Below are 115,343 nucleotides of genomic sequence, written 5' to 3'. Positions count from 1 at the left end.
ACGCAAAGCCGCACAGCCAGGAGGTCAGCACGAACAGCAGCACGCTCATGGTGAACAGGCGCACCGCGCCAAAGCGCTGCGTGAGCCAGCCGGTGAGCGGCACCGAGATCGCATTGGCCACACCAAAGCTGGTGATGACCCAGGTGCCCTGGCCGGGGCTCACGCCCAGGTCGCCGGCAATGGCCGGGATGGAAACGTTGGCGATGGACGAGTCCAGCACGTTCATGAACGTGGCCAGCGACAGCGACAGTGTGCCCAGCAGCAGGGCGGAGCCCTGCAGCGGCGGATAGGCAGCAGGCGGCCCGGGGGGGGCTGCTGGTGGCGACACCGCAGCAGGCGCCGCCGGAGCGGGGGCCTGGCCTGCCGTGTCTGCAGTGGGGTTGGCGGCAGTCATGCTCGGTCAACCCCGCTTACTGCACCACCGGGGACTGCACAGCGGGCTGCGCCGGGGCCGATGCATGCTTTTGCGCCTGCACTGCGGGCTGGCTGCTCACCTTGGGCGACGCCACGGCCAGTGCGGCCTTGCCATTGCGGCCCAGGTTGGCGGCGATGATGTGCGCCACTTCGTCGTCGGCGGCCTTGAATTGCTCGTCGAACACAGCGGTGGCGGCCACAGGCGTGGTGCGCTGCGTGTCGGCCAGCGTCTTGCCGCTCTGGTCGGCGGTGTCCACCTTGACTTCCATCGACAGGCCCACGCGCAGCGGGTGCTCTGCCACTTCCTTGGGGTCGAGCGCAATGCGCACGGGCACGCGCTGCACCACCTTGATCCAGTTGCCCGTGGCGTTCTGTGCGGGCAGCAGCGCAAAGGCAGCGCCAGTGCCTGCGCCCAGCCCGGTCACCGTGCCGTGGTACGTGACCTTGGTGCCGTACACGTCGGCTTCCAGTTCGGCGGTCTGGCCGATGCGCAGGGTCTTGAGCTGGCTTTCCTTGAAGTTCGCGTCCACCCAAAGGTCGTTCAGCGGCACCAGCGTCATCAGCGGGGCGCCGGCCTGCACACGCTGGCCCACTTGCACGCCGCGCTTGGCCACGTGGCCGTCCAGCGGGGCGACCAGCTGGGCACGCTGCACGGCCAGGTAGGCCTCGCGCACGCGGGCCGAGGCGCGCTGCACATTGGGGTGCTGCTCGACCGAGGTGCCTTCTGTCTGTGTCTGGCTGGCGGCCAGTTGTTCTTGTGCGGCCAGCACGGCCGACTGGGCGGCGGCCACGGTGCTCTTGGCGGCGGCCAGCTGCGCGGTGGCGTGCTGGAACTCTTCCTTGCCCACGGCACCGCTGGCCATCAGCGGGGTGCGGCGGTTCACGTCGTCCTGGGCGCGGGCAGCATCGGCCTGGGCACGGGCCAGGTCGGCGCTGCGCAGGCTGACCTGGGCCTTGAGCGTGGAGTTGTTGGCATACAGGGTGCGCACTTCGCGCACCGTCTGTGCAAGCTGGGCCTCGGCCTGCTCCAGCGCCACGCGGGCGTCAGCGGGGTCGAGCTTGACCAGCAACTGGCCGGCCTTCACATAGTCGGTGTCGTCAGCGCCGATGGACACCACCGTGCCGCCGATCTGCGGCGTGATCTGCACCACGTTGCCTGCCACGTAGGCGTTGTCGGTGGTCTCGACATGGCGGCCATTGGCCCAGTGCCAGCCACCCCAGCCGATGGCCACCAGCGCGACGGCTGCGGCGATGAGGGTGAGGCCGCGGCGGCGGGCGGTGTTGGCTTCGTTGGCGGTGAGGGGTTCGCTGTTGGCGGTCATGGCTGTGGTCTTTCAGGAATGTGTTGTTATGTGTTTTTGAATGAGTGCGGTCCGGTGGGCCGGTCAGTGCGCGGCGGCGGTGTGCAGCACGGCCGTGTCGTCCGTCCAGCCGCCACCCAGGGCCTTCATCAGCACCAGGCGGGTGTCGAGCTGGCGGGCGCGCAGGTCCACGGCCAGGCGGCGCTGGGCCAGCACCTGGCTTTCGGTGGAGAGCACCACCAGGTAGTTGCCCAGGCCTGCGCGGTAGCGCTCCTGCGCAAAGCGGTAGGCTTTTTCGGCGCTGGCCACGGCCTCGTCCTGCAAGGCCTGCTGGCGGGTGAGCGACTGGATGGAGGCCACGGCGTCGCCGGCTTCCTTCACCGCATCGAGCACGGCGCCGTTGTACTGGGCGATGGCCACGTCCAGCTCGGCGGCGCGGCCGCCCAGCTGGGCGCGCAGGCGGCCCCCGTCAAAAATGGGCAGGCGCAGCGCGGGCGTCACGCCCATCTGGCGCGAGCTGCCGTTGAACAGCCGGTCCAGCCCCAGCGAGTTCAGGCCGATGAACGCGCCGATGTTGATGTTGGGATAGAACTCGCTGCGCGCGCTGTTCACACCTTGCGTTGCCGCTTCCACGCGCCAGCGCGCGGCCACCACATCGGGGCGGCGGCCCAGCAGGTCGGCACCCAGCACCTCGGGCACGGCAGTGGGCTGCAGGGCGGCAAGGCGGGGCGTGAGCTGGGGCAGGGCATCGGGCGCCTGGCCGGTCAGCACGGCCAGTTGGCGGCGGCCCAGGGTGATCTGCTCTTCGAGCGCTTCGATTTGTGTGCGGGCGTCGGGCACAGCGGTCTGGGCCTGGGTCAGCTCGACCTGGCTGTCCAGGCCGGCAGAGGTGCGCTCTTGCGTGAGCTTGCGCTGTTCTTCCCGTTGCTCCAGCGCGCGCGTCGCCACGTCGCGCTGGGCCACCAGCCGGGCCAGCGCCACATAGCTGCGCCCCACCTGGGCGGCCAGGGTGTTGGCGGCGGCGGCGGCATCGGCCTGGGCGGCGCGGGCCTGGCCCAGCGCGGCCTGCAGCTCGGCAGCGTGCTGGCCAAAGAAGTCGGGCGACCAGCTCAGCGTGGCCTGCACGGTGCCGCTGTTGTATGTGTTGCCTGCCACCGGGGCGGGCACCAGCCCGTTGGCGGTGTAGCGCTGGCGGGTAGCGTCCACGCCCAGGGTGGCCTGCGGGCCGTTGGCGGCCTCGCGCACCTGGCTCAGGGCCACGGCCTGTTCCAGGCGGGCGCGGCTCACGGCCAGGCTGGGGCTGCCTTGCAGGGCGGTGTCGATCAGGGTGTTGAGCTGCTCGTCGCCCAGCGCTTTCCACCATTGGCTGGTGGCCACCACGTCGGTGGTGGCTGCGTTCAGGCCGGCGGCGGCCGGGGTGGTTTGCGCCAGCGGTGTGTGGGCCGGGCCGGGGTTGGCGCAGCCCACCAGTAGCAGCGCGGCGGCCAGGGCAACGGCCGATACCGCCAGATGGGCGGCGAGGGCAGAGCGGGTGGACAGAGGGGTGGGGGCAGTGGCGGTCACGGAAATCTCCAGAATGGTTTTTGGGTGTTGTGTGGAGGAAAACGAGGGCGTTGGAAACTGGCAGGGCCGAGGCCAGGGCCACCGTGGAACTGGCTTTGCCAGGCCACTGGTGGCGTCCCCCTTCAGGGGGAAGGCGCCGAAGGCGGCACAGGGGGTTTTCCGTTCGCCAGCATGCGGCGCAGCATGGACAGCAGCAGCTGCCACTCGTCGTGGCTGAAGTCGCTGAGGTGGCCGTTGAGCACGTCGGCCAGCACGGGCGGCACCAGGGCTGCAATGCGCTGGCCTTCCGGTGTGAGCCTGAGCTGCACGACGCGGCGATCCACGGTGGAGCGCTCACGCACCACCAGGCCCTTGGCTTCCATGCGGTCGAGCGACCGGGTCATGGAGGCGGGGTCGGTCTCCAGGTCACGCGCCAGGCTGGCCACGGTGGCGGTCTCGCACAGGGACAACTTGAACAGTGGCAGCCACTGGGCGTAGGTGAGTTCGTGCAAAGACAGCTGGGCATCGGCCTGCGTGCGGATGGACGACATCACCTTGCGCATCAGGTAGCCGACGCTGTTTTCGGGCACCAGCTTGCTGGGGTCGTAGTGCTCGGCGTTGTAGAACGCGGGGGCTTGGCTGGGTTCGGGAGGGGCTGACATGGGTGGGAAATTTAATTGACTAGACAATTATTGTCTTTGCATTGATTAAATTCCTGACCCTGGAGAGGGGCCTTTGAGCGGGGTGGGAGCACACGAACGGGAGGTAACGGACGGGGGTTCGCGGTGCTGAAAATGGCGCGAGTGAAGGGAGTGCGCCCCTGCAAGCAGCCTTGCAGAATGTCAATTTGCTACGTATTTGATAGCTGATGAGGCATGTTCGACTAGCGCATCAGTCCAAAAAACCTTGATTTTTGGTGCGCAGGCTGCCGCCGATATAGTGAGGCGCCTTGTTGACCGCCCCTTCTGTGACTTGCCCACCGGGACACCGCCATGACCGCTTCTGCTGATTCGTCTGCCTCCCTGCCCACCGCCTCGGACATTTCCCCGCCCTTGCGCTTTGCCGTGATGGGCGCGGGTGCCGTGGGCTGCTACTTTGGTGCCTTGCTCGCCCGGGCGGGCCATGCCGTCACGCTCATCGGGCGGCCCGCCCACGTGCTGGCCGTGCGTGACAACGGTCTGCGGCTGCAGACGGCGGCGATGGATGTGCAGGTGCCCCTGGCGGCCAGCACCGAGGCCAGCGCGGTGCACGGCGCGGACGTGGTGCTGTTCTGCGTGAAGTCGTCCGACTCGGAAGACGCCGCGCAGCAGATCCGCCCACATTTGGCCCCTGGCGCGCTGGTGCTGACCTTGCAGAACGGTGTGGACAACGACGAGCGCGTGCGCGCCGTGCTGGACGCCAGCACCCCCGTGGCAGCCGCGGTGGTCTATGTGGCTACTGCCATGGGCGGCCCCGGGCACGTGGTGCACCATGGCCGGGGCGAGCTGGTGATCGCACCTTCGCCGCGCAGCGACGAGGTGGCCCGCCAGCTCACGGCAGCGGGCATTCCCACCCAAGTGTCAGACAACGTGCGTGGCGCGCTCTGGGCCAAGCTGGTGCTCAACAGCGCCTACAACGCGCTGTCTGCACTGTCGCAACAACCCTACGGCCCGCTGGTGCAGGTGCCCGGCGTGACGCAGGTGATTGCCGACATCGTGGCCGAGTGCCTGGCGGTGGCGGCTGCTGACGGAGTGACGATTCCGGGCGATGTGCAGGCGGCGGTGCGCGGCATTGCCAGCACCATGCCCGGCCAGTATTCGTCCACCGCACAGGACCTGGCGCGGGGCAAGCCCACCGAGATCGACCACCTGAATGGCTATGTGGTCAAGCGCGGCGCCGCCTTGGGCGTGCCGACGCCGCTGAACCACGCGATGCAGGTGCTGGTCAAGTTGGCTGAGATGAAAGGTCAGCGGAGCGAGCCCACGTTGCGGTGATGACGTTGCAGCACGGGCGTGGTGGGTGCGCTGCCCGGTTCAGCGACCCACCAGCTGCTGCGCCCAGTGCGGCAAGTGGGGCACCAGCGCCGTCGTTTCATGCGGCGTGCTCACCGCCACCAGCTGAGGTCCGGTGCCTGTGACCTCGGCGGCGTCATACAGATACGACACATTGGCCTTGCGCACGGCCCGTGTCAGGTTTTCCAGCGTGCGGGGGTAGCGGGCCAGGATGCGTTCGGGCGGCACAGCATGCCCGCCTTCGCGCACACGCTGCGCCACGCGGCTCAACAGCCGACTGGGGTCGTCCAGCGCCACCACATACAACGCCACGGTGTAGCCAAGGCGTTGGGCTTCTTCAATCAGGGCCAGTTTGGAGGGGTGCGAAAAAACGGTTTCGCTGGCAAAGTCGGCGCCCTCGCCCAGCAGCGTAGCGCGTCGCTCGTCGGCCCAGTGGCGAGCGGCCTCGGACCGGGCTTCTGGATCGGCAATGTGCTGCAGATTTGCCTGTTCGTGAAGATCGGCGTTCACAAATTCCAGCGGCGGTCCCAGGATGCCTTCGCGCACTAGGGCGCGGTACAGGGTGGATTTGCCCGCGCCGTTGGGGCCCGCAAGCAGGTGGAACCAGCGGGGCGAATTGCTAGTGCTCGATAGCCGGGAGGGTGTTTGCGGGGGCGCCACCACGTGTGTCAAACAGCGGCGGTGGCTTTGGCCTGGTTCTCCAGTACCACCTCACGCACCCGCTGCGCCAGGGTACCGCGCGTTTGTGCGGCCAGCAGGCGGGCAGTGAGGGCATCGACCGAGGGGGGAGCTGCCGCTGTAGCAGTGCGGGATGCAGCAGCTTCATATTGCTCAATGGCGCTGCGTGCCTCTTGCACGCTCAGCCCGGTGTGCTCCACGATCTGGCCCAGCGTGGCCCAGTATTCAATCTGGCTGGCCACCGAGCGACGCATGGGCTGCGCGGCCTGGCGGGCTTGCTCCACCAAGTGGGCGGGGAGTTTGACGGACGAGAAGGGGGTGGCGGACATGGCAATCTCCTGATTGGTGCATTTTGCGCCAATCAGGATGGGCTGGCAAATGGCGCCGCCATCACCCGCAGCGTACGCTTCAGCTGAACGCTTCCTCCAGCAACCGCTCACGCACGACCTGCGCGGCCTGCACCATGTGCCGCAACGCGGCTTCAGTCTCGGGCCAACCCCGGGTTTTGAGGCCGCAGTCGGGGTTCACCCACAGGTGCTCCACGAGCACGACCTCGGCGGCTTTTTCGAGCAGCGCGGCCATCTCCTGCACGCCGGGCACGCGGGGCGAGTGGATGTCGTACACGCCGGGGCCGATCTCGTTCGGATATTTGAAGTCGCCAAAGCCCTGCAACAACTCCATGTCCGACCGACTCGTCTCAATCGTGATCACATCGGCATCCATGGCCGCGATGGCGGGCAGGATGTCGTTGAACTCGCTGTAGCACATGTGGGTGTGGATCTGCGTGTCATTGCGCACGCCGCTGGCACTGATGCGGAAGGCTCGCGTGGCGCGCTCCAGATAGCTCTTCCACCCCGCGCGGCGCAGCGGCAAGCCCTCGCGGATGGCGGGCTCGTCGATCTGGATGATGGCGATGCCGGCGGCTTCCAGGTCGCACACCTCGTCGCGGATCGCCCAGGCGATCTGGTCGGCCGTGGTGGCGCGGGGCTGGTCGTCGCGCACAAAGCTCCATTGCAGGATGGTGATGGGGCCGGTGAGCATGCCTTTCATGGGTTTGGCGGTGAGGCTCTGCGCGTACTGCGTCCACGCCACCGTCATGGGCGTGGGGCGGGCCACGTCGCCGTAAATGATGGGCGGCTTCACGCAGCGCGAGCCATAGCTTTGCACCCAGCCGTTGGCGGTGAAGGCAAAGCCGTCGAGCTGCTCGCCAAAGTATTCGACCATGTCGTTGCGCTCGGCTTCGCCGTGCACCAGCACGTCGATGCCCAGCGACTCCTGCTTGCGCACGGCCAGGGCGATCTCGGCCTGCATCTTCCGCTCGTAGTGGGCTGCATCGAGCGCGCCGCGCTTGAATGCGGCGCGGGCCGCGCGGATCTCGGCCGTCTGCGGGAAGGAGCCGATGGTGGTGGTGGGCAACAGCGGCAGCTTGAGCCGCGCACGCTGGGCCTTTTGCCTTGCGGGGAAGGTGCTGGCGCGTTGGTCGGCACCTGGAGCAGCGGCCGCAATGCGGGCGGCCACCGTGGCGCGGTGCACGCGTGGGCTGGCGCGGCGGGCGGCCAGGGCGGTGCGGGCCGCGCGCAGTTCGTCATCTACTGCCGCCTCGCCTTGTGACAACACGGTAGACAGAACACGCAGTTCATCCAGTTTTTCCACCGCAAACGCCAGCCAGGATTTCACCTCTGCGTCCAGTTGCGTTTCGGCCTCTAGGCTGAACGGCACATGCAGCAGAGAGCACGATGGCGCCAGCCACACCTCGCCCTGGTGCTTGTCGGCCACGGGGCGCAGCTTTTGCAGCGCCGCATCCAGGTCAGTGCGCCAGATGTTGCGGCCGTCCACGATGCCCACCGACAGCACTTTGTGCGAGGGCAACCAGTCGGCCACGCCCACCAACTCGTCGGGGGCGCGCACGGCGTCCACATGCAGGCCGGCCACGGGCAGCTGGCAGGCCAGGCGCAGGTTTTCGGCCAGCGGCGAGAAGTAGGTGGCCAGCAGCAGCTTGGGCGCGCTGCGGGCGAGTTGCCAGTAGCTGGGCTCAAAGGCATGGCGCCACGCATCGGGCAGGTCCAGGCCCAGGATGGGCTCGTCGATCTGCACCCATTCCACGCCTTGGGCCTTCAGGCGCGCCAGCACGGCTTCGTACACGGGCAGCAGGGATTCCAGCAGGCTGAAGCGGTCAAAGCCCGCCGCCTTGGATTTGCCCAGCCACAAAAAGCTCAGCGGCCCCAGCAGCACGGCCTTGACGCGGTGGCCCAGCGCCTGGGCCTCGGCCACTTCGGCAAACAGGCGCTCGCTGGCCAGGTGGAACTGGGTGTGGGCGCTGAACTCGGGTACGAGGTAGTGGTAGTTGGTGTCGAACCACTTGGTCATCTCCAGTGCGGGCTGGCCGGTGGTGTGGTGCTGGGCTGTGCAACCGGTGCTGCAGCCTTGGTGGTTTTCAGCTTGGGCCGACACGCCCCGGGCCATAGCAAAGTAGCGCGCCAGCTCGGGCGCTTGGGCGTCAAAGTCAAAACGCGCAGGCTCGCAGCCCAGCAGCTGGATGTGGTTGGCCACATGGTCGTACAGCGCAAAGTCGCCCACGGTCACAAAGCCCAGGCCTGCGTCGGCCTGCGCCTGCCAGTGTTGCTGGCGCAGCTGGGCGGCGGTGGCTTGCAGCTCGGCCTCGGTGCTGTCGCCCCGCCAGAAGGATTCGAGCGCGAATTTCAGCGCGCGCTGCGCCCCCATGCGCGGAAACCCCAGGGTGTGCGTGAGCACGGGGCGGCGGGTGGTTGGAGCGGCGAGCGACATGGTGATTTCCTTCTTCTGAATGGAGCAATGCAATGAAGGCACCGATGGTCGCGTGGGCTCGTTTATTATTCAAACGAAAGTTTTAGTTGATCAACTTGAAAATTAATAATGAACCAGTCGATCCTGGAAGTGCGCCACCTGCGCACGCTGGTGGCCCTGCGTGACAGCGGCAGCCTGGTGCGGGCCGCGCAGTTGCTCAACCTCACGCAGTCGGCGCTGTCGCACCAGATCAAGCTGCTGGAAGACCGCTACGGCCAGCCGCTGTTTGAGCGCAAATCGGTGCCGCCGCAGTTCACCGCCGTGGGCGAACGCCTGCTCGCGCTGGCCGATGCGATGCTGCCGCAGGTGGAAGGGGCCGAGCGCGACATCGCCCGCCTGGTGCTGGGGCAGGGCGGGCAGATGCGCATTGCGGTGGAATGCCACACCTGCTTTGACTGGCTGATGCCCGCCATGGACGCCTTTCGCACCCGCTGGCCCGAGGTGGAGCTGGACATCGTGAGCGGCTTTCATGCCGACCCAGTGGGCCTGCTGCACCAGGGCCGGGCCGATGTGGCCATCGTGTCGGAGGTGGACGGCGACGAGGCGGGCGTGGACTACCACGCGCTGTTTGGCTTTGAAATCCGCTCGCTGCTGGCCAACACGCACCCGCTGGTGGCCAAGCCGCACCTGGTGGCGCAGGACTTTGCCGACCAGACCATCATCACCTACCCCGTGCCCGACGAAATGCTCGATTTGATCCGCCAGGTGCTGGAGCCCGCCGGCGTGCGCCCCCCGCGCCGCACCACCGAGCTGACGGTGGCCATGCTGCAGCTGGTGGCCAGCGGGCGCGGCGTGGCGGCGCTGCCGCTGTGGGCGGTGCAGAGCTACCTGGACCGGGGCTATGTGACGGCGCGGCCCATTGCGGCAGGACCTGGCGAAAAAGGCCTGCGCGGCGAGCTGCACGCAGCCTGCCTGCCCAGCCTGTCGGCCAAGCCGTATCTGCAGGACTTTGTGCAGGTGACGCGGGAGACGAGTTTCGTGACGCTCAAGGGCGTGGAGTTGTTGTGACCGGATCGGGCGCGTACTTGTCGCCCACTTCCTCGCGCAGCGGGTGGGTGTCGTAGACGATGTTCATGTCGCGGATCCGCGTGCTGCCCGCGTCGAACGTGAATACATCCACGCAGGTGAACGTCACCTCGCGCCCATCGTTCAAAGTCCAGTCATAGCGGAAATAGGCGGCGACCCGCACGGCGCCGCCGTTGTCTGGTTGCGCGGAGACGAACAGATCCAGCACGGTGATCACGCTGCCGCTGGAGGCCTGGGCGAGCTTTTGGAAAAAGTCGCTCGCGCGCATGGTGCCCAGGAAGGGGGAATGCACTACGCCATCGTCTTCAAAGCAGGCAATCAACCCGTCGGTGTGGCTGGCGTGCAGGTGGGCGAGGTAGGTGCGGACGGTATCGATGGGGGTGTGGCTCATACGTGGCGATGCAAAGGGCGTGGAGTGGAGTGCGTAGCTTCGCCAACTCCGCGCCGCACGACAAGAGACAATGGTGGCTTATACATAAAAGGTGTTTATGTATCTGCGCTACCTGCAATACCTCCATGCGGTCATCGAACAAGGCTCGTTCGCCTTGGCGGCCAAGGCCTGCGGCGTGTCGCAGCCTGCGATCAGCCATGGCATGAAAGCACTACAAGCCCACTTCGCGCAGCCCTTGCTGGTGCGGGACGGGCGACGCCATGTGCCCACCGACCTGGCCCGGGCCGTAGCCGCGCAGGCCTTGCCCCTGGCACAAGGGGTGGAGGCGTTGCCCCGCGCTTCGGTGACTGCGGCAGACCGATACCTGCTGCGGGTGGGGCTCACGTCTTCAGCGGCGCTGGTTTGCGGCCCGCTGCTGTATGCCAGCTGGTGTCTGCCCAACGCCCGGCGCTCGCTGGAGATGGCGACGGCCGATGAAGGCAGTCTGCTGGACGGCCTGCTGCAGCGGCGCTTTGATGCGGTCATTGCCCCCAAACCGCGCAAGTTTGTGCATCCCGATGTGACGGAGCGCCCCCTGTACGAGTTGCATCCCCAGGTCTATGCGCGCAAGGGCCACCCATGGGTCCGGGCCCAGTCGCTGGCGCAACTGCAGGGCGCTGCGTGGGCCTGTGTGGGGCCCAGCGTCAGCGGGCCGGTGGATGTGTTGACGGAAGCGCACCGTGTGCGCCGCATGCCTGCCCCCAAGATGTCCGTGCGCTGCCCCGACTTTGCCAGCCTGTTGCACCTGGTGGCGCAGTCCGATCTGCTGGCTGTTGTGCCGCACCCTGCGTTACTGGGCGGCGCGTCCACGCTGGTGGCGCCCCTGCGGCTGGCGGAATCTCTGCCGCTGTATGGCATGTGGCTGTTCGAACCCCGGGGCCACAAGTCACGGCTGGGCCCCGAGGTGTTTGCGCCCGCGGGCTGAGTCTGGCGCGCAGGCGCTGACCGAAACATTGCAAGGAGGATCAGTGTTTGAAATTGGTGTTGCAAGACTCCATAATCGCTTTCCTCATCCCTTCACCGAGCCTTTGCACCATGCACCATCCGCAGCGCCGCCCACACTCAGCCCCTTCGTTTGTCCGCCCCCTGATGGCCTCGCTGGCGCTGGCGTTTGCCGCCACCCTGGCCCAAGCTGCACCTGTTGCTGAGGTCCATGCGCTGGCCCAGAAGGAGCAGCAGCCGCTGCTCGACACCCTGCGTGACCTGGTGCATATCGAGTCGGGCAGCAAGGACATCGAAGGCCTGAACCAGATCGCCGAGCGCATTGCCAGCCAGCTCAAGCAATTGGGCGGCACGGTGGACGTGCTGCAGACCAGCGATATCTACCGCCTCGACGATACCCCCGAGAAGGTGGGCCCTGCTGTGCAGGCCGTGTTCAAGGGCACGGGCAGCAAGAAGATCATGCTCATCGCGCACATGGACACGGTGTACCTCAAAGGCATGCTCAAGGGCCAGCCTTTCCGCATCGATGGTGACAAGGCCTATGGCCTGGGCATCTCGGACGACAAGCAGGGCATCGCGCTCATCATCCACACCGTGGCCTTGCTGCAAAAGCTCAACTTCAAGGACTACGGCACGCTCACCGTGCTGATCAACGGTGACGAAGAAATCAGCTCGCCCGGCTGGCGCAGCACCATCACCCGTGTGGCGTCTGAGCAGGACGTGGTGTTGTCGTTCGAAGGCGGCGGCACCGACGGCACGCTGCGCCTGGCCACCAGCGGCATTGGGGCGGCCTACCTCACGGTGCAGGGCAAGGCATCGCACGCCGGGGCCAAGCCCGAGGATGGCGTGAACGCGCTGTATGAGCTGTCGCACCAGCTGCTGCAAATGAAGGACTTGTCCAAGTCCGACGAGGGCCTCAAGCTGAACTGGACGGTGTCCAAGGCAGGTACCAACCGCAACGTGATTCCGGCCGAAGCCACGGCCCAGGCCGATGCGCGCGCGCTGCGTGTGGCGGACTTCGACGGGCTGGAGAAAGGCCTGCAAGAGAAGGTCAAGAGCAAGCTGCTGCCCGCATCCAAGGTGGATGTGAAGTTTGAAGTGCGCCGCCCGCCGCTGGAGGCCAGCGACGCATCCCGCCGTGTGGCGGGTTACGGCAAGGTCATCTACCAGGAGCTGGGCATGTCGCTCAATGTGGTGGAAAAAGCCACCGGCGGCGGCACCGACGCAGCGTTTGCGGCGCTCAAGACCAAGGGCGCGGTGGTGGAGGGCATGGGCCTGTCGGGCTACGGCGCGCACTCCAACGATGCGGAGTACGTGCAGATCAACACCATCGTGCCGCGCCTGTACCTGGCCACGCGCATGATCATGGACATCTCGCGCGACCGCGTGAAGTGACGCGCTGAACTGCCCCACACCCTCCCTGTGAGGGCAGCTGCGTTACACAAGGCGCCGTGGCGGGCTCAAGCGCCCGGCGTGCCTGGCACCGGCGTGCGCACGGTGCCCGTCGCAAAGAAGGATGCCAGGTTCTCCAGCACCAGGTCTGCCATGGCGCGGCGGGTTTCGTGGGTGGCGCTGGCGGTGTGCGGGGTCAGCACCACGTTGTCCAGCGCCATCAGCGCGGCGGGCACGCTGGGTTCGTTCTCAAACACGTCCAGCCCGGCGCCGGCAATGCGGCGCTCGGTCAGCGCATCGATCAGTACCGCCTCGTCCACCACAGTGCCACGCGCCACATTGATGAGAAATCCGTTGGGGCCCAAGGCCTCCAGCACATCGCGGTTAACGAGGTGGCGCGTTGCGGCGCCACCTGCAACGGTGAGCACGAGGTAGTCGGCCCACTGCGCCAGCGCGGTCACCGACTCGAAGTAGGGCAGTGCGCATTCCTGCGCCGGGCGGCGGTTGTGGTACCCCACCTCCATGCGAAAGCCGCTCGCACGCTCGGCCACGGCCTGCCCGATGCGGCCCATGCCCACGATGCCCAGCCGTTTGCCGGACACGCGGGTGCCCAGTGCGTATCTGGCCTTCGGCCATTCACCACGGCGCACAAAACGGTCGCTGGCGGCCACGTGGCGTGACACATCCAGCATCAGCGCGAACGCCATGTCGGCCACACAGTCGTTGAGCACGCCGGGTGTGTAGCCCACCTGCACACCCCGGGCCTTGGCTGCATCGATGTCCAGCGCATCAAAACCCACGCCAAAACTGCTGATGACCCGAAGGTTGGGCAATGCCGCAATGACTTCGCCCTTGAGGCCGATGGCTGCGGTGGTCACCACCCCCGTGAACTCCGCACCGTGCGACGCCAGAAAAGCCGCCGGATCGGTCTGGTCGGCCAGGCAGGCGACGCTGTAATGGGCAGCCAGTTCGACTTCCAGTGCGGGAAGGGGCAGGCGGCCGATTTGCAGGATGCGAGGGGGAGTCGTGGTCATGGTTTCGTGGGGCAACAGTACCAAAAAATGCAAGGGGCGGCACACAGCCGCCCCGATGTGTCTACATCATGCCGCGACGCGCACGGCCTGGCGCGCCAGCAGCTTCCACTGGCCCCCTTGCTGTTGCCATACGCCCAGGATCTTGATCTGCACCTTGCCGGGCTTGCCCGAATCGTTGGTGTCGGCCGTGAGGGTGTGGCGCACGATGGCGGTGTTGCCCACCACCTTGATGGTCTGGTCGGTGATGGCGATGGTCACGAAGTCGGACTTGCCGGCGATCAGGTCACCAATGAAGCTGTCCTTGGTGTCCACGCGGCCGCCGGAATGGCCGTAGCTCAGGTCGTCGGCAACGAGGGCCGTCAGCGCCGCAGGCGTGGGGTCGATCATGGCGACACGCAGCTTCTCTGCGGCGGCTGCCACAGCTTGCTCGGCCGATGCCGAGGAGCCGGTGGCTGCCGCACCGGTGGCGCAACCTGAGAGTGCGGCAAGCGTGACGGCGGCGGCTGTGGCCAGAATGATTTTCTTGAACATCTTTTCTGTCTCCGTTGTTGTGTTGATGGTTGTGGAATGGGCGTGCCAGGACTGCCCCCGGACCTGTGCACGGCCGGGCCCGGGGTGTAGGGGGGGCTGCAATGGGAGCAAAAAACGAGGGCCTGGTGAACCAGGCCCTGCGCCAGGCCGCGCTTACTGCGGCCCGAGCTTGTCAATCAGCGCCTTGAGCTCTTCCATCTCGTGGGGCTTGAGGTCCGTCAGCGGCGCCCGCACCGGCCCGCCGTCATGGCCCACGATGCGCGCACCCGCCTTGATGATCGACACGCCATAGCCCTCCACCCGGTTGCGGATGGCCAGGTACGGCATGAAGAACGACTTGAGCAGCCGGTGCTGCGTGGCTGTGTCATCGCTGGCCACCGCCTTGTAGAACTCCATCGCCGTCTTGGGGATGAAGTTGAACACCGCCGACGAATACACCGGGGTGCCCAGCGCCTTGTAGGCAGCGGCATACACCTCCGCCGTGGGCAGACCGCCCAGGTACGAGAAGCGGTCCCCCATCTTCATGTAGATGGAAGACATGGTCTCGATGTTGCCCACACCGTCCTTGAACCCCACCAGGTTCGGACAACGCTCGGCCAGGATGGCCAGGGACTCGGCCGTGAGCTTGGTGCGGTCGCGGTTGTAGACGATCACACCAAACTTCACGCTCTTGCAGACCTGCTCCACATGGGCGATCAGGCCTTCCTGGCCTGCTTCGGTCAGGTAGTGCGGCAGCAGCAGGATGCCATGGGCGCCCAGACGCTCGGCCTCCTGGGCATGGGCAATGGCCGTGCGGGTGGGGCCACCGGCCCCGGCAATGATCGGCACCTTGCCCCGGCAGGTATCCACGGCCGTCTTGATGACCTCGCTGTATTCGGGGCCCGAGAGCGAGAAGTACTCGCCGGTGCCACCGGCGGCAAACAGGGCGCTGGCGCCATAGGGGGCGAGCCACTCCAGGCGCTCGATGTAGGTCTTGGGGCGGAAGTTGCCCTGCTCGTCGAAGTCGGTGATGGGGAACGAGAGCAGGCCGGAGCCCATGATGGTTTTGAGTTCTTGCGGGGTCATGGTCATTGCAGCGGGAGAGGATGGTGAATGAAACGGGTGTCTGTGGCGCTCAGTCGAGCTTGATGTTGGCGGCCTTCACCACGCTGGCCCAGCGCGCGCGTTCCTTGGCGAAGAACTGGTCCTGTTCGGTGGAGGTCATGGTCACCACTTCGGCGCCCTGGCCTGCCAGGCGCGAGCGGATCTCGGGTGCGCGGATGGCAGTGATGAGCGCCTTGTTGAGCTTTTGCACGACCGCATCGGGTGTGCCGCGTGGCAGCAGCACGCCTTGCCAGGTGCCGGACTCGTAGCCGGCCACACCTTGCTCGGCAATCGTGGGCACGTCACCGATCAGCGGCATGCGGGTGGACTTGGAAACGCCCAGCACCTTGAGCTTGCCGTTTTGTACCTGGGGCAGGGTGGCCAGCATGCCGTTCATCAGCACCTGGGTCTGGCCCGCCACGGTGTCCTGAATCGCGGTGACGCCGCCCTTGTAGGGGATGTACTGCCAGCGTGCGCCGCTGGCGCGCTCCAGCGCCACGCCGGCAAGGTGGGGAGCGCTGCCGGTGGCCGTCACGGCAAAGTTCAACTCGTTCTTCTTGGAGTAGGCGATCAGCTCCTTGAGGTTGTTGACCGGCACCGAGGGGTGCACCACCAGCAGGTGGGGCGAGTAGGCCAGCATGGTCACACCGCGCAGGTCTTTGGAGGGGTCGAACGACAGCTTGGTGTAGACCGAGGGGCTGATCGCCAGCGCGCCCACATCACACAGCAGCATGGTGTAGCCATCGGGCTCGGCTTTGGCCACAAAGTCGGCACCCAGGTTGCCATTGGCGCCGGGCTTGTTCTCGACGATCACGCTCTGCTTGAGCGATTCGGACAGCGCCTGGCTGATCGAGCGCGCAATGATGTCCGAGCTGCCGCCTGGTGGGTAGGGCACCACGATGCGCAGTGTCTTGGCAGGCCATTCAGCGGTCTGGGCCGTGGCAGAAGCTGCCGCCAGAGCGGCAGTGCAGGCCAGAAGAATTGCGCGACGTTGCAGGCTCATGGAATGTCTCCGTGTGTTTGTGTTGTTAGTCATCGTACAACTAGATCGAAAAATATGCAATCCATGCCGGTGTCATTCAGTGCATGTTTAGGGGAATTTCAGGGTTTGTACTGAGAATTCTGGCCCCAAAAAATCCAGAGATTGTTGATTGGCGGGTGTTTCAAGGTTGTGCGTGACCTCGGGTAATCCCTTTCTCTGTCAGCGCTGAAGATGGGTCAGAATGCACTCCTTGTTGTATGACGACATATCACAATCACACGATGCTGCAGCAATGGAACGCCCTGCGAATGGCGTCTCCGGGCGCAGCAGAACCACCACAGCCTCACTGGCGGGCGCGCTTCAGAGTCGCAGTCCAGCCGAAGGCACTACCAGGGGACCGAGCATGACCATCCCATTTCGTATCCATCACCGCGTCGCGCCCGTGATGCTGGCCGCTGCAACCGCGCTGGGCGTACAGGCGGTACAGGCAGCCACCTGGGTGTACGTGGCCAATGCAGACAGCCAGGATGTGTCGGTGCTGGAGCTGGACCGCGCCGCCGGGACGCTCAAGACCGTGGACACCACGGCACTGGGCGGCGCTGCCATGCCCATGGCCGTCAGCCCGGACAAGCGCGTGCTCTACGTGGCATTGCGCTCGCAGCCGTTTCGGGTGGTCAGCCTGGCCATTGACCCGGCGAGCGGCAAGCTGCGCAAGCTGGGCGAGGCGCCGTTGGCCGACAGCATGGCCAATATCGACACCGACGCCACCGGGCGCTGGCTGTTCGCAGCCTCCTACCCCGGACACAAGATCACGGTCAACAGCATTGGCAAGGACGGTGTCGTGGGAGCGGTGCAGCAGCTCATCCCCACTGCGCCCAACGCGCACGCCATCCACGCGGACGCAGCCAACCGCTATGTCTTTGCTACCAGCCTGGGTGGCGACCACCTCTCGGCCTGGAAGTTTGATGCAGAGACCGGCAAGCTCACCGCCCACGAGCCCGCGCTGACCCCCGTGGCGCCCGAAAAGTCCGGCCCCCGCCACTTTGTCTGGAGCGGCGATCAGCGCCACCTGTATCTGCTGGACGAGCTGGACGCGGCCGTGCATGTGATGGCCTACGACAAGGAGCGTGGCACGCTGCGCCCGCTGCAGCGCACCACGGCATTGCCCGCAGGTTTTGCGGGCAAGCCCTGGGCCGCCGACATTCACCTATCGCCCGATGGCCGCACGCTGTATGCGTCGGAGCGCACGTCCAGCACACTGAGCGCATTTCGTGTCGATGCCGCCACCGGGCAGTTGCAGCCCCTGGGGCATGTGCCCACCGAAAAGACGCCGCGCGGTTTTGCAGTGGACGCGTCTGGCCGCTTCCTGATCGCTGCGGGACAGGAGTCGCACCACGTCGCACTGCACCCCATTGACCCCGCGACAGGCCTTCCCGGTGCGCCCACCCGCGTTCCGGTGGGCAAGAACCCCAACTGGATCGAGATCGTCGATATGCCCTGAGCGGGTAAGGGCGTGCGTTCACAGGCTGCACCGACAACACGGCCTTCGCAGGCGCCCTCGCTCCTTGCCCCCTTTTTTCATTGCCCCTAGGAGACAAACACATGCAACGCAGAACCCTGGTCCAATCCGCAGCGCTGGCAGCTGCAGGCGCGCTGATGGCGCTGCCCGCCGTGGCCCAGACCACCTGGCCCACCGGCAAAGCCATCAGCTACGTGGTGCCCTTTGCCGCCGGTGGCACCACCGACACCCTGGCCCGCCTGATCGGCCAGCAACTGGGCACAGCCCTGGGCACCACGGTGGTGGTGGAGAACAAGGGCGGTGCGGCAGGCAGCATCGGCTCGGAGGCTGCCGCGCGCTCGGCCCCGGATGGCTTCACGCTGCTGGGTGGCACGGTCAGCTCGCATGCCATCAACATCAGCCTGTACCCCAAGCTGGGCTACGACCCCATCAAGTCGTTCAGCCCCGTCACGCTGATCGGCACCAACCCGGTGGTGCTGGTGGTGTCGGCCAACAGCCCTTATAAAACCCTGAAGGACGTGCTGACGGCCGCCAAGGGCAAGCAGGGCGGCCTGTCGTCTGCGTCCGCCGGCACGGGCAGCTCGCAGCATCTGGCGGTGGAACTGCTGGCCTACAAGTCGGGCGTGAAGTTCACGCACATTCCCTACAAGGGCAGCGGCCCCGCCATCCAGGACGTGATCAGCGGCCAGGTGGACATGATGTTCGATACCACCGTGGTCGCTGCCCCGCACATCCAGAGCGGCAAGCTGCGCGCCATTGCCGTCACATCGCCCAAGCGCCTGGCCTCCATGCCCGACGTGCCCACGGTGGCAGAGTCGGGTGTGGCCGAACTCAAGGACTTCGAGGTGCAGTCCTGGCAGGCGATTTTTGTGCCGGCGGGCACGCCCACCCAAGTGGTGAGCCGCCTGCACGACGAGATCCGCAAGATCCTCGCCCAGCCCGACATGCAGACCCGCCTCAAGGGGTTTGGCATGGAGCCTGCCGACATGAGCGTGGCCCAGATCGCCACCTTCCAGAAGGCTGAAGTGGACAAATGGGCGCAGGTCATCAAGGCGGCCAATATCAAGGTGGACTGATCGCCCGGCTTATCCTGTTTTCTTCCTGTAAAGACTTGGCGGAACAGCCTTTGGGCCGTTCCGCCTTTTTTATTGCGGGTAGGGCGCTGGCGCGCTCGCGGGGGCGTCCGTCGATGGTGAGCGATGTGCGAGCACGAGATCGGGATGCTGTCCGGTGAGCAACAGAAACATCGCAAACACGGGTCCCTGCATGTTGCGCTCGTCGGTCATGCTCTCCAGTGCCTGCCAGGTGCGCGATTGCACGCCGCCCCGGCTGCCGGTCTGCAGCGGGTAGCCCATGAGTTCGGCGGCTTGCGCCTGGCTGAGCCCGGCCGCAACGCGCGCGGCCTTGAGCTGCTCGCCGGTGGGCACAGGCATCGCAAGGGCCATGGCGGAAACGGGTGGCTGGGACATGGTTTGCTATAAAAAAAAGAGCTATTGGCACATAGAGTATGGGCGCTACAGCCCATTTTTACTCAAAAACAGCAACAGATATCCGGGTGTGGTGCTGGCACATCACTGGACAAAACAGAGAGGTGCCGCGATGCATGCTGGCGGAGGACGCTTCTAGAATTTGCTCGCACTTGACGACCGTCAACACAAACAACAAGCCGCATTCCGAGCGGCATCCGAGGAGGGAGCCGTGAGTTACACCATCCAGATCTGGGAGAAGCCCGCTGATTGGCCCTGGCCAGCCACCAAGGCCGAGGCGGACGCGCAGTACGAGCGCGTAGAGGCCGGCCCCCAGGTGCCGATGAACCCCCAATTCACTGCCTGGGCCCGGGCCGTCGAACAGCGCTTTGCCGGGTTCTGGGACATTTACCTCGGTGGTCCTGACATCACCGACCCGACCTTTGGCGTCGGTATCAACACCCGCTTTCCAGATTGGGGTCCGCCGTTTGACGATGGCTGGGAGCAGGCGGCCCGCCTGGGCCTGAATCTGTATGACCCACAAAGTGGCGTGCACTACCTGGCCAATGGCGACGCCCCTGAGGAGCCCGATTTGCAGGTGCGCCATGCGGTCCGTGCGCGCCAGGCGGGCGATGACGCCAAAGCCTGGGCCGAGTACCGGCGCTGGGCCGCGCGGGGCAACCCCCATGCGTTGTATGCGCTGGGTCGGGCCCTGCGTTTTGGCACCATGGGCCAGCGCAGGCACTTTGACCTGGCGGCTGCACTGCAGCTCATGGGCGCGCACGATGCGGAGACCCGCAAGGACGCCCAAGCCTTCTACGAGCGCTTTCCAGACAAGGCGAAGGCCCGCGTTCAGGCTCTGATGGCACGGCTGATGGCCGCCCCGGGCGAGACACTGCTGCAGGTCGTGGACGAAGAGCGCAAGGCAGTCGATGACGCTGTGGCCCGCAGCGAGCAACTGGCCTTGTACTCGCGCAAGCGCATTGAAGCGGCAGACGCCCTGGAGCCCGCAGCGGCCCAGGGCCACGAGGTGGCAGCCTTTCGGCAGGCGCTGGAGACCGTGATCGGCTGGGAGCAGCCCAACTACGAGAACGCGCGCTCCTGGTGCCAGCGCGCGGCAGACTGGGACCATGAACCCGCCCAACGCCTGTTGGCCGTGATGTTCGAGCGCGGCTGGGGCGGGCCGGCGGACGCGCAGCAGGCCGCCAAGTGGAACGCCGCCGCGCAAACGCAGCGGCAGCGGGCGCAGCAAAAGCAGCAGGCCCAGCAAGCGTCAGAATCGCCCGGCGGCCTCAGCCTGGCGCCCATGGCTGCGGCTTCATCCGCACCCGGTGCCGCAGCACCCCTGGTGTGGACTGGCAACCCCCTGCGCGACCTGCCGGGCTGGTACGCCCGCGAGGGCGATCCGCACGCCGCGTTTCACCTGGGCACCAGCGATGAGCATGGCCGCTATGGCGGCCCCGTGAACCTGGCCCAGGCCCGCGCCTGGTATGCCCAGGCGGCCGAGGCAGGCCACGCCGACGCCACCTACAACCTGGGCACCTTCATCGAAAGCGGCAAGGGCGGCCCCAAAGATGCCATGGTGGCCAAGGCGTTGTTCATGCTGGCCAATACGCGGGGCACCACCATGCAGGTGGCCGACTTGCGCATCAAGCCACAAGAGCAGGGGCCCGTGCGGGCGCTGGTGATGGCGCTGCGCGAGCCGGGGCGGCTGCGCGCCGTGCTGCAAGAGCGTGGACTTGCCCCGAGTCTTCAGGCTCCTGGTGGGGCCGCCGCGCGGGTGGTGGGCGCAGCGGCAGCGGCGGGTCTGTCCGCAGGCGAGTGGGGGCGGGGCGATGGCGCCCCGCCGTCGCCAGGTGCAGCCAGGCCACCAGAGCCACAGACTCCGCGTTCGCCGGCGCCCAGCCCATCGCGCAGCCGCACAGGCCCGACGCATCGCAGCGAAGAGGACGATGAAGACGATGCCCATGGAGATGTCCGCTATGGGCGCTCCACCCCAGCGTTTGCGTGGCACCTGGGCCATGCGGCGCTGGGCATTGGTGTGGCCAATGGGGCATTGCTGATGGCTTTCTTCAAACCCGGAGCCAGCTTCCGCATGGGCATGCTGGTGCTGGGCCTGATCGCCGCGTTGGGCGCGTGGCGCACGGCGCGCGACTTTGACTGGTCGCCCCTGGCGCGTGCCGTGGTGGCGGTGCTGGCCGCCATCCCCTTGCTGGGCATGGGCGTGTGCCTGGGCCTGCTGTTCAAGGCCTTGCGTGAACGTGGGTAGGGGTGGGTCGCTCACCGCAAACCCACGAGGCCGTCAGGTGGTGACAGAGTGCTCCAACGCCTGCGCAAAGTACGAATCGGGCTGGATGTTGGTGTAGTTGGGAATGTCTGCCGACAGTTCAGCCATCGTCGCTTTGGCTGCTGTCTGGGCCTGCTTCAGGTCGCTGAAGAACGCGTTGGTCAGCGCCACGATCTGGCCTGGGCGCGGATCGCCGGGGTAGAGCACGCGGTCGCTCTCCAGCCGCACCAGGCCCAGCGGCTGCAGTGCCGCGCGGGCGATGCGCATGTGCTCGGAGTGGTAGTAGTCGTGGTTGAAGGTGGCGCCTTCACGCCAGCGGTAGACGGCGGTGACTTTGATCATCGGTGCGATTCCATCCGGTGGTTGAAACCCGCCACCGTAGGGACAACACACCCGGGGCACAGCCGCGTGCGCGACAGCGTGTCGCCCATGCGGCTGGAGGCCTGTCTGCCTCTGCGGGCTCAGTCCTCTTCGGATTCGCCCAGGAACCCGCCGCTCTGATGCCCCCACAGGCGGGCATACACGCCGCCCTGGCCCAGCAGCTGGGCGTGCGTGCCTTCTTCCACAATGCGGCCCGCGTCCATCACGATGAGGCGGTCCATGGCGGCGATGGTGGACAGGCGGTGGGCGATGGCAATCACGGTCTTGCCCTTCATCAGGCCGTCGAGGCTTTGCTGGATCGCGGCTTCCACCTCGGAGTCGAGCGCGCTGGTGGCTTCGTCCAGCAGCAGGATGGGCGCGTCTTTCAGCATCACGCGTGCAATGGCCACACGCTGGCGCTGGCCGCCCGAGAGCTTCACGCCGCGTTCGCCCACATGGGCGTCGTAGCCGGTGCGGCCCTGCAGGTCGGTGAGTGTGGCGATGAAGTCTGCGGCCTCTGCACGGGCGGCCGCCTGGTGCAGGTCGGCCTCGCTGGCATCGGGGCGGCCGTACAGGATGTTGTCGCGCATGGAGCGGTGCAGCAACGAGGTGTCCTGCGTGACCATGCCGATGTGGCGGCGCAGGCTGTCTTGGGTCACGCGGGCAATGTCCTGCCCATCGATGAGAATGCGGCCCGACTGCACATCGTGAAAGCGCAGCAGCAGGTTGACCAGCGTGGACTTGCCCGCGCCCGAGCGGCCAATCAGTCCGATCTTCTCGCCGGGGCGGATAGTGAGGTTGAGGCGGTCGATGACCGGACGGGCATCGGGGCCGCTGCCGTAGGCAAAGCTCATGTCCTCAAAGCGTACCTCTCCCCGGGTCACGACCAGAGGCTTGGCGTCGGGGGCATCGACTACAGCGCGCGGTCGGGTCAGGGTGTTGATGCCGTCCTGGATGGTGCCCACGCTTTCAAACAGGGTGGTCATCTCCCACATCACCCAGTGCGCGTGGCCTGATACGCGCAGCGTCATCGCGGTGACGGCCGCCACGGCACCCGCACCCACCTCGCCGGCCGACCATAGCCACAGGGCCGTGCCGCACGCGCCGAGAATCATGGCCACCACCAGCAGCTGGTTGACGATCTCGAACAGGCTCACCAGGCGCATCTGCGCATAGCCGGTCAGCTTGAACGCGTCCATGGCGGCACGCGCGAATTCGGATTCGCGCCGCGTGTGCGAGAACAGCTTGACGGTGGCAATGTTGGTGTACGCGTCGGTGATGCGCCCGGTCATCACCGAGCGCGCGTCGGCCTGCGCCTTGCCCACCTGGCCCAGGCGCGGCACAAAGTACCAGCAGGCCAGGCCATAGGCCACCATCCACGCGGCAAACGGCAGCAGCAGCCGCGCGTCAAACCCGGCCAGCAGCACAAGGATGGTCACCAGGTAGATGCCCATGCCAATCACCACGTCGGTGGTCGTGAAGATCATGTCGCGCACGGCCAGCGCGGTCTGCATGATCTTGGTGGTGATGCGGCCCGCAAACTCGTCGGCGTAGAACGCCATGCTCTGGCCCAGCATCAGCCGGTGAAAGTTCCAGCGCAGCCGCAGCGGAAAGTTGATGGCCAGCACCTGGTGCTTGATGCTGGTCTGCAAGGCGACCAGCACCACCGACACCAGCAGCAGCGCAGTGATGCCGATCAGCGCCGCTTTGCGTTCGGCCCATAGCGTGCCCGGAGACGCGGACGTGGAGATCCAATCCACCACCACGCCCAACACGGCAAACAGCAGGGCTTCGTAAATGGCAATGGCTGCGGACAAACCTGCCATGGCGGCCACGTAGCCACGCAGGCCACGGGTGCCGTCCCACACAAAGGCCAAAAAGGCCTTGGGAGGCAAGTGCGGCTCTGCAGCGGGGTAGGGGGGAAGCCGGCTTTCGAAGAAACGGAACAACGTCAAAACTCCTGGGGCCACGCGGTGCGTGCTGCCGCGCGGGGCAGCAGCCTGCGGGCCCATCCAATCAATAGACCCTAGACCAGCAGCGTGACCACGACGATCACCACACCCAGCGCCAGGTTCACGCCCACCCAGCTGCGGATGCTGCCCAGGGCCTTGGCGCCGCTGGGCCAGTCCGACGCTGCCACGGCACGCTGCAGGCGCCGGAACAACGCAAAGCGGATATGGCCGAAGATGGCCATCATCACGAGGCCCAGCGTGGCCATGATGGTCCAGTCCAGTGGCATGGAGAACACACCGCCCGTCTGAACCGCCTGCTTGGCCGCGCGGCCGATCATCCACAGGCCGCTGCCCAGCACCAGCACCACGGCGGCAGTGACTGCCATAAAGAAGCGCTGCAGCACGTCATGCATCAGCCGCACGCGCTGCGGGGGCTCCAGCGCCTGCGCGGCAGGCCGCAGAAAAAAATGGGCGAACACCATGCCCCCCACCCACACGATGATGGACAGGACATGGACAAGCTTCAAGGCGTTGTAGAGCATGGGTGCGTGGCGCTGGGCGCCGAGTGTGGTGAAGTGACCCAGGGGTGGGTCAGAGCATCCGGCCGGGGGGTTGCGAATGCCAGGCCGCATTGTGCGGTGATATGCCTGCGGCGGTGGGCCTCGACCCAAGAACCCCTATGTGTCTGCGTGGCCATGTGGCTTGCGCAAGAGTGACTTGGCCAGGCGCCACATTGGGGGCAGCAGCAGGGCCGTGACCATGGGCACCCACACGGCCAGATAGCACCAGCTGGCCGGCCCGCTGTGGCCCACGCTTTCGATGCCTGTCGTGCGCTCCACCCATGACCACACCGGATAGAGCATCAGCGTGACGGCAAGAGCTACCGGCAAGGCCGCCACAGCCAGACCCAACCGCACCGCGCACTGCAATACAAGCGGCTTGGTCCCGTTGTACGCCCCCACCGAAGTCGCCTCAGAGCCAGGGACGGACGTGTGCAAGACGGGCTGGCAACACGGACCTCAGGAATGCAGGGGCGCCAGCGCCACACGCACCTGGTTGCCGCCGTTGCGCTTGGACAGGTACATGGCTTCGTCGGCGTGGCCCAGCAGGCGGTGCTCTTCGCCACCATGCTCGGGGTAGATGGCCACGCCAATGCTGGGCTGGATGTACAGACGCTGGCCTTCGAGGTCGAAATCCTGACCAAAGGCCGCGAGTATCTTGTCGGCCACCGCACAGGCGTGCTCGCGGGCCTGGCCGCCTTCGAGCAGCACCACAAATTCATCACCGCCCAGCCTCGCCACCGTATCGGATGCGCGCACGCATTCGAGCAGCCGCTGCGCCACCCGCTGCAGCAGCAGATCGCCCATGGCATGGCCCAGGGTGTCGTTCACTTCCTTGAACCGGTCGAGGTCAATGAACAGCAGCGACAGCAGCGTCTGGTCGCGCCGCGCGCGGGCCAGGGCGGTCTTGAGTCGGTCCAGAAACAGTTGGCGGTTGGGCAGGTGCGTGAGCTGGTCGTACTGCGCCATATGTTCAAGGCGCTCATACATCTGCTTGCGTTCAATGGCGGCCGCTACCTGGGTGGAGACGAACTGCAGCAGCTCCTTGTCCTTGTCGGTGTAGCGGCCTTGTTCGGTGTAGCTTTGCAGCACCAGTGCTCCCAGGGGGCCATGCTGCGTCTGCAAGGGCACACCCAGCCAGTACAGCGGCGCCTGCGTGGCATGCGCCGCAGCGCGCCACTGCGTGGCCTTTGCTACCGATGAGTCCGGCGTGAGCAGCAAGGTGGCGCCGCCCCGGATCACCTCCGCATAGCGCGGGTCCTCGGCCAGCGCCATGGGTTCGGGTGCGGGCAGGTGCTCGTTGACGTGGTACGGAAAGCTCAGCTGGTCATCGTGCGGGTTGTACAGGGCTACCGCAAAATTGGTGGCGGGCAACAGGCCGCCCACGATCTGGTGAATGTGCTGGAACAGGGCCTGCAGGTTGTGTGTGGTGTGCGCGGCTTCGGAGATGGCGTAGATCACCGCCTGCATCGACTCGGTGGCCTTGCGCGCGGTGATGTCGTGGGCCACGGCCAGCCGCACCTGCTTGTCGGGCAGCCAGCGGGCTGTCCAGCGGATGTGGGCGATGGAGCCGTCCTTGCGCACGTAGCGGTTTTCAAACTGCAGCTGCAGCTCGCCCTGCGTCACGTTGTGTGCCTGTCGTTGCGTGGCGGGCAGGTCGTCGGGGTGCACCATGTCCAGCATGCGCTTGCCGACCACTTCGTCGGGGGTGTACCCAAAGATGCGCTCGAACGCTGAACTGACAAACACAATCGAGCTGTCTCCCCGCACGATGCAGACGGCGTCGAGCAACAGGTCCACCAGGTTCAACGAAGAAATGCTTTGCATGGTGCAGCGCGCACGGTGTGCTGGAAAGACCCATTGTGCCCGGCACCGGAGGCTTGTGCGGCCTTGAAGGCAAAAACGCGACGGGTTCTTGCCCCGGGTGTGACACTAAGGCCTGGCGTACTTCGCTTCCAGCGTATCCCAGTCGGCTTTGCGCACCAGCCGCTGGCGCTCTGCAAACGGTGCGACCAGTGCGGGGTCTTCGTCAATGCGCTGCTCGTCGCGCAGCACGGTCAAGGCCTTTTGCATGCCAGCCACCGCGCCCTGCAGCGCTGTGTTGGCGTACAGCACCAGGCCATAGCCCAAGCCGGCGAGTTCTTCGGCGCTGGTGATGGGGGTCTTGCCTCCGATCACCATGTTCATCAACTGTGGCGCCGCCAGCCGCTGGGGCAGGGCGCGGATCTCTTCCAGCGTGGTGACGGCCTCCACAAACAGGATGTCTGCGCCCGCCTCCTGAAAGCGCTGGGCGCGCTCCACGGCAGCCTCGAAGCCGTGGGTGGCGCAGGCGTCGGTGCGGGCCAGGATGAGGGTGTCCGCATCACGGCGCGCATCCACGGCGGCTTTGATCTTGCCCAGCATCTCGTCGGTACTGATCACGTCCTTGCCGTTGAAATGCCCGCAGCGCTTAGGGCTGACCTGGTCTTCGAGCTGGATGCAGTCGGCCCCCGCGCGCTCCAGCACACGCACCGCATGGTAGGTGTTGAGGGCGTTGCCAAAACCCGTGTCGGCATCGACGATGAGCGGCAGCTCCACCGCGTCGCGGATGCGTGCGGTGTGGTCGGCAATGTCGGTCAGGCCCATGAAGGCCTGGTCGGGCAGGCCGAACCACATGTTGGTCACGCCAGCGCCGGTGACGTAGAGGGCTTCAAAGCCCAGGTCGGCCACCACGCGGGCGGAGAGGGCGTTGAAAGCGCCGGGCACGATGACGCCCCGGCGAGCCTGGGCCAGGGCTTTGAGTTGTTGTCTGGTGTTCATGGTTGGGGTGGTGAGCTGGGTTGCTATATGTTTGATAGCTGTTGGCGCATGAGTCACTAGCGCATCAAGCCATTTTTGCTTTAAAAAATGTCGCCCGGCACCCTCACCCAGCCTTCCATCAGGATGCGGGCGCTGCGGCTCATCAGGGCCTTGGTCACCTTCCACTGGCCGTTGATCTGCGTTGCTTCAGCCCCCACACGCAGGGTGCCCGAGGGGTGGCCAAACCGCACGCTGCTGCGCACGCCACCGCCCGCTGCCAGGTTGACCAGCGTGCCTGGGATGGCTGCCGCCGTGCCAATGGCCACCGCCGCCGTGCCCATCATGGCGTGGTGCAGCTGGCCCATGGAGAGCGCGCGCACCAGCAGGTCGATGTCCTTGGCGTCAATGGCTTTGCCGCTGGAGGCCGTGTAGCTGGCGGGCGGCGCGACGAAGGCGATCTTGGGGGTGTGCTGGCGCATGGTGGCCTCGCCCAGGTCACGGATCAGCCCCATTCGCAAGGCGCCGTGGGCGCGGATGGCCTCGAAGCGTGCCAGCGCCGCCGCATCGCCATTGATGGCACCTTGTAGCTCGGTGCCGGTGTAACCAAGCTCTTGCGCATTGAGAAAAATGGTGGGGATGCCCGCGTTGATCAGCGTGGCGGCGAAGCTGCCGACCCCGGGCACCTCCAAGGTGTCCACCACGTTGCCCGTCGGGAATAACGCCCCCACGCTCCCCACTGCGTGTGGTTCGCTGCCCCCCGAGGGGGCCCTAGCCAGCTTGGGGCGGCCCGGCGCTGTCGAGATGGCTCCCCCGTCATCGCCATCCTCCGCCGGGTCCATGAACTCCAGCGCCACCTCGGCGGCTGCAAAGGTCACGCCGTCCAGCTCGAAGTCGCCCGTCTCCTGCACCTGCCCATGGGCAATGGGCACATGCGCCACGATGGTCTTGCCGATGTTGGCCTGCCAGATGCGAACCGGAAAGGTGCCGTTCTGTGGAATACGCGCCGCATCGATCAGCCCCATGTGGATGGCGCACGGCCCCACCGCAGCCGACAGGTTGCCGCAGTTGCCGCTCCAGTCCACAAAGGGCTGGTCGATGGATACCTGCCCAAACAGGTAGTCCACGTCGTGGCCCGGCCGCGTGCTGCGCGACAGGATCACCGCTTTGCTGGTGCTCGACGACGCATTGCCCATGCCGTCGATCTGCTTGCAGTACGGATCTGGGCTGCCCAGCACGCGCAGCAGCAACGCGTCCCGCGCCGGGCCGGGTTGCTGGGCGGGGGCGGGCAGGTCGTCAAGGCGAAAGAACACGCCCTTGCTAGTGCCGCCCCGCAAGTAGGTGGCGGGGATGCGGATCTGTGGTGCGGGGAAAATGCTCATGGAGAATCATCAAATTAGATAGCGCGTGGCGGTTGTTAGACGGGCGCCAGAGCCTTTTTTGGTTCTGTATTCTTGGCCAAGAAGTCTTGCGCAAAGCGCTGCAGCACGCCGCCCGCCTGGTAGATCGAGACCTCTTCGGCGGTGTCGAGTCGGCATGTCATGGGCACCTTGGTTTCCTCGCCATTCTTGCGGTGGATGACCAGGGTGAGGTCGGCACGGGGTTGCATGTCTCCCTCCACGCCATACACCTCCGTCCCATCCAGTCCCAGCGTGATGCGGTTGACCCCCGCTTCAAACTCCACTGGCAACACCCCCATGCCAATCAGGTTGGTGCGGTGGATGCGCTCGAAGCCCTCGGCCACCACCACCTCCACCCCCGCCAGCCGGACGCCCTTGGCTGCCCAGTCGCGGCTGGACCCCTGGCCGTAGTCGGCACCGGCAATGATGATGAGCGGCTGGCGGCGGTTCAGATAGGTTTCCATGGCCTCCCACATGCGCATGACTTGGCCTTCGGGCTCCACGCGGGCGAGCGAGCCTTTTTTCACCTGGCCTTTGACCACGGCCATCTCGTTGACGAGCTGGGGGTTGGCAAACGTGGCGCGCATGGCCGTGAGGTGGTCGCCCCGGTGCGTGGCGTAGGAGTTGAAGTCCTCCTCGGGCACGCCCATGCGCGCCAGATATTCACCCGCTGCGCTGTCCGGCAGGATGGCGTTGGATGGCGAGAGGTGGTCGGTGGTGATGTTGTCGGGCAGGATGGCCAGCGGGCGCATGCCCGTCAATGTGCGCGGGTGGGCGGCCAGTGCGCCGATGCCCTCGGTGTCCCAGTAGGGCGGGCGGCGGATGTAGGTGGACTGTGGGCGCCAGTCGTACTGGGGCGACACGCGGGGGCCTTTGTCATGCCGCAGGGCGAACATGGGTTCGTACACGGCGCGGTACTGCGCGGGCTTCACGGCAGCTTTCACCACGGCGTCGATTTCTGCGTCGCTGGGCCACAGGTCTTTGAGGCGAATCGCCTGGCCGTCCACCACCGCCAGCACGGCCTTTTCGATGTCAAAACGTACCGTGCCCGCCATCGCATAGGCCACCACCAGCGGGGGCGAGGCCAGAAACGCCTGCTTGGCATAGGGGTGGATGCGCCCGTCGAAATTGCGGTTGCCCGAGAGCACGGCGGTGGCGTAGAGGTCGCGGTCGATGATCTCCTGCTGGATGGCAGGGTCCAGCGCGCCACTCATCCCGTTGCACGTGGTGCAGGCAAAGGCCACGATGCCAAAGCCGAGCTTTTCCAGGTCGGCCAGCAAGCCCGCTTCCTTCAAATACAGCTCCACCGCCTTGGAGCCGGGCGCCAGCGAGGTCTTGACCCAGGGCTTGCGCGTGAGGCCCAGCCGGTTGGCGTTGCGCGCCAGCAGCGCGGCGGCGATCACGTTGCGCGGGTTGGAGGTGTTGGTGCAGCTGGTGATGGCGGCAATGACCACAGCGCCATCGGGCATCGTGCCGTCCTGTGGTGCGGGCATGGCCCAGGGGCCCGCGATGCCTTGGGCCGCCAGGTCGGACGTGGCCACGCGCGCGTGGGGGTTGGAGGGGCCGGCCAGGTTGCGCACCACGCTCGACAGATCGAACACCAAGTTGCGCGCGTAGACCGCATCTTTGAGGGTGTCGGACCACAATCCCGCTGCCTTGGCATAGGTCGCGACCAGCTTCACTTGTTCCGCCTCGCGGCCCGTCAGCGTCAGATACTCCAGCGTCTGTTCGTCGATGCTGAACAAGGCCGCCGTGGCGCCGTATTCGGGCGCCATGTTTGAGATGGTGGCGCGGTCGCCAATCGTGAGCTTGGCTGCGCCTTCGCCAAAGAACTCCAGGTAGGCGCCCACCACCTTGGCCTTGCGCAAAAACTCGGTGAGCGCCAGCACCACATCGGTGGCGGTGATGCCGTCCTGGCGCTGGCCGGTCAGCTGCACGCCCACGATCTCGGGCAGCCGCATCATCGATGCACGCCCCAACATCACGTTCTCGGCCTCCAGGCCGCCCACGCCGATGGCGATCACGCCCAGGGCGTCCACATGCGGTGTATGGCTGTCGGTGCCCACGCAGGTGTCGGGGTATGCCACGCCCCGGTCGGCATGGACCACGGGCGACATTTTTTCCAGATTGATCTGGTGCATGATCCCGTTCCCCGCCGGGATCACATCTACATTGGCAAAGGCTTTCTTGGTCCACTCGATGAAGTGAAAGCGGTCTTCGTTGCGGCGGTCTTCGATGGCGCGGTTCTTGGCGAAGGCATCGGGGTCGAACCCGCCACACTCCACGGCCAGCGAGTGGTCCACGATGAGCTGCACCGGCACCACAGGGTTCACCTGGGCCGGGTCGCCGCCTTCTTTGGCAATCGCATCGCGCAGGCCCGCCAGATCCACCAGCGCCGTCTGGCCCAGGATGTCGTGGCACACCACGCGTGCCGGGTACCAGGGGAAGTCGCGGTCGCTGCGCCGCTCGACGAGCTGGCGCAGGCAGTCGTTGATGGTGGCCGGTTCGGCGCGGCGCACGATGTTTTCGGCGTGGACCCGGGCGGTGTAGGGCAGGGTGGCCCAGGCGCCCGGTTGCAGAGATTCGACGGCCTCGCGGGCATCAAAGTAGTCGAGCTGCGTGCCGGGCAGCTTCTTGCGATACAGAGTGTTCATGAGCGTGGGGCAGGGGGCTTCGGCCGTCTGGTTTTACTTGCGGTCCTGGATTGGTACGAACGCCAGGTCTTCGGGCCCGGTGTAGTTCGCACTCGGCCGGATGATCTTGTTGTCCTGCCGCTGCTCGATGATGTGCGCCGCCCAGCCGCTGGTGCGTGCAATGACGAATAGCGGCGTGAACATGGTGGTGGGCACACCCATCATGTGGTAGCTCACGGCGCTGAACCAGTCGAGGTTGGGGAACATCTTTTTGACCTCCCACATCACCGTCTCCAGCCGCTCCGCAATGTCGAACATCTTGGTGCTGCCGGCATCTTCTGACAGGCTGCGTGCCACGCCCTTGATGACCACATTGCGCGGGTCGCTCACGGTGTAGACCGGGTGGCCGAAGCCGATCACGACTTCCTTGGCCTCCACGCGGCGGCGGATGTCGGCTTCGGCCTCATTGGGGCTGTCGTAGCGTTTCTGAATCTCGAACGCCACCTCGTTCGCGCCGCCGTGCTTGGGGCCGCGCAGTGCGCCGATGGCGCCGGTGATGCACGAGTACATGTCGCTGCCCGTGCCCGCCACCACGCGGGCGGTGAAGGTGCTGGCGTTGAACTCGTGTTCTGCATAGAGATTGAGTGAGGTGTGCATCGCACGCTCCCAGGCGGCGCTGGGCTTGGTGCCATGCAGCAGGTGCAAGAAGTGTGCACCGATGGAGTCGTCATCGGTCTCCACCTCGATGCGACGGCCCGAACTGGCCCAGTGGTGCCAGTAGAGCAGCATCGAACCGAGAGATGCCATGAGCCGGTCGGCAATGTCGCGCGCACCCGGCAGGTTGTGGTCGTCCTTTTCAGGCAGCGCACAGCCCAGGGCCGAGACGCCCGTGCGCATCACGTCCATGGGGTGGCTGGCGGCGGGCAGTTGCTCCAGCGCCTGCTTCACACTCATCGGCAGGCCGCGCAGGGCCTTGAGCTTGGCCTTGTAGGCGCGCAGTTCGGCGCGCGTGGGCAGCTTGCCGTGCACCAGCAGGTGGGCGATTTCTTCGAATTCGCAGACCTCGGCAATGTCGAGGATGTCGTAGCCCCGGTAGTGCAGGTCGTTGCCCGTGCGGCCTACGGTGCACAGGGCGGTGTTGCCCGCCGTCACGCCCGAGAGCGCGACGGACTTCTTGGGCCTGAAGCCCGGGGTGTCTGCGGTGGTGGTGGTCATGCGGTCTCCTGGTTCAGATACGAATTGGTGATGGCAACGGGACGGCCTTTGGCATCCACCGCCACCATTTCAAAAATCCCCTTCAGCACCTCTTCTGGGGGAGAGCCCAGCGTGGCGGCCAGGCCCGTCACACACACGGTGAGCGAGCTGCGCCCGATGCGGCTGACCCAGGCGCGCAGGGTGAGCACATGGCCCACGGGCACGGGGGCCAGAAAACGCACATCGGTCACGCCCGCCATCACCACGTCGCGCTGTGCGGCGCCGCGCGCTGCCAGAAACGCCGCCTTGGCCATGAGCTGCAGGGCGTTGCCGCCGAACAGCGTGCCGTAGTGGTTGGCTTCTGCGGGGAAGACGATTTCCGTCAGTTCGACGGTGCCAGTGGGGGTTGTCATGCTTCGCAATTTACGCACAATGGCATTCCGCTGTAAGCCCTAAATTGGCAAATGATTGCGAACGAAAACCAGCCAATTTGCGAATATTGCGAATGGCGATCAGGGTGCGACCAAAGAGCAGCGAGAAAGATGGAATGAAAAAAACCTTCATGGGTGTGCGCCTGCGCCGCCTGCGCGAAGAGCGCGGCATGACCCAGATTGCGCTGGCGCGGGCGCTGGACCTGTCGGCCAGTTACCTGAACCAGCTGGAGCAAAACCAGCGCCCGCTCACCGTGCCTGTGCTGCTCAAGATCAACGCGGTGTTCGGCGTGGATGTGCAGCGCTTCTCAGACGACGATGAGGCGCGCCTCATCACGGGCCTGCGCGAGGTGTTGGCCGACTTGCCTGCCGGGGTGGGCGGGGAGGGCGCGGGCGACGCCGTGTCTCTGGCAGAGATCCGCGAGCTGGCCGCAGGCATGCCCGCTGTGGCGCGCACGCTGCTGGCGTTGCACCAGCGGCACCGTCAGGCGCTAGAGCGCCTGGCCGCCCTGGGCAATGACCGGGACGGCGAGGGCACTGTGGCCCACCATCCGCCCATGGCTTATGAAGAAGTGCGCGACTTCTTTTTTGCACGCCAGAACCACATTGCCGAGCTGGACGATGCTGCCGAACGCTGTGCCGCTGAATGGGGCATGCTGCCCGGCCGGGCCGATGAGGCGCTGGCCCGACGCCTGCTCGTGGCCCACGGGGTGCGCGTGGTGGATGTGGCCGACCTGCCTGGCCAGGCGCAGCGCGTGTTCCAGGCCGAGGCCGGGCTGCTGCAGCTGGCGGCGGGCCTGGAGCGAGGGCAGCGGGCGTTTCAGATGGCGACGCAGCTGGCGTTTCTGGAGCAGGGCGCCGAGCTGCAACGTCTGGCCGCTGGCGCCGGGCTGTGTAGCGACCAGGCCCGGGCGCTGGCGCGCATCGGTCTGGCCAACTACTTTGCGGGGGCGCTGGTGCTGCCCTACACGGCCTTTTTGCAGGCGGCCGAAGCGGCGCACTACGACATCGACCGGCTCGGCCAGCAGTTTGGTGTGGGCTTCGAGACCGTGTGCCATCGCTTGTCCACGCTGCAGCGGCCCAGTGCGCGCGGCGTGCCGTTCTTCTTCATCCGCGTGGACCGCGCGGGCAACATCAGCAAGCGGCAGTCGGCCACACACTTTCACTTCAGCAAGATCGGCGGCACGTGCCCGCTGTGGAATGTGTACGAGGCCTTCGCACAGCCAGGCCGCATCGTGCCGCAGGTGGCGCGCATGCCCGATGGCCGCGCCTACCTGTGGGTGGCGCGTGTGGTATCGCGCAGCGGCGGCGGCTGGGGCGTGCCCGGCAAGGAGTTCTCCGTAGCCCTGGGTTGTGACATCCGCCACGCGCCGCAGCTGGTGTATTCACGCGGGCTGGACCTAGCCAACCCCGAGGCCGCCGTGCCGATTGGCATGGGCTGCAAGGTGTGCGAGCGCGATGCCTGTCCGCAACGCGCGTTTCCGCCCATCGGGCGGGCGTTGGATGTGAATGAAAACCACAGCCGTTTCGCGCCGTACCCCGTGGCGCCAGGGGCGGTTGTCGGGTAAACCCGTGGGCGTTCTGGTGGCGAAATATGCTCATCATTTCATAGCTTGTGAGGTAAGTCGCTGTGGCGCTAGAGGCACTTTTTTCTTAAATTTTTCGCCGTAACCAAATGTTGGCTCCACAGTGGCTGGATTGCCGCTATCCTGCGCAATTTGCATGGTGTCTGGTCGGCTCCCCGGCCAGCAAAGCAAAGGCACGTCTCTGACTTCTTCCACTTCTTCCCCGCTGGCTGCCCTGGCACCCCCAAGCCGCTATCGGCATTGGGTGGCGGGCATGGGTGTGGCCGTTCTGGGGTTGGTGGTGAGCCTGTGGCTGGCGCAGCACCAGGCTGCGTCGATGGCCCAGATCGAAGAAGCGCGCTTCACCCAGGAGACGCGGGCGTTTACCGAGGCGCTGAGCCAGCGCATTGCCGGTCACACCGAGGTGGTCAACGGCCTGCGGGGCCTGTTCACGGCCAACCCCCGCTTGTCGCGCCTGGACTTTGAACGGGCCGCCAGCGAGATGGAGGTGGGCCAGCGCTACCCTGGTGTTCGCAACCTGTCTTTCACGCGCTGGGTGCCTGGGCGTGAGCGCGAGGCCTACGAGGCCAGGGTGAGGGCGGACACTTCGTTGTCACCCGACGGCTTGCCCCAGTTCAAGATCCACCCGCCCGGCGAGCGTGCCGAGTACTTTGTGGCCGAGTATCTCTGGCCCATGTTCGGCAATGAAGGGGTGCTGGGCCTGGATATCAGTGCCCAGCCCGCCAATCTGGCTGCCATGCGCTACAGCCGCGACAGCGGACAGACCGTGGTGTCGGCTCCGTTCGATCTGCTGCAGGAGACAACACATCGCGCAGGCATCGTCATCCGCGTGCCGGTGTTCGACCCCACCGCCGGCACGGCCGAGCAGCGTTTTGTGGGCGCGGTGGCGTCCACCTTGCGGGTCTATGACCTGGTGCAGGGGCTGGGCAGCCAGGGGTTTCTGAACGGCATCGCCGTCGCCATGGCGGACCTGGGGCCGGTGCGCCCGGATTCGGGCGATGCCATGGTGCGCCCCCTGCTGGAGCAGACGGCCCCGGGCCTGCCCGGTGCACGGCCATTGGTGCGTGAGCTGGGGGTGCATGACCGGCGCTGGCAGCTTACTTTCTACCCGACCCGGTCGTTCCTGACGGCGTCGGAAACGCGCTTGCCGTGGCTGGCCGGGCTGGCGGCCGCGGTGGTGTCGTTGTTGCTGGCTTCCGTCGTGGCCCTGCTGGTGCGCCAGCGCACCCTGGCGCTGGTGCGCGCCCAGCTGTCCGACGATGCCCGTCGCGAGAGTGAGGAGCGGTTCCGTGCGCTCTTCAACCAGGCCACCGTGGGTGTCGCCCAGGTGGACTCGGCCACGGGCCAGTTTGTGCGCGTCAACCAGCGCTACGCCGACATCCTGGGGTACAGCCCGGAGGAAATGGTGGGCATGACCTTTCAGAGCCTCACCCACCCCGATGACCTGGCAGCGGACCTGGCGCAAGTGAGGCGGCTGCAGAGCGGCGATGTGCCCGAGTACCGGCTGGAAAAACGCTACATCCACAAGGACGGGCACGAGGTCTGGGGCGATCTGACCGTGTCGTCGATGTGGGCGTCAGGCTCCGCGCCCGGCCACCACATTGCCGTGGTGCAGGACATCACTGCGCGCAAGCGCATGGAAGAAAACCTCCGGGCCAATGAACAACGCCTGCGCAGCATTCTGGAGCGCCTGCCCATGGGGCTGTGCCTGGTGCAGGACGATGGGCTCATCAGCTTTCGCAACCAGCGGTATGTCCAGATCTGCGGCTACACGCAGGAGGAGGTGCCCGACACCGACACCTGGTGGAAGCTCGCCTACCCCGACGCTGCAGAGCGCGACGCGATCCGCCAGAGGTTGCTGGACACCAGGCACCTGGGCGTGATCCCGCTGGCCGAGTACACGATCCGCTGTGCGGACGGCAAGTACAGGCCGGTGGAGATCTCCGGCATTTTTGTCGAGGGGGGGCGCCTGATCACCATGCAGGACTTGAGCGAGCGCAAAGCCGCCGAGGAAGAGATCAACCAGCTGGCCTACTACGACCCGCTCACCCGCCTGCCCAACCGCCGTCTGCTGATGGACCGGCTGCAGCAGGCGCTGGCCACCAGCGCGCGCCACCAGCGCAGTGGCGCACTGCTGATGCTGGACCTGGACAACTTCAAAACGGTGAACGAAACCCGGGGCCACGACCGGGGCGATGCCTTGCTGTTGCAGGTGGCGCACCGTTTGCGCGGCTGTGTGCATGAAGACGACACCGTGGCCCGACAGGGCGGCGACGAATTTGTGGTGGTGCTGGAAGACCTGGGCGACAGCCCCGAGGAGGCCGCAGCGCGTGCCGAGGATGTTGGGCAGCGCATCCTGGGTGTGCTGCGTGAGCCCTACCAGATCGACGGTGCAGCGCACCACAGCTCGCTGAGCATGGGCGTCACCATCTACAGTGGCACGCGCGAGACCGTGGACGAACTGCTCAAGCGTGCCGACCTGGCGCTGTACCAGGCCAAGAACGCGGGGCGGGACACCTTGCGCTTTTATGAGCCCCAGATGCAGGCTGCGGTCAGCGCCCGCGCCACGCTGGAGCTGGACATGCGGGTGGGCCTGGCCCAGGGCCAGTTCGAGCTGTACTACCAACCCCAGATCGACCACGGCCGCATTACCGGGGCCGAGGCGCTGCTGCGCTGGCGGCACCCGCGTGACGGATTCATCTCGCCCGCGCATTTCATCCCGCTGGCCGAAGAAACCGGCCTGATCCTGCCGCTCGGCGAGTGGGTGCTGCAGGCAGCCTGTCGGCGGCTGGCCGCATGGGCCCAGCAGCCCGACCTTGCCTTGCTGAGCCTGGCCGTGAACGTGAGCCCACGGCAGTTCCACCAAAGCGGCTTTGTTGCCCAGGTGCTTGCGGCGCTGGCGGGTGCGGGCGCCGACGGCCACCAGCTCAAGCTGGAGATGACTGAAGGCCTGCTGCTGCAAGACGTGGAAGACACCATCGACAAGATGGGCCAGCTCAAGGGCTACGGCGTGGGCTTTTCGCTGGACGACTTTGGCACGGGCTATTCGTCGCTGAGCTACCTCAAGCGCCTGCCGCTGGACCAGCTCAAGATCGACCAGAGCTTTGTGCGCGACGTGCTGACCGACCCCAATGACGCGGCGATTGCGCGCACGGTGGTGGCGCTGGGCACCAGCCTGGGCCTGCGCGTGATTGCGGAGGGCGTGGAGACCGAGGCGCAGCGCGAGTTTCTGGAGCGCCACCACTGCCACGCCTGGCAGGGATACCTGCTCAGCCCCCCCGTTGCAGTGGCGGAGTTTGAGGCGCTGGTGCGCCGAACCAATGGCGCCCTGGATGGGCGCCTTGGATGACGCGGGGCCTGCGGCGGGCGCAGGTGGCGTGCGTTGCGCGGGGTGCAGGTGGCAACACGCCGCCGGAAACCCTTTGCAACCGCAGTCTGGCTGCGCCACCTATGATGCAGGCGCTCCACCGCTGCCGCCTTCATGTTCTTCAAAAAGCCTTCGCCGCCCGCACCCTCGCCATTGACGCAGGGCTTTGACGCGCAGCACGAACGCTCGGTGATTGCCGAGATACTGCTCAAGCGCTCGGCCAAGCTGATCCTGGGGCGCAGCGAGCTGGAGATCATTCGCGGGGTATGCCAGGCCATTGTGGATGTCTCCAGCCACATCCGCCTGGCCTGGACCTGGTTCGGTCCGACCGACACGCACACCATCCGCCCGCAGGTGTTTGCAGGCCCGGCGGCGGCCTATGCCGAATCGCTGAACATCGAACGCAACCTGCTCACCCGCATTGGCCCTGCCTTCACCACGCTGGACGGCAAGTCTGCGGGCCCTTTCACGGTGTCGCAGTTTTCGCCGTTTGGGCCCTGGCGCGACGCAGCCCGCCACCATGGCATCCACCACGTGCTGGCCTTGCCCATCGCCTCCACCTTCAACGGCTACAGCGGCATCTTTGTGCTGTATGCCGACCGGGATGGCTACTTTGACGAAGTCGGCGTCAGCCTGTTTGCAGGGCTGGCCGAGCTGTTCGGCTCCCTCATGACCGTGGCCGCCGAACGCCAGGAGCTGCAGCGCGCCGCCTACCACGATGCGCTCACCGGGCTGCTCAACCGCCATGCGGTGGACCTGATCGACCGGCGCGTGTACCGTGCCTCGCTGTTTGAGCCCGTCTCTTCCATCCTGTTGATGGACCTGGACCGGTTCAAGAGCATCAATGACCGTTTTGGCCACGACGCGGGCGACAAGGCCCTGCAGGCGGTGGCCCGGGTGCTGACCGACACCTTGCGGCGTGGCGACGAGATCATTCGCTGGGGCGGCGAGGAGTTTCTGGTCTGCCTGCCGCAGACCGCGCTGCCCGACGCACTGAAGGTGGCCGAGAAACTGCGCCGCGCGGTGGAGAGCATCACCGACCCCGAGCAGCTCACCGTGTCGATTGGAGCGTGCGAAATCTCTGCACTGCAGCACCTGCCCCAGGCGGTGGCCCGCGCAGACGAAGCCCTGTTCCAGGCCAAGTCGGGTGGGCGTAACCAGGTGTGTGTGCTGCATTGACGTGGCCCGCTTTTGGTTATCAAATTTGATAGCAAAAAAGCCATATCACACTAGCGCACCAGGCCATTTTTGCCGATTTTTCGCCTGCGCAGTGCCCCCAGGCGCCACCCACGGCCCCGGAGGCCAGGGGGCGGGCAGGCGGCGCGGTATCATTCCGGCCTTGCCCACACCCGGCCCTGCCGGTGTGTTTTACGCCGGGACTGCGCACCGGCGCCCTGGTTGACCCCCGCGTCCCTCCTGCATTTATCCGCCTTCTGATCCGTGCGTCTTACCTCGATCAAGCTCTCTGGCTTCAAGTCGTTCGCTGAACCCACCAACTTCATGCTGCCCGGGCAACTGGTGGGCGTGGTGGGCCCCAACGGCTGCGGCAAGTCCAACATCATGGACGCGGTGCGCTGGGTGCTGGGCGAGAGCAAGGCCAGCGAGCTGCGCGGCGAGAGCATGCAGGACGTGATCTTCAGCGGCACCACCACCCGCAAGCAGGCCAGCCGCGCCAGCGTGGAGCTGGTGTTTGACAACTCCGACCACCGCGCAGGCGGCCAGTGGGGCCAATACGGCGAGGTGGCCGTGCGCCGCGTGCTCACCCGCGACGGCACCAGCAGCTACTTTCTGAACAACCAGCCCGTGCGCCGCCGCGACGTGCAGGACGTGTTTCTGGGCACCGGCCTGGGGCCCCGCGCCTACGCCATCATCGGCCAGGGCACCATCAGCCGCATCATCGAAAGCCGCCCTGAGGAACTGCGCCTGTTCCTCGAAGAGGCTGCGGGTGTCTCCAAATACAAGGAGCGCCGCCGCGAGACCGAAAACCGCTTGTCGGACACGCGCGAGAACCTCACGCGGGTCGAAGACATCCTACGCGAGCTGAACGCCAACCTCGAAAAGCTCGAAAAGCAGGCCGAGGTGGCCGCCAAATACAACACGTTGCACGCCGATGCGACGCTCAAGCAGCACCAGCTGTGGTTCCTGAAGCGGGCTGAGGCCGAGGAGCAGCAGAACAAGGTGCGCCTGGACGGCCTGCAGGCCGTGAATGACCTCGAATCGCGCATGGCCGACCTGCGCGCGGTCGAGTCGGACCTCGAAACCATCCGCCAGGCCCACTACGCCGCGGGCGACCAGGTCAACCAGGCCCAGGGCAAGCTCTACGAAGCCACGGCCGAGGTCGGCAAGCTCGAAGCCGAGATCCGCTACGTGGTCGAGGGCCGCCAGCGCGTGGAGCAGCGCCTGGTGCAGCTGGCAGAGCAGATCGCGCAGTGGCAGACCCGCAAGGAAGAGGCCGACATCGAGCTGGAGAACCTGGCCGGTGCGGGTGTGGACGCCGAAGAACGCGCCGAGCTGCTGGCCGCCCAGGTCGAAGAGCAGGCCATGCAGCTGCCCGACCTGGAAGAGGCCCTGCGCCAGGCGCAAAGCCGCACGGCCGAGCAACGGACTGCCGTGGTGCAGGTGCAGCAGCAGATTGGCGTGCTCGCCGCCGAGCAGCGCAGCTTTGACGAGCAAAGCCGCCAGCTGGACGCCCGCTTCGAGCGCCTGCGCACCGACCGCAATGCGCTGGCCGCGCCCGACGAAGCCCGCCTGACCAACTTGCGCGAGCAGCTCGAAGAAGCGCAAGAGATCGCAGAAACCACCGCAGCCCGCCTGCACGAGCTGCAGGAGTCCGTGCCCCAGCTGGACGACGACCGCCGCGCCCGCCAGCAGGCCGTTAACAGCGAGAGCGCACGCCAGGCTGAGCTGTCGGCCCGCATGGAGGCCCTCAAGGCACTGCAGGAAAAGGTCAAGACCGACGGCAAGCTGCGCCCCTGGCTCGCCAAGCACGGCCTCGATGGCCTGCAGGGCCTGTGGAGCCGCATCCACATCGAACCCGGCTGGGAAAACGCGCTCGAAGCGGCCCTGCGCGAGCGCCTGGCCGCCTTGGAAGTAGGGCGCCTGGACATGGTGCGCGGCTTCCTGGGCTCGGGCGGCAACGACGCGCCGCCCGCGCGCCTGGCCTTCTACAGCGCCCCTGCGGCGGGCCACCCCGAAACATCGTCGCCCCATGCCCGCCTGTCGGACCTGCTGCGCCTGAACGACGGGGGCCTGCGCGCCGTGTTGGTGGACTGGCTGCAGGGCTGCTACACCGCGCCCACGCTGGACGAAGCCCTGAGCCGCCGCAGCACGCTGCAGCCCGGTGAAGTGGTGTTTGTGCCCACGGGCCATGCCGTCAGCGCCCACAGCGTGAGCTTTTATGCGCAGGACTCGGAGCAGTCCGGCATGCTGGCCCGCGCGCAGGAGATCGAGCACCTCGAAAAGGAATTGCGCGCGCAGGCACTGATCGCCGAAGAATCACGCACCGCTTTGGTCCGTGCGGAAGCGGCCTATGCCGATGCCTCGCAGCGCCTCGTGGCCGCACGCCGCGAAGCCACCGAAACACAAAGCCGCGCCCACGAGCTGCAGGTCGAAACCCTGCGCCTGACCCAGCTGGCCGAGCAGACCCGCGCCCGCAGCGCACAGATCGACGGCGACCTGGCCGAGGTCGAAGCCCAGCTGGCCGACCTGCAGGAACGCCGCGTGGCCGCCGAAGCGCGTTTTGAAGAACTGGACATGCAGCTGGCCGACAGCCAGGAGCGCGAGGCGCAACTGGGCGACAAGGTCATTGAGGCCGAACGCAAGCTCACCGCCTGCCGCGAACAGCAGCGCACGCTGGAGCGCCAGGCGCAGGAGGCCACGTTCTCGCAGCGCAGCCTGGAGGCGCGCCGGGGCGAACTCAACCGCTCCATCGAAACCGCCACACAACAGGCCAAGGCCCTGGCCGACGAAGAGCAGCGTGCGCGCGATGAACTCGCCCGTCTCTCTGACGCCGCGGCCCAAGGCGGCCTGCAGGCCGCGCTGGAAGTGAAGATGGAGCGCGAAAAGGCACTGGCCGCCCAGCGCAGCGAATACGACGACCTGACCACCAAGCTGCGCGCCAGCGACGAGCGCCGCATGCAGCTGGAGCGCGCGCTCGACCCGCTGCGCCAGCGCATCACCGAGTTCCAGCTCAAGGAACAGGCCGCGCGCCTGGGCCTGGAGCAATACACCACCTTGCTGCAAGACGCCCAGGCCGATCTGGAAGCCGTGGCCCGCTCCATCGAGGAGGGCAATGTGCGCATGGGCGGCCTGCAGAGCGAAATCGACCGCCTGCACCGCGAGATCGCGGCACTGGGCGCGGTCAACCTGGCCGCACTGGATGAACTGAAGCTGGCCAGCGAGCGCAAGGTGTTCCTCGATGCGCAGACCGCCGACCTGACCGAGGCCATGAACACGCTGGAAGACGCGATCCGCAAGATCGACGGCGAAACGCGCCAGCTGCTCTCGGGCACGTTCGACACCGTGAACGCGCACTTTGGCCGCATGTTCCCCGAGCTGTTCGGGGGCGGCCAGGCCAAGCTCATCATCACCGGTGACGAAATCCTCGATTCCGGCGTGCAGGTGATGGCCCAGCCACCCGGCAAGAAGAACCAGACCATTCACCTGCTGTCGGGGGGCGAAAAGGCCCTCACGGCCATCGCGCTGGTGTTTGCCATCTTCCAGCTCAACCCAGCTCCGTTCTGCCTGCTGGACGAGGTGGACGCGCCCCTGGACGACGCCAACACCGAGCGTTATGCCAAGCTGGTGTCCAGCATGAGCAAGGGCACACAGTTCCTGTTCATCAGCCACAACAAGATCGCGATGGAAATGGCCGAGCAACTGATCGGCGTGACCATGCAGGAGCAGGGCGTGTCGCGCATCGTGGCCGTCGACATGGAGTCGGCGCTGACGATGGTGGACGCTTGAACCCATTGATTCAAACATGAGCACATTGCAACTGAGTCTCGCCATCATCGGTGGCCTGGTGCTGGCCCTGATCGTGGCCTACAACACCTGGACCTCGCGCCGCAACGCGCCCAAGCGCGCCTTGCCTACGGAGCATGACCCAGCGGCAGAGCCCGCGCAGCGCCTGGAGCCCGGTTTTGATGCCGCTGCAGCGGGGGCAATGCCGCCCGGCGAGTTCCATGGCCTGGACCGGGGGCCGGAGCCGTCTGAACACACCGTGGACGCGGGCGACGCCCTGCAACTGCCCGTGCCACCGTTTTCGTCCGATCGCCGCCCCGGGCTGGACCCGCTCATCGACGTGATCGCCTCGCTGCAGCCCGAGCATGTGGTGTCGGGCGATGCGGCGCTGGCCGCGCTGCCGCCCACCCGCCGCGCAGGCAGCAAGCCCTTTGCCATCGAAGGCCTGAACGAAGCCACCCAGCAGTGGGAGACCCCGGCCCCTGGCCAGCGCTACCAGTCTTTCCAGGCCGGCGTGCAACTGGCCAACCGCATGGGCGCACTCAACGAGATCGAGTTCTCCGAGTTCGTGGTCAAGGCCCAGGCCTTTGCCGACACCATCAACGCCGCCCCCGACTTCCCCGACATGCTGCAAGAAGTGGCCCGCGCCCGCGAACTGGACCAGTTCGCCAGCGACCACGATGCCCAACTCATGTTCATGCTGCGCGCCCGCCAGGCCGCCTGGAGCCCTGGCTACGTGCAGCAGAACGCTGCCCGCCTGGGCTTTGTGCCCGGCGCCATGCCCGGCCGCCTGGTGCTGCCCGCCAGCACCCAGGGCCTGCCGCCCTTGCTCACCCTGGGGTACGACACCCAGGCCGCGCTGGCCGAAGACCCGGACCAGTCCGCGATTCGCGACATCACCCTGAGCCTGGATGTAGCCCAGGTGCACCGCACCGAGCAGCCCTTTGCCCGCCTGCGCGACGTGGCCGCCGCCCTGTGCCAGGCCATGGACGGCGTGTTGTGCGACCAGAACGGCACGCCGCTGCCCGCCATGGCCATGGACCCGATCGCTGCGGACCTGGAGCTGCTGTATGACCAGCTCGATGGACGTGATCTGTCGGCGGGGTCGGTGTTGGCGCGGCGCCTTTTCAGCTGAGCGCCGGTGCGGCCATGACCGACAATCTGGATCTTTTTTCGGCTCCAGCGCTAGTGGATCAAGCGCAGCCTGCTATCAAAATCAAAGCACTGCGCGACCAGCTCAACCAGTGGGCGCACCAGTACTACGTGCTGGACGAGCCCACCGTGCCCGACGCCGAATACGACCGCGTGTTCCGCGAGCTGCAGGCGCTGGAAGCCGCGCACCCTGACCTGGTCACCCCCGACTCGCCCACGCAGCGCGTGATTGGCGCGGTGATGGAGGGCCTGGCCCCCGTGCGCCATACGGTGCCCATGCTCAGCATTCACACCGAAACCGACACCGAGGCCACGGGCGCCCAGGCGTTTGATGCCCGCGTGCGGCGCGAGCTGGGTCTGACGGATGCTGACCCCGCCATCGAATACGTGGCCGAGCCCAAGTTTGACGGCCTGGCCATGAGCCTGCGCTATGAAAACGGCCGCCTGGTGCAGTCCGCCACGCGCGGTGATGGCGAGGTGGGCGAGGACGTGACGCACAACATCCGCACCATCCGCCAGATTCCGCTGACCCTGCCCGACGGCGTGCCTTCTTTGCTCGAAGTGCGCGGCGAGGTCTACATGCGCCGCGCCGACTTCGACGCGCTGAACGAGCGCCAGCGGGAGCAGGGCGGCAAGACCTTTGTGAACCCACGCAATGCGGCTGCGGGTGCGGTGCGCCAGCTGGACTCCAACATCACCGCCCAGCGGCCCTTGAGCTTTTTTGCCTATGGCCTGGGCGCCATCACGCCGCCTGCCGAGGGTGGGCCCGTGTTCCGCACGCATTTCGAGATGCTGCAGACGCTGAAATCCTGGGGTTTTCCGGTGGCAGAGCAGGTACAAATTGCGGTGGGTGCTACTGAATTGGTAGCGTTTCACCAGCAGGTGGGTGCCAGCCGCGATGCGCTGCCGTACGACATTGACGGCGTCGTCTACAAGGTCAACTCCCTGCAGCTGCAGCGCGACCTGGGCTTCAAGACCCGCGAGCCGCGCTGGGCCGTGGCGCACAAATATCCCGCGCAGGAGATGGCCACCAGGATCGAAGGCATCGACGTCCAGGTGGGCCGCACCGGCAAGATCACGCCTGTGGCGCGTCTGGCGCCTGTGTTTGTGGGCGGCGTCACCGTCACCAACGCCACGCTGCACAACCTGTTCGAGATCCGCAAGAAGGGCGTGCGCGTGGGCGACACCGTCATCGTGCGCCGTGCGGGCGATGTGATCCCCGAAGTGGTAGGCGTGATGCCGGGCAAGCGCACGGGCTATGTGCCCAACTTCCGCATGCCCACAGCCTGCCCCGTGTGTGGCAGCGCCGTGGTGCGCGAAAAGGGCGAGGCTAACCACCGCTGCACGGGCGGCCTGTTCTGTGCCGCGCAGCGCAAGGAAGCCATCCTGCACTTCGCCGCGCGCCGCGCCATGGACATCGAGGGCCTGGGCGACAAGCTGGTGGACCAGCTGGTGGATGCCAATGTGATCCGCACGCTGCCCGACCTGTACCGGCTGGGCCTCACATCGCTCATCGCGCTGGAGCGCATGGCCGAGAAATCGGCCCAGAACGTGCTGGCCGCGCTCGAAAAATCCAAGCAGACCACCTTGCCACGTTTTCTGTTCGGCCTGGGACTGCGCCATGTGGGCGAGGCCACGGCCAAGGACCTGGCGCGGCACTTTGGCACGCTGGACGCCATCATGGACGCCAGCGTTGAGCAGTTGCTGGAGGTGAACGACGTGGGCCCCGTGGTGGCGCAGAGCCTGCACACTTTCTTCCAGCAACCGCACAACCGCGAGGTGGTCGAGCAACTGCGCGCCTGCGGCGTGACCTGGCCCGAGGGGCCGGTGGCCGAGCGCGCTCCGCAGATCCTGGCGGGCAAGACGGTGGTGCTGACCGGTACCTTGCCCACCCTGAGCCGCGACGCCGCCAAAGATCTGCTGGAGGCGGCTGGTGCCAAGGTGGTGGGCTCCGTCAGCAAAAAAACCAGCTACGTGGTGGCGGGCGAAGAAGCCGGCAGCAAGCTGGCCAAGGCCCAGGAACTGGGTGTGCCCGTGCTCGACGAAGCCGGCATGCTGGAACTGTTGTCAGGCCAGGGTGTCTGACGGAGCACGGTGCACCATGCCCGACTCTTTTTTCGCGTTCTCATTCCCCTTTCTCCTTCCTGACTGGCCCCTGATGGGGCGGTCCTGAAGCGACCCCCAATCTCCCGGCGATTCATTGATGCACAACTGGCTGCTTTCTTTCCGGGCCCGCATGGCGAGCCTGTTGGCCTGGGTTCCCCGGCCCGTGCGGCGCCTGCTGCTGTGGACGGTGGTGGCGGTGCCCGCTGCGCTGCTGGTGTTCACGCTGGCGTTGGTGCCTTTTACTCCCGGCATCAGCGACATCCGCAAGGCCAAGAGCGAGCTGCCGGCGCAGCTTATGTCGGCCGACGGCAAGCTGCTGGCCGAATACCGCTGGGCCAACCGCGAATGGGTGGAGCTGAACCAGATTTCGCCCAACGTGGTGGACGCGCTGATCGCGACCGAGGACCACCGTTTCTACAAGCACTTCGGGCTGGACTGGCGGCGCACGGCGTCGTCGGTGGTGCTGACGCTGCGCGGGGACCCGCAGGGCGGCTCCACCCTCACCCAGCAGCTGGCGCGCAACCTGTTCCCGGAGGAAATCGGGCGCTCGCGCACGCTCACGCGCAAGCTCAAGGAGGCGATCACCGCGCTCAAGATCGAGGCGTCGTATTCCAAGGACGAGATCCTGGAGACCTACCTCAACACCGTGCCGTTTCTGTACAACGCCTATGGCATCGAGATGGCTGCTCGCACCTATTTCGACAAGTCGGCCGACAAGCTCAATGTGCTGGAAAGCGCCACCCTGATTGGCATGCTTAAGGGCACGGCCTACTACAACCCGGTGCTCAACCCCGAGCGCGCGCAAGCCCGCCGCAACACGGTGCTGTCGCAGATGGTCAAGCGGGGCAAGCTCGATGCCAAGCAGTTCGAGACCCTGCAAAAACGCCCGCTGCGCATCAACTTCGAACGCCAGACGGAGGTGATGGGCCCGGCGCCGCACTTTGCGATCCAGCTGCGCAAGCAGCTCATCGACTGGGCCGACAGCAAGGGCTACAGCCTGTATTCGGACGGTCTGGTGATTCGCACCACCATCGATTCGCGCCTGCAGGCCTATGCCAACCAGGCGGTGGCACGGCAGGGCCGGCAATTGCAAGGCGTGGCAGACACCGCCTGGTCGCAGCGCAACGGCTGGGGCCCCAAGAACGAGCTGGTGCAGACCCTGGTGCGCGAGAGCGCCGAATACCGCGCCGCCGTTGACAAAGGCGACACCCCTGACGACGCCCTGAAGGCGCTGATGGATGACGCCTCCTTCATGGCCAAGCTGCGCGCCGAAAAAACGCGTGTGCAGGCGGGCTTTCTGGCGCAAGACCCGGTCACCGGCCATGTGCTGGCCTGGGTGGGCAGCCGCGACTTTGCGCAAGACCCGTTTGACCATGTGCAGGCTGCGCGCCGCCAGCCGGGCTCCACCTTCAAGCCATTTGTGTATGGCGCTGCGTTTGCCAACGGTGCCACGCCCGAAGACACGTTGATGGATACCGCCGTCGAAATCCCGCTGGGCGGTGGCCGCGTCTGGCGCCCCACCGATGGCGGCCCGCCCAGCGACCAGCCCATGACGCTGGCCGATGGCCTCGCGCTGTCCAAGAACACCATCACCGCGCAGGTGATGCAGCAGGTGGGCCCGGCCCGCGTGGCCGAAGTGGCACGCGCCCTGGGCGTGCGGCAGTCCAAGCTGGAGGAGGTTCCGTCCCTCGCGCTGGGCACCAGCCCGGTCACGCTCAAGGAGATGATCTCGGCCTACAGCAGCATCGTGAACCTGGGCCGCTATGTGGAGCCCGTGCTCATCACCAGCATCGAAGACCGCCACGGCAAGGTGCTTGAGACCTTTGCCAAGCCCGTGCCGGAAGAGGTCTTCCAGCCCCGGGCTGCCCAGACCCTGCGCAACACCATGCGCGGTGCCGTGGACCGGGGCACGGCCACGGCCATCCGCACGCGGTATGGCATCCAGGCCGACGTGGCGGGCAAGACCGGCACCACGCAAGACAACACCGATGGCTGGTTCATCCTGATGCACACCCGCGTGGTGGCAGGCGCATGGGCCGGCTTCAACGACGGGCGCATCACGCTGCGCAGCGACTACTGGGGACAGGGCGCGCGCAGTGCGTTGCCCATGGTGGGCGAGTTCATGCAGCAGGCCATCCGCAACAAGGTGATCGACGGCAACGACCGGTTTGTGGACGAGTTTGACACCAGCCCGCCGCCACCGCCCGACAGCTCGCTCAGCACCATGCGCGACTGGATCCGGGGGCTGTTCCGCACCGACCCCCAGCAACCCCCGGTGCCTGGCATGCCGCCAAGGCCTGCGGGTGCGGGTGGTTTGCCGCCGGTCACCATTGACCCACCGGGTTCTGTCTCGCCGCCTGTGCCTGCGGAAGACCGGGTGGGGGGCGAATAGGCCGTTGCGTCTTCCGGGCTTCTGTGACGCCAGCGCCTTCGGCGCGATGGGGTGGGTGTTGCCTTGGGTCCTTCCAGCAAGGCCGCCTGGGTAGGGGGCTTTGCGAGGTGTAGGACGTTGTCGCCAAAGTCTGCGTCCAGCGTTTGTCGCCCGCACTAAGCGCGCAAGCGAACAGACCCTGCCAGAGGTGCCCCGCACAGTGGCGCATGCAGTCGTTGGACTGCATGCAACGCCAAAGGACTCACCATGAAAACAATCACCACCACCTTGCTGGTACTGGCCACCCTGACCCTGGGCGCCTGCACCGGCCCCATGGGCCCTCCGGGCGCGCAAGGCAATACCGGCAACACGGGTTACACCGGCAAGACTGGCGATACCGGCTACACCGGCGCGACGGGAGCCACGGGCAACCAGGGCAATACGGGCTACACCGGTGCTACAGGCAGTATGGGCTCGACAGGGGCCACCGGAGGACAGGGCAGCACCGGTGCGACCGGAATGCAGGGGGCTACCGGCTACCAGGGTGACACGGGGGCCACGGGCGCAAAGGGAAATACGGGCAACACCGGCAGCAAGGGCAACACCGGAAACACCGGCAGTGCCGGTAGCTCGGGCGACGGCAATACCGTCATCGTGATTCCTGCCAAGCCTTGATGCGCTGCGCGCGGCAGGTGCGATAAGACCACGGCCTGATGGGTTGGCCGCGCAGTCAGGCCACCGTACCGGGCCACACGATGGCCTGGGCCACGATCACGGTCTGCCCATTGAAGGTGGCCGCAGGAGAGCCATACAGCCGATAGCCCAGCGCCAGCGCGTCGCTCACGCGACGGCAGAAGCTGGCGTCGTCGGGGCCGGTGAGCAGGCGGTAGGCAGGCAGACCATCGGGCGGCACACTGGCCTGTGGGGTGGACACGGGTGATGCTGTGGAGGTGGCAACTGTCATGGCAGGGCCTACTCAATGTCGATGAAGTGCATGCCCATGGTGCCCGCCTTGCGGTCGGCAAAGTAGCACTCCAGTGTTTCTTTCACGGTGCGGAAGGCCAGCTCGTCCCAGGGCACCTCGTCTTCGGCAAACAGCCGCGCCTCGATGGTCTCGTAGCCCGGGTTGAACTGGTCGCTGAGCAGTGTGGCGCGGTAGAACAGGTGAACCTGGCCCACGCGGCGCACGTTCAGCAGGCTGAACAGGGGGCCGATCTCGATCTGCGCACCGGCTTCCTCATCGGTCTCGCGCGCCGCACCCTGTGCCGTGGTTTCGTCCAGCTCCATGAAGCCTGCGGGCAGCGTCCATTTGCCCCAGCGGGGTTCAATGTTGCGCTTGCACAGCAGGATGCGGCCATCGGGCAGCGCTGGCACCGTGCCCACCACATTGAGCGGGTTCTCGTAGTGCACCGTGTTGCAGGCGGGGCAGACCGCACGCTGTTTGGTGTCGCCGTCGTCCGGCAGGCGGTACACCACGGCGGTGCCACAGGCGCGGCAATGTTTGATGGGGCTGCGGTAGGTCATGCAGGGGTTTGAGGGTCAGAGTGGCTGATAGCGCTAATGAAACATGCGCTACCAGCTATTAAAATCGTAGCGTTTTCGGCGTTTGCCTGGCCGGGCAGCAGGGCTGCCCGGTGGTCTTCAGACTACGGTCAAGCGCAAAGGCGTGAGACCGTCCACGCCGCCTTCGAGCGTATCGCCACGCACCACGGCGCCCACGCCTTCGGGGGTGCCGGTGTAGATCAGGTCGCCGGGCTGCAGCTCCCACGCGGCCGACAGGTGCTCGATGGTCTCGGCAATGTTCCAGATCAACTGGGTCACGGTGCTGCGCTGGCGGTCCGCTCCGTTGACCTGCAGCCAGATGGGCGCGTTGGCCACATCACCTGCCTGGGCTGCCGGCGTGATGGGACCGATGGGCGCGCTAGCGTCAAAGCCCTTGCCAATGCACCAGGGGCGGCCCTGTTTCTTCATGTCGTTTTGCAGGTCGCGGCGGGTCATGTCCAGGCCCACGGCGTAGCCATAAATGTGGCTGAAAGCGTCGGCGGCCTGGATGTTCTTGCCGCCCTTGCCAATGGCCACCACCAGCTCGATCTCGTGGTGCAGGTTAGCGGTCAGGCTGGGGTAGGGCAGTTGCCCGGCTTCGCCCGCGTTGACGACCACGATGGCATCCGCAGGCTTGAGGAAGAAGAACGGTGGCTCGCGGCCGGTGAAACCCATCTCCTTGGCGTGTTCTTCGTAGTTGCGGCCCACGCAGTAGATGCGGTGCACCGGAAACCGTTCGCCGCTGCCCACCACGGGCACGCTGACCACGGGGGCTGGAGGAAACACGTAGCTCATGTCTGCCTTTCAATGGTTCTGGGAATGCTGTCAAAAAGCCGGGCGCAGTACCGTGTGCGCCGCAGTGTGGCAGTGTGCCATGGGCGCAGACCCTCTGCTGGGGGGCGCTACACTCGCGCCCATGGCAAAGAGCTTCGATTTCCACAATACGCCGGGCCACCTGGTGCGCCGCGCCCACCAGCGGACCGTGGCACTTTTCATGGAAGAGACGGCCGGATTTGACGTGACGCCGGTGCAGTTCGCCATCCTGCACGAGCTGCTGGCCCAGCCGGGCGAAGACCAGGTCACCCTGGCGGCCCGCGTGGCGTTCGATGCAGCCACGTCCGGCTCGGTGATCGGGCGCCTGGAAAAGCGCGGCTGGATCCGTCGCGAGCCCGACACCCGCGACCGCCGCCGCAAGCTGCTGTGGATCACCCCCGAAGGAGAAGTAGCCGCCCTGCAGATGCGCGACGCCGCCCAGCGAGTGCAGGAACGCCTGACCGCACCGCTCACCGCCCAGGAAAGCGCCGACCTGATGGTGCTGCTCTCCAAAGTCGTATACAACCACCAGGACCCGGCAGGCACTTCGGGCGCCTGACCGGCACGTCCCGCGCTCTCAGGCCCCAGAGGCTTGCCATTTGCGGCGTGCTGGCACCACGCTGCGCCGGTTCCGTTTCCCCACAGACCCCATCACAGGCACCGCTTTTTCCATGCAGCTGTACAACTACTTCCGCTCCTCTGCCTCGTTCCGCGTGCGCATCGCGCTGCAGATCAAGGGCCTGGACTATGACTACCTGCCTGTGCACCTCGTCAAGGGCGAACACAAGGACCCCGAGTACCTGCGCCGCATTGGCGACGCACTGGTGCCCACGCTGGTGACCGACGGAGGGACGGCGCTGTCCCAGTCCATGGCCATCATCGAATACCTGGACGAAACCCACCCGACGCCCGCCCTGCTGCCCGCCACGCCGCTGGCCCGGGCCCGGGTGCGGGCGCTGGCGCAGATGGTGGCGTGCGAGATCCATCCGCTCAACAACCTGCGCGTGCTCAAGTACCTGGTGCGTGACCTGAAGGTGGATGAGGATGCCAAGAACGCCTGGTACCACCACTGGGTGCGTGGCGGTCTGGAGGCGTTTGAGCGGCAACTGGAGCTGCTGGCGCAAGAACGCGCAGCACAGGGCATGGCGCCCTCGGTGCTGTGTTGGGGCGATACGCCCACGCTGGCCGACTGCTGCCTGGTGCCACAGATCTTCAACGCGCAGCGCTTCAAGGTCAGTCTGGACGGCCTGCCGATCACCATGGGGGTGTTTGACGCCTGCATGGCTCTGCCTGCATTCCAGCAAGCGCAGCCCTCGGCCTGCCCGGACAACGAAGCGTGACGCCTGTGTCATCGTCGGTCCCAAACCGGCACGCAGACTGGCTGGTGCCCGACTGGCCCGCACCGCCCGGTGTGCATGCGCTGTGCACCACGCGCACGGGCGGCGTGAGCCGCGCACCGTACGACCAGTTCAACCTGGGCACCCATGTGGGCGACGATCCGCTGGCAGTGGCTGCCAACCGGCAGACCTTGCAGTCCGCCTTGCAATCCACCACCCCGGACGCCCGCGCAGTGTTCCTGAACCAGGTGCACGGCGATGGCGTGGTGTTGCTGGATGCGAGCACCCCCGACGGCACAGAGGCCGACGCCTGCGTAGCCAGCGCACCCGGCGCCGTCTGCACCATCATGGTGGCCGACTGCCTGCCCGTGCTGCTGGCCCACCGCTCAGGCCAGGTGGTGGCTGCGGCCCACGCCGGCTGGCGCGGGCTGGCCGGGCACGCAGGGCAGGGCGTGCTGGAATCGGTTTCCAAGCATTTTTGCGATGAAGCGCTAGTGCATCATGCCTCGGTAGCTATCAAAAAAGGAGCATCTGCGCCAGACTCTCCGGCCGCTTCAGAGCTTGCTGCCCACACGCTGGCCTGGTTGGGCCCCTGCATTGGCCCCACAGCTTTCGAGGTAGGGGCTGAGGTGCGTGCAGCGTTCTGCGACGCGCCGGGCGCATTGGGCACTGCGGCTGCTCCATGTTTTGTGGCCCGTCCCGACGCACCGGGCAAGTACCTGTGCGATCTCGCAGGGCTGGCCCGGCTGCGGCTGCGTGCCATGGGCATCACGCACATTTACGGCAACGACAGCACCCCGCCGTGGTGCACCGTCACGCAGGCCTCAAGGTTCTTTTCGCACCGCCGCGACAGTGCCGCCCTCGGCGGCAGCGGGCGCTTTGCCGCCTGCATCTGGCGCGGCTGACGCTGCCGGCTCGGCTCCCGCATCGGCCGCGTAGGCTGCAGCCTGCTCCGCGTCATATGCAGCCTGTTCGGCCGCCTCCCGTTCCTTGATCTTGCGCTTGCGCGAAGGCGTGCCCAGGATGTACACCAGGATGCCCATGGGCAGCAGGCCATACAGCGCAAACGTCATGATGGCGCCTAGCACGGTGCCCTGCGGACTGGTGGCCTCGGCCACCGCCATCATGAGAGTGACGTAGGTCCAGGCGATGACGATGAGGTACATTGGTTTGTGTGCACGGAAAGCGTTGAATTCGTTGCCATGCACCGTGGCGGTGGGCAACAATGAACCCGCGAAACAAAAATCAGGCCCCAGCCGCTGCGAGCGACCAACCATCGAGGAATGAGCATGACTTCTGAATCACCCTGGGCCGAGAGCGCCCAGCAGTTCCAGCAGATTTTCGGGCAAAGCTGGTCGCAGGCGCTGCAATCGTTCCAGAAACTGGACCTGGGGGCGCAGGTACCCGCCGCCGCACCCCTGAAGCTGTCGCAAACCAAGCTGCAGGCATTGCAGCAGCAATACCTCAAAGAAGCGCAGGACCTCTGGGCGCAGGGCCTGCAGGGCACCCCCGAGGTCAAGGACAAGCGTTTTGCCGGTGAGGGCTGGGCCAGCAACCCTGTGGCAGCGTTTTCAGCCGCCGCCTACCTGCTCAATGCCCGCACCCTGATGGGGCTGGCCGACGCGGTCGAGGCCGACGAAAAGACCAAGGCCCGCATCCGATTTGGCGTGGAGCAGTGGATGGCAGCCATGGCGCCCAGCAACTTCCTCGCCTTCAATGCCGAAGCGCAGAAGAAAGCCATCGAGACCAAGGGCGAGAGCATCGCCAAGGGCATGCAGAACCTGCTGCACGACATCACGCAGGGCCATGTGTCGATGACCGACGAGAGCCTGTTCGAGGTAGGCCGCAATGTGGCCACCACCGAAGGCGCTGTGGTGTTCGAAAACGAGCTGTTCCAGCTGCTCGAATACAAGCCCCTCACGGCCAAGGTGTACGAACGCCCGTTCCTGCTGGTGCCCCCCTGCATCAACAAGTTCTATATCCTCGACCTGCAGCCCGAGAACTCGCTGATCCGCTATGCGGTGGAACAAGGCCACCGCACCTTCGTGGTGAGCTGGCGCAACCCTGATGACAGCCTGGCCCACAAGACCTGGGACGACTACGTGGAAGATGGCGCCATGGCCGCCATCGACGTAGTGCAGAACATCACCGGTGCCGAGCAGATCAACGCGCTGGGTTTTTGCGTGGGCGGCACCATCCTGTCCAATGCGCTGGCCGTGCTGGCAGCGCGCGGCGACGAGCCCGTGGCCAGTGCCACTTTCCTCACCACGCTGATTGACTTCACCGACACGGGCATTCTGGACGTGTTCATCGATGAAGCCTTCGTCAAGTTCCGCGAGATGCAGATGGGCCATGGCGGGCTGATGAAGGGGCAGGACCTGGCGTCCACCTTCAGCTTCTTGCGACCCAACGATCTGGTCTGGAACTACGTGGTGGGCAACTACCTCAAGGGCGAAACGCCGCCGCCGTTTGACCTGCTGTACTGGAACAGCGACAGCACCAACCTGCCCGGCCCGTTCTACGCCTGGTACCTGCGCAATTTCTACCTCGAAAACAACCTGGTCAAGCCGGGCAAGCTCACCGTGTGCGGCGAAAAGCTGGACCTGGGCAGCCTCGAGCTGCCTGTCTATATCTACGGCTCGCGCGAAGACCACATCGTGCCCGCCACAGCCGCTTATGCGTCCACCCAGGTGCTGCCGGGCAAGAAGCGTTTTGTGATGGGCGCCTCAGGCCACATCGCGGGCGTGATCAACCCACCCGCCAAGGGCAAGCGCAGCCACTGGACCCGCGCCGACGGCAAGTTCCCAGGCACGCTGGACCAATGGCTGGAAGGCGCTACCGAGCACCCCGGCAGCTGGTGGACCGACTGGTCAGGCTGGCTTAAGAGCCATGCGGGCAAACAGATTGCTGCGCCCAAGGCCTATGGCAAAGGCACCAAGTTCAAGGCCATCGAGCCCGCGCCCGGCCGCTATGTCAAGCAGAAAGCCTGATACGCAAAAGTCCTGACTTTTGGCGCTGCGAGAATCACTAAACCACCACTCACCACTACAAGGACATTCCATGGAAGACATCGTCATCGTTTCTGCCGCTCGCACTGCTGTGGGCAAGTTTGGTGGCTCGCTGGCCAAGACGCCTGCGACCGAACTCGGCGCTATCGTGATCCGTGAAGCCATCGCGCGCGCAGGTCTCTCGTCCGACCAGATCGGCGAAGTCATCATGGGCCAGGTGCTGGCAGCTGGCGTGGGCCAGAACCCCGCGCGTCAGGCCTCCATGAAGGCGGGCGTGGCCAAGGAAACCCCTGCACTCACCATCAACGCAGTGTGCGGCTCCGGTTTGAAGGCGGTCATGCTGGCCGCCCAGGCTGTGGCCTGGGGCGACAGCGAGATCGTCGTGGCCGGCGGCCAGGAGAGCATGAGCCTGGCGCCGCACGTGCTGCCCAACTCGCGCGACGGCCAGCGCATGGGCGACTGGAAGCTGATCGACACCATGATCGTGGACGGCTTGTGGGACGTGTACAACCAGTACCACATGGGCATCACGGCTGAAAACGTGGCCAAGCAGTACGGCATCACCCGCGACATGCAGGACGCACTGGCCCTGGCCAGCCAGCAAAAGGCAGCTGCTGCACAAGATGCTGGCAAGTTCGCCGATGAAATCGTCGGCGTGAGCCTGGCGCAGAAGAAGGGTGACCCCATCCTGTTCAACACCGACGAGTACCTCAACCGCAAGACCAACGCTGAAGCCCTGGCCGGCCTGCGCCCCGCCTTTGACAAGGCGGGCAGCGTGACCGCCGGCAACGCATCGGGCCTGAACGATGGCGCCGCCGCTGTGGTGGTGATGAGCGCCAAGAAGGCTGCCGCCCTTGGCCTCAAGCCCCTGGCGCGCATCGCCGCGTTTGGCACCAGCGGCCTGGACCCTGCCACCATGGGCATGGGCCCCGTGCCGGCCTCGCGCAAGGCCTTGCAGCGCGCAGGCTGGAACGCCGCCGATGTGGACCTGTTCGAGCTGAACGAAGCCTTTGCCGCACAGGCCTGCGCTGTGAACAAGGAACTGGCCATTGACCCCGCCAAGGTCAACGTGAACGGAGGCGCCATCGCCATCGGCCACCCCATCGGCGCGTCGGGCTGCCGCATTCTGGTCACGCTCTTGCACGAAATGCAGCGCCGTGACGCGAAGAAGGGCCTGGCCGCGCTGTGTATCGGTGGTGGCATGGGTGTGTCGCTGGCTGTAGAGCGTTAACCTCAAAGCCTCGGCCAGGACTGCCCTGGCTGGTTGTTGATTGACGGGGCAGCAGGCGACAAAAAAAGGCCGCATTGACATGCGGCCCTTTTTTTGTCCAGTCGAATATTGAAATGCATAGTCACAAAATTACCAAATAGTTTAAAATTAATACATAACGGTTAATTTTTGATCTCTATGTCCATTTTTTCTGCGCCCCCCGCGGATTTCTCAGAACGTGCAGCTGGTCCGGTCCCAGGCGCTTTGCTCGGTGACCGGGTCATCTTGGTAGCTATTGGACTGAGTTCGCTGGCAGCCATTGCGCTGGGCTTGCAGTTTGTGGATTCGATGCTGGCGTTGACGGCAGTTTTGCTGTTGGGTGCGGTTGCCGCTGTGGCCTATGCTTTGGCTCCGGGCACGCTGGCATCGCGTCTTGTGTTGTCGTTTGTGCAGGTTAGCTTGGTTGCACTGCATATCCAGTTGGCTCGCGGCATGCTGGAGTTCCATTTCGGTGTCTTCGTGACGCTGGCGCTGCTACTGGTGTATCTGGACTGGCGGCCCATTGTTTGGGCTGCGGCATTGTTCGCCGTACACCATGTTGTGTTTGATCGGCTTCAGGCGGCAGGGGTTGGCCTGTATTGCATTACCGCTCCTGACCTGGGCCAGGTGATGTTGCATGCGCTGTACGTGGTGATCCAGACGGTGTTGGAGGTCATCCTGGCCGTGAAGATGGGCCGGACGGCTCAAGAATCCACCGAGCTGCGACGTCTGACGGCGTCGCTGGCGCACGGTGACCGCATCATGTTGGACATGTCACGCTTGTCAGTTCACACGCCAGGCGGGCGGGCGCTGAAGGATGCCCTGGACCGGATGCATCAGACCGTAGCTACCGTGCAGCAGGCCGCAGCCGGCATGGCAGTGGCGTGCGAAGAAATCGCAAGCGGAGCGCGAGACCTGTCTGTACGCACCGAACATGCTGCCGGTAGTTTGCAAGCCACGTCTGCCAGCATGGAACAGTTGACAGGCACCGTGGGGCAGACTGCCGCTGCGTCCGCCGAGGCCAACACGCTGGCGGTGTCGGCCGCAGGGGTAGCCCGGCGCGGTGGGGACGTGGTGGGCGAAGTGGTGCGGACCATGCGTGATATCAACGAAGGCTCAGCCCGCATTGCTGACATCACAGGCGTGATTGACTCCATCGCATTTCAGACCAACATCCTTGCCCTCAATGCGGCTGTGGAGGCTGCGCGTGCCGGTGAGCAGGGGCGCGGATTTGCAGTAGTCGCCACCGAAGTGCGGGGGCTGGCGCAGCGCTCGGCACAGGCAGCCCGCGAGATTTCTGGCTTGATCGGCGCATCGGTGCAAAAGGCGTCACAGGGAGGGCTATTGGCTGATGATGCCGGCCGTACCATGGCCGAAATTGTGGGATCGGTCCAGCGTGTGAGTGCGATGATGGGTGAGATTCATACTGCAGCCAGAGACCAGTCCTCGGGCATAGCGCAGGTCAATCAGTCGGTGGGCCAGCTTGATCAGATGACGCAGCAAAATGCCGCTCTTGTGGAGGAATCGGCTGCAGCCGCCGCGACCCTCAAAGGCCAGGCCGACCGGCTGGCCGAGGCGGTGGCGGTCTTCGTGCTTTAGTCGCTGGGGCCGCGTTGGGGCTATGGTCTATGTAGCAACACGAGGCTGCAGCTTTGTAATGATGCGTTACCATGGTTCTCCATGACAGTGACCATTTTTGCCCAACCCTTCGAACCTGTGGGCTGCCAATCCTGTCGTGACAAGACGCAGCTTCCGTTCGACTTCACGATGGCGTTCCAGCCCATCATGGATCTGGAGTTGGATCGTCCGTTCGCCTACGAAGCGCTGGTACGCGGTGTGGATGGCGAGTCGGCTGGTACGGTGCTGTCGTGGGTGGATGACACCAATCGCTACCGGTTTGACCAGGCGTGCCGCGTCAAGGCCATTGAACTAGCGTCGCGCCTGGGGCTCGCCAGCCTGCCAGACTGCAGACTGAGCATCAACTTCCTGCCCAATGCGGTGTATCGGCCCGAGACCTGCATCCGTGCCACCATGGAGGCGGCTGAAGAGTTCGATTTTCCGCACAACCGGATCATGTTCGAGGTGACGGAGGGCGAGCAGGTCAGCAATGGTGCACACCTGAAGTCCATCTTCAATGAATACCGGCGCCAGGGCCTCATTACGGCCATCGACGACTTTGGTGCGGGCTACGCGGGGCTGAACATGCTGGTGCAATTTCAGCCCCATGTGCTCAAGATCGACATGGAGCTGATTCGCAACATCGATCAGGACCCCGTGCGACAGGCGATCGTGTGCGGCATTGCGCTGGTCTGCCAACGGTTGTCCATCGACATTGTGGCGGAGGGCATCGAAACCTCGGCTGAGTCCGCCTACCTCAGTTCGGTGGGCGTTCGCTACCAGCAAGGTTACCTGTTCGCCAAGCCGGGATGGGAATCCCTGCCGCTGGCGCCACGGCACGTCTAGCGCAACACAGCGCCTGCATTTCAAGCCAGTCCTTGCGGGCTTCCGCAGTCCACAGCAGCCAATCCGCTGCCTCCATTTGGTGCATCTGCAGGCGCTACGCCGGTGACGCGTCGCTAAGCGTGCCTCGCGTCAGCTGTGTGACGCATGTGGATATGTCAAAAAGGAAAGGGCTTCAGTGTTTTCCTTCACGGCAGTGCCCAATTTCTTCGGTAGAGTGGGTCCTGAGCCAATCACTAACAAGGAGAAATCACATGAGCCAGAAAGTCGCGTATGTCACCGGTGGCATGGGAGGCATCGGTACCGCCATTTGCCAGCGCCTGCACAAGGAAGGATTCAAAGTCATCGCTGGTTGCGGCCCGACACGGGACCACGCCAAATGGCTGGCAGAGCAAAAGGCCCTGGGCTACACGTTTTATGCGTCGGTCGGTAACGTGGGTGATTGGGATTCCACAGTGGAAGCCTTTGGCAAGACCAAGGCAGAGCACGGCACCATTGACGTGCTGGTGAACAACGCTGGCATCACGCGTGACCGCATGTTCCTCAAGATGTCGCGCGAAGACTGGGACGCCGTGATCGAAACCAACCTCAACAGCATGTTCAATGTCACCAAACAGGTGGTGTCTGACATGGTGGAAAAGGGCTGGGGCCGCATCATCAACATCAGCTCTGTCAACGGCGAAAAAGGTCAGGCGGGGCAAACCAACTATTCCGCCGCCAAGGCGGGCATGCATGGCTTCTCGATGGCCCTGGCGCAGGAACTGGCCACCAAAGGCGTCACCGTCAATACGGTAAGCCCAGGCTACATCGGCACTGACATGGTCAAGGCAATCCGTCCGGATGTTCTGGAAAAGATTGTCGCCACGGTGCCTGTCAAACGCCTGGGTGAGCCCAGCGAGATTGCATCGATCATTGCCTGGCTGGCCTCGGAAGAGGGCGGATACGCCACCGGTGCAGACTTTTCGGTCAATGGCGGCCTGCACATGGGCTAAATGCTGTTCCGTCCTTTTGGACCAACAAAAAACCCCGCATCTGCGGGGTTTTTTGTTGGGACTTGCAAGAATTGCGGAGGTTAACTCCGACCTTGCTATGGTCCACGTGAGAAATATGGAGCTAATGTGGCCACATTTCTCATGCCTTGGTATGGTTTATGCTTGATGTGCACTGTGTGGCTACACAACAGAGGCAAGGCCGCAGCGCTTTAGAAGCGGGCCGGTGCGCGCTTGCGGTCGCGTTCGTCTTCGGGCCAAGCGGACAAGATTGCGGTGGTATTCATGGTGGAAAACTCCTGTGATGTACCAACAACGCGGGCGGTCCACAGTCCGTTGACAACCTTTCGCAAAAAAATGCAACCGCAATAGCCTGTAGATTTACACTAAAAGTAGCTACATATTTGATAGCGTAGAAGTGAGATGGATCAATGGAAAGTCCGGAAAATTCTGGAAAGAATTTACAGGACTTTACATCTCTAGCCCACCGAGGCCGCGGAAATTTCTTCGAGTTCGGAAGAAATTTCCAGCCAACGCTCTTCCAGTTTTTCCGTTTCATCATTTCCGGCTTTCAATCGCCGGCCGCACTCGGCGATCTCTGCAGGAGGCAAGGCTTCCGTCAGTTTTTGCTCCAATTGGGTGCGTTCTGCGCTCAGGGCCGTCAAGCGTTTATCGATCTGTTCCAGCTCTTTTTTGAGTGGACGGGTCTTTTCGGCCAGCTGCTGGCGCGTTTGAGCGTCAAGCTTGCGCTGCTCGCGCCCATCACGCGAAGGGGACAGAGCGGGAGCCGGTGCTGGCGCGGCAACGGAGGCCAGCGTGACCACGGGTGCCGGTGTTGCGGCGGGCGCTGCTGCAGGAGCTTGTGAGGCCTGCGCCTGCTCGGCAAGGCGTGCTTCTTCGCGCAGGCGCTTGGACTCTTCGAGCAGGTAACGTTGATAGTCGTCCAGGTCGCCGTCGAACGGGCCGACCACACCCCGGCCCACCATCCAGAAGTCCTCGCAGACCGAGCGCAGCAGGGCGCGGTCGTGGCTGACCAGCATCACAGTGCCATCGAAGTCGTTGAGCGCCATCGCCAGCGCCTCGCGGGTGGCCAGGTCCAGGTGGTTGGTAGGCTCGTCCAGCAGCAGCAGGTTGGGGCGCTGCCATACGATCATGGCCAGCACCAGGCGCGCCTTTTCACCGCCGCTCATGGTGCCAACGGCCTGCTTGACCATGTCCCCGGTGAAGTTGAAGCTGCCCAGGTAGCTGCGCAGATCCTGCTCCCGGCTGGGTTGCTTGGCATCAGGCCCCAGCTCCTTGGCCAAGCGGATCATGTGCTCCAGCGGGTGTTCGCTGGGGCGTAGCACGTCGAGTTCCTGCTGGGCAAAGTAGCCAATGTTCAGGCCCTTGCCCTCGGTGATGCTGCCGCCCAGTGCTTTCATGGTGCGCGCAATGGTCTTGACCAGCGTGGACTTGCCCTGACCGTTGGCGCCCAGGATGCCGATGCGCTGACCCGCCAGCACCGAACGGTTGACGCCCGTAAGAATGGTGGTGGGCGTACCCTCGTCGTCCACATAGCCGAACGAGGCGTCGCTGATGGCCAGCATTGGGTTGGGCAGGTTGGCCGGTTCCTTGAACTCGAAAGTGAAGTCCGCCTCGGCGAGCACAGGCCCGATTTTCTCCATGCGTTCGAGTTGCTTGACCCGGCTTTGCGCCTGCTTGGCCTTGCTGGCCTTGGCCTTGAAGCGGTCGATGAATTTCTGCAGGTGGGCCATCTTCTCCTGCTGCTTGGCAAAGCTGGCCTGTTGCAGTTCGAGCTGCTGGGCGCGCAGTTCTTCAAACTTGCTGTAGTTGCCACCGTAGCGGTTCAAATCGCCTTGCTGGATTTGCAGCGTGACGTTGGTGATGGCGTCCAGAAACTCGCGGTCGTGGCTGATCACGATCATGGTACCCGCGTAGCGCTTGAGCCAGGCTTCGAGCCAGACCAGGGCGTCCAAATCCAAGTGATTGGTGGGCTCGTCCAGCAGCAGGAGGTCGCTGGGACACATCAGCGCGCGAGCCAGTTGCAGTCGCATGCGCCAGCCACCGGAGAAGCTGTTGACGGGCTGGTCGAGTTCGCTCACGCGAAAACCCAGGCCCAGGATCAGCGCCTGGGCACGCGCCACGGCATCGTGCGCGCCGGCGTCATGCAGGTCCGAATAGGCATGGGCAATGGCCATCCCATCGTCGCTGGCCTCGGCTTCGGCCAACTGGCGTTGTACCTCGGCCAGACGCGTGTCGCCTTCGAGCACAAAATCGGTGGCCGACTGGTCGGTCTCGGGCATGTTCTGCGCGACCTCGGCCATCCGCCAGCTCGACGGGATGTGAAAATCCCCGCCATCTTCATGGAGCTTGCCGCTGAGCAGCGCAAACAGGCTGGACTTGCCCGCGCCATTGCGGCCCACAAGCCCGACGCTTTCGCCGGGGTTGATGGTGGTGGACACGCTGTCGAGCACGACTTTCGTGCCTCGGCGCAGGGTAACGTTCTTGAGGGTGATCATCCGGGAATCAGAAAAAAGCGCACCCGCACGAGGCGGGTGGCATGCAAAACTCTGGGGGCCAGCGCAACTGCCAACGGCACAGCCGCTGCTGCTGCCAAAGGTGGCGTAAAGGGCTCTATTGTGCCGTGAGCCGGGTTTGGGCAGCCAGCGCCTGCCGGGTGACCAGCAAAACCTGGTCTTCTCCTGCACTGGTATCGAGCCAGAAAACCGGCAATTGCGGGAAGGCCGCCTCAAAATAAGCGCGCTCGTTGCCGATCTCCAGAATGATCACAGCGTCTTCGCTCATGCAAGCGGGCGCGGCGGCAAACAGCTGGCGCACAAAGTCCATGCCATCCTTGCCGCCGGCTAGGGCCAGTTCGGGCTCTGCGCGGTATTCGCTGGGCAGCACGGCCATGCTGTCGGCGTTGACGTAGGGCGGGTTGCACAGGATCAGGTCCCAGGGGCCGGGCAGGGCACTCAGTCCATCGGACAACTGCAAGGTGATACGGTCCTGCAGCCGATGTTTCTCCACATTGATGCGTGCCACGGCCAAGGCGTCGGGCGAAATATCGGCACCGGTCACTTCGACTTCGGGCCAGGCCATCGCCGCCAGCACAGCCAGGCTGCCGTTGCCCGTGCAAAGGTCCAGCACCCGATGGGTGCGGTCGCTCAGGAAATCGTCCACGCTGCCGTCCACCAGCAGCTCTGCAATGAAGCTGCGCGGCACGATGGCGCGCTCGTCCACATAGAACGGCAAGCCCTGGAGCCAGGCCTCGCGTGTGAGGTAGGCGGCAGGCTTGCGACTGGCAATACGTTCTTCAAAAAGTGTAGCAACCAACGCTTTTTCTGCGGGCGCTACCTGCTTGTTTTTGATGGACTCTGGTGCATCGGAGAGGTCGCTATCCAGCGGCAGGCCCAGGCGCCACAACACGAGCCATGCAGCTTCGTCCTGCGCATTGGTGGTGCCATGGCCGAACGAGACGCCGGCCGACTCCAGCTGCTGAGAGCCCCATTCGATCAGTGCGCCAACGGTGTCACCTGCAACTGCCGGTGGGTTGTGGCTGGGTGCCTTGCTCATGCGGCCACCGCCTGGGCCGCCAGGGCCTGTGCATGCAGGTTCTCCAGCGTGCGGCGGTAGATGTTCTTGAGCGGCTCGATATCGGCCACCACCACATGCTCGTCGATCTTGTGGATCGTTGCATTGGACGGGCCCAGTTCGATCACCTGGGGGCAGATCTGCGCAATGAAACGCCCGTCGCTGGTACCACCGGTGGTGGAGAGTTCGGTGCTGATGCCCGTCTCGGAGGCGATGGCCTGCTGCACGGCGCCCACCAGTTCACCGGGCGTGGTGAGGAAGGGCTGGCCGCCCAGCGTCCAGCGCAGGTCATATTCGAGGCCGTGGCGGTCAAGCACGGCGTGCACGCGCTGCTGCAGCCCCTCTGCCGTCGATTCGGTCGAGAAGCGGAAGTTGAAGTCGATCACCACCTCACCCGGTATCACGTTGGTGGCGCCGGTGCCGCCATGGATGTTGCTGATCTGCCAGCTGGTGGGCGGAAAGAACGCATTGCCGTTGTCCCACATGGTGGAGGCCAGTTCTGCCAGAGCGGGCAGGGCCTGGTGGATGGGGTTGCGGGCCAGTTGTGGGTAGGCGATGTGGCCTTGGACACCGCGTACGCTGAGCTTGCCACTCAAGGTGCCACGCCGTCCATTCTTGATCATGTCACCGGTTTTCTCGACCGAGGTCGGTTCGCCCACGATGCAGTAATCAAGCTTTTCGCCACGCGCCTGGAGCTGCTCGACCACGACCTTGGTGCCGTCAACGGAAGGACCTTCCTCGTCACTGGTCAGCAAAAAGGCCAGCTCGATCAGCGGTGCGGGCGTGGCGGCCAGGAACTCTTCCACCGCGACCACAAAGGCTGCGATGGAGGTCTTCATGTCGCTCGCACCACGGCCATAGAGCTTGCCGTCCTTGTGGGTGGGCACGAACGGGTCGCTGCTCCACTGGGCCAGAGGCCCGGTGGGGACGACATCGGTATGGCCTGCGAACACTACTGTTTTGATAGCGAATGAGGCATGATTCACTAGCGCTACCGGTCGCTTTGCCCACAAATTGCTGACACGGAAGTCTGTGGGACCACTGTCCAGTCGTTCGCACACAAACCCGAGCGGAGCGAGCCGTGTGGCCAGCAGATCCAGGCAGCCGGCGTCCTCCGGCGTGATGGAGGGCAGGGAGATGAGCTGTTCAGCCAGGTGCAGGGTACGGGACATGGGATGGGGTCAGGGAATGGAGACAGGCAGCCGGGCTGCGATCATGGGTACAGGCATTGGCGCTGCGTGGCCCAGCCCAGAGCCGCCAAGCAGGGGATGCCAGGCACCGAGCGCGTCGTCCTCCCTGAGGGAGGGCTCCGCAGGCCACTCAAGGCGCGTCACATCACGCCGCCGGCTTGACGTCCAGCACGATCTCGGTGAACGACGGTGCATCGTCGGGTGCATCGCGTGCTTCTTTCTGGGCCTTGGCGGCGTTGGCGGCCAGGGAAAAGTCGTTTTGCAGGCGCCACATCAGGTTGGTGGGCGAATCGGCGTAGGCCATGCCTTCCTTGCGGTCGATCTGCGCATCCATGATGAGGCGGGCCAGCGCTTCTTCAAAGGTCTGCGATCCTTCGGCCATGGATTTTTCCATGGCCTCGCGTACGCCCGAGAAGTCGCCTTTTTCGATGAGATCGGACACCAGCTTGGTGTTGAGCATGACTTCAACTGCCGGCACCCGGCCGCCGTCGGTTTTGCGCACCAGACGCTGGGAAACCACGGCTTTGAGTGCCGATGCCAGGTCGCCCAGCATGGTGGGTCGTACTTCGACGGGGTAGAACGACAGAATGCGGTTAAGCGCGTGGTAGCTGTTGTTGCCGTGCAGCGTGGCCAGGCACAGGTGACCCGACTGCGCATAGGCAATGGCGGCCGACATGGTTTCACGGTCGCGGATTTCGCCGATCAGGATCACGTCGGGTGCCTGGCGCAGCGCGTTTTTCAGGGCCGTCTGCAGGGACTGGGTGTCGCTGCCGATCTCGCGCTGATTGACGATGGATTTCTTGTTCTTGAACTGGTATTCGACCGGGTCCTCGATGGTGAGGATGTGGCCTGTGAGCGCCTCGTTGCGGGTGTCGATCATCGACGCCAGCGAGGTGCTCTTGCCTGAACCCGTGGCACCCACCATCAGGATCAGTCCGCGTTTTTCCAAGATGAGTTCGCGCATCACCGGGGGCAGGCCCAAGGAATCGAACTCGGGAATCTGCTGGGAGATGAAGCGGATCACCACCGCATAGCTGCCACGCTGGCGCATGGCGCTCACCCGGAAGCGGCCCACGCCGCTGAGCGGCACACCCATATTGAGCTCGCCGGTTTCTTCCAGCTCTTCGATACGGTCCGGGGGGACCACTTCGGACAGCAGGTTGCGCGGCGCATCGGGCGGCAGGATCTGGTTGTTGATGGGCACGCACTCGCCGTTGATCTTGATCAGCGCGGGCGCGTTGGCCGACAGATAGACGTCGGAGGCCTTTTTCTCTGCCATCAGGCGAAGAATTCGTTCCATCGTGCTCATGGTGTTTCCCTCTTGTTGTCAGTCTCTGTCGGCAAAGCGGCCCATCGAGCCGCTCTCATGCAACGCGATCAGTCGCGCAGCAGGTCGTTGATGCTGGTCTTGGAGCGGGTTTGCGCGTCCACCTGCTTGACGATGATGGCAGCGTACATGCTGTAGGGCGTGCCGTTGGCGGCCGTCTTGGGCAGGTTGCCGCTCACCACCACCGAGCCCGAGGGCACACGGCCGTAGCTGATTTCGCCGGTGGCACGGTTGAAGATCGGGGTGCTCTGGCCCAGGTACACGCCCATGCCCAGTACGGAGTTTTCTTCGACCACCACGCCTTCGACCACCTCGGAGCGGGCGCCGATGAAGCAGTTGTCTTCGATGATGGTGGGGCCGGCCTGCAGAGGCTCCAGCACACCGCCAATGCCTACGCCACCCGACAGGTGCACGTTGGAGCCAATCTGTGCGCACGAACCCACGGTGGCCCAGGTGTCGACCATGGTGCCTTCGCCCACGTAGGCGCCGATGTTCACGTATGACGGCATCAGGATCGCGCCCTTTGCGATGAAGCTGCCACGGCGGGCCACAGCAGGCGGCACCACGCGCACGCCAGTGGCTTTCATCTCTTCTTCGGACAAGTGGGCAAATTTGGTCTGCACCTTGTCGTAAAAGCCCAGGTCGCCAGCCTTGACGACTTCGTTGTCCTTGAGGCGGAACGACAGCAGCACGGCCTTCTTGATCCACTGGTGCACCGTCCACTGGCCCACGCCTTCGCGGGTGGCCACGCGCAGCTTGCCATTGTTCAGCTCGGCAATCACATGCTCGACGGCGTCCTGGATCTCCTTGGGGGCGGCGGCGGGCGAGAGGCTGGCGCGGTTTTCCCAGGCGTTGTCGATGAGGGTTTGGAGTTGTTGGGTCATGTTGTTGTCGATCAGATCAGGCAGTACGGGATTGGATGAATTGCACGATGCGCAGCGCAGCTTCCACGCATTCTTCGGCTTCGGCCACCAGGGCCATGCGCACGCGCTGGGCGCCGGGGTTGCTCCCCTGGGCCTCGCGGGCCAGGTAGCTGCCGGGCAGCACCGTGACATTGTATTGAGCCAGCAGGGCGCGCGCGAACTCGGCATCGTCCATCCCCAGGGCTTCCGGTACTTTGGCCCACAGGTAAAAACCGGCATCCGGCAGGGCGACTTCCATCACACCAGCCAGCAGCGGTGTGACCTGGGCAAACTTCTTGCGGTACAGCGCCCGGTTGTCCACCACGTGCTTTTCATCCCCCCAGGCGGCGATGCTGGCGGCCTGCACGATGGGGCTCATGGCGCTGCCGTGGTAGGTGCGGTAGAGCAAGAACGACTTGATCAGCGCTGCGTCGCCAGCCACGAAGCCGCTGCGCATGCCGGGCACATTGCTGCGTTTGGACAGACTGGTAAAGGAGATCAGGTTCTTGAAGTCGCCGCGCCCCAGCTGCGCCGCAGCCTGCAGGCCGCCCAGGGGCGGCTCGTCGCGGAAATAGATCTCGCTGTAGCACTCGTCCGAGGCAATCACAAAACCGTAGCGGTCGCTCAGCTCAAACAGCTTCTTCCACTCGCTGAGCGGCATCACGGCGCCCGTGGGGTTGCCAGGGGAGCAGACGAATAGCAGCTGGGTGCGTTGCCACACAGCCTCGGGCACTGCGTCCCAGTTCACCGCAAAGTTGCGGCCGGGGTCGCTGGCCGCGTAGTACGGCTGGGCTCCCGCCAGCAAGGCGGCACCTTCGTAGATTTGATAGAACGGATTGGGGCAGACGACCAGCGGCTGGCCTTGCGAGGGATCGATGATGGTCTGCGCAAATGCAAACAGTGCCTCACGCGAGCCGTTGACGGGCAGCACCTGGGTGCCCGGGTCCAGGGTCAGCGCATAGCGCTGTTGTATCCACTGGGTGAAGGCCTCGCGCAGCTTGGGTTCGCCTGCGGTGGCAGGGTAACTGGCCAGTCCGCCCAGGTTGTTACTGAGTGCATCTTTGATGAACTGCGGTGTAGGATGGCGCGGCTCACCCATGCCCAGGCTGATGGGGCTGTAAGCCGCCGGGAGTGTGACTCCCGCAAAGAGTTGCCGCAGCCGCTCGAAGGGGTAAGGCTGGAGTTGGGAGAGCAGGGGATTCATGGAGCGACATTATGGGCGAAGGGCATACGCCCACGGCACGGTGCAGGGTGTCGCGCCGTACATGGCGAGGGGCGGGGCCAGGTGCGCAGTCAAGCACTGTTTACCCCATGCCGAGTTGTCAATCCGACGTAAGAGCGGGCACATAGCATGGCCCACATTCAAAAACGATAACGGAGACAAGATGTCTGGATTCCTACCGCTGCGCCCCGGGCTCTGGTGGATGCGCAGGTGGCACCTGCCGGGCAAACTGGTGACGCTGGGCGTGGTGATGGCTGGCGCCCTGGCGATGGCCGCCTTGGATGCTCCGTGGTGGGCGGTGGCATTGGCAGCCGCCGTGGTTCTGTATGCACTGTGCGCGTTGTATGCGGGTCTGGCATCCGACCTGCAAGGCTTGTCGCATGCGATGGAGCAGACCACACGCGGTGACTTGTGTGCCAGGGCGGGTGTGTATGGACGGGACGAGGTCGGGTCCATGGCCCAGTCGCTGGACCGCATGGTGCTCGCACTGTCGGCCATGGTGGCCGATATCCGCAGCAATGCTGCGTTGGTGGCCCATGCGGGACAGAGCCTGGCGCACGGTAACCGGTCGCTGGCCGATCGCACCGAACAGCAGGCGGCCAACCTGGAGCAGACGGCTGCCAGCGTGGAGCAGCTGTCGTCGGCCGTGCAGAACAACGCACAGACCGCGCGCAGCGCCGATGCCCGCGCCGCAGAAGTACGCAAGGCAGCCGACACAGGAGCCGAGGCCATGGCCCGCGCCGTGCAGTCGGTGGAGGCCATCCAGCAAAGCGCGCGCCGCATGACCGAGATCATTGGTGTCATCGACAGCATTGCGTTTCAGACCAACATCCTGGCCCTGAACGCTGCGGTGGAGGCCGCCCGTGCGGGCGAGCAGGGCCGGGGCTTTGCCGTGGTGGCGGGCGAGGTGCGCACGCTGGCCAAGCGCTCGGGTGATGCGGCGCGGGAGATCCGCGAGCTGATCGGCGCCTCGGTCAGCCAGGTGGAGGCCAGCGCCGGGTTGATCCGATCGGCGGGCGAGGGCATTGCCAACATGGCCAGCGGTATCCGCAGTGTGGCGGCGAGCATGACCGAGATCTCCGGCTCCAGCGCCGAGCAAAGCACGGGACTGAGCGAAGTCAGCTCCGCCGTGCAGCAGCTCGATCAGATCACGCAGCACAACGCCCAGATGGTGGGCCACGCGGTCTCCCAGGCCGAGGCGCTGGAGCACCGCGCGTCCACCCTGTCGCAAGCGGTGGCGGCGTTTCGCCTGCAGCAGGGCACAGCCGATGAGGCAGTGGCTCTGGTGAACAAGGCGGTGGCGCTGCACAAGACCAGTTCGCGCGATCAATTCCTGCGCAGCATCACCGACAAGACCCAGCCCTACCATGACCGTGACATGTATGTGTTTGTGCTGGATGCCGGGGGTACCTATCTGGCCTTTGGTGGCAACCCGGCCAAGGTGGGCACACGGGTGCAAGACATCCCCGGCATTGCAGGCGACCGATTGGTGAGGGACATCGTGACCCAGGCCGACCGCGCCCCGGGGTGGGTGGAGTACGACATCAACAACCCGGCCACCGGCGCGGTGCAAACCAAGATGTCCTACGTGAGCCGGGTGGGGGACTGGTACGTGGGCTGCGGCGTGTACAAATCGCTGGCCGCGCGATAACCGCAGACAGGCGGTTGCTGGTCCAGCGGACCAGGTGCCGCTCTCAGCGCGCTCCCTTTTCACGCAGTTGCCGTGCGCGCTCCATGGCGGCGGCAATGGCCGCCTTGCGTGCCTCCATGCCCTCGGCGGCTACCGCAGCGGCGGCTGGGCTGTGGGTGGCGGCCGATGTCGAATCGGCCTGCGCTCCGGAGCCTTCGTCCTCTACATCCTCCAGCGGCACCCGCTGACGGTGTTGCTGATACCGCTGTTTGGCTTGGACCGCGAGCGCATCAGACCACGCAGCCCATCCGGTGGCTATGCCGCTGGCGTTGTCGAGCTGGATGCAATCTACCGGGCAAACCGGGATGCACAGCTCGCACCCTGTGCAGTAAGGCTCGATGACGGTGTGCATTTTCTTGTTGGAGCCCACGATGGCATCGGTGGGGCAGGCCTTGATGCACAAGGTGCAGCCAATGCACCACGCCTCGTCGATGAAGGCCACGCGGCGCGGTGCCTCCACCCCATGGTCTGCGCTCAAGGGCTCCACGGCATGGCCCGTGATGGCGGCCAAGCGGGCCACGCCCTCAGCACCGCCCGGAGGGCACTGGGTGATGGCCGCCTCCCCCTGGGCGATGGCCTGCGCATAGCTGGCGCAGTCTGGATAGCCGCAGCGCGTGCACTGCGTCTGGGGCAGGGCGGCATCAATCCGCGCTGCCAAGTCGGTGAGGGCAGCGTGGGATGGGGTCGTGCTGGCGGAGGCGGGGTGGCTCAAGCCTTGCGCGCCTTGCTCTTGCTGCCGCTGCGGGTGGACGGCGCCGCTGTGGCGCTGGTCTGGGCCGTAGCCAGATCAGCGGTGGGCGCCTGCGCTGCACCTGTGGGCGCCGCAGCGGGCTGTACCCAGCGCGTGGCCACAGCGGTGGCCGCCACGGGCTTGGCCGCAGCGCGGGCCGGGGCAGGCTTGGCTGCTGCTGTAGGCGCCTTGGTCGCCTTGATCACCTTGGTGGCGGCGGGTTTGGCTGCCGGTGCGGGCTTGCTGGCAACCTTGGCAGGGGCAGGGGCCGGTGCAGGGCTGGCGAGCCTGGGGGCCGGTGTGGACGTTGCGGCCACAGTGGCGGGCTTGGCAGGCAACTCGTGTTCCAGGATGAATGCGCGCACCTTGGGGTACACGATGTCGCGCCAGCGGCGGCCACTGAAGATACCGTAGTGGCCTGCGCCCTTGGCTTCCAGGTGGCGCTGCTCCTTGCGCACGATGCCGCTGCACAGGTCGTGGGCCGCTTCGGTCTGGCCCGAGCCAGAGATGTCGTCCAGCTCGCCTTCCACCGTGAAGAGGGCTGTGGTCTTGATGTCTTGCGGACGCACGCGCTCCAACTTGCCAGCGGGCGAGCGCACATCCCAGGTGCCGTTCACCAGCTTGTAATCCTGGAACACGGTCTGGATGGTTTCGAGGTAGTAGTCCGCATCCATGTCCAGCACGGCGTTGTACTCGTCGTAGAACTTGCGGTGCGCCTCGGCACTTGCGTCGTCGCCCTTGATCAGGTCCTTGAAATAATCGTAGTGGCTGGTCGCATGGCGGTCCGGGTTCATGGCCACAAAACCGGTGTACTGCAAAAAGCCCGGGTACACGCGGCGGCCCGCGCCGGGGAATTTCTCCGGCACGCGGTAGATCACGTTGTTCTCAAACCACTCGTAGCTGCGGTTGGTCGCCAGATTGTTCACTGCCGTGGGCGACTTGCGGGCGTCGATGGGGCCACCCATCATGGTCATCGTCAGGGGCGTTTTCTCGCCGCGGCTGGCCATCAGCGACACGGCGGCCAGCACGGGCACCGTCGGTTGGCACACACTGATCACGTGGCAGTTGCCGTAGATGCCCTGCAGATGGCGGATGAAGTCCTGCACGTAGTTGACGTAGTCGTCGAGGTGGAACTCCCCCTCCGACAGCGGCACCAGGCGGGCGTTCTTCCAGTCGGTGATGTAGACCTTGTGGTCCTTGAGCATGGTGCGCACGGTGTCGCGCAGCAAGGTGGCGTAGTGGCCCGACAGCGGCGCCACGATCAGCACCACGGGCTGGCCCTTGAGCTTGGTCAGCGTGGCAGGGTCGTCCGAAAAGCGCTTGAAGCGGCGCAGCTCGCAAAACGGCTTGTCGACCTCAATGCGTTCATGGATAGCCACGCCGATACCGTCCACGTCGACCGTGTGGATGTCGAAGGTGGGCTTTTCGTAGTCCTTGCCCAGGCGGTAGAGCAGGTCGTAACCGGCAGCCATGCGCTGTGCTGCTGAGGTCTGGCTCAGCGGCGAGACGGGGTTGCTGAACAACTTGGAAGCCGCCTGCGCAAAATCTGTGAAGGGCTCCATCAAGGAGCGCTGGGTTTCGTAGAGGTGGTACAGCATGGGGCGAAACTCCGTTTTGTTGCAGTGCAATATAGCAGCACTTGGTAACAAGCGCATGGAGTAAAACCACCAATGTCCAGTCGCCTATGCGACAAATTGACGCGGCCCCAGGGGTGGAGCGCCGGTTCGTCGACGAAGGCTGCGAAGCTATTAAAAATGATAGCGACTCAGGCAATTAGCACTAGCGCTTGCGCCGATTTTCGCCTCAACCCTGCACTTTGGGCTCTGCGTTGTCGCTCAGCCAGGCCTCGAACGACTCGCGGGCCGAGTTGCGCAATGCGGGGCGGAACGCCGTCTTGTTACTCAGATACAGGCAATGCCGGATCACGGTGTACGGGTTGAAGCTGCCTTGCGGGTTTTGCTCTTCAAAGTGCTGCTTGTAGCGCTTGACCACTCCGATCGTCTCGCGCATCAAACTGTTAAAGCGCGCACGTGTCATGCCGGCTGACCAGGCCTGGATGTCGTCCACAAACCCATCGACCTTGGACGGCTCGAATTCGAAGTCCTTGAAAAAATGCGTGGCGATCTTCAAGAACGTGAACGCGTTCAGTTCGCTACTGGTGGCGGCTGCGCGGGTGGGAGCCTGCAAATCGGCGGCGACATCGGTTGCAGGTTCGGCGGTTTCGTCGGGGGCCTGCAGCAACTCGGCCGCCGTGGCATCGCGGATCTGTCGGAACTCGCGGTCGGCCAGCTCGAACAGGGCGGACAGCACGTTGATGCGCCGCTTGAGCTGGCCCGGGATGGATTTTTTGTACTTAATCTTGTGGTCCAGCACGCTCCACGAGTCCTGGATGATGGTGCGCACCTGCAGCTCGAAGGGCCACTCGGCATAGGCCGCGTGCTCCGGCAGGTCGCGTTCGGCCACGCTCAGCCGCAGGTCCAGGTGCAGCCCTTTGTAGCCGAAGGACGCCTCGGTGCTTTCCACCGCCGAGACCTTGTCGGTCACGTCGATCACGGCGAAATGGGCGCGCACGATCTGGGCAATCTTCTCCAGCTCGTCTTCATACAGGCACACCACCCGCACGCCAATCAGGTCGGTGATGTAAGTCTCTATGTCGTAGGGGGTGTTGCTCTCTTCCAGCGCCGGACGGTATTTGCGCACGAACTTGCGCACGCATTCGTCCACATCCTTCACGCGGCCCTCCACCTTGGTGATGTCCACGCCGCCCGCCTGGGTTACCACTGCCGCCACCCGCGCGGTCAGCGCTGCACAGGCGTCTTCCAGCGCAACCGCCTGCGCGGTGTACCAGCTGCGAAATTGGGATTCCTCCAGGTCGAAATCGAGCGATGCCATGCCAGGCCTTTGTGGTGGGTATTGCCAGGGTTGATACGGGAAGTGGGTGCGGGCGCATAGCCCTTGGCCCAGCGGGTGCGAGCATAAACGGCATGCAGAGACCCGGCATGTGCAGTTTGCGCGCAAATGCCCCTTTTCGGCGCAGGACAGATGCTCATAATGGGGCAGCACCGCCGGTGCATCGAAGTCACACCATCCACCATGACACCCCACCCAGCCCCCGACAACGATGACCTCGCCGCGCCAGGGCAGGCGGTATGGGTGTCTGAAGGGGTTGCGGGCACCAGCAACCACCGCTGGTTGCCCGTGGTGCTGCCCCCACTGATCGCGCTGCTGACCCTGGGGCTGACCTTCCTGTACTGGCAGAGCGAAGAAAAGAACACGAGGACCAAGCGCGAGCAGAACTTTGAGGTGGCGGCCGACCAGATTGCCTACAACCTCAAGGACCGCATGGCGACCTACGAGGTGGTGTTGCGCGGCGTCAAGGGCTACTTTGAGGGGTCGGAGCGCATCGACCGCGAGGAGTTTCAGGCCTATGTGAGCGCGCTGCAGCTGCAGGCAACCCGTCCCGGGCTGCAGGGGGTGTCGCTGATTCTGCAGTTTCCTGGCAAGGCGCTCGCTGCCCATCTGGAGGACATGCGCCAGCGCGGTTTTGACCAATATGCAGTGCGCCCGCCCGGCGAGCGCGAGTGGCTGGCACCCATCACCCACATCGAGCCGCTGGAGGGCCCCAACCTGAAGGCGCTGGGACTGGATGTGTTGACCATTCCCCCTGCCAAGGAGGCGCTGGACCGGGCCCGTGACACCGGAGCGCTGGCGTTGTCCGGGCGACTGACCCTGATGCAAAACGGTGCCCCTGGGCTGGTGATGTACATGCCCCTGTACCGCGCCGACGCCGACAACGGCACGGTGGAGGGCAGGCGGCAAGGGCTGGCGGGCTGGGTCTCGGCGCCGTTTCTGATGGAGGACGTGATCAACGGCATGTCCCGTGAATTTGACGCCGACATCGGCCTGCAGATCACCGACAGCACCCCGGGCGCGGGTGCGGCATCCCCCGGCACCGGACCAGGAGATGCCGCTGCGGGAGCGGGTGCGCTGCTGTTCAGCAACCTGAAGGCACCGGTCCTGGGCGCTGGCGCCCCGGCGTTGCTGGCGCGGCGCGAGGTGGAGCTGGGCGGGCGCCGCTGGACCTTGCACATGGCCCCACTACCGGGCTTTGTGCAGCGCTTTCAGGACGATGGGCACCACCCGGTGGCGCTGCTGGGCACGGTGCTGAGCCTGATCCTGGCCTGGTTCACCTGGCTGCTGGCCACGGGGCGCGAGCGTGCGGTGGCACTGGCGCGCGACATGACGGCCGAACTGCGCGCTACCCGGGATGACCTGGAGAGCACGCTCAGCGCCATTCCTGATCTGTTGTTCGAACTGGGGCTGGACGGCTGCATCCACCACTACCGGTCGGCACGATCGGGAGAGCTGGCGGTGCCGCCAGAGATGTTTCTGGGCCGCCTGCTGCGCGATGTGGTCCCCCCCGAAGCCGCTGCCGGCTGCCATGCGGCGCTGCAAGCGGCCCACCAGACCGGGTACTCGTCAGGCCACCAGTTCCGGCTGGAGCTGGGCGGGGTGACCCACTGGTTCGAGTTGTCGATTGCGCGCAAGGAGCGCGCCGCCCCGGGCGACGAACCCCGATTCATTGCGCTGTCGCGCGACATCACCGAACGCAAGCAGGCCGAGGCGCGCTCACACCAGCTGGCGTACTTTGACGCGCTCACCGGCCTGCCCAACCGGCGCATGCTGCTGGACCGCATGGAACATGCGCTGGCCAACGCTCTGAAGGCCGCCCAGGTGGGGGCGGTGCTCTACATCGACCTGGACAACTTCAAGCAGATCAACGATGCACGGGGCCACACGGTGGGCGACATGCTGCTCATGCAGGTGGCCCAGCGGCTCACGCAGCTGCAACGCCCGGGCGACACCGTGGCGCGCCTGGGTGGGGACGAGTTTGTGGTGCTGGTGCACAACGTGGCGTCGGACATGGAGTCCGCCGGGCGCGCTGCGCTGCTGGTGGCCGAAGAAATGCGCGCCGCACTGGAAGCGCCTTACACCATCGACACCCATCTCTACAGCACCACCGGCAGCATCGGCATCACGCTCTTCCCCAAGCGGGGCGAGGGTGTGGAAGACCTTCTGCGGGAGGCCGACACGGCCATGTACCGCGCCAAGGACCTGGGTCGCAACCGCATCCGCTTTTACGAGGCTGCCATGCAGGCCGACGTGCAGGAGCGTCTGGCGCTGGAGCAGGACTTGAAAAAAGCGCAGGCGCTGGGCCAACTGGCGGCCTTTGTGCAAAACCAGGTGGATGCGGCCGGCAACGTGGTGGGCGGCGAGTTGCTGATGCGCTGGGACCACCCCGTGCGCGGCAACGTCCCGCCCAGCCGCTTCATCCCCATTGCCGAGGCCTCGGGCCTGATCCTGCGCATGGGTGACTGGATGATCCAGCAGGCCTGCGAGACCCTGGCGCGCCTGCAGGGGGCAGGGCACGCGCTGTCGCTCTCGGTCAATGTGAGCGAACGGCAGTTTCGCCAGGACGACTTTGTCGAGCGCGTGCGCCACATCCTGGCCCACACCGGCGCCAACCCGGCCCATATGATCCTGGAGGTGACCGAAAGCCTGCTGATCGAAGACCTGGACGACACCATCGCCCGCATGACCGAGATCGTGCAGCTGGGTGTGCGCTTTTCCATCGACGACTTTGGCACCGGCTATTCGAGCCTGGCCTACCTCAAGCGGCTCCCGCTCTACGAGCTCAAGATCGACAAGAGCTTTGTGGACGACACGCCCGACGACCCCAACGACACGGCCATCGTGCAGTCCATCATCTCGGTGGCCCGCCATCTCAACCTGCGCGTGGTGGCCGAGGGGGTGGAGACACGCGCCCAGGCCGACTTTCTGGTCGAAAGCCAGTGCGAGTGCCTGCAGGGCTACCTCTTCGGGCGGCCCGAGCCGCTGGCGGCCTGGGTGGGGCGGCTGACTAAGTAGTCACGGAGTCCAGTGTTGCGGGCTCAGCGCTGGGCTCCGACGCTCCACTGGCATAGGCTTGCATCGCCAACGCATGCACTTCCCGCGCGGGGCGGTCCTTGAGCAGATGGTTGCTCCACACCTGGCGCCAGATGCGAGCGCCGGGCAGGCTGTGGCGCAGGCCCAGCATGTGGCGGGCGATGTGGGGCCAGGGGGTGCCGTGCTGTGCGGCCTCGCGCTCCATGTATTCCACCATCGCCAGCTCCACTTCCTCTCGGGTCAGGGGGCAGGGGGCGCCGCCGTAGTAGAGCTGGTCCCAGCGCGCCAACCACCAGGGGTTGTGGTACGCCTCGCGGCCGATCATCACGCCGTCCAGGTGTTGCAGCTGCTCCTGCACCACCGCGTCGGCGGTGATACCGCCGTTGATGGCGATGGTGAACTGTGGAAACTCGGCCTTGAGGCGGTGGACCACCTCGTAGCGCAGCGGCGGGATGTCGCGGTTTTCCTTGGGGGAGAGGCCCTGCAGCCACGCGTTGCGCGCATGCACGATGAACACGGTGCACCCGGCCTCGGCCACAGTGCCGACGAAGTCGCGCACAAAGCCGTAGTCCTCCACCTTGTCGATGCCGATGCGGTGCTTGACGGTGACGGGCACGCTGACCACGTCCTTCATGGCCTTGACGCCGTCGGCCACCAGCTGGGGGGCTTTCATCAGGCTGGCGCCAAAGGCACCGCGTTGCACGCGGTCGCTGGGGCAACCGCAGTTCAGGTTGATTTCGTCGTAGCCCCATTCCTCACCCAGCCTGGCGGCCTGGGCGAGCCTGTCGGGCTCGTTGCCACCCAGCTGCAGGGCTACGGGGTGCTCTTCGGCGTTGAAGCGCAGGTGGCGCTCGGTGCCGCCATACAGGATGCCGCCCGCGTTCACCATCTCGGTGTACAGCAGGGTCTGCCGCGTCAGCAGCCGGTGAAAGTAACGGCAGTGGCGGTCAGTCCAGTCCATCATGGGGGCGACGGACATGCGCCAGGGGCTCAGGGTGGTTTCCACAGGCAAACAGCGAAGGCGGGGAGGGGAATGTTCTGCAGCAGAACGCCCCTCTGGTCGGGGGCGCTGCGGGGCTGCAGGTGCGAAACCCGCATTATCCCACTGGCTGCGTGAGGGGCGCCAGAGGAGGGTTTTGGGTCAAAAAGGGCGCAGGTGCTAGTGCCGATTGTTCTGGGTGCTATCAATAGAGGAGTGCTGGAGGGGCGGTTGTCGGCCCGCAGGGTGCCCGTGCCCAGTCGCCAGCGCATGCACACTCGTTCTATCCCAGGTCCTGCAACCCGTATTTCCGCACGATCGCGGCCCGCTGGCGCGGGTCGATGTTGATGTGGGCGGCGTCGCGCCCCACCTGGGCCAGCAGGCGCGGGTCCATCACGCGGCGCCACAGGGGCGGCACATAGGCCAGCGTGAACATGCCGAAGTAGCCGATGGGCAGCTGCGGCACATCGTCAAAGTGCCGCAGAGACTGGTAGCGGCGCAGCGGGTGCGCGTGGTGGTCGGAGTGCCGCTGCAGATGGAACAGGGCCCAGTTGGAGAATACGTGGTTGCTGTTCCATGAATGCTGGGGGCGGCAGGGTTCGTAGCGGCCGCTGGCGTCCTTTTGCCGCAGCAGCCCGTAGTGCTCGACATAGTTGGCCGAGGTGAGCTGAAAGTTGGCCCAGAACGATGCCAGCAGCAAAAACGGCAGGATGACCACGCCCAGCCACAGCGCCAGCCCTGCCCACAGCAGTACCGTGATGAGCGCGGGCTGCAGGATCTCGTTGCGCCACGACAGCAGCGGCAGGTGTTGGCGGGCCAGGCGGTCTTTTTCCAGCGCCCAGGCGCGGCGTGCGGCGCCGGGCATCTCGCGCAGCACAAAGCGGTAGATGGACTCGCCCATGCGCGACGAGGCCGGGTCGGCCGGGGTGGCCACATCGCGGTGGTGGCCCCGGTTGTGTTCGATGAAGAAGTGCCCATACGCCGTGGGCGCCAGCACCAGCTTGGCCAGCCAGCGCTCCAGCGCCGTGTTCTTGTGGCCCAGCTCGTGCCCCAGATTGATGCAGAACCCGCCCACCGTGCCCGTGGTCAGCACCATCGCCAGCACGCCATGCCAGGGCAGGGGCTGCGTGGCCACCCACCAGGCGCTGAAGATGAAGGCCGCCCACAGCACCGGCACCAGCAGGAAGGTGATGCGGCGGTAGTAGCGGTCGTTTTCCAGCGCAGGCACAGCGGATTCGGGCGGGTTGCTCTGGTCCACGCCCAGCATCCAGTCCAGCAACGGGGCGACGAGGTAGAAAAACGCCACCGGCGCCCACAGCGCCAGCGGTTCGCCCGTCCATGCCATCAGTGCCGGGCCTACGCCCACAGTGCAGGGCACCACCAGGGACAGCAGCCATGCGTACCGCTTGCGGTCGCGGTAGGGCGGGGTGGTGGGCAATAGGGTTGGCAGCATGGGGCGGCAGCGACAACGCGGACCTGCGGGTGGTGCATTCTGGACCGGTGGAGATCCAACGCCAGTTTTATTTGGCATGGCGCCTTTGCTCCGGCAATTGAAGCAAAAATGGCTGGTAGCGCTAGTGATGTTTGCCCTGATTGCTATGAAATTGGGAGTAATCTGCAGGGGTGCATGCAAGCGGCGGCGGCTCCACTTTGCCTTGCGTCAAGGCGGGATATTGGCACCATCAGCGATACTCGCGGCGCTCTCGATGCCTGTGGAGCCAAGCGCCCACTGCCTGTTTCAGCGCCCCGGGCTCCGTTCTGTCACCCGTTTTCCCATGCACCACACCATTTTTGACACGCCGGTTGTCAACACGCTCCTGCGCGCTTTTTCCCGCTTCACCCTGCGCATCACCGGCTGGAAGGTCGAGGGCGCCTTGCCAGCCCATGCTGCCAAAAGCGTGCTGATCGCCGCACCCCACACCAGCAACTGGGACTTGCCGTACACGCTGATGCTGGCGTTTTCGCTGCGGCTGCGGGTGTACTGGATGGGCAAGCACAGCCTGTTCAAGGCGCCGTTTGGCGGGGTGATGCGCTGGCTGGGGGGCATCCCGGTGGACCGCAGCCAGGCCAACAACCTGGTCGCCAACTCGGCCCAGGCCATGCGCGATGCCGACGGACCCATGCAGCTCATCGTGCCGCCCGAGGGCACGCGGGGCAAGACGCGGCACTGGAAGACGGGCTTTTACTTCATCGCCCAGCAGGCGGGCGTGCCCATCGTGCTCGCGTTTGTCGACTATGGCCGCAAGGTCGGCGGCCTGGGCCCGGTGTTTGAGCCCACGGGCGATGTGGATCGTGACATGGCGCGCATCAAGGCGTTTTATGCGCCGATCCGGGGCAAGAATCCGACGCAGTTCGAGGCCTGATTCACTGGTTGTAAAAATAGCCGCTATTGCTTGATAGATAAGCGCTGGTAGCTTCAGTATCCATAGCATTTAGCGTTTGATTTTGAGCGCGCTGGTGGCTTTTGGCGCAGCGTACGCCAGGGGTGCCGAGCAAGGGGCGCCCCACCGCGCTGGCAGCGTCCCCCGTCCCGAATCGCGCAGCGAGCCGAGAAAAGGGGGGAAGCGGCGTAAGCCGCTCAGGGGGATGTCACCCTACCTGTCGTCGGTCGATCTTGCGGCTGAGCACGATGCTGGTCTGCGTCTGGTGCACGCCCTCCAGCTGGCCGACCTTGTCGAGCAGGGTGTCGAGTTGCTCGTGGCTGGCGCAGCGCAAGAACACCAGGTAGTCAAACGGCCCGCTCACGGCCGACACTTCTTCAACCTCGGGCATGGCTTCCAGCGCGCGCAGCACGGCGGGCGCTGCCTTGGGCAGCACGCTGATGCTGCACCAGGCCCGCACGGTGGTGGCGTCAAGCCGCGTACCCAGCCGCACCCCGTAGCCGGCCACCACACCCGAACGCTCCAGCCGCGCAATCCGCGCCACCACGGTGGTGCGGGCCAGGCCGAGCTTGCGCGCCAGCGTGGCCGTGCCTTCGCGCGCATTGGCCTGCAGCAGACTGAGCAGTTGCCGGTCGGTGTCATCCAGGGCCTGGGTCATGCGCATTTCCTCAATAAGTCATAACGCCCATCATATTCGCCGTTATGGCAAAACAAAGAACAGCTTTCGACGTTTTGAACGCTACACATTGACAGCGCTGTTGCCTAGCATCAAGGCATCCACAACACCTCTCCGCCATGTGCGGCGAGCACTACCGGGAGCACTGCCATGACCACCTTCGACATTTCCTCGTACTCCACCTCCCGCCGCCCCATCACCATACTGGGGGCGGGCCACATCGGCTTCGCCATGGCACTGCTCCTGCAACAGTCCGGCGACTACGACATCCTGGTGGTGGACCGCGATCCGGTGCGGCTGGCCGAGGTGGCAACTTTGGGTATTTCCACCCGATTGGCCACAAACGACGCGAGCCTGCAAGCCGCCATCGACGGCCGTTTTGCCGTGCTGAACGCATTGCCGTTCCATCGCGCCGTGGCCGTGGCCACGTTGTGCGCACACGCAGGTGTGCATTACTTTGACCTGACCGAGGACGTGGCCAGCACCCAGGCCATCCGCACCCTCGCCGCCAACGCCCGCAGCGTGCTCATGCCGCAATGTGGCCTCGCCCCGGGCTTCATCGGCATCGTGGGCAATGACCTGGCCCGGCGTTTTGACACGCTGCACACGCTGCGCATGCGCGTGGGGGCGCTGCCCCGCTACCCCCAGGGTGCCCTGCGTTACAACCTGACCTGGAGTACCGAGGGCCTCATCAACGAGTACTGCAACCCCTGCGAAGCCATTGTGGACGGCGTGCGCACCACGGTGCCCGCGCTGGAGGGGCTGGAAACCTTTGCGCTGGACGGCGTGGAGTACGAGGCCTTCAACACCTCGGGTGGCCTGGGCACGCTGACGGAAACCTTGGCGGGCAAGGCCCGGCAGGTGGACTATCAGTCCATCCGCTACCCGGGCCACAACGCCATCCTCAAGCTGTTGCTCAACGACCTGCGCCTGCGCGACCGGCGCGATCTGCTCAAGGACATTCTGGAAACCGCCATCCCCACCACGGACCAGGACGTGATCGTGGTGTTTGCCACCGCATCAGGCCTTAAGGGCGGGCGGCTGGTGCAGGACTCGTACTCGGCCCGTATCGTGGGCACGCAGGTGGCCGGGCACACGCTGAGCGCCATCCAGCTCACCACGGCTGCAGGCATCTGCACGACGCTGGACCTGGTGGCGCAAGGCAAGTTGCCGCAGCAGGGCTTTGTCGGGCAGGAGTCCGTGGCGCTTGCGGACTTTCTGTCCAACCGCTTTGGCTCCGCCTACGCCCGGGAGGGCGAGCTGGTGCTTTGAGGGAGCCTGGGCAAGCCGGGGTTCAGCGCCCCGGCTTCTGGTACATGCCCTCAATGGCTTCGGCAAAGTGCGCCATCAGGTTGTTGCGCTTGAGCTTGAGCGTGGGCGTCATGAAGGTGTTTTCAATCGTCCAAGGCGTGAGCGTCAGGTGCACCGTGCGCGGCACGGCATAGCGGGCAAAGTTGGCGGTGTTCTTTTCGATGCGCGCCAGCACAGCACGGTGCACGCTGGGGTGGTTCAGGCTGTCAGCGGCCTGGGGGTTCAGGCCCAGGTCGGCCGCCAGGCGCTGCCACTCGCCCGGATTCAGCACGGCCACACAGGCGATGAAGGGGCGGTTTTCGCCCACCACAAAGGCCTGCTCCAGCAGCGGGTCGGCCAGCAGGGCCAGTTCCAGGTCGCCTGGCGGGATCTTTTCGCCGGTGGATGTGACGATGATTTCCTTGATGCGGCCCTTGATGTGGATGCGGCCATTCACGATGTCGGCCTGGTCGCCGGTGCCCAGCCAGCCGTCGGTGCTCAGGATGCGTGCGGTGTCTTCGGGGCGCTTCCAGTAGCCCTTCATCACGATGGGGCCGCGCACCTGCAGCTCGCGGTTGTCTCCAATACGCACTTCCACGCCGGGCAGGGCCTTGCCTACGCAGGCGGGGTCGTTGTCGTCCAGTGCGTTGACCGACACCACCGGTGCGGTCTCGGTCATACCGTAGCCCTGGATCAGCGGCAGCCCCAGGCCCAGAAAACACTTGGCAATGGTGGGCGACAGCGGCGCGCCGCCGCTCACCGCCACGCGCACGCGGCCGCCAAACTGGGCCAGCAAAGGCTTGGCCACCAGGGCCTGCAGCACCGGCCAGGGCAGGGCGGCCATCCAGCCTGCGGCCTGACTGCTGGCGTCCGGTGTGGGGGCAGCCAGCCCTTGGGCTGCACAAAACCGGGTCCAACCCTTGTTCTGCGCGGCTTCGTACAGCTGCATCTTCCAGGGCGTGGGCGAGAGTTTTTCGAGCAGCTTGGCGTGGATGCGCTCGTAGATGCGCGGCACCGACACCAGCACGGTGGGGCGTATGGTTTTCAGGTCTTCCGCCAGCTGGGCCACCGAGCGGGCATAGGCCACGCAACTGCCCGCCGCAATCGGCAGGTAGTAGCCGCCCGTGCGCTCAAAGGTGTGCGACAGAGGCAGGAACGACAGGAACACGTCGTCCACTGTGGGTGCAATGCGCTCCAGCACGGCCTTCACGTCGCTGACCACGTTGCGGTGGGTCAGCATCACGCCCTTGGGTTTGCCGGTGGTGCCGGAGGTGTAGACGATGGCCGCCAGGTCATCGGCCTGCGGGCCTGTGGCCGCGGTGGACGCGTCCGTTTGTGCCGCACCCGTCAGCCATTGCGCGAGCGAGCCCACGGCCGGGCTGTCGCCCGACGCCGGGGTGGCCTTGAACGCGTCGTCGTCATCAGTGATCACCACGGCGCGCAGGGCCGGGAAGGGCGTGCCCACGGCGCGGATCTTTTCCCATTGCTCGGCCTGGCTCACGATCAGCATCGATGCCTCGCAGTCCGCCAGGATGTAGGCGATGCTGCCGGGGTTGTCGATGGCGTGCAGAGGCACAGGCACGCCGCCGACGGCCAGCGTGGCCTGGTCTGCGCACATGGCATTGAGGCCGTTGGGCAGCAAGATGGCCACGCGGGCCGCAGGCGGCAGCTGCATGGCGGCGAGGGCCTGGGCCCAGGCTTTCACGCGCTCTGCGGTCTGCGCCCACGTCAGGCTTTGCCAAGCCTTGCGGTTCGTGTCATATGCGCGAAAGGCGTCGGCCTGGGGAGTTTGGCCGACCCGGTAAGCCAGTAGTTGGGGCAGCGTGTGAACGTCGGAAATTCGGGTGGGGGCGGTGGCTGAGGTCATCTGACTGGTGCATGGTGCCCGCTGAGGGACTTCAGTGGGGCGTCCGCATGCCGGAGCGCCTCACTGGGAGATTCTGGGCCCTGATCAGGGCAAACCCGAAGATGATAGCCAGCACAGGAGCTTGCGGCACCCATCCGGTGGCGTGCTTTGTGAGAAATGGTGCATTCCTAAAGATGGAATGCCGAGGCGGGCACTGCGTGCGGCCGCCACATGGCGCGTCGAGGGCTGCAGGCACCATGGGCACAATACGCGCCATTCCATAGCCACGCGAACGCCGCACCAGCAAACCCCATGGACCCTGTCACCATTTTTTTCATTGCCACCCTCATGATGCTGGCAAACGGTGGGGTTCTGGGCCTGATGCACAAGGACTTGCCGTTGCCCATGCGGCCCGCTGCGGCCAGCTGGCGCGTTGCCACACTGCTGTTTGCCGGTGGCTCTATCCTGTTTGCCGCGCAGGGGCTGAACCCGCCCGCCTACACCCTGGCCCTGGCCAATGCGCTGGTGATGTTCGGCTTCACGGGTTATCTGCGTGCATTGCGGCAGTTTTATGGCCTCAAGGACAAGCTGTGGATCATGGTGCCCGCCGCTCTTGGCACGGCGGCCGTGTTCTGGCTGACCTTGGGTACGGCTGACGTGGGCGGGCGCATTCTGACCGTGTCGGTGGTCTGGTCGGTGCTGATGGTGCACTGCATTGTGGTGCTGGTTTCGCAGGAGCGCCGCGACGGCGCCCGCAGCCGACGCGTGATGGCTGGCCTGTTCACGGCCGTTGCCTTGTTTGTGCTGTTCCGTGCGGGCTACTTCGTGTTGATGGGTGTGAACCCGGCCTTCAATGTGCTGGGGGCGGGAGCCTGGATGAACATTGCCACCCCTATGGTGGCCGCCACTTTGCCCGTGATTGGCACCACAGCGTTCTTGCTGATGTGCTCGGAGCGCATCCGCCGCCAGTGGGAGCGCGCAGCGTCCACCGACTACCTGACCGGCCTGCCCAACCGCCGCACGCTGGTGGAGATGGGGCTGCAGCGTTTTGAGCAGGCCCGCACCAGCCCGGCGTCCGGCGGGTTCGGGCTGGCGATTGTGGATATAGACCACTTCAAGCGCATCAACGACGAGCACGGCCACGAGATGGGCGATGTGGCCCTCAAGCATGTGGCGATGCGGCTGCGGTCGGCCTGCCGGGGGGCCGAGTTGCCGGCTCGGCAAGGTGGGGAAGAGTTTGTGGTGCTGTTCGACAACCTGCAGCTGCACGGCGCCCCTGCCGCTGGCGAGCGGTTGCGCCAGGCCGTCGCCCAGGCGCCGTTCACGGCGGGTGACCTGGTGTTGCCGTTGACGGTGTCGATAGGCTTGGCGGTGCTTCGCGCTGACGACGCTCACTTTGATGGCTTGCTGCGCCGCGCAGATGAGGCGCTTTATGCGGCCAAGGCGGCAGGGCGTAACCGGGTGGAAGTCGCTCTCTGAAGGCCCGATCGAGCCCGATGCCCACTGGGTCCGGTGTCTGGTTACCAGCCTGTTCCGGTGCCAAGAATCAGGTCGCCGCTTCCAGCCCCTGCGCAAAGTGCGCCTGCATAGCCTTGACCGTGGCCTTGGCGTCACGCGCCACCATCGCGGCCAGGATGGCACGGTGTTCGCTCAATGAATCTTCAATGCGCCCTTGTTTGAACAAGGAGTTGTGGCGGTTGAGCTTCATCACCTTGCGCAGGTCGGCCACCATCTGGCTGCGCCAGCGGTTGTCGGCCATCTCCAGCAGATGCATGTGAAAGCGTTCGTTGACGGCAAAGAATTTTTCGCGATCAGCCACGGCGGCTTCCAGCTCGGCGTGCAGGTCCTGCAGCGTTTTCAACTGAGCCTCGGTGGCATGTTCGGCCACCACACCGGCGGCATCGCTCTCCAGCAGGCTGAGCAGGTGGTACACGTCGCGCAGGTCTTTTTCGCTCATCTCCGTCACGTAGGCGCCACGGCGCACCTTCATCGTGACCAGGCCTTCAGCGGCCAGCACCTTCAGCGCCTCGCGCAGGGGGGTGCGGCTGATGCCGAATTCCTCGGCAATCTTGAGTTCGTCAATCCAGCTGCCCGGCTCCAGTTCGCGCCGGAAGATGCGCTGGCGCAATTGCTCGGCCACTTCTTCGTAGAGCGCGCGGGGAGTAAGGGTGAGGGCAGACATGGGGTGGATTGTAAGCTGGACGGAATATTTTGAATCAATAATTATGAATGATGTAAACTCGCCGCCACACCACTGCACCTGTGCGGTCACCGCCTGTGCGCTGTGTTGGACGCCCCAACGCCATCTTCGGAGTAGCTTTTGCCATGAGTGACAACCCCACCAACAACGCCCCAGAGTTCGCCGCGTCATCGCTGGAAACCTGGGCCAAGGCCGCAGCCAAGTCGGCGCCGGGGGGCGATGTCAGCGCCCTCAACTGGGTCACGCCCGATGGCATCACCGTCAAGCCGCTGTACACCGCCGAAGACACGGCCAGCCTGCCGTACGCCAACACGCTGCCCGGTTTTGAGCCCTACCTGCGCGGCCCCCAGGCCACCATGTATGCGGTGCGGCCCTGGACGATCCGCCAGTACGCAGGTTTTTCGACCGCCGAAGAATCCAATGCGTTCTACCGGAAGGCCCTGGCTGCGGGCGGGCAGGGCGTGAGTGTGGCGTTCGACCTGGCCACCCACCGGGGTTACGACAGCGACCACCCCCGCGTGACGGGCGATGTGGGCAAGGCCGGGGTGGCGATCGACTCGGTCGAGGACATGAAGATCCTGTTCGACCAGATCCCGCTGGACAAGGTCAGCGTATCGATGACCATGAACGGCGCGGTGTTGCCCGTGCTGGCCGGCTACGTGGTGGCGGCGGAAGAGCAGGGCGTCTCGCAAGACAAGCTCTCAGGAACCATTCAGAACGACATTCTGAAAGAGTTCATGGTGCGCAACACCTACATCTACCCCCCCAAGCCGTCGATGAAGATCATTGGCGACATCATCGAGTACACGGCCAAGAACATGCCGAAGTTCAACTCGATCTCGATCAGCGGCTACCACATGCAGGAAGCCGGGGCGAACCAGGCACTGGAGCTGGCCTTCACCCTGGCCGACGGCAAGGAATATGTGAAGACCGCCATCGCCAAGGGCATGGACGTGGACGAGTTCGCCGGGCGCCTGTCGTTCTTCTGGGCGATTGGCATGAACTTCTATCTCGAAGTCGCCAAGATGCGCGCCGCGCGCCTGCTGTGGTGCCGCATCATGAAGGCCACGGGGGCCAAGAACCCCAAGAGCCTCATGCTGCGCACGCACTGCCAGACCAGCGGCTGGAGCCTCACAGAGCAGGACCCCTACAACAACGTGGTGCGCACCACCATCGAGGCCATGGCTGCCGTGTTTGGCGGCACGCAAAGCCTGCACACCAACAGCTTTGACGAAGCCATTGCGCTGCCCACCGAGTTCAGCGCCCGTATTGCGCGCAACACGCAGCTCATCATCCAGGAAGAGACCCACATCACCAACGTGATCGACCCCTGGGCCGGCAGCTACATGATGGAAAAGCTGACCCAGGACATGGCCGACGCCGCCTGGAAGATCATCGAAGAGGTCGAGGCCATGGGTGGCATGACCCAGGCCGTGGACAGCGGCTGGGCCAAGCTCAAGATCGAAGCTGCTGCGGCCGAGAAGCAGGCGCGCATTGACAGCGGCAAGGACGTGATCGTCGGCGTCAACAAGTACAAGCTGGCGAAGGAAGACCCGGTAGACATCCTGCAGATCGACAATATGAAGGTGCGCGACGGCCAGATCGCTCGCCTGCAAAAGATCCGTGCAACGCGCGATGCCGCCAAGGTGCAGGCAGCGCTGGATGCGCTGACCGCCGCCGCAGAGAGTGGCGAGGGCAACCTGCTCGATTTGTCCATCCAGGCTGTGCGTCTGCGTGCCACCGTGGGCGAGATCAGCGATGCGCTGGAGAAGGTTTTTGGGCGCCACCGCGCCGATACGCAGAAGGTGACCGGTGTGTACGCAGCTGCCTATGACTCGGCCGAAGGCTGGGACAAACTCAAGACCGAAATCAACGCCTTTGCCGAAGAACAAGGCCGCCGCCCCCGCGTGATGATCGCCAAACTGGGCCAGGACGGCCACGACCGGGGCGCCAAGGTGGTGGCCACCGCGTTTGCTGACCTGGGCTTTGACGTGGACATGGGCCCGCTGTTCCAGACCCCCGAGGAATGTGCCCGCCAGGCCATTGAAAACGACGTGCACGCCGTGGGCGTGAGCACGCTGGCTGCAGGCCACAAGACGCTGGTGCCCGCCATCATCCAGTCGCTCAAGGACCAGGGTGCGGACGACATCATCGTGTTCGTCGGTGGGGTGATCCCCGCGCAGGACTACGACTTCTTGTACGAGTCGGGTGTCAAGGGCGTGTACGGCCCCGGCACACCCATTCCCGCCAGCGCCAAGGATGTGCTCGAGCAGATTCGCAAGGCGGTGGCGTGACACCTGCGGCGCTTCTTGACGGGGTGGTGCAGGGCACGGCGGCGGTGCAACGCCGCGCCATGTCCAAAGCCATCACGCTGCTCGAATCAACGCGGGTGGACCACCGCGCCCAGGCCGACGAGCTGCTGACCCAGCTGCTCCCGCACACCGGCAAGGCCTTCCGCCTCGGCATCAGCGGCGTGCCCGGCGTGGGCAAATCCACCTTCATCGAAGCCCTGGGCCTGTACCTGATCGGCCAGGGCCATCGCGTGGCCGTGCTCACCATCGACCCCTCCAGCACGGTTTCGGGCGGCTCCATCCTGGGCGACAAGACGCGCATGGAACACCTGTCGGTGCATGAAAAGGCCTACATCCGCCCCAGCCCCAGCAGCGGCACGCTGGGCGGTGTGGCCGAGAAGACGCGCGAGGCCATGCTGGTCTGCGAGGCCGCAGGCTACGACGTGGTGATCGTCGAAACCGTGGGCGTGGGCCAGAGCGAGATTGCCGTGGCGGGCATGACGGACATGTTCGTGCTGATGCAGCTGCCCAACGCAGGCGACGACCTGCAGGCCATCAAGAAGGGCGTGATGGAGATTGCCGACCTGGTGGTCATCAACAAGGCCGACATCGACAAGAACGCCGCCACGCGCGCCGAGGCGCAGATCACCTCCAGCCTGCGCCTCTTGAGCCAGCACGGCAATCCGGAAAACGCGCACCACGACGAAACGCTGTGGCACCCGAAGGTCGTGCAGATCAGCGCGCTGCTGGGGCAGGGCGTAGACAGCTTCTGGGCCGCCGTCACGCAGTTCCGCCAGCTGCAATCCGCCAACGGCCGCCTGGCCACGCGGCGCGAGAAGCAGGCGCTGTCCTGGATGTGGGAGCGCATCGACGCAGGCCTCAAGCTCGCATTTCGCCAGCACCCGCAGGTGCGTGAGCTGCTGCCCCAGATGCAGGCCGATGTGGCCGCAGGACGCATTGCAGCATCCACTGCAGCACGAAATCTGCTGCTAGCGCAATCCAATCATGCGCTGGCAGCTATCAAATAGATAGTAGACACCAACCCATTCACCAAAGGACGACCATGCAAGACATCCTGGATCAACTGGAGAAAAAGCGTGCGCTGGCACGCCTGGGCGGCGGGCAAAAGCGCATCGATGCGCAGCACGCCAAGGGCAAGCTCACAGCGCGCGAGCGCATCGAGCTGCTGCTGGACGACGGCACGTTCGAGGAATGGGACATGTTCGTCGAGCACCGCTGCACCGACTTTGGCATGGAGGACAACAAGATCCCCGGCGACGGTGTGGTGACGGGCTACGGCATGATCAACGGCCGCCTGGTGTTCGTGTTCAGCCAGGATTTCACCGTGTTCGGCGGGGCACTCTCCGAAACCCATGCCGAAAAGATCTGCAAGGTGATGGACCAGGCCATGAAGGTCGGCGCACCCGTCATCGGCCTCAATGACTCGGGCGGCGCGCGCATCCAGGAAGGTGTGGCGTCCCTCGGTGGCTATGCCGACGTGTTCCAGAAGAACGTGCTGGCCAGCGGCGTGATTCCGCAGATCAGCATGATCATGGGCCCGAGCGCCGGTGGCGCCGTGTACTCGCCCGCCATGACGGACTTCATCTTCATGGTCAAGGATTCGAGCTACATGTTCGTGACCGGCCCCGAGGTGGTCAAGACAGTGACCCACGAAGAAGTGACGGCCGAGGAACTGGGCGGCGCCGTGACGCACACCACCAAGAGCGGTGTGGCCGACATGGCGTTTGAGAACGACGTGGAGGCGCTGATGATGCTGCGTCGCCTGTACAACTACCTGCCGCTCAACAACCGCGAGAAGGCACCGGTGCGCCCCAGCAACGACCCGGCCGACCGCATGGACCTGAGCCTGGACACCCTGGTGCCCGAGAACCCCAACAAGCCCTACGACATGAAGGAGCTGATCCTCAAGACCGTGGACGACGGGGACTTCTTTGAACTGCAGCCCGAGTACGCCAAGAACATCCTCATCGGCTTTGCCCGCATGGAAGGCCAGACCGTGGGCATCGTGGCCAACCAGCCGCTGGTGCTGGCGGGCTGCCTGGACATCAAGTCGAGCATCAAGGCCGCGCGTTTTGTGCGCTTCTGCGATGCGTTCAACATCCCGGTGGTCACGTTTGTGGACGTTCCCGGCTTCATGCCCGGCACCAGCCAGGAGTACGGCGGCATCATCAAGCACGGCGCCAAACTGCTGTACGCGTATGCCGAGTGCACCGTACCCAAGATCACCGTCATCACCCGCAAGGCCTACGGCGGCGCATACGACGTGATGAGCTCCAAGCACCTGCGCGGCGACGTGAACCTGGCCTGGCCCAACGCAGAAATCGCCGTGATGGGCGCCAAGGGCGCGGTGGAGATCATCTTCCGCGAAGACAAGAACGACCCCGTGAAGCTGGCCGCGCGCGAGGCGGAATACAAGCAGCGCTTTGCCAACCCGTTTGTGGCCGGTGCGCGTGGCTTTATCGACGACGTCATCCTGCCGCACGAAACGCGCAAGCGCATCTGCCGCAGTCTGGTCATGCTGCGCGACAAGAAGCTGGAAAACCCATGGCGCAAGCACGGCAACATTCCGCTGTGATCTGAGAGCTTGAGCATGGACACCGCTGATCTTCAGCCTCAAATTCGCGCCGATTGGCAGCCGCTGTCGCAGTTGGTGGTGCCAGGGCTTTGGCGCGGAACTGTGCTTCGAATTACGGCTGCTCAGTGGCCATACGAGCCAGTCGTTGATTTGATGTGTCTGGAGTCACGGGTCTCCGATTGCGGTTTGAGTTTGATTGTCTGTACAGGGCAAAAAGCTGGGCTCACGCTGATCGAACTTCCTCTGGAAGCGAAGTTTCAGCCTGACGCAAGCTCTTTGTCTGTTGAATGGCTCAGGGCGAATTGGGGACGATGGATCTATCCAGAATGCTCGGTGGAGCAAGTGCTGGTGATTCCTCAATACCCAAGCAATATGTGTATCAACCACCGCGAAGCCGCCGCTTCGCTGGATCTCCAAGTTGAGTAGGGCAAAGCAATGTTTACAAAAATTCTCATCGCCAACCGTGGCGAAATCGCCTGCCGAGTGATTGCAACAGCCAAGAAAATGGGCATCGCCACCGTCGCCGTCTACTCCGACGCTGACAAGGAAGCTCGCCACGTGAAACTGGCCGATGAGGCCGTGCACATTGGCGCGGCGCCCTCGCGCGAGTCCTACCTGCTGGCCGACAAGATCATTGCCGCCTGCAAGCAAACCGGCGCACAAGCCGTGCACCCCGGCTACGGTTTCCTCTCTGAAAACGAAGCTTTTGCCAAACGCTGCGAGGACGAGGGCATTGCCTTCATCGGCCCCAAGGCGCATTCGATTGCGGCCATGGGCGACAAGATCGCGTCCAAGAAGCTGGCCAACGAGGCCAAGGTCAACACCATCCCTGGCTACAACGACGCAATTGCAGGACCAGAGCAGGCGGTGGAGATTGCCAAGGGCATTGGCTACCCTGTGATGATCAAGGCCTCGGCTGGCGGCGGCGGCAAGGGCTTGCGCGTGGCGTTCAACGACAAGGAAGCGTTTGAGGGCTTTGCCAGCTGCCAGAACGAAGCCCGCAACAGCTTTGGCGATGACCGCATCTTCATCGAGAAGTTTGTGCAGGAGCCGCGCCACATCGAGATCCAGGTGCTGGGCGACAGCCACGGCAACGTGATCTACCTGAACGAACGCGAGTGCTCCATCCAGCGCCGCCATCAGAAGGTGATCGAAGAAGCGCCGTCGCCTTTCATCTCCGACGCCACCCGCAAGGCCATGGGCGAGCAGGCGGTGCAACTGGCCAAGGCCGTGAAGTACCAGAGCGCGGGCACGGTGGAGTTCGTGGTCGGCAAGGACCAGGACTTCTACTTCCTGGAGATGAACACCCGCCTGCAGGTGGAGCACCCGGTGACGGAATGCATCACCGGCCTGGACCTGGTGGAGCTGATGATCCGCGTGGCGGCGGGCGAGAAGCTGCCCCTCACGCAAGCCGATGTGAAGCGCGACGGCTGGGCCATTGAGTGCCGCATCAACGCCGAAGACCCGTTCCGCAATTTCCTGCCGTCCACCGGCCGGCTGGTGCGCTTCCAGCCGCCGGAGGAGTCGATGTTCCAGTCCGATACGACCAAAAAATGGGGCGTGCGGGTGGACACGGGCGTGTACGAGGGTGGCGAGATCCCCATGTACTACGACTCGATGATTGCCAAGCTCATCGTGCACGGCACGGACCGCAACGATGCGATTGCCAAGATGCGCGCGGCGCTGAACGGCTTTGTGATTCGCGGTATCAGCAGCAACATCCCGTTCCAGGCGGCGTTGCTAGCGCACCCCAAGTTCGTGACGGGCGACTTCAACACCGGCTTCATCGCCGAGAACTACGGCAAGGGCTTCCACGCCGAAGATGTGCCGCACAGCGACCCGCTGTTCCTGGTGGCGCTGGCCGCGTTCATGAACCGCCGTTACCGCGCGCGCGCCTCGGGCATCAGCGGCCAACTGGCCGGCCACGAGGTGAAGGTTGGCGAGCAGTTTGTGGTGGTGACGCTGGGCGCCGAAGGGCAGAACCAGCACCACGAGGTGACGGTGTCCGACTTTGAAGACAAATCGGGCTCCAGCGCAATCAGTGTGGGCGGTAATAGCTATCAGATCAGTAGCACCGCCACGCTGGGGCAGATCCGCGTGCAAGGCGCATGCAACGGCCAGGGCTTCACGGCCCAGGTGGAACGCGGCGTGGGCAAGAACCCGCTGGCGCTGCGCATTGCGCACAACGGTACGCAGATCGATGCGCTGGTGCTGTCGCCGCTGGGCGCGCGGCTGCACAAGCTGATGCCCTTCAAGGCGCCGCCAGATCTGTCCAAGTTCCTGCTCTCGCCCATGCCCGGCCTGCTGGTCGATGTGGCGGTGCAGCCCGGCCAGAAGGTGCAGGCCGGCGAGAAGCTGGCGGTGATCGAGGCCATGAAGATGGAGAACATCCTCTTTGCCGCGCAAGATGGCGTGGTGGGCAAGATCACGGCGGGCAAGGGTGAGTCGCTGGCGGTGGACCAGGTGATCCTGGAATTCCAGTGATCCCAAGGGTCCCACAACCCATCCAGAGGGGCCTTGCGCCCCTTTTTTAGTCTTTTTGGCCGCTAGCGCTAGAAGAATATGCGCTGGCAGCTATCAAATCAGGAGTAATCATGAGCACAACCCCACGCCCCTTCAAGGTCCTGGGTATCCAGCAGGTGGCCATTGGCGGCACCGACAAGCAGCGGATGAAGACGCTGTGGGTGGACATGCTGGGCCTCGAACAGACCGGCACTTTCCAGAGCGAGCGCGAGAACGTCGATGAAGACATCTTGGCCATGGGCAAAGGCGCCTTCAAGGTGGAGGTGGACATCATGCAGCCGCTGGACATCGACAAGAAGCCCGCCGTGCACACCACGCCGCTCAACCACATCGGCCTGTGGATCGATGACTTGCCCAAGGCGGTGGAATGGCTCACGGCCAAAGGCGTGCGCTTTGCGCCCGGCGGCATCCGCAAGGGGGCGGCGGGCTACGACATCACGTTTTTGCACCCCAAGAGCAATGACGAGTTTCCCATTGCGGGCGAAGGCGTGTTGATCGAACTGGTGCAGGCGCCGGCGGACGTGATCGCCGCGCTGGGCTGAACCCCACCACCACAGCCCGCTGTTGTCCCCATGGTTTCGCTCCCGCGTACGTTGCTGGCTGGCGCCAAGGTGAGCGCCCTGCTGGTCCTCGCACTGGCAGGGCAGGGCGGTGGGGCTGCAGGTGGTACGGGTGCCTATCCGCTTGACTGGGGCCGGCCGGGAGAAACCCTGCAGTACCAGGCCTGCGGCTGCGCGGACCGCTGCTGGGTGGCGGAAGTGAAACACCTGCGGTCCCGCAAGACCCTGGCCTCCCTGCGATGTGACTGCGAGCGCCTGTTCGGTCGCGTCGGCAGTAGCGGCGCTGAGCTGGAGCACAGTTCGAGCTGTTCTGCCATCGACGACGCAGACAACAAGCCCCGCGCCATCCGCGAGGCACTGGAGCAGATGCTGGGGCGCTGAACAGCGCGGCGTCCATGACCTGGGGCGTCATGGTCACCGGGCCCGGCGGGGGCTACAACGGCGGCACCTTGTCTTTGGTGTCGCCTGCCCATGCAAAAAATTGCTTCTCTGGCCTTGCTGCTCGCGGGTGCCGTTCACCTGATTCCCTTGATCGGCGTGCTCGGCGCAGAGCACTTGGCCAGACTCTACGGCGTGGTCCCTTCCGATCCGGACACGCTCATCCTGCTGCGGCACCGCGCTGTGCTGTTCGGCATCGTGGGTGGGCTCTGCCTGATGTCGGCGTTCAAGCCCGGCTACCAGTGGTTGGGCCTGTTCGTTGGCGCGGCCAGCACCCTTTCTTTCTTGCTGCTTGCATGGCTCACCGGCGGCTTCAATGAGTATTTGCAGCGCGTGGTGGTGGCGGATGGCCTGGCCCTGGTGTGCCTGGTGGCGGGCGCTGGGGCCTTGACCTGGTCTGGCCGGGGTGCAGCGAGCGGCTAACTTTCATGAACGTCGGAGCCTGCGAGGTGGCAAGGGCTGCAAGATAGAAGCCAAAGCCGCCGGTTGTCAGCGCGTTACTTTGGCGGTTTTGGTCGTGGTTGCAACATGCTCTCTAAAGTGGTCAACAGTCGGCTTTTTTGCCGTTTTCGCACAGCGAGATGCCGGCCGTTGAGCACCGGAAAATAGTGGCACCTTTTGTGACCATGTTGAGAGCAGTTGTGCCGAAATCTCCTTCAAAATCATGGTGATAGCGATGCAGGGCGGTGCTCCGGAAGACTCTGGAGTGGCGCCTTGTGTGATCACTGACGCAATGCCTGGTGCTTGCAGCAGCAGGCTCTTGAAAGGACCCCACCCATGGCCAACGCAACCCTCTCCGCCCCGCAGCCCATCCAGGTCCATCGCCCCGTCCCTGCGCCGGTCGTGCAGGGAGAATGGTCGGTGGAGGCCATCCAGGCGCTGCTCGACAAGCCCCTGATGGACTTGCTGTTTGAGGCACAAACCGTGCACCGCCAGCATTGGCCTGCGGGCGACATCGAGCTGGCCACGCTGCTGTCGGTCAAGACCGGCGGCTGCCCAGAAAACTGCGGCTATTGCCCGCAGGCGGCCGAGTTCGACACCGGGGTAAAGGCCGACAAGCTCATGGAGGTGGATGAGGTGGTGCGCGCCGCCCAGGCCGCCAAGGACGCGGGCGCCACGCGCTTTTGCATGGGTGCCGCCTGGCGTGCGCCCAAAGACCGCGACATTGAAAAAGTCAGCGCCCTGATTGGCGCGGTGAAGGGCCTGGGCCTGCAGACCTGCGCCACTCTGGGCATGCTCGAATCGCACCAGGCAAAAGCATTGAAAGACGCCGGGCTGGACTACTACAACCACAACCTGGACACGGCCCCCGAGTACTACACCGATGTGGTCAGCACCCGCGCCTACCAGGACCGGCTGGACACGCTGCAGCATGTGCGCAGCGCAGGCATCAGCGTGTGCTGCGGCGGCATCGTGGGCATGGGCGAAGCGCCCGTGCACCGTGCGGGCCTGATTGCGCAGCTGGCCAACCTGCAGCCGTACCCCGAGTCGGTGCCCATCAACAGCCTGGTGCGGGTGCCCGGTACGCCGCTGGCTGACAGCAAACCCATCGACCCGCTGGACTTTGTGCGCATGATTGCCGTGGCCCGCATCACCATGCCCAAGGCCCGGGTACGCCTCTCTGCCGGGCGCCAGCAAATGGGTGAAGCGGTGCAGGCGCTGTGCTTCATGGCCGGGGCCAATTCGATCTTTTATGGTGACAAGCTGCTGGTGACTGGCAACCCCGATGTGGATGCCGACGTGCAACTGCTCGCCAAGCTGGGGCTGAACGGCCACCGCACAACGACCACCACCCTGGACGGGCACAGCCACAGCGCTTGATGCCCCCTGGCGCGGCGGCGTGCTTCTGCAGGAGCCCGCTGCGGCGCCACCGAACGCCGTGCCCCAGTGCTGCGCTACGGTAAGGCGGTACGGTAATGCGCGGGACACTGCCATTCAGAGCGGCTCTTCGCGCGAGGTCAGTTCGATGCGCTCCATGGGCAGATCGGCGGCCAGGCGGTCTACCTGGGCCAGCCGTGCTGGCTCGGCATCGGCAAACTGCTGGGCAATTCGCCGGAACTCCTCGGACAGGGTCAGGAAGGCATCGACCATGTCGGGGTCGAAGTGGCTGCCCCGGCCGTCGCGAATGATCTCTACCGCCTGCTCGTGGGAGTACGCGGGCTTGTAGACGCGTTCGGAAATCAGTGCGTCGTACACGTCGGCCACGGCCATCAGCCGCGCTGACAGTGGAATGGTGTTGCCCACCAGGCCTTCGGGGTAGCCCGAGCCGTCCCATTTCTCCTGGTGGCTGTAGGCGATCTCCTTGGCATACCGGAAAAACGGGTTGTCCTGTGTGGTCCCCGTCTCGGCCGCGATGATGGCGTCGCGCCCCAGCGTGGTATGCGTCTTCATGATCTCGAACTCTTCCGGCGTGAGCTTGCCGGGCTTGAGCAGGATGCGGTCGGGGATGCCCACCTTGCCGATGTCGTGCAGCGGGGCGGACTTGAAGATGGTCTCGATGGCGGCGTCGGTCAGCTCGTCCTTGAAGCGCGGGTGGTTTTGCAGGTGGCGGGCCAGCGCTTCCATGTAGTGCTGCGTGCGCCGGATGTGGTTGCCCGTTTCGTTGTCGCGCGTTTCGGCCAGCGAGGCCATGGCGCGGATCGTGGCGTCCTGCAGCTCGGCCATCGCCCGGGTGCGGTTGGCGACCTCCTGTTCCAGAAAGTGGTTGTGCTGCGCCAGGAAGTCGCGCGCGCGCTTGAGCTGCAGGTGGTTGCGCACCCGGGCCATCACGATGGCCGGGTTGATGGGTTTGGTGATGTAGTCCACAGCGCCCAGCTCCAGGCCAATGCTTTCGTCATCGGCCGCGCTCATGGCGGTGAGGAAGATGACAGGGATGTCTTCGGTGTCGGGGTTGAACTGCAGGCGGCGCAGCACCTCGTAGCCGTCCATGTCCGGCATCATGATGTCCAGCAGGATCAGGTCGGGCTTGCTGTCGCCCGCCACGATCTGCAGGGCGCGCTCGCCACTGGGCGCAAGCTTGACCTTGTAGTCGGTGCGCAGGAGGTCGCTCATCAGCGAGAGGTTGTCGGGCGTGTCGTCTACGACCAGCACCGTGCATTTGCCGCTGGGTGCGAATGGGCTATTCATGGACCGGGTCCTCCTTGTTGTCATTGTGCGCCTCGGGGGCCTGGCGCAGTATGGCCAGTGCCTCCACAAAGTCGTAGCTGTCCAGCGACCGCTTCATCTGGCCATACGCCGGCCCCAGCAGGGCCTGCAGAGTGGGCGTGGATTGCCTGAAGATTTCGATGGCGTCGGAATCGTCGTCGGACAGCAGTGCGTCGAGCTGCGCCACCAGCGCACGCGCAGCGGAGGCGTCGATCTGCAGGCCAGGCGCAGCGTCCGCGCCCGCAACCTCCTCTGCGGGCAGGGCCTGCTGCAGCGCCATGACCAGCGCCTGGCAAGCCGCTTCCACGGGCTCCAGCAGTGGCTCTGCCAGCTCGGGCGAGGCCTTCTGGGCGATGGCTTCTTCCGCACGCTGTGCCAGGGCTGCCAGCGCGGTGGCGCCAATGGTGCCGGCCGTGCCTTTGAGCGTGTGCATGGCGCGCTGGGCCTCGTCGTGCAGCCCGGCAGCCAGGGCAGTACGGGTGGCCTGGACCGCCTGCGCTTGCCCCGCCACAAACTTGCGCAGCAGGCCTTCGTAGGCAGGCCGTTTGTCCAGCACACGCCGCAGGCCGGCGGTCGCGTCGAGCCCTGGGATGCGGCGCAGGGCGTCATCGGCGGGAAGCGCGGCTGTGGAGTGGGGCGCTGTGTCGGAGTTGGAAGGGGCGCCAGCTGGCTGCCCCTGAGGGTCTCCGCCTTCGCGCTCAGCCTCGTCCGCACCGGTGGCTCGGGGTGCAATCCATTGCAGCAGGGCAGCAAACAGTTCGTCCGGGTCGATGGGTTTGGCCAGGTGGCCGTTCATGCCCGCTTCCAGGCACAGGTCACGGTCGCGGCTCATGGCGTTGGCCGTCATGGCCAGCACGGGCAGCTGGGCCCAGGACGGGTTCTGGCGCAGGTGCCGGGTGGCGGTCAGGCCGTCCATCACGGGCATTTGCATGTCCATCAGTACCAGGTCGTAGGGGGCTTGGGCGAGCATGTCCAGCGCCACCTGCCCGTTCTGGGCCACGTCCACCACCAGGCCAGCTCCACTCAGCAGCTCGGCGCCCACCTGCTGGTTCAGGTCGTTGTCATCCACCAGCAGCACCCGTGCGCCAGCAATGGCGGAAAGGTGCGCAGCGCGCCGGGGTGTTTGTGTGCCACGCCCGTCGGACGACCGGGTCTGTCCGCCCAGCGCCTGCATGGCGGCATCAAAAAGTTGCGAGGGGCTGACGGGTTTGGACAGCATCAGCTGCAGCCCGGCGCGTTCCAGTTCGCTTTGCACATCGTCGCGGCCTGCTGCGGTCACGATGACCGTGAGTGGCGGGTGCTGCAGGCGGGCAAGTGCGCGGTGGGTGTCAAACCCGTCCATGCCGGGCATCTTCCAGTCCACGAATGCGATCTCGCAGGGGCGACCGGCCTGTTCGGCGGCGCGGGCCTGGGCCACCGCCTCCTCGCCGGAAGAGGCCGTGGTGACGGCAAAGCTCATGCGGGCCAGCATCTCGCCCAGGATATGCCGGGCCTGCTCGCTGTCGTCCACTACCAGCACGTGCCGCCCACGCAGGTCGGGGGTGGGCAGCAGGGGGGCATGGCTGGGGTTGCCCAGCCCCAGACGGGCGGTAAACCAGAAGGTGCTGCCCACCCCAGGCTGGCTTTGTACCCCCACCTCGCCGCCCATCAAGCCAGCCAGCTTCTTGGAGATGGCCAGCCCCAGCCCAGTGCCACCGTATTTGCGCGTGGTGGAGGTGTCGGCCTGTTCGAACGAGCGAAACAGCCGCAACTGCTGCTCAGAGGTCAGGCCGATGCCGGTGTCTTGCACCTCAAAGCGCAGCAGGACTCCGGTGTCGTCGCGCGACGTTTCGGTGACGCGCACGATGATTTCGCCCTTGTCGGTGAACTTGACGGCGTTGTTGGCGTAGTTCACCAGGATCTGTCCCAGGCGCAACGGGTCGCCGCGCAGGTCGTCGGGCAGGGCCGGCTCCACATCGAACAGCAGCTCCAGACCCTTGTGCGCGCATTTGTCGCTGACCAGGTTGGCCACGTTGTCCAGCACGCCACGCAGGTCAAAGTCCACCACCTCCACTTCGAGCTTGCCCGCCTCGATCTTGCTGAAGTCCAGGATGTCGTTGATCAGGCCGAGCAGATGCTGGCCGGAGCGCTGGATCTTTTCGACATAGTCACGCTGGCGCGGTGTGAGGTCGGTGCCCAGGGCCAGGTGGCTCATGCCGATCACCGCGTTCATGGGGGTGCGGATCTCGTGGCTCATGTTGGCCAGGAAGTCCGACTTCATCTGCGAGGCGTCCTCCGCACGGGCGCGGGCAATCTCCAGCTCGTCCTCATGTTCGCGCAGGGCTGCGTTGACCTTTTGCAGTTCCACCGTGCGCTCGGCCACGCGCGCCTCCAGCACCTCCTCGTTGCGCTTAAGGGCATCGACCAGCTCGTTCTGCGCCGCCATGGCCTGGGCCGTGGCCTTTTCGCGCTGAAGGAACTGCCGCGCCATGGCAAAGGCGAGCAAAAACGTGAGCAGGGCCTGGAATGCAGTGAGCCCGGTGGTCAGCAAAGTCTGGTGTTTGACCTCGGCGTTGCGGGAATCGCCCAGCAGGGCCGACACGCGCGAAGCGCTGAGCGACAGCTCTTGCACCGTCTCACGCAGGCCGTCCAGCTCGGTGCGCAGGCGCCGCATGTTGGTCTGGCTGGAGAGGGCATCCACACTGGCGCCAAAGTAGCTGTCGCCCGCTGCCACAAACCGCTGCAGGGCGGCCAGCGCATTGCTGTAGATGGGCTCGTCCTGCATCAGCGTGCGCGAGGTGCCGCTTTCCAAGGCGCTGAATCGGCTCAGGAAAAGGTCATACCGCAGCTCCAGCCGGTCCATGGTGATGCTGGTGGGGTCCAGCTCGAACTGGTGCAGCGCATGGTCCAGCTTTTCATATTCCACATTGAGCTGCAAGAACGACCACAGCGCATTCACATCGCCGCGCCGCATGACGGCCTCCACACTGCGGTACTGGCTGTACTGCACCGCCGCAATAGCGACATAGGCCAACACCAGCCCGGCAATGATGAGCCGCAGGATGTGTTGGCTGCGCAGCATAGATGGGGCGGGAAGCGGGGAGGGCGGCTACCGGATGTGCAGTGCGTTGAGCTGCCAGGCCGCCCGGTTGTAGTACAGCTCGCTGCGCAGCTCGGCCTTGGTATCAAACGGGTACACGATGAACAGCGGGCCTTTTTCGCGGATGGGCATGGGCCGGTTGTTCATCAGGCGCGCCACGATCACGTCATGCCGCTTGGCGTCGTCTGCCGGGATCTCGGTCTTGTAGTCATTCAGGGCAACGGCGGTGATCTTGGTGCCCTTGGCGCCCACCGCCGCCAGCACATCGCGCAGCAGGGGGCCAGTGAACGTGACAGCGCTGGGGTACCAGGGTGTCTGGGTGGAGAAGCTGTGCTGCGGCAGCTTCTCCAGCATCTTCATGTCGAACTGCGCCTGCTGACCCCGGTTGGTCTGGGTGATGGCGCCGTCGATGGTCAGGACGACGGGGCCTGTGGGTGGCTCCAGCGCCTGCACATTGCTCGTTGCCAGTAACGCCGCACCGATAACCCATACCGTCCATGCCTTGGACAACGCCAATTTCAACCCATGACGACGATGAGATTGCATGGACACCCCCTCCTGTTTTGGTAACAGTCTCGCGGATAGATGCCCAAAATGTAAACCGATTTATCGCCGCCAGTCTGACGGAGGGCACGCCGGGGTGTCGAGCGTGCGAGGGCAGCGGACGGGTGGCTGGACTGCGGCGTCAGGCTGCGGCTGGGGCGTTGGCGTTGGCGTTGGCGTTGGCCATGGTGTCCCAGGCCTTGAGGGCCTCGGCTGTATACATGAGTGCCGGACCTCCCCCCATGTAAACGCACACGGTCAACATTTCTTCCAGTTCTGCGCGGGTGGCGCCGAGCTTTTGCAGCGCCTTGACATGAAAACCGATGCACCCGGAGCAGCGCTGCGTGATGCCGATGGCCAGGGCAATCAGCTCCTTGTGCTTGCTGGTCAACGCCCCTTCCGCCATGGATGCCTGGGCGAGCTGCGCAAAGCCCCGCATGGCGTCGGGTTGCGCCTTGCGAAAGGTGGCCAGGTTTTCGTTGATGCCCTGAATCAGGCCGATGTGGTCAAACGTACTCATTGAATGGTTCCTTGCTGGGGCCGGGGAGGGTGCCGGGCTCTCTCTGAATCACTGTGTGTGGCCGCCTGTCGCCGGTTTATTTCTTCACGGGGCAGGTATTGATTCCGAGCAGCGTGTAAGCCGGGCAGAAGCGAAACAGTCCGGTGGCCAGTGGCACCACGCCCAGCCAACCCCACCAGCCCACCGTGCCAGTGGCAGCCAGCGCAATCAGGACCAGGCCTGCCAAGACGCGCAGTACACGGTCTGCGGTTCCTACGTTGATGTTCATGATGAGTTCCTTGCTCAGAGGTTGCGGCCCGGGAATAGGCCCTGCTTGCACAAGCGCGGTGAACGCGAAATGCGCTCACCGCCCGGTCAATCGAATGAGGGGGATGCGGGCGCCGCGACGGGCTTGCCCGCAGCCACCCACGCGTCAAAGCCACCGGCGATGGACTGCACCTGCAGGTAGCCCATGTCCTGCATGGCGCGCGCAGCCAGCGCGGCCCGGCCACTGGTCTTGCAGTACAGCACCACCTTGAGGTCGCGTGCGCTGAGTTCGGGTGTGCTGCTGAGCCGGAACTCCAGCACTCCGCGAGAGGCGTGAATCGCGCCGGGGATATGTCCGGCCTGGTACTCGTCGGCCTCCCGCACATCGATCAGCACGTCGGCGGTGCGGATGGCTTCGTCGGCCTGGTTCAGCGGTACCTCTTGCACCAGGGCCTTGGCAGCGGTGACGAGGTCGTGGGCTGTTTTCATGTGTGCGTTCCTGCGGTGTGTGGGGCGGTACGGATGTGGCAGTTGTGTCACAGCGCGTTGACGGGAATCTTGAGATAGGTCACGCCATTGGCTTCCGCTGGCGGCATTTCCCCTGCGCGGATGTTGACCTGCACCGAGGGCAGGATGAGCACGGGCATCTCCAGCGTCGCGTCGCGCTGGGTGCGCAGCGCCACAAAGGCGTCTTCGGTCACCCCGTCATGCACATGGATGTTCTTGGCACGCTGGTCGGCGACGGTGGTTTGCCAGGCCACGGCGCGCCCTGCAGGGGGGTAGTCGTGGCACATGAACAGGCGGGTTTCATCCGGCAGGCTCAGCAGTTTGCGCACCGACTGGTACAGCGTGTGGGCATTGCCCCCGGGAAAGTCGCAGCGCGCTGTGCCCACGTCGGGCATGAAGAGGGTGTCTCCCACAAACACAGCGTCGCCCACCTGGTAGGCCATGCAGGCGGGCGTGTGACCGGGCACTGCCAGCGCCTGGGCCTCCAGCTGGCCGATGTGGAAGACCTCGTTGTCGTGCAGCAGCTGGTCGAACTGGCTGCCATCGGGGTGAAACCCGGGCTCCAGATGAAACACTTTCTTGAATACGTCCTGCACCTGGGTGATGGACGCACCAATGGCGATCTTTCCGCCCAACTTGTCGCGAAGGTAGTGCGCGGCCGACAGGTGGTCCGCGTGGGCATGGGTTTCCAGAATCCATTGCACCGTCAGCCCCTGACTTTGCACAAACTCCACGATCTTGTCGGCAGACCGCGTACGGGTGCGGCCCGACTTCGGGTCGTAGTCCAGCACCGAATCCACCACCGCGCAGTGGCCGCCAGACCGATCGAACACCACATAGCTCACCGTCCAGGTGGAGTCATCAAAGAAGGCTTCTATCTGGGGTTTCATCGAAGGGCTCCGTATTTAATTTCGATGTTGATAGTTTATTGACGTATAGATTGTTAGTCAATAGAATATCAACATCGAATTTGAAAAGGAGCGCGCCACCATGCACGCAGAAGCACAAATGGACCTGGAAGCCTTGCGCAGGTCCGCCGACAGCGCTTGCCGCTTGATGAAGGTGTTGTCCAACCCCGACCGCCTGCTGCTGCTATGCCAGCTGACGCAGGGTGAAAAGCGTGTGGGTGAACTGGAAGAGTTGGTGGGCATCTCCCAGCCCACCTTGTCGCAGCAGCTGGGCGTATTGCGCGAGGAGGGCCTTGTCAACACGCGCCGTGACGGCAAAAACATCTATTACGAGATCGCCAGCCCCCAGGCCCTGGCGGTGATGAACGTGCTGTTTGAACAATTTTGTGGACCTGCGCAGGAGAGCAAACCATGCTGATCGACTGGACCCATTTCACCCCCTGGGCTGCGCTCGCTGGCGGCGTTTTGCTGGGCCTGGCCTCGGCGTTTTTTGTGCTCCTCAACGGACGCGTTCTGGGCATCAGCGGCATTGTGGGCGGGCTGTTGCGCCCCCGCGCCGGGGACATTGCTTGGCGCTTGGCTTTTGTGCTGGGCATGCTGGTAGCCCCCAGTCTCTATTGGCTGGTAGTCGGCCCTACGCAGCCGCGCATTGATGCGAGCTGGGGCATGGTGGTGATCGCCGGCCTGCTGGTGGGTGTCGGTACCCGCTACGGATCGGGCTGCACCAGCGGCCACGGTGTGTGCGGACTCTCGCGCATGTCGCCCCGGTCCCTGGTGGCCACCCTGGCCTTCATGGGGGCCGGGTTTGTCACCGTCTTTCTGATTCGGCACGCGCTGGGCTGACCCAGCCTACATCGGAGCATTGATCGCTATGAAAAATCGCATTACAGAGTTCCTGGTGGGTCTGATCTTCGGACTGGGCCTGATCGTCTCGGGCATGACCGATCCCGGCAAAGTGCTGGGCTTCCTGGACTTGGCTGGCTTGTGGGACCCATCGCTGGCATTCGTGATGGGCGGTGCGATTGCGGTGGGCGTCTTTGCGTTCGCTGCGGCCAAGAAACGCACCACCAGTTTCCTGGGAGGCGCGATGCATCTGCCCACGTCGCGCGACATCGATCGCCGCCTGGTGGTCGGGAGCCTCATCTTTGGTGCGGGCTGGGGCATTGCAGGCTTTTGCCCGGGGCCCGCCATCGTTTCGGCGGGCGCGGGCCAGCCCAAAGCCATCGTGTTTGTGATGGCGATGCTGGCGGGCATGTGGCTGTTTGAGCTGGCCGAACGCATGTCCCACCGCGCCCCACCTACCCAGACTGGAGCCCGCTGACATGCCGCTGCAGATCATCGCCCTGACCCCCGACTTCGCAGTGTCGCCCCAGCTGGCCACCACGGACTTTGCCTCTTTGGCCCAGCAGGGCTTCAAGACCATCATCAACAACCGGCCCGACGGGGAGGGCGGTGGCGCACAACCCACCAGCCCTGAAATGGAGCGCGCCGCCACGGTGGCAGGACTTCATTACGTGTACCTGCCTGTTGTGAGCGGTTCCATCACGCCGGAACAGGTAAGGGCCATGCACAAGGTCGTGATCTCCGCCCCCAAGCCCACGTTGGCGTTTTGCCGTTCGGGTGCCAGGTCTGCCCAGTTGTTTGGACTGACGCAGACCCTGGATGCCGAGGCGTCCTGATCACCCGGGAGCCATCATGAACTTCATACCCGGCTGGGTCCGCAACTACCAGAAGTCCTGGCTCTCCGGGGACATGGTTGCCGGTGTGATCGTGACGGTAATGCTGATCCCGCAGAGCCTGGCCTACGCGCTGCTGGCGGGCTTGCCCCCCGAGGTCGGCTTGTACGCCAGCATCCTCCCCATCATTGCCTACGCCATGCTGGGCTCCAGCATGACGCTGGCTGTGGGGCCCGTGGCGGTGGCCTCCCTCATGACGGCGAGCGCCCTGCAGCCGCTAGCGGCGGCTGGCTCGCCCGACTACGTGGCGTTGGCCATGCTGCTGTCACTCCTGTCCGGAGGCATGTTGCTGCTATTTGGCGCATTGCGGCTGGGCTTTCTGGCCCATTTTCTGAGCCATCCGGTCATCAGCGGGTTTATCTCCGGCTCGGCAGTGCTCATTGCTGTGGGGCAGGTCAAGCACCTGCTGGGGGTAAGGGCCGGCGGTACCGACGTGTTTGACACCCTGGTGCAGCTCGCGCACGCGGCGCCCGGAACCAACCTGGTCACGCTGGGCATTGGTGCGGGCAGCGTGTTGTTTCTGGTGCTGGCGCGCAAGTCCCTGTTTCCATGGCTGGTCCGCCTGGGGGCCAGTCCGCGCCTGGCGGATATCGCATCCAAGCTGGCGCCGATGCTGGCAGTGATGGTGTCCACCGCCTTGGTGGCCGCCATGCGCTGGGACCAGACGGCGGGCGTCAGCATTGTGGGCACGGTGCCCCAGGGCCTGCCGCAGCTCGGTTTGCCGGCGGTTTCGATGGCGTCTATGGGCTCGCTGTGGCTGCCTGCGCTGCTGATCTCGCTGGTGGGCTTTGTGGAAAGTGTGTCGGTAGCGCAATCGCTGGCGCTCAAGCGGCAGCAGCGCATTCAGCCCAACCGGGAGCTGCTGGGCTTGGGAGCGGCCAATGTCGCCAGTGCGCTGTCGGGCGGTTTCCCCGTCACGGGCGGCTTTGCGCGCTCGGTCGTCAATTTTGCCGCCGGAGCCAACACGCCCCTGGCAGGTGTCATTTCTGCCGTGCTGATGGGTGTGGTGATTGCCGCGCTGACCGGGCTGTTTCACTATCTGCCCCATGCCGTGCTGGCGGCCACCATCATCGTGGCGGTGGTGTCCCTGATTGACGTCGAGACACTGCGCGAGGCCTGGCATTACGACAAGGCGGATGCCATGGCCCTGCTGGCCACCGCAGGGGGCGTGATCGCTTTGGGCGTGGAAGTTGGCATCCTGATGGGGGTGGCGTTGTCGCTGGGCACTTTGGTGTGGCGCAGCAGCCATCCGCACATTGCGGTCGTGGGGCGCGTGCCAGGCACGGAGCATTTCCGCAACGTCGCCCGCCATGCAGTCACTACCGAACCCGGCCTGATTGCCGTGCGGGTCGACGAAAGCCTGTATTTCGCCAATTCGGACGCGTTGCTCGATAAGGTGGAGTCTCTGGTGGCGGCACAGCCTGACACGCACTATGTGCTGTTGGTGTGCTCGGCCATCAACCAGATCGACACCACAGCCTTGGGTGTGCTCACCGACCTAGAGCGCAGCCTGGCCCAGCGCGGCATGGCATTGCTGCTGGCAGAGGTCAAAGGGCCTGTGCTGGACCGCCTGCAGACCACGCCGCTGGGGCTGCGTTTGGAGGGCAGGGTGTTTCTGAGCACCCATGCAGCGTTCCAATTTGCAAACCGCGAGGCGACTGTCTCGCCCAACCCATCGCCATCGCTGGCTCGATAGCGTGCAGTGGGTGGACGGCGACTGACGGCACGGGTGCATTGAGCCCCATCCACGGCCCTTTTGCGTTTGGACTTTGCCTGTGTTCGCCATCGAACAGACCGTGCCCCGCCTGCTGCTTACATTCCGTCTCACATCCCTGCAGGGTGTGACGTAACGGGGTCGCAAGACGCCGCCACTCCACGTCTTGTGCGCAGGGTCCAGCAGTGGTCGGAACAAAAGGCGTTCTATGCACGTGAATCGAGAGAGCCGACAGCTTGGTCATGCCGAGCGCAGCGCTGCACCCCATATTCACCCGGCGCGGTGGCTGCGGTGTGTGACGGCATTTGCCACCACGTTGGGCAGCGCCAGTACGTGGGCGGCCCCGATGGCGCAGCCTCTTGAATCCATCGAAGCGCTCAGTCAGCGGTGGGTGCCTGGCCCTCTGGCATATGCGGTGCTGTCCACCATGGCGGCGCTGCTGGCCATGATCATCGTGGTGATGATGGTGTATGCCACCCGGCATGGAGTGCTCACACTGAACCGGCTGCTAGGGCACCAGCGCCATCCGTACCTGGACATCGATCAGGCAGACTGGCCGCTGATCACGGTGTTCATCGCTGCCCACAACGAAGAACAGGTGATCGCCGGATGCTTGCAGGCCCTGCTGGACACCAATTACCCGCTCGACCGGCTGAAGGTGGTGCCGGTCAACGACCGGTCTACCGATGGCACGCGCGCCATCATCGATGACTGGGTAGGCCGTTACCAGGGGCGAATCGTGCCGTTTCACCGTACCAAGGGCAAGCCAGGCAAGGCTGCAGCGCTCAAGGATGCCCTGCAGCACGCGCAGGGCGACATTGTGATCATCTTCGATGCCGACTATGTGCCCGGCCGTGGGCTGCTCAAGCAGTTGGTAGCGCCATTTTTCGACCCCGAGGTGGGGGCAGTGATGGGCCGCGTGGTGCCGGTCAACACGGGGGTGAACCTGCTCACACGCATGCTGGATCTGGAGCGAAGCGGCGGCTACCAGGTAGACCAGCAGGCTCGTATGAACCTTCGTCTGGTGCCCCAGTACGGCGGCACCGTGGGGGGCGTGCGCTGCTCTGCTGTGGCCGCTGTGGGCGGCTGGCACGACGATACGCTGGCCGAAGACACGGACATTACCTATCGGCTGTTGCTCAACGGCTGGAAGACTGTCTACACCAATAGGTCCGAGTGCTATGAAGAGGTGCCTCAGGACTGGCAGGTGCGCATCAAGCAGATCAAGCGCTGGGCCAAGGGGCACAACCAAGTGATGGTGCGCTATGGCTTGCGCTTTGCATTCAGTCCCTACCTGAGCTGGCGAGAACGCCTGGACGGGCTGCTGCTTTTGTGTGTATTTGTGCTGCCGCCGTTGCTGCTGGTGGGTTGGCTGCTGGCGCTGGGCCTGTATTTTTTCAATGCCGGGGACATGCTGACGGGGCTGATCTCCTTGTTTGCGCTCATGGCCTATGGCACGCTGGGTAACTTCGCCGCGTTTTTTGAGATCGCCGTAGCGGTGCTGCTGGACGGCAAACGCAGGCGGTTGCGGCTGCTGCCGCTCAGCCTGCTGGGCTTCGTGATCAGCCTGTTTGCCATATCTTCATCGGTGTGGGGGCAGTTGATGGACAAGCTGCTGCGCCGCGACATGGTGTGGGACAAGACCGTGCGCTACCGGCAACCGAGCGTCGAACAATGAACACCGCCTTGTTCTACCTGGCCTTTGTATTGATCAGCTCGGGATTGATGGTGATTGCCTTTGGTCCCACCTGGCGCGAGTGGCGGCACCCCACCGATACCGAGGCATTGCAGGTGTTGCCGCACTACACCACCGACATCGATCATTTCGCTGACCGGTTCCGCGCGCTGGTGCAGGCCCACCAGGCGCAAGTGCCAGGTCCTTATGCCAACGAGTTTGATTTTGCGCCGGTGTCACTGGAGAGCGTGAACTGGGCCGGCATGCTGCGGCCCCTGGTTTGCCTCGGCTCGGTCAAGCCGCAGACAGCGATCCAGTGTGCTGCACCGCTGTTCGTGCATGGCGACTTCGAAGCACCAGCCCGCAGCCGCTTTGTGGGCCTGTTGGCGCAGGGTCGTATCCTGCTGGGTGCGGGTAGCGATGTGGGGCAGTGGGCACATGCCGACGCGTCCCTGCATCTGGCCCGGGGCTGTTCGGGGCTGCGGCGCCTGTCTTCATCGACCGCCGTGGAGCTGGAGGCCGACTGCTGTTTTGAGCGGATCCAAGCGCCACACATCCGCTTTGGTGGTGATGCGGCCCTGCAACCTGAACGCGAGCATGCACCTTTGATCGAGGCCAGCTTTGATCGGTTGGAGGGTGCTCTTCGCCAGAGCGAGCATGTGACGCTCGTGCGCGGCGACTGTAAGCTGCCACGCATGCACCGGTATCACGGCTCGCTGGTGGTCACGGGGCGTTTGCTCATTGGGGCTGGCACCGTGATTGAAGGCGACGTGAAAGCCCGTGGCGGCATCGTCATGGGCGACCACGCGCGGGTGCAGGGCTCGCTATGCAGTGAAAAGCAGATCCAGCTCCTGGACCATGCCCAGGTGGCCGGACCCGTGGTGTCCGAATCGGGCATCCTGCTCGGCGCTGGGGTACAGGTGGGCTCGCCGCAGGCCCTCACCACCGTCAGCGCAGAAACCATCATGGCGGAGGCGGGCGCCCGGGCGCATGGCACCGTGTGGGCCCGCCAACTGGGCATTGTGTGGTCGGCGTGAACGCGGCGCACCCGCATTGCATGGCTGGTCGGTGGCCTGCACCCTCGCATTGTTCCATCCGCTGAACCGCCACAGAGGGCTTCCCCTTGCCACATCCCACCGTTACTCCCCACAGCCGCCAAGACCGCGAGCTGGCTTTCAATGCTGCGCGCGGCCTGTTGGCGCAGGCCCAACAAACCCACAAGCACCAGTTGCCCCATCGCGCTCTCAGCCGCATCCGGCTCAACCCATGGCTGCTTTTGCAAATGGTGGGGCTGCCGGTGGTGTGGTTGTCTCTGATCTACGCTTTGCGGGAGCCTCTGTACGGTTTTTGGCGCAGCTACCTGCTCACCTGGGCGCGGTGGCTGCATATGCCGCTGCAGCCAGCGGCAGTGTCATCACGCCAGGACCTGTTGGGAATGAGCTGGTTGCCAGGCGCAGGTGACCTGGGGCTGTCCATCACCACTGGTGCTGCCCTGGCTGCCGTGCTGACTGTGGTGGCCTGGGGGCTGGCACTGCGCCTGCGAGGGCGATGGCTTCCCGCGCAGTATCTGGTGCGGGTGCTGTGCGTGGTGCAGGCGCTGGCGCTGCTGTACTTCTGGTTTGCGCCGATGCCGTTCCCGCACTTGGTGCTGAACCATGTCATGGACCTACTGGATGCTGGCTATCTGCTCATTCTGGCCATACCGGTGCTGATGGCGCTCGGCTACTACCCGCTGCAAATCAGCTGGCAGGCCAAGGTCGTGCATACCTTGCTTATCTTGTTGTTCTTTGGGGTCATGGTGCCGCAGCAAGCCATGGTGCACCTGCTGGTTCTGCAGCACTTGTCGGTGGTATTCATGCCCGTGCTGTACCTGTGTTTCGGGGCGCTTTTCGACATGATGGTGTTTGTGGCTCTGTATGCATGGGCGGCCAGCACGGCCCCCTTGTCCGCTACACATTAGGGCGCTCATTCCCCTGTCGGGTCTGTTCAGCCGTACCCTCTGCGGCGCTGCCAGGTTCACCTGTCTGTACGCCTGCGTACGCAGTGAAGAAATCGGAGGCATCTTCTGCAAAATAAGTACGCCACCCTTTACCCGGGGGTGTCGGCCTTCCTGGCAGTGCGCTTCTTTTTGCGCTGTTGCTCTCCAGATGTTGAAAGCGGTGTCCGGGCTTGCGTTCGGAGATCGTGCACATGCGGCGTCGTTCATTGCTAGAAAAGGTGCCAGCCTTGGGGGCTGGGTTGCTTTTGTGTTCGGCCAGCTGGGCGTCAGAAGCTCGCGCGCCCATCGATGCTGTAGCGGAGATCAAGGCGTTGCGCATCCTGTCGGGTCCCTATGCCGGTGGCTACGAGCTGGCGCCCAATGGACGCCTGAACTGGTACTTCGCCAACCTGGGATTGTTGCCCTTGGTGCCCATGCTCAGTGCGCCGGATCTGGAAACATACGTCCTCCCGTATCTGAATCTGTACCTGGTCAGCACCGATCCTGCCACCAGCACCATTTCGGATATTGAGTTCCCCTATGGCCGGGCCAATACCTCGGTGGTCAAGAAGGTGCTGGCTGACTCGAATGACGCCTATGCATCCACCTTTCTGTCCCTGGCGTCGCGCTATGTGGCGGCCAGTGGCAATTGGGCCTGGTGGGAGGCGCGCAAAGCGGCCCTCAAAAATATCGCTTACCGCAACCTGGCATTGACTGCCAAGCCTTCGGGGCTGACTGCAGTGTTTCAGGCGCCGCGCAGCCAGACCAACGCCAGCGGCTACCTCATGGACAACTGCGAAGGTTACCGAGGTCTGCGCGACTTTGCGGCGGTGCTGCGGTCGCGCAGCGAACTGTCTGAAGCCAACTACTATGACCTGCTGGCGACCAATACCGCAGAAGGCATTGCGCGCCAGCTCTACAAGGCCCCAGAGCAGTCATTTTTGGCCAGCGACGCCGCGCTGGTACCCAGCGTAGAGTTTTACCCTGGCACCACTTGTCAGGTGTACCCGCAGGCCTTTGGATTGCGCGAGCTGACCGGGCTGTTTGCAGCAGGGTGGAACTTTCTCAACACGCGCTCACCAGGCTGGGAAACCGGGCGCTATGACCCTTTCCCGTGGGCCATCCTCGGGTACGTTGCCGCGCTTCGAGGGCAGGGCTGTCAGGCGCGTACTCAACTGGCGGCCATGGAAAAAACCTTTGCGGCCAACCGCAGCCTTGTCACCATCAACGAATTGGGTTTCTATCTGCGCACCAAAGCCGTGTTGGGCGGGAGCACGGCGGCATGAGGGCGGGCCTGCGTAAGCTCCATGTGCGCCAGCAGACAGACAGAGACGGTGTGCCCTCCGAGAATTCAAAACGATCCCGTCCTGCTGTCAAGAAGCCGCACATCGACCAATCCCTCGCGAACCGACTGCTGGCCCTTTTGCGGCCTACAGAGCGGTCGCGCCTGTTGTCCGTTGCCGAGTGGGTCGAACTGGAAAGCCAGCAAGTATTGGGGCGAGCGGGTGAACGACTCAGCCATGTTTACTTTCCCACCAACAGCATGATCTCGTTGCTCTCCAACCTAGAGGGCGCGCGGCACTTTGAGGCCGGACAGATCGGCTTTGAGGGCATGTTGGGTGCCAGCGCAGGGCTGGGGGTGACGGCCTCGGCCTTTGATGCGGTGGTTTCGGGGGCAGGCCAGGCATGGCGAATCCAGCTGGATGCCTGGCGTAGCCATTGTTTGGCCAGCCGGACGCTGAGCCTGCTGACCACCCGCTATCTGTATGTCGAGCTATCGCAAATGGGCACGATGGTGGCCTGCGGGCACTTTCATTCGCTGGAACAGCGTCTGGCGCGGTTTCTGCTGATGAGCGAAACGCGGCTGCGCACCCCCGACATTCAGATGACGCACGAGACGCTGGCGCACCTGCTGGGGGTACGCCGGGCCGGTGTGACGCTGGCGGCCGGCAAGCTGCAAGAGAGCGGTGTAATCCAGTACACGCGCGGGCATATCTTTGTGCTGGACCGGGAGGCATTGCTGGCGCAAAGCTGTGGGTGCTTTGACCAGGATCTGGAGACCTATGAACGGGTCATGTCAGGCGCTGTCGCTTAGACGCTGCAGGCTCGGACAACCTAGGGCAGTTCCCAAAACAGCGACAGCTTGGCGGCGTTGCGGGAATAGTAGGGGTTGCGGTAGCGCTCTACGCCCGCAGAAATGCCCCACTGTGGGCCCAGCCACTGCCGCAGTGTGAGCTGTGACTGGCGACTGTCAAAGTTGACCAGAGATACCCCATTGCCAATGGCCTGGTAGCCCTCGGCCCCCCAGCCGTGGCGGACAATGATCTGCGTGTGGTGCGCGCGCCCCCAGGTGGCCGCCAAAAACTGCTGATGGGTACGCACGCCACCGGGGGAGCTGTTGTTGAAGCGTATTTCTGCCTGTACCACCCACGGCAGATCGAAATAGTAAGTAGACCCGAGGCTGATGTTGCGGTCGATGTGGCCGTCTGGCGCTCGGTAGTAACCTGCCCCCAGGGTGGCCACCCATTGGCGTGTGGGCAGCAACTTGCGGTTGATGAACCCGTCCACACGGTAGCGCGGCAGGTAAGCAGCACCATCGCCTGCGCCCACCGACAGCATGGAGAACCAGTCTTCGTTCCAGGTCATGGTGTCGGACAGCCCGATGAACCGGCCCGACTCTCCAAACCGCCGCATGGTGGAGATTTCCATGCCAAGCAGCTGGCTGTTCACGCCCCATTGGCCGCGCACGCCAGCTTCATGCCAGTTGCCATACCCGTTGGTGAGGGTGTGGCGGCTGGTGTAGGCCTCAATGCCCCGGACCGGGGCCGGCAGGTTTGCAACGTCTTGCGCATGGGCTGCGGGTAAGGCATTGGCCAGCAACCCCAGTGCCAGAACAAGGGACGGGGCAGGGCGGTGGATGTAGTGGGTGTTCATGGTGACCGTGCGGGGGTGTGACGAGGACTGGTGCAGTTAGTTGTGTCCACGGCGGCAGTGATGGCCTTGGACTGCAGGATTTGCGCGGCGACTTCGTCCGTCACCGTCCAGTGGGCGCCGTGCCGATGGGGGAGGGCGGTACGAAGCCAACAGCGGGCAGAGGGGATGTCGCCTTGCTGCAGTGCTACCACAGCCACCAGACCCCAGGCAAAGTCGTCCTTCACCTGGGCCAGCCATTCGTTGCGGTGCTCAGCCATCCAGCGGCGGTAATGCGCGGGCGCCCCACCAGGGATCAGCGGAAAACGCACCAACAGCGGAAATATCTGCGCCACGGCGTCGGGGTAGAAGGCATGTGCGGTTTCACGCTGTCCGGGCTGGGTGGAAACCAGGTAGCGCTTGCGCTGATCGTCCCAGAACACGGCCGCCAGAGTTTTGGTGAAGTTGGGGTGGCGCGCGTTTTGTGCCGCCTTGTGGGTGAGCGGGTAGGCCCACAGCTCCAGGTTGTCCATGAGCAGCCCATGTTGGTACACCGGTGAGACCAGGTAAATGCCCTGGTTGGGGTCTACCAACTTGGCCAGCGCCGCACTGGTAGCCGTGCGGCTGCGCACCCAACTGGCCTGGCTGCGTTGTGAGGCAGGCATGCTGTCCATGAACGCCAGCCACAGGCCGAGTACAGAGTCGTCGGCATCGGCGGTTTTACATGGGGCCCACACAGGGCCGTTGCGGCAAAAACGGTCAAAGGTCGCGTCGGGCTTTTGCCGCTGTACCAGCCAGGCGCCCCAGGCCTTGGCAGGCGTGGAAATATCCAGCCCATGGCTTTGAGCCAGCAGCAGTGCCTGCAAGGCAAAGTAGGGATCTACCGTGTCGCCCTGGTGCTGCACCGAGATAGCGCCCGAGGTATCGGCATACCCCTCCAGATCGAGCACGGCCGCCGAAGTACAAAGTGGTGCTGCAAGAACGGCGCACGCCAGAGCGTTGCCTATCCAGCGCTTCAGGCCAGAGTGGGCCTGTGACAAATGAAGGCATTTGGGAGCTAGAGAGTCTGGTGTCAATGGGTGATCCGTGGCATGGAAAGCCATGGTCAGCGTGTAGGCACAGAGCTGTCTGTTCGATACCGTACATAACGCGGCGCGTTCGATAGCGCACAGACCGTCTCGGTCCAAAGCCCCACCGTCGGTGTTCGCCTTGGCCTGGGGTGCGGGTTATCTGGCGAATCTCATTCAACAGGACTACCCATGACAACGCAAAAGATGTTCGGAACCGACGGCGTGCGCGCCCCAGTGGGTATGGAGCCCATGACCCCCCAGACCATCATGCGGCTGGCGCACGCCTGCGGCCAGCTGCTCAGCCGTCAGCACACGGGACTGAACCCGCGACCTGTGGTGGCAGTGGGCACCGACACGCGCGGGTCGGCCCCCATGTTTGAGGCGGCCTTGCAGGCGGGGTTTTCTGCGGCCGGTGTGGACACGGTGATGTGCGGCGAGTTGCCCACACCCGGCGTGGCCTACCTGACGCGCTTGCGCGGCTACCAGGCGGGTGTGGTGGTGAGTGCATCGCACAACCCTTGTGAGGACAACGGGGTGAAGTTCTTTTCGGCCACAGGTGACAAGCTGCCCGACGGCATGGAGGCCGAGATCGAACGCACCATGGACCAGCCCATGGTCTGTTTGCCATCGTCTCGGTTGGGCCGCGTGTCCGTGCTGCCGGAGGCCTCCGATCTGTACATCCAGTTTTGCAGGCAGGCATTGCCGGCAGGTTTGCACCTGCAGGGTATGAAGATCGTCATCGACGCCGCCCATGGCGCCTGCCACCGCATCGCCCCCGAGGTGTTCCGACAGTTGGGCGCGGAGGTGATTGCGGTGGGCGCCTCGCCTGATGGGCAGAACATCAACGACAACGTGGGCGCCACGTCGCCCAAGCACCTGAGCGAGGCCGTGCTGGCTCACCAGGCAGATGTCGGCGTGGCGCTGGACGGCGATGGAGACCGGTTGGTGATGGTGGACAGCGAGGGCCGCATCTATGCGGGTGACGAGCTGCTGTATGTGCTGGCCGTGGATGCCCAGACCAACGATGGCTTGCAGGGTGGGGTGGTGGGCACGGTGATGAGCAACCAGGGGCTGGAGCAAGCGCTGCTGCGCCGTGGGCTGGACTTTGCAAGGTCTGCCGTGGGTGACCGGCATGTGCTGGAGCTGCTCAAGCAGCGGGGTTGGCGCTTGGGCGGCGAGGGCTCGGGCCACCTGATCGGGCTGGACTGGCACAGCACCGGAGACGGCGTGATGTCAGCCTTGCG

Annotated in this window: 98 protein-coding genes (1 of these 98 running past the window's edge); 48 read left to right on the top strand and 50 right to left on the bottom strand. The window is 64.9% G+C overall.

The genetic code is table 11. The annotated features are described in order from the left end of the window. From N4G42_RS14270 to N4G42_RS14255, 4 genes are all read right to left on the bottom strand, one after another. A protein-coding gene (locus N4G42_RS14270; protein WP_260667647.1) for a DHA2 family efflux MFS transporter permease subunit crosses the window boundary here: on the bottom strand, positions 1-394 show its 5' end (the start). 1,250 nt of this gene lie to the left of the window's left edge; only the first 394 of its 1,644 coding nucleotides appear in the window; it begins with the start codon at positions 392-394; its stop codon lies off the left edge, out of view. A 16-nt stretch (positions 395-410) separates the two neighbouring features. Beyond that, positions 411-1,736, bottom strand: coding sequence for an HlyD family efflux transporter periplasmic adaptor subunit (locus N4G42_RS14265; RefSeq protein ID WP_260667646.1), 1,326 nt, complete (start codon positions 1,734-1,736; stop codon positions 411-413). A 63-nt stretch (positions 1,737-1,799) separates the two neighbouring features. Beyond that, the gene (locus N4G42_RS14260; protein WP_260667645.1) at positions 1,800-3,278 is read right to left on the bottom strand and encodes an efflux transporter outer membrane subunit; all 1,479 of its coding nucleotides are present in this window, start codon (positions 3,276-3,278) and stop codon (positions 1,800-1,802) included. A 122-nt stretch (positions 3,279-3,400) separates the two neighbouring features. Beyond that, positions 3,401-3,919: a MarR family winged helix-turn-helix transcriptional regulator gene (locus N4G42_RS14255; protein WP_260667644.1), complete on the bottom strand. Its 519-nt coding sequence runs from the start codon at positions 3,917-3,919 to the stop codon at positions 3,401-3,403. A 330-nt stretch (positions 3,920-4,249) separates the two neighbouring features. Between N4G42_RS14255 and N4G42_RS14250 the strand changes: the two genes are divergently transcribed. Further along, positions 4,250-5,230 (top strand): ketopantoate reductase family protein, encoded by a 981-nt coding sequence (locus N4G42_RS14250; RefSeq protein WP_260667643.1) that lies wholly within the window; start codon positions 4,250-4,252, stop codon positions 5,228-5,230. A 39-nt stretch (positions 5,231-5,269) separates the two neighbouring features. Here N4G42_RS14250 and N4G42_RS14245 read toward each other — a convergent pair whose 3' ends face one another. From N4G42_RS14245 to metE, 3 genes are all read right to left on the bottom strand, one after another. Continuing rightward, the gene (locus N4G42_RS14245; RefSeq protein ID WP_260667642.1) at positions 5,270-5,908 is read right to left on the bottom strand and encodes a zeta toxin family protein; all 639 of its coding nucleotides are present in this window, start codon (positions 5,906-5,908) and stop codon (positions 5,270-5,272) included. 8 nt (positions 5,909-5,916) lie between these two features. Then, positions 5,917-6,255 carry a ParD-like family protein gene (locus tag N4G42_RS14240; RefSeq protein WP_260667641.1) on the bottom strand — a complete coding sequence of 113 codons (339 nt, stop codon included), beginning with the start codon at positions 6,253-6,255 and terminating at the stop codon, positions 5,917-5,919. Positions 6,256-6,334: 79 nt separating this feature from the next. Beyond that, positions 6,335-8,710: a 5-methyltetrahydropteroyltriglutamate--homocysteine S-methyltransferase gene (metE, locus tag N4G42_RS14235; RefSeq protein ID WP_260667640.1), complete on the bottom strand. Its 2,376-nt coding sequence runs from the start codon at positions 8,708-8,710 to the stop codon at positions 6,335-6,337. Between the two features lie 108 nt (positions 8,711-8,818). Between metE and N4G42_RS14230 the strand changes: the two genes are divergently transcribed. Next, entirely contained in the window at positions 8,819-9,757 is a 939-nt protein-coding gene (locus N4G42_RS14230) for a LysR family transcriptional regulator (RefSeq protein WP_260667639.1), read from the top strand. Here the strand turns inward: N4G42_RS14230 and N4G42_RS14225 are convergent. Continuing rightward, positions 9,735-10,166 carry a nuclear transport factor 2 family protein gene (locus N4G42_RS14225; RefSeq protein WP_260667638.1) on the bottom strand — a complete coding sequence of 144 codons (432 nt, stop codon included), beginning with the start codon at positions 10,164-10,166 and terminating at the stop codon, positions 9,735-9,737. The two genes, N4G42_RS14230 and N4G42_RS14225, sit on opposite strands and share 23 nt — an antisense overlap. Before the next feature lie 97 nt (positions 10,167-10,263). Here N4G42_RS14225 and N4G42_RS14220 point away from each other — a divergent pair, with 97 nt between their 5' ends. Both N4G42_RS14220 and N4G42_RS14215 read left to right on the top strand, forming a co-directional pair. Further along, the gene (locus N4G42_RS14220) at positions 10,264-11,130 is read left to right on the top strand and encodes a LysR family transcriptional regulator (protein ID WP_260667637.1); all 867 of its coding nucleotides are present in this window, start codon (positions 10,264-10,266) and stop codon (positions 11,128-11,130) included. Positions 11,131-11,240: 110 nt separating this feature from the next. Further along, complete coding sequence (locus tag N4G42_RS14215; protein ID WP_260667636.1) at positions 11,241-12,542, top strand: M20/M25/M40 family metallo-hydrolase; 1,302 nt, start codon at positions 11,241-11,243, stop codon at positions 12,540-12,542. Positions 12,543-12,607: 65 nt separating this feature from the next. Here N4G42_RS14215 and N4G42_RS14210 read toward each other — a convergent pair whose 3' ends face one another. From N4G42_RS14210 to N4G42_RS14195, 4 genes are all read right to left on the bottom strand, one after another. Continuing rightward, a complete protein-coding gene (locus N4G42_RS14210) occupies positions 12,608-13,573 on the bottom strand; it encodes a 2-hydroxyacid dehydrogenase (protein ID WP_260667635.1) in 966 nt (321 codons plus the stop codon). Between the two features lie 66 nt (positions 13,574-13,639). After that, positions 13,640-14,104, bottom strand: a complete 465-nt coding sequence (locus N4G42_RS14205) for a nuclear transport factor 2 family protein (RefSeq protein ID WP_260667634.1) — start codon at positions 14,102-14,104, stop codon at positions 13,640-13,642. 153 nt (positions 14,105-14,257) lie between these two features. Then, entirely contained in the window at positions 14,258-15,169 is a 912-nt protein-coding gene (kdgD, locus tag N4G42_RS14200; protein WP_056062529.1) for a 5-dehydro-4-deoxyglucarate dehydratase, read from the bottom strand. Between the two features lie 49 nt (positions 15,170-15,218). Beyond that, entirely contained in the window at positions 15,219-16,190 is a 972-nt protein-coding gene (locus N4G42_RS14195) for a Bug family tripartite tricarboxylate transporter substrate binding protein (protein WP_056062533.1), read from the bottom strand. Between the two features lie 382 nt (positions 16,191-16,572). Here N4G42_RS14195 and N4G42_RS14190 point away from each other — a divergent pair, with 382 nt between their 5' ends. Together N4G42_RS14190 and N4G42_RS14185 are read left to right on the top strand one after the other, a co-directional pair. After that, a complete protein-coding gene (locus tag N4G42_RS14190) occupies positions 16,573-17,670 on the top strand; it encodes a lactonase family protein (protein ID WP_260667633.1) in 1,098 nt (365 codons plus the stop codon). A gap of 101 nt (positions 17,671-17,771) precedes the next feature. Further along, entirely contained in the window at positions 17,772-18,764 is a 993-nt protein-coding gene (locus tag N4G42_RS14185) for a Bug family tripartite tricarboxylate transporter substrate binding protein (protein ID WP_260667632.1), read from the top strand. A gap of 69 nt (positions 18,765-18,833) precedes the next feature. Here N4G42_RS14185 and N4G42_RS14180 read toward each other — a convergent pair whose 3' ends face one another. Next, positions 18,834-19,157: a helix-turn-helix domain-containing protein gene (locus N4G42_RS14180; RefSeq protein ID WP_260667631.1), complete on the bottom strand. Its 324-nt coding sequence runs from the start codon at positions 19,155-19,157 to the stop codon at positions 18,834-18,836. 229 nt (positions 19,158-19,386) lie between these two features. Here N4G42_RS14180 and N4G42_RS14175 point away from each other — a divergent pair, with 229 nt between their 5' ends. Then, positions 19,387-21,423, top strand: a complete 2,037-nt coding sequence (locus N4G42_RS14175; protein WP_260667630.1) for a tetratricopeptide repeat protein — start codon at positions 19,387-19,389, stop codon at positions 21,421-21,423. 33 nt (positions 21,424-21,456) lie between these two features. Here the strand turns inward: N4G42_RS14175 and N4G42_RS14170 are convergent, their stop codons facing one another. From N4G42_RS14170 to N4G42_RS14125, 10 genes are all read right to left on the bottom strand, one after another. Next, entirely contained in the window at positions 21,457-21,783 is a 327-nt protein-coding gene (locus N4G42_RS14170) for an EthD family reductase (protein ID WP_056062550.1), read from the bottom strand. A gap of 119 nt (positions 21,784-21,902) precedes the next feature. Beyond that, entirely contained in the window at positions 21,903-23,750 is a 1,848-nt protein-coding gene (locus N4G42_RS14165) for an ABC transporter ATP-binding protein (protein ID WP_260667629.1), read from the bottom strand. Positions 23,751-23,827: 77 nt separating this feature from the next. After that, positions 23,828-24,295 carry a CopD family protein gene (locus tag N4G42_RS14160; RefSeq protein WP_108497176.1) on the bottom strand — a complete coding sequence of 156 codons (468 nt, stop codon included), beginning with the start codon at positions 24,293-24,295 and terminating at the stop codon, positions 23,828-23,830. A gap of 135 nt (positions 24,296-24,430) precedes the next feature. Next, the gene (locus N4G42_RS14155; RefSeq protein WP_260667628.1) at positions 24,431-24,751 is read right to left on the bottom strand and encodes a hypothetical protein; all 321 of its coding nucleotides are present in this window, start codon (positions 24,749-24,751) and stop codon (positions 24,431-24,433) included. Positions 24,752-24,772: 21 nt separating this feature from the next. Further along, entirely contained in the window at positions 24,773-26,140 is a 1,368-nt protein-coding gene (locus N4G42_RS14150) for a bifunctional diguanylate cyclase/phosphodiesterase (RefSeq protein WP_108497178.1), read from the bottom strand. A gap of 105 nt (positions 26,141-26,245) precedes the next feature. Continuing rightward, positions 26,246-27,112, bottom strand: a complete 867-nt coding sequence (locus N4G42_RS14145) for an oxaloacetate decarboxylase (RefSeq protein ID WP_260667627.1) — start codon at positions 27,110-27,112, stop codon at positions 26,246-26,248. Positions 27,113-27,192: 80 nt separating this feature from the next. Continuing rightward, entirely contained in the window at positions 27,193-28,470 is a 1,278-nt protein-coding gene (locus N4G42_RS14140) for a PrpF domain-containing protein (RefSeq protein ID WP_260667626.1), read from the bottom strand. A 35-nt stretch (positions 28,471-28,505) separates the two neighbouring features. Next, positions 28,506-31,142, bottom strand: a complete 2,637-nt coding sequence (gene acnD, locus N4G42_RS14135; protein ID WP_260667625.1) for a Fe/S-dependent 2-methylisocitrate dehydratase AcnD — start codon at positions 31,140-31,142, stop codon at positions 28,506-28,508. Positions 31,143-31,175: 33 nt separating this feature from the next. Next, positions 31,176-32,336, bottom strand: a complete 1,161-nt coding sequence (prpC, locus tag N4G42_RS14130) for a 2-methylcitrate synthase (RefSeq protein ID WP_260667624.1) — start codon at positions 32,334-32,336, stop codon at positions 31,176-31,178. After that, positions 32,333-32,728, bottom strand: a complete 396-nt coding sequence (locus tag N4G42_RS14125) for an acyl-CoA thioesterase (RefSeq protein WP_056062575.1) — start codon at positions 32,726-32,728, stop codon at positions 32,333-32,335. The genes prpC and N4G42_RS14125 overlap by 4 nt, the downstream gene beginning before the upstream one ends. Positions 32,729-32,862: 134 nt before the next feature. Here N4G42_RS14125 and N4G42_RS14120 point away from each other — a divergent pair, with 134 nt between their 5' ends. From N4G42_RS14120 to N4G42_RS14085, 8 genes are all read left to right on the top strand, one after another. Further along, positions 32,863-34,314, top strand: coding sequence for a short-chain fatty acyl-CoA regulator family protein (locus N4G42_RS14120; protein WP_260667623.1), 1,452 nt, complete (start codon positions 32,863-32,865; stop codon positions 34,312-34,314). Between the two features lie 271 nt (positions 34,315-34,585). Then, positions 34,586-37,681 (top strand): EAL domain-containing protein, encoded by a 3,096-nt coding sequence (locus N4G42_RS14115; protein ID WP_260667660.1) that lies wholly within the window; start codon positions 34,586-34,588, stop codon positions 37,679-37,681. 132 nt (positions 37,682-37,813) lie between these two features. Continuing rightward, complete coding sequence (locus tag N4G42_RS14110; protein WP_260667622.1) at positions 37,814-38,878, top strand: sensor domain-containing diguanylate cyclase; 1,065 nt, start codon at positions 37,814-37,816, stop codon at positions 38,876-38,878. A 261-nt stretch (positions 38,879-39,139) separates the two neighbouring features. Further along, positions 39,140-42,664 carry a chromosome segregation protein SMC gene (gene smc / locus N4G42_RS14105; RefSeq protein ID WP_260667621.1) on the top strand — a complete coding sequence of 1,175 codons (3,525 nt, stop codon included), beginning with the start codon at positions 39,140-39,142 and terminating at the stop codon, positions 42,662-42,664. A 16-nt stretch (positions 42,665-42,680) separates the two neighbouring features. Next, the gene (locus N4G42_RS14100) at positions 42,681-43,796 is read left to right on the top strand and encodes a cell division protein FtsZ (RefSeq protein ID WP_260667620.1); all 1,116 of its coding nucleotides are present in this window, start codon (positions 42,681-42,683) and stop codon (positions 43,794-43,796) included. A gap of 14 nt (positions 43,797-43,810) precedes the next feature. Then, positions 43,811-45,898, top strand: coding sequence for an NAD-dependent DNA ligase LigA (gene ligA / locus N4G42_RS14095; protein WP_260667619.1), 2,088 nt, complete (start codon positions 43,811-43,813; stop codon positions 45,896-45,898). 118 nt (positions 45,899-46,016) lie between these two features. Beyond that, positions 46,017-48,311 carry a penicillin-binding protein 1A gene (locus tag N4G42_RS14090; protein ID WP_409557827.1) on the top strand — a complete coding sequence of 765 codons (2,295 nt, stop codon included), beginning with the start codon at positions 46,017-46,019 and terminating at the stop codon, positions 48,309-48,311. Between the two features lie 246 nt (positions 48,312-48,557). Next, entirely contained in the window at positions 48,558-48,965 is a 408-nt protein-coding gene (locus N4G42_RS14085; protein WP_056062595.1) for a hypothetical protein, read from the top strand. Between the two features lie 55 nt (positions 48,966-49,020). Here N4G42_RS14085 and N4G42_RS14080 read toward each other — a convergent pair whose 3' ends face one another. The 3 genes from N4G42_RS14080 to N4G42_RS14070 all read right to left on the bottom strand — a co-directional run bounded on the left by N4G42_RS14080 (position 49,021) and on the right by N4G42_RS14070 (position 50,627). Then, positions 49,021-49,254, bottom strand: coding sequence for a DUF1737 domain-containing protein (locus N4G42_RS14080; protein ID WP_260667617.1), 234 nt, complete (start codon positions 49,252-49,254; stop codon positions 49,021-49,023). A gap of 8 nt (positions 49,255-49,262) precedes the next feature. Continuing rightward, positions 49,263-49,814: an NUDIX hydrolase gene (locus tag N4G42_RS14075; protein ID WP_015014179.1), complete on the bottom strand. Its 552-nt coding sequence runs from the start codon at positions 49,812-49,814 to the stop codon at positions 49,263-49,265. Between the two features lie 117 nt (positions 49,815-49,931). Then, positions 49,932-50,627, bottom strand: a complete 696-nt coding sequence (locus tag N4G42_RS14070) for a fumarylacetoacetate hydrolase family protein (RefSeq protein ID WP_260667616.1) — start codon at positions 50,625-50,627, stop codon at positions 49,932-49,934. Positions 50,628-50,748: 121 nt separating this feature from the next. Here N4G42_RS14070 and N4G42_RS14065 point away from each other — a divergent pair, with 121 nt between their 5' ends. The 3 genes from N4G42_RS14065 to N4G42_RS14055 all read left to right on the top strand — a co-directional run bounded on the left by N4G42_RS14065 (position 50,749) and on the right by N4G42_RS14055 (position 52,887). Next, positions 50,749-51,204, top strand: a complete 456-nt coding sequence (locus N4G42_RS14065) for a MarR family winged helix-turn-helix transcriptional regulator (RefSeq protein ID WP_043566498.1) — start codon at positions 50,749-50,751, stop codon at positions 51,202-51,204. A gap of 112 nt (positions 51,205-51,316) precedes the next feature. Then, on the top strand, positions 51,317-51,985 hold the full coding sequence (maiA, locus tag N4G42_RS14060) for a maleylacetoacetate isomerase (RefSeq protein ID WP_260667615.1): 669 nt from the start codon (positions 51,317-51,319) through the stop codon (positions 51,983-51,985). Beyond that, on the top strand, positions 51,982-52,887 hold the full coding sequence (locus tag N4G42_RS14055; protein WP_260667614.1) for a polyphenol oxidase family protein: 906 nt from the start codon (positions 51,982-51,984) through the stop codon (positions 52,885-52,887). The genes maiA and N4G42_RS14055 overlap by 4 nt, the downstream gene beginning before the upstream one ends. Here N4G42_RS14055 and N4G42_RS14050 read toward each other — a convergent pair. Continuing rightward, positions 52,807-53,148 carry a hypothetical protein gene (locus tag N4G42_RS14050; RefSeq protein ID WP_260667613.1) on the bottom strand — a complete coding sequence of 114 codons (342 nt, stop codon included), beginning with the start codon at positions 53,146-53,148 and terminating at the stop codon, positions 52,807-52,809. The genes N4G42_RS14055 and N4G42_RS14050 overlap by 81 nt on opposite strands. 123 nt (positions 53,149-53,271) lie before the next feature. Between N4G42_RS14050 and N4G42_RS14045 the strand changes: the two genes are divergently transcribed. The 5 genes from N4G42_RS14045 (at position 53,272) to phbB (ending at position 59,691) form a co-directional block, all read left to right on the top strand. Next, positions 53,272-54,972, top strand: coding sequence for a PHA/PHB synthase family protein (locus N4G42_RS14045; protein ID WP_260667612.1), 1,701 nt, complete (start codon positions 53,272-53,274; stop codon positions 54,970-54,972). Between the two features lie 70 nt (positions 54,973-55,042). Further along, complete coding sequence (locus tag N4G42_RS14040) at positions 55,043-56,221, top strand: acetyl-CoA C-acetyltransferase (protein ID WP_099730200.1); 1,179 nt, start codon at positions 55,043-55,045, stop codon at positions 56,219-56,221. A 264-nt stretch (positions 56,222-56,485) separates the two neighbouring features. Then, on the top strand, positions 56,486-57,838 hold the full coding sequence (locus tag N4G42_RS14035; RefSeq protein WP_260667610.1) for a methyl-accepting chemotaxis protein: 1,353 nt from the start codon (positions 56,486-56,488) through the stop codon (positions 57,836-57,838). An 81-nt stretch (positions 57,839-57,919) separates the two neighbouring features. Further along, positions 57,920-58,702: an EAL domain-containing protein gene (locus N4G42_RS14030; protein WP_056062613.1), complete on the top strand. Its 783-nt coding sequence runs from the start codon at positions 57,920-57,922 to the stop codon at positions 58,700-58,702. Positions 58,703-58,953: 251 nt separating this feature from the next. Further along, on the top strand, positions 58,954-59,691 hold the full coding sequence (gene phbB, locus N4G42_RS14025) for an acetoacetyl-CoA reductase (protein ID WP_056062618.1): 738 nt from the start codon (positions 58,954-58,956) through the stop codon (positions 59,689-59,691). A gap of 476 nt (positions 59,692-60,167) precedes the next feature. On the opposite strand, the gene N4G42_RS14020 is transcribed toward phbB, so the two are convergent. The 6 genes from N4G42_RS14020 to dapC form a co-directional block, all read right to left on the bottom strand. Then, positions 60,168-62,207 (bottom strand): ABC-F family ATP-binding cassette domain-containing protein, encoded by a 2,040-nt coding sequence (locus N4G42_RS14020; RefSeq protein ID WP_260667609.1) that lies wholly within the window; start codon positions 62,205-62,207, stop codon positions 60,168-60,170. 115 nt (positions 62,208-62,322) lie between these two features. Then, the gene (prmB, locus tag N4G42_RS14015) at positions 62,323-63,264 is read right to left on the bottom strand and encodes a 50S ribosomal protein L3 N(5)-glutamine methyltransferase (protein WP_260667608.1); all 942 of its coding nucleotides are present in this window, start codon (positions 63,262-63,264) and stop codon (positions 62,323-62,325) included. Next, positions 63,261-64,454 (bottom strand): succinyl-diaminopimelate desuccinylase, encoded by a 1,194-nt coding sequence (dapE, locus tag N4G42_RS14010; RefSeq protein ID WP_260667607.1) that lies wholly within the window; start codon positions 64,452-64,454, stop codon positions 63,261-63,263. The genes prmB and dapE overlap by 4 nt, the downstream gene beginning before the upstream one ends. Before the next feature lie 163 nt (positions 64,455-64,617). Beyond that, positions 64,618-65,781 carry a PilT/PilU family type 4a pilus ATPase gene (locus tag N4G42_RS14005; protein WP_056062628.1) on the bottom strand — a complete coding sequence of 388 codons (1,164 nt, stop codon included), beginning with the start codon at positions 65,779-65,781 and terminating at the stop codon, positions 64,618-64,620. A gap of 68 nt (positions 65,782-65,849) precedes the next feature. Then, positions 65,850-66,683 carry a 2,3,4,5-tetrahydropyridine-2,6-dicarboxylate N-succinyltransferase gene (gene dapD / locus N4G42_RS14000; RefSeq protein ID WP_056744941.1) on the bottom strand — a complete coding sequence of 278 codons (834 nt, stop codon included), beginning with the start codon at positions 66,681-66,683 and terminating at the stop codon, positions 65,850-65,852. 16 nt (positions 66,684-66,699) lie between these two features. Further along, positions 66,700-67,905, bottom strand: a complete 1,206-nt coding sequence (dapC, locus tag N4G42_RS13995; RefSeq protein ID WP_056062643.1) for a succinyldiaminopimelate transaminase — start codon at positions 67,903-67,905, stop codon at positions 66,700-66,702. 181 nt (positions 67,906-68,086) lie between these two features. On the opposite strand from dapC, the gene N4G42_RS13990 reads away from it, so the two are divergent. Next, positions 68,087-69,574, top strand: a complete 1,488-nt coding sequence (locus N4G42_RS13990) for a methyl-accepting chemotaxis protein (protein ID WP_260667606.1) — start codon at positions 68,087-68,089, stop codon at positions 69,572-69,574. A 43-nt stretch (positions 69,575-69,617) separates the two neighbouring features. Here N4G42_RS13990 and N4G42_RS13985 read toward each other — a convergent pair whose 3' ends face one another. The 3 genes from N4G42_RS13985 to N4G42_RS13975 all read right to left on the bottom strand — a co-directional run bounded on the left by N4G42_RS13985 (position 69,618) and on the right by N4G42_RS13975 (position 73,235). Beyond that, positions 69,618-70,325 (bottom strand): RnfABCDGE type electron transport complex subunit B, encoded by a 708-nt coding sequence (locus tag N4G42_RS13985; RefSeq protein ID WP_260667605.1) that lies wholly within the window; start codon positions 70,323-70,325, stop codon positions 69,618-69,620. Further along, positions 70,322-71,941: a polyhydroxyalkanoate depolymerase gene (locus N4G42_RS13980; protein ID WP_260667604.1), complete on the bottom strand. Its 1,620-nt coding sequence runs from the start codon at positions 71,939-71,941 to the stop codon at positions 70,322-70,324. Before N4G42_RS13980 ends, N4G42_RS13985 begins: the two co-directional genes overlap by 4 nt. Before the next feature lie 205 nt (positions 71,942-72,146). Then, positions 72,147-73,235, bottom strand: coding sequence for a GTP pyrophosphokinase family protein (locus N4G42_RS13975; RefSeq protein ID WP_099730208.1), 1,089 nt, complete (start codon positions 73,233-73,235; stop codon positions 72,147-72,149). A 201-nt stretch (positions 73,236-73,436) separates the two neighbouring features. On the opposite strand from N4G42_RS13975, the gene N4G42_RS25570 reads away from it, so the two are divergent. Further along, positions 73,437-76,271 (top strand): EAL domain-containing protein, encoded by a 2,835-nt coding sequence (locus tag N4G42_RS25570; protein WP_313771914.1) that lies wholly within the window; start codon positions 73,437-73,439, stop codon positions 76,269-76,271. On the opposite strand, the gene dusA is transcribed toward N4G42_RS25570, so the two are convergent. After that, positions 76,264-77,268 carry a tRNA dihydrouridine(20/20a) synthase DusA gene (gene dusA / locus N4G42_RS13955; protein ID WP_409557826.1) on the bottom strand — a complete coding sequence of 335 codons (1,005 nt, stop codon included), beginning with the start codon at positions 77,266-77,268 and terminating at the stop codon, positions 76,264-76,266. The genes N4G42_RS25570 and dusA overlap by 8 nt on opposite strands. A 283-nt stretch (positions 77,269-77,551) precedes the next feature. Further along, on the bottom strand, positions 77,552-78,721 hold the full coding sequence (locus tag N4G42_RS13950) for an alkane 1-monooxygenase (RefSeq protein WP_260667602.1): 1,170 nt from the start codon (positions 78,719-78,721) through the stop codon (positions 77,552-77,554). A 322-nt stretch (positions 78,722-79,043) separates the two neighbouring features. Here N4G42_RS13950 and N4G42_RS13945 point away from each other — a divergent pair, with 322 nt between their 5' ends. Then, positions 79,044-79,631 (top strand): lysophospholipid acyltransferase family protein, encoded by a 588-nt coding sequence (locus tag N4G42_RS13945; RefSeq protein ID WP_099730212.1) that lies wholly within the window; start codon positions 79,044-79,046, stop codon positions 79,629-79,631. Positions 79,632-79,857: 226 nt separating this feature from the next. Here N4G42_RS13945 and N4G42_RS13940 read toward each other — a convergent pair whose 3' ends face one another. After that, the gene (locus tag N4G42_RS13940) at positions 79,858-80,307 is read right to left on the bottom strand and encodes an Lrp/AsnC family transcriptional regulator (protein WP_056062663.1); all 450 of its coding nucleotides are present in this window, start codon (positions 80,305-80,307) and stop codon (positions 79,858-79,860) included. A 168-nt stretch (positions 80,308-80,475) separates the two neighbouring features. Here N4G42_RS13940 and N4G42_RS13935 point away from each other — a divergent pair, with 168 nt between their 5' ends. Then, positions 80,476-81,597, top strand: coding sequence for a saccharopine dehydrogenase family protein (locus N4G42_RS13935; protein ID WP_260667601.1), 1,122 nt, complete (start codon positions 80,476-80,478; stop codon positions 81,595-81,597). Between the two features lie 22 nt (positions 81,598-81,619). Here the strand turns inward: N4G42_RS13935 and N4G42_RS13930 are convergent, their stop codons facing one another. Then, complete coding sequence (locus N4G42_RS13930) at positions 81,620-83,482, bottom strand: AMP-dependent synthetase/ligase (RefSeq protein ID WP_260667600.1); 1,863 nt, start codon at positions 83,480-83,482, stop codon at positions 81,620-81,622. A gap of 291 nt (positions 83,483-83,773) precedes the next feature. On the opposite strand from N4G42_RS13930, the gene N4G42_RS13925 reads away from it, so the two are divergent. Next, positions 83,774-84,940, top strand: coding sequence for a GGDEF domain-containing protein (locus N4G42_RS13925; protein ID WP_260667599.1), 1,167 nt, complete (start codon positions 83,774-83,776; stop codon positions 84,938-84,940). 67 nt (positions 84,941-85,007) lie between these two features. Here the strand turns inward: N4G42_RS13925 and N4G42_RS13920 are convergent, their stop codons facing one another. Continuing rightward, positions 85,008-85,643 (bottom strand): GntR family transcriptional regulator, encoded by a 636-nt coding sequence (locus tag N4G42_RS13920; RefSeq protein WP_108497501.1) that lies wholly within the window; start codon positions 85,641-85,643, stop codon positions 85,008-85,010. A 143-nt stretch (positions 85,644-85,786) separates the two neighbouring features. Here N4G42_RS13920 and scpA point away from each other — a divergent pair, with 143 nt between their 5' ends. From scpA to bioB, 9 genes are all read left to right on the top strand, one after another. Continuing rightward, the gene (gene scpA / locus N4G42_RS13915; RefSeq protein ID WP_260667598.1) at positions 85,787-87,955 is read left to right on the top strand and encodes a methylmalonyl-CoA mutase; all 2,169 of its coding nucleotides are present in this window, start codon (positions 85,787-85,789) and stop codon (positions 87,953-87,955) included. Further along, on the top strand, positions 87,952-88,980 hold the full coding sequence (gene meaB, locus N4G42_RS13910; RefSeq protein WP_056062683.1) for a methylmalonyl Co-A mutase-associated GTPase MeaB: 1,029 nt from the start codon (positions 87,952-87,954) through the stop codon (positions 88,978-88,980). Before scpA ends, meaB begins: the two co-directional genes overlap by 4 nt. Positions 88,981-89,015: 35 nt before the next feature. Next, positions 89,016-90,548, top strand: a complete 1,533-nt coding sequence (locus N4G42_RS13905; protein ID WP_056062687.1) for an acyl-CoA carboxylase subunit beta — start codon at positions 89,016-89,018, stop codon at positions 90,546-90,548. Positions 90,549-90,563: 15 nt separating this feature from the next. Beyond that, a complete protein-coding gene (gene imm45 / locus N4G42_RS13900; protein WP_108497499.1) occupies positions 90,564-90,974 on the top strand; it encodes an Imm45 family immunity protein in 411 nt (136 codons plus the stop codon). A 9-nt stretch (positions 90,975-90,983) separates the two neighbouring features. Further along, the gene (locus tag N4G42_RS13895) at positions 90,984-93,032 is read left to right on the top strand and encodes an acetyl/propionyl/methylcrotonyl-CoA carboxylase subunit alpha (RefSeq protein ID WP_260667595.1); all 2,049 of its coding nucleotides are present in this window, start codon (positions 90,984-90,986) and stop codon (positions 93,030-93,032) included. A gap of 110 nt (positions 93,033-93,142) precedes the next feature. After that, entirely contained in the window at positions 93,143-93,613 is a 471-nt protein-coding gene (locus N4G42_RS13890; RefSeq protein ID WP_056744910.1) for a VOC family protein, read from the top strand. A 30-nt stretch (positions 93,614-93,643) separates the two neighbouring features. Continuing rightward, a complete protein-coding gene (locus tag N4G42_RS13885) occupies positions 93,644-94,012 on the top strand; it encodes a hypothetical protein (RefSeq protein WP_260667594.1) in 369 nt (122 codons plus the stop codon). A 90-nt stretch (positions 94,013-94,102) separates the two neighbouring features. Next, complete coding sequence (locus tag N4G42_RS13880) at positions 94,103-94,492, top strand: phosphopantetheine adenylyltransferase (protein ID WP_260667593.1); 390 nt, start codon at positions 94,103-94,105, stop codon at positions 94,490-94,492. A 354-nt stretch (positions 94,493-94,846) separates the two neighbouring features. Next, positions 94,847-95,890 (top strand): biotin synthase BioB, encoded by a 1,044-nt coding sequence (gene bioB / locus N4G42_RS13875; RefSeq protein WP_260667592.1) that lies wholly within the window; start codon positions 94,847-94,849, stop codon positions 95,888-95,890. 114 nt (positions 95,891-96,004) lie between these two features. On the opposite strand, the gene N4G42_RS13870 is transcribed toward bioB, so the two are convergent. From N4G42_RS13870 to N4G42_RS13840, 7 genes are all read right to left on the bottom strand, one after another. After that, positions 96,005-97,195, bottom strand: coding sequence for a two-component system response regulator (locus N4G42_RS13870; protein ID WP_056062707.1), 1,191 nt, complete (start codon positions 97,193-97,195; stop codon positions 96,005-96,007). Then, entirely contained in the window at positions 97,188-100,274 is a 3,087-nt protein-coding gene (locus N4G42_RS13865; RefSeq protein ID WP_260667591.1) for a response regulator, read from the bottom strand. The genes N4G42_RS13870 and N4G42_RS13865 overlap by 8 nt, the downstream gene beginning before the upstream one ends. Before the next feature lie 27 nt (positions 100,275-100,301). Further along, positions 100,302-100,838, bottom strand: a complete 537-nt coding sequence (locus N4G42_RS13860; protein ID WP_260667590.1) for a molybdopterin-dependent oxidoreductase — start codon at positions 100,836-100,838, stop codon at positions 100,302-100,304. A gap of 139 nt (positions 100,839-100,977) precedes the next feature. Continuing rightward, the gene (locus N4G42_RS13855; protein WP_260667589.1) at positions 100,978-101,355 is read right to left on the bottom strand and encodes a carboxymuconolactone decarboxylase family protein; all 378 of its coding nucleotides are present in this window, start codon (positions 101,353-101,355) and stop codon (positions 100,978-100,980) included. Between the two features lie 76 nt (positions 101,356-101,431). Continuing rightward, positions 101,432-101,623 carry a DUF2892 domain-containing protein gene (locus N4G42_RS13850; protein ID WP_056062716.1) on the bottom strand — a complete coding sequence of 64 codons (192 nt, stop codon included), beginning with the start codon at positions 101,621-101,623 and terminating at the stop codon, positions 101,432-101,434. Between the two features lie 86 nt (positions 101,624-101,709). After that, on the bottom strand, positions 101,710-102,090 hold the full coding sequence (locus N4G42_RS13845; RefSeq protein WP_056744896.1) for a rhodanese-like domain-containing protein: 381 nt from the start codon (positions 102,088-102,090) through the stop codon (positions 101,710-101,712). Between the two features lie 47 nt (positions 102,091-102,137). Then, positions 102,138-102,998 carry an MBL fold metallo-hydrolase gene (locus N4G42_RS13840; RefSeq protein WP_056744894.1) on the bottom strand — a complete coding sequence of 287 codons (861 nt, stop codon included), beginning with the start codon at positions 102,996-102,998 and terminating at the stop codon, positions 102,138-102,140. A 100-nt stretch (positions 102,999-103,098) separates the two neighbouring features. Here N4G42_RS13840 and N4G42_RS13835 point away from each other — a divergent pair, with 100 nt between their 5' ends. From N4G42_RS13835 to N4G42_RS13790, 10 genes are all read left to right on the top strand, one after another. Continuing rightward, a complete protein-coding gene (locus tag N4G42_RS13835) occupies positions 103,099-103,434 on the top strand; it encodes an ArsR/SmtB family transcription factor (RefSeq protein ID WP_056644589.1) in 336 nt (111 codons plus the stop codon). Continuing rightward, positions 103,428-103,859 (top strand): YeeE/YedE family protein, encoded by a 432-nt coding sequence (locus N4G42_RS13830; RefSeq protein ID WP_260667586.1) that lies wholly within the window; start codon positions 103,428-103,430, stop codon positions 103,857-103,859. Before N4G42_RS13835 ends, N4G42_RS13830 begins: the two co-directional genes overlap by 7 nt. 28 nt (positions 103,860-103,887) lie before the next feature. Continuing rightward, the gene (locus N4G42_RS13825) at positions 103,888-104,337 is read left to right on the top strand and encodes a DUF6691 family protein (protein ID WP_260667585.1); all 450 of its coding nucleotides are present in this window, start codon (positions 103,888-103,890) and stop codon (positions 104,335-104,337) included. A 1-nt stretch (position 104,338) separates the two neighbouring features. Beyond that, positions 104,339-104,695, top strand: coding sequence for a TIGR01244 family sulfur transferase (locus N4G42_RS13820; RefSeq protein ID WP_260667584.1), 357 nt, complete (start codon positions 104,339-104,341; stop codon positions 104,693-104,695). A gap of 16 nt (positions 104,696-104,711) precedes the next feature. Beyond that, positions 104,712-106,448 carry a SulP family inorganic anion transporter gene (locus N4G42_RS13815; RefSeq protein WP_260667583.1) on the top strand — a complete coding sequence of 579 codons (1,737 nt, stop codon included), beginning with the start codon at positions 104,712-104,714 and terminating at the stop codon, positions 106,446-106,448. Positions 106,449-106,893: 445 nt separating this feature from the next. Continuing rightward, positions 106,894-108,144 carry a glycosyltransferase gene (locus tag N4G42_RS13810; RefSeq protein WP_260667658.1) on the top strand — a complete coding sequence of 417 codons (1,251 nt, stop codon included), beginning with the start codon at positions 106,894-106,896 and terminating at the stop codon, positions 108,142-108,144. Beyond that, a complete protein-coding gene (locus tag N4G42_RS13805; RefSeq protein WP_260667582.1) occupies positions 108,141-109,178 on the top strand; it encodes a polymer-forming cytoskeletal protein in 1,038 nt (345 codons plus the stop codon). The genes N4G42_RS13810 and N4G42_RS13805 overlap by 4 nt, the downstream gene beginning before the upstream one ends. Positions 109,179-109,264: 86 nt before the next feature. Beyond that, positions 109,265-110,101, top strand: coding sequence for a hypothetical protein (locus N4G42_RS13800; RefSeq protein ID WP_260667581.1), 837 nt, complete (start codon positions 109,265-109,267; stop codon positions 110,099-110,101). 230 nt (positions 110,102-110,331) lie between these two features. Then, on the top strand, positions 110,332-111,405 hold the full coding sequence (locus N4G42_RS13795; protein WP_260667580.1) for a hypothetical protein: 1,074 nt from the start codon (positions 110,332-110,334) through the stop codon (positions 111,403-111,405). Continuing rightward, the gene (locus N4G42_RS13790; protein WP_260667579.1) at positions 111,402-112,214 is read left to right on the top strand and encodes a Crp/Fnr family transcriptional regulator; all 813 of its coding nucleotides are present in this window, start codon (positions 111,402-111,404) and stop codon (positions 112,212-112,214) included. Before N4G42_RS13795 ends, N4G42_RS13790 begins: the two co-directional genes overlap by 4 nt. Positions 112,215-112,234: 20 nt before the next feature. Here N4G42_RS13790 and N4G42_RS13785 read toward each other — a convergent pair whose 3' ends face one another. Continuing rightward, positions 112,235-113,053, bottom strand: coding sequence for a YaiO family outer membrane beta-barrel protein (locus N4G42_RS13785; RefSeq protein ID WP_260667578.1), 819 nt, complete (start codon positions 113,051-113,053; stop codon positions 112,235-112,237). Then, positions 113,050-113,979: a hypothetical protein gene (locus N4G42_RS13780; RefSeq protein ID WP_260667577.1), complete on the bottom strand. Its 930-nt coding sequence runs from the start codon at positions 113,977-113,979 to the stop codon at positions 113,050-113,052. Before N4G42_RS13780 ends, N4G42_RS13785 begins: the two co-directional genes overlap by 4 nt. Before the next feature lie 309 nt (positions 113,980-114,288). Here N4G42_RS13780 and glmM point away from each other — a divergent pair. After that, positions 114,289-115,343: phosphoglucosamine mutase (glmM, locus tag N4G42_RS13775; protein ID WP_260667576.1), on the top strand; the 1,055-nt coding region annotated here is incomplete at its 3' end.

This window comes from Acidovorax sp. K2F, assembly GCF_025246485.1.
In the GTDB taxonomy this organism is placed as follows: domain Bacteria; phylum Pseudomonadota; class Gammaproteobacteria; order Burkholderiales; family Burkholderiaceae_C; genus Acidovorax; species Acidovorax delafieldii.
The sequence above is the reverse complement of the archived record's forward strand: the minus strand, read 5'-3'. Positions and strand labels throughout refer to the sequence as shown.

Coding starts and splice junctions, on each gene's coding strand:
- N4G42_RS14265 (WP_260667646.1), bottom strand. CDS start 1,736: ATGACCGCCAACAGCGAACCCCTCACCGCCAACGAAGCCAACACCGCC.
- N4G42_RS14255 (WP_260667644.1), bottom strand. CDS start 3,919: ATGTCAGCCCCTCCCGAACCCAGCCAAGCCCCCGCGTTCTACAACGCC.
- N4G42_RS14250 (WP_260667643.1), top strand. CDS start 4,250: ATGACCGCTTCTGCTGATTCGTCTGCCTCCCTGCCCACCGCCTCGGAC.
- N4G42_RS14240 (WP_260667641.1), bottom strand. CDS start 6,255: ATGTCCGCCACCCCCTTCTCGTCCGTCAAACTCCCCGCCCACTTGGTG.
- metE (WP_260667640.1), bottom strand. CDS start 8,710: ATGTCGCTCGCCGCTCCAACCACCCGCCGCCCCGTGCTCACGCACACC.
- N4G42_RS14230 (WP_260667639.1), top strand. CDS start 8,819: ATGAACCAGTCGATCCTGGAAGTGCGCCACCTGCGCACGCTGGTGGCC.
- N4G42_RS14225 (WP_260667638.1), bottom strand. CDS start 10,166: ATGAGCCACACCCCCATCGATACCGTCCGCACCTACCTCGCCCACCTG.
- N4G42_RS14220 (WP_260667637.1), top strand. CDS start 10,264: ATGTATCTGCGCTACCTGCAATACCTCCATGCGGTCATCGAACAAGGC.
- N4G42_RS14215 (WP_260667636.1), top strand. CDS start 11,241: ATGCACCATCCGCAGCGCCGCCCACACTCAGCCCCTTCGTTTGTCCGC.
- N4G42_RS14210 (WP_260667635.1), bottom strand. CDS start 13,573: ATGACCACGACTCCCCCTCGCATCCTGCAAATCGGCCGCCTGCCCCTT.
- N4G42_RS14205 (WP_260667634.1), bottom strand. CDS start 14,104: ATGTTCAAGAAAATCATTCTGGCCACAGCCGCCGCCGTCACGCTTGCC.
- kdgD (WP_056062529.1), bottom strand. CDS start 15,169: ATGACCCCGCAAGAACTCAAAACCATCATGGGCTCCGGCCTGCTCTCG.
- N4G42_RS14195 (WP_056062533.1), bottom strand. CDS start 16,190: ATGAGCCTGCAACGTCGCGCAATTCTTCTGGCCTGCACTGCCGCTCTG.
- N4G42_RS14190 (WP_260667633.1), top strand. CDS start 16,573: ATGACCATCCCATTTCGTATCCATCACCGCGTCGCGCCCGTGATGCTG.
- N4G42_RS14185 (WP_260667632.1), top strand. CDS start 17,772: ATGCAACGCAGAACCCTGGTCCAATCCGCAGCGCTGGCAGCTGCAGGC.
- N4G42_RS14180 (WP_260667631.1), bottom strand. CDS start 19,157: ATGTCCCAGCCACCCGTTTCCGCCATGGCCCTTGCGATGCCTGTGCCC.
- N4G42_RS14170 (WP_056062550.1), bottom strand. CDS start 21,783: ATGATCAAAGTCACCGCCGTCTACCGCTGGCGTGAAGGCGCCACCTTC.
- N4G42_RS14160 (WP_108497176.1), bottom strand. CDS start 24,295: ATGCTCTACAACGCCTTGAAGCTTGTCCATGTCCTGTCCATCATCGTG.
- N4G42_RS14150 (WP_108497178.1), bottom strand. CDS start 26,140: ATGCAAAGCATTTCTTCGTTGAACCTGGTGGACCTGTTGCTCGACGCC.
- N4G42_RS14145 (WP_260667627.1), bottom strand. CDS start 27,112: ATGAACACCAGACAACAACTCAAAGCCCTGGCCCAGGCTCGCCGGGGC.
- N4G42_RS14140 (WP_260667626.1), bottom strand. CDS start 28,470: ATGAGCATTTTCCCCGCACCACAGATCCGCATCCCCGCCACCTACTTG.
- acnD (WP_260667625.1), bottom strand. CDS start 31,142: ATGAACACTCTGTATCGCAAGAAGCTGCCCGGCACGCAGCTCGACTAC.
- prpC (WP_260667624.1), bottom strand. CDS start 32,336: ATGACCACCACCACCGCAGACACCCCGGGCTTCAGGCCCAAGAAGTCC.
- N4G42_RS14125 (WP_056062575.1), bottom strand. CDS start 32,728: ATGACAACCCCCACTGGCACCGTCGAACTGACGGAAATCGTCTTCCCC.
- N4G42_RS14120 (WP_260667623.1), top strand. CDS start 32,863: ATGAAAAAAACCTTCATGGGTGTGCGCCTGCGCCGCCTGCGCGAAGAG.
- N4G42_RS14115 (WP_260667660.1), top strand. CDS start 34,586: ATGGGTGTGGCCGTTCTGGGGTTGGTGGTGAGCCTGTGGCTGGCGCAG.
- N4G42_RS14110 (WP_260667622.1), top strand. CDS start 37,814: ATGTTCTTCAAAAAGCCTTCGCCGCCCGCACCCTCGCCATTGACGCAG.
- N4G42_RS14100 (WP_260667620.1), top strand. CDS start 42,681: ATGAGCACATTGCAACTGAGTCTCGCCATCATCGGTGGCCTGGTGCTG.
- ligA (WP_260667619.1), top strand. CDS start 43,811: ATGACCGACAATCTGGATCTTTTTTCGGCTCCAGCGCTAGTGGATCAA.
- N4G42_RS14090 (WP_409557827.1), top strand. CDS start 46,017: ATGCACAACTGGCTGCTTTCTTTCCGGGCCCGCATGGCGAGCCTGTTG.
- N4G42_RS14085 (WP_056062595.1), top strand. CDS start 48,558: ATGAAAACAATCACCACCACCTTGCTGGTACTGGCCACCCTGACCCTG.
- N4G42_RS14080 (WP_260667617.1), bottom strand. CDS start 49,254: ATGACAGTTGCCACCTCCACAGCATCACCCGTGTCCACCCCACAGGCC.
- N4G42_RS14075 (WP_015014179.1), bottom strand. CDS start 49,814: ATGACCTACCGCAGCCCCATCAAACATTGCCGCGCCTGTGGCACCGCC.
- N4G42_RS14070 (WP_260667616.1), bottom strand. CDS start 50,627: ATGAGCTACGTGTTTCCTCCAGCCCCCGTGGTCAGCGTGCCCGTGGTG.
- N4G42_RS14065 (WP_043566498.1), top strand. CDS start 50,749: ATGGCAAAGAGCTTCGATTTCCACAATACGCCGGGCCACCTGGTGCGC.
- maiA (WP_260667615.1), top strand. CDS start 51,317: ATGCAGCTGTACAACTACTTCCGCTCCTCTGCCTCGTTCCGCGTGCGC.
- N4G42_RS14050 (WP_260667613.1), bottom strand. CDS start 53,148: ATGTACCTCATCGTCATCGCCTGGACCTACGTCACTCTCATGATGGCG.
- N4G42_RS14045 (WP_260667612.1), top strand. CDS start 53,272: ATGACTTCTGAATCACCCTGGGCCGAGAGCGCCCAGCAGTTCCAGCAG.
- N4G42_RS14040 (WP_099730200.1), top strand. CDS start 55,043: ATGGAAGACATCGTCATCGTTTCTGCCGCTCGCACTGCTGTGGGCAAG.
- N4G42_RS14030 (WP_056062613.1), top strand. CDS start 57,920: ATGACAGTGACCATTTTTGCCCAACCCTTCGAACCTGTGGGCTGCCAA.
- phbB (WP_056062618.1), top strand. CDS start 58,954: ATGAGCCAGAAAGTCGCGTATGTCACCGGTGGCATGGGAGGCATCGGT.
- N4G42_RS14020 (WP_260667609.1), bottom strand. CDS start 62,207: ATGATCACCCTCAAGAACGTTACCCTGCGCCGAGGCACGAAAGTCGTG.
- prmB (WP_260667608.1), bottom strand. CDS start 63,264: ATGAGCAAGGCACCCAGCCACAACCCACCGGCAGTTGCAGGTGACACC.
- dapE (WP_260667607.1), bottom strand. CDS start 64,454: ATGTCCCGTACCCTGCACCTGGCTGAACAGCTCATCTCCCTGCCCTCC.
- N4G42_RS14005 (WP_056062628.1), bottom strand. CDS start 65,781: ATGAGCACGATGGAACGAATTCTTCGCCTGATGGCAGAGAAAAAGGCC.
- dapD (WP_056744941.1), bottom strand. CDS start 66,683: ATGACCCAACAACTCCAAACCCTCATCGACAACGCCTGGGAAAACCGC.
- dapC (WP_056062643.1), bottom strand. CDS start 67,905: ATGAATCCCCTGCTCTCCCAACTCCAGCCTTACCCCTTCGAGCGGCTG.
- N4G42_RS13990 (WP_260667606.1), top strand. CDS start 68,087: ATGTCTGGATTCCTACCGCTGCGCCCCGGGCTCTGGTGGATGCGCAGG.
- N4G42_RS13980 (WP_260667604.1), bottom strand. CDS start 71,941: ATGCTGTACCACCTCTACGAAACCCAGCGCTCCTTGATGGAGCCCTTC.
- N4G42_RS13975 (WP_099730208.1), bottom strand. CDS start 73,235: ATGGCATCGCTCGATTTCGACCTGGAGGAATCCCAATTTCGCAGCTGG.
- N4G42_RS25570 (WP_313771914.1), top strand. CDS start 73,437: ATGACACCCCACCCAGCCCCCGACAACGATGACCTCGCCGCGCCAGGG.
- dusA (WP_409557826.1), bottom strand. CDS start 77,268: ATGTCCGTCGCCCCCATGATGGACTGGACTGACCGCCACTGCCGTTAC.
- N4G42_RS13950 (WP_260667602.1), bottom strand. CDS start 78,721: ATGCTGCCAACCCTATTGCCCACCACCCCGCCCTACCGCGACCGCAAG.
- N4G42_RS13945 (WP_099730212.1), top strand. CDS start 79,044: ATGCACCACACCATTTTTGACACGCCGGTTGTCAACACGCTCCTGCGC.
- N4G42_RS13940 (WP_056062663.1), bottom strand. CDS start 80,307: ATGACCCAGGCCCTGGATGACACCGACCGGCAACTGCTCAGTCTGCTG.
- N4G42_RS13935 (WP_260667601.1), top strand. CDS start 80,476: ATGACCACCTTCGACATTTCCTCGTACTCCACCTCCCGCCGCCCCATC.
- N4G42_RS13930 (WP_260667600.1), bottom strand. CDS start 83,482: ATGACCTCAGCCACCGCCCCCACCCGAATTTCCGACGTTCACACGCTG.
- N4G42_RS13925 (WP_260667599.1), top strand. CDS start 83,774: ATGGACCCTGTCACCATTTTTTTCATTGCCACCCTCATGATGCTGGCA.
- N4G42_RS13920 (WP_108497501.1), bottom strand. CDS start 85,643: ATGTCTGCCCTCACCCTTACTCCCCGCGCGCTCTACGAAGAAGTGGCC.
- scpA (WP_260667598.1), top strand. CDS start 85,787: ATGAGTGACAACCCCACCAACAACGCCCCAGAGTTCGCCGCGTCATCG.
- N4G42_RS13905 (WP_056062687.1), top strand. CDS start 89,016: ATGCAAGACATCCTGGATCAACTGGAGAAAAAGCGTGCGCTGGCACGC.
- imm45 (WP_108497499.1), top strand. CDS start 90,564: ATGGACACCGCTGATCTTCAGCCTCAAATTCGCGCCGATTGGCAGCCG.
- N4G42_RS13895 (WP_260667595.1), top strand. CDS start 90,984: ATGTTTACAAAAATTCTCATCGCCAACCGTGGCGAAATCGCCTGCCGA.
- N4G42_RS13890 (WP_056744910.1), top strand. CDS start 93,143: ATGAGCACAACCCCACGCCCCTTCAAGGTCCTGGGTATCCAGCAGGTG.
- N4G42_RS13885 (WP_260667594.1), top strand. CDS start 93,644: ATGGTTTCGCTCCCGCGTACGTTGCTGGCTGGCGCCAAGGTGAGCGCC.
- N4G42_RS13880 (WP_260667593.1), top strand. CDS start 94,103: ATGCAAAAAATTGCTTCTCTGGCCTTGCTGCTCGCGGGTGCCGTTCAC.
- bioB (WP_260667592.1), top strand. CDS start 94,847: ATGGCCAACGCAACCCTCTCCGCCCCGCAGCCCATCCAGGTCCATCGC.
- N4G42_RS13870 (WP_056062707.1), bottom strand. CDS start 97,195: ATGAATAGCCCATTCGCACCCAGCGGCAAATGCACGGTGCTGGTCGTA.
- N4G42_RS13865 (WP_260667591.1), bottom strand. CDS start 100,274: ATGCTGCGCAGCCAACACATCCTGCGGCTCATCATTGCCGGGCTGGTG.
- N4G42_RS13860 (WP_260667590.1), bottom strand. CDS start 100,838: ATGCAATCTCATCGTCGTCATGGGTTGAAATTGGCGTTGTCCAAGGCA.
- N4G42_RS13855 (WP_260667589.1), bottom strand. CDS start 101,355: ATGAGTACGTTTGACCACATCGGCCTGATTCAGGGCATCAACGAAAAC.
- N4G42_RS13850 (WP_056062716.1), bottom strand. CDS start 101,623: ATGAACATCAACGTAGGAACCGCAGACCGTGTACTGCGCGTCTTGGCA.
- N4G42_RS13845 (WP_056744896.1), bottom strand. CDS start 102,090: ATGAAAACAGCCCACGACCTCGTCACCGCTGCCAAGGCCCTGGTGCAA.
- N4G42_RS13840 (WP_056744894.1), bottom strand. CDS start 102,998: ATGAAACCCCAGATAGAAGCCTTCTTTGATGACTCCACCTGGACGGTG.
- N4G42_RS13835 (WP_056644589.1), top strand. CDS start 103,099: ATGCACGCAGAAGCACAAATGGACCTGGAAGCCTTGCGCAGGTCCGCC.
- N4G42_RS13830 (WP_260667586.1), top strand. CDS start 103,428: ATGCTGATCGACTGGACCCATTTCACCCCCTGGGCTGCGCTCGCTGGC.
- N4G42_RS13825 (WP_260667585.1), top strand. CDS start 103,888: ATGAAAAATCGCATTACAGAGTTCCTGGTGGGTCTGATCTTCGGACTG.
- N4G42_RS13820 (WP_260667584.1), top strand. CDS start 104,339: ATGCCGCTGCAGATCATCGCCCTGACCCCCGACTTCGCAGTGTCGCCC.
- N4G42_RS13815 (WP_260667583.1), top strand. CDS start 104,712: ATGAACTTCATACCCGGCTGGGTCCGCAACTACCAGAAGTCCTGGCTC.
- N4G42_RS13810 (WP_260667658.1), top strand. CDS start 106,894: ATGGCGGCGCTGCTGGCCATGATCATCGTGGTGATGATGGTGTATGCC.
- N4G42_RS13805 (WP_260667582.1), top strand. CDS start 108,141: ATGAACACCGCCTTGTTCTACCTGGCCTTTGTATTGATCAGCTCGGGA.
- N4G42_RS13795 (WP_260667580.1), top strand. CDS start 110,332: ATGCGGCGTCGTTCATTGCTAGAAAAGGTGCCAGCCTTGGGGGCTGGG.
- N4G42_RS13790 (WP_260667579.1), top strand. CDS start 111,402: ATGAGGGCGGGCCTGCGTAAGCTCCATGTGCGCCAGCAGACAGACAGA.
- N4G42_RS13785 (WP_260667578.1), bottom strand. CDS start 113,053: ATGAACACCCACTACATCCACCGCCCTGCCCCGTCCCTTGTTCTGGCA.